We start from the raw sequence: 103524 nt of genomic DNA, 5'->3' as shown, positions 1-103524 counted from the left end.
AGGCTCATAACCTGAAGGCCGCAGGTTCAAATCCTGCCCCCGCAACCAGATCATACAACAAAAACCCCGCCAAACCAACAGATTGGCGGGGTTTTGTTTTGCTCAAGCCACATCCATATCAACAAAATCAACAACTTGCACACGCAGTTCCAAATCAGGTGTCGCGCAACCCCGCAACCAGCTGCGAAGCGTAGCAGGGCGCAGGATCGGCTGAAAAAGGCGGATTCGGGCGGGGTTAGTGCGGGTCTTGCTGCCTGAGGAGGACGACGGAGGGCTTTCATCGCCGAATGCTGTCAAAAGCGCTGGCTCCCAATGCCGGTATCTCGATGCCCAAAGCCGCCCTCTACACCCAGACGAGGAGACAGGCCGCATGCCTCGTTCAAGCGCGTTTGTGGGCAAGAATCCCGGCTGCGGTCGCAGGAGTAAGCAAATCTTCGAACTTGCCGTAGAACCGGGCGGCCTTGCGGTCAGTTGGCCGAGAACATGGGGCGGCGTTTCTCCGCAAAGAAGGTCATTCTGCCTCCTCCACCGTCAATCCATCGTTGGTGCGCCGCCCGCAGCAGTTCCGGCCTCGATCAGTGGCAGGATGCGCTCGACGCGTTCTGATGTGCCCTCGGGGGGCCGGAAGTCCTGCAGGATGGCCTTCCAGACATCGGTCGCCCGCATGTCGGAGGTCCGGGCGCCCGCCTCCGTCCATGTGCCGAAATTGTTCAGATCGGCGACGATGGGGGCATAGAAGGCCTGCTGGTAGCGCTCCATCGTGTGCTGGGTCTGGAAGAAATGCCCGCCCGGCTGCACCTCGGCAATGGCGTCATAGCCGATCTCGGCGGCCGATCCTGACGGCCTGGTGCAAAGCTCGGCAAACATCTGCAAGCTTTCGACGTCGTTGATGAATTTCTCATAGCCGAAGGTCAGGCCGCCCTCCAGCCAGCCGGCGGTGTGGACGATCAGCGTGCCATGCGCCAGCGACGCACCCCAAAGCCCCATGGTCGTCTCCAGCGCGGCCTGCATGTCGGGCGTGTTGGAGGCCGCACCTGATGCCGTGCGCCACGGCAGACCGATATACCGCGCCAGCTGACCTCCGCCGATCTGCATCTTCAGATGCTCGGGCGTGCCATAGGCGGGCGCGCCGCTTTTCATGTAGACGTTGGACGAGAACCCGCCATAGCTGACCGGCGCCCCGGCCTTGGCGATCTGGGTCAGCGTGATCCCGGCCAGCGCCTCGGCATGTTGCAGCGTCAGCGCGCCCGCCGGAGTGATCGGCGCCATGGCACCGGCAAGGCAGAAGGGCGTCACGATGCACATCTGCCCGGCGCGGGCGAAGTCGATCAGCCCCTTGGCCATCGGATTGTCCAGCAGCCGGGGCGAGTTGGTGTTGATCACCGTGCTGACCCAGACATCCCGGGCGAATTCCTCATCCGACAGCGCCAGCGCGGTCTGGATCATCTCGAACCCCTGCGCCACCTGCCCGGGGCCGCGCGAGTACAGGAACAGCGGCTTGTCAGCGTATTCAAGCTGCGCCTTGATCGTCGCGTAATGGCGCAGATGCACCGGCACATCCTGCGGCTCGGTCTGCGGGCCAAGCATGTGGATCACGTCGTAGTGCTGGCACAGCTTCAGTGTCTCGACGAAATCGGCCAGCGACCCGGGGCGGCGGCCGCGTTCGCGGTCATTCACGTTCGGGCAGCCGACCCCTGCCATGAAGATCATCGATCCTTGTGCATAGTCCTGGTCGCGCTTGGGCGAGGGGCCGCGCAGCCGCCAGGCTTTCGGTGCGCCAGCAAGCGCGGCCGTCACGATATCGCGGCCGATAAAGACCATGTCGTCGTCAATCCGCGCGCCGGCTGCGGCGAAAAGCTGGCGGGCTTCGGGCAGCAGGACCCGCATCCCAAGCTCTTCCAGCACCCGCAGGGCCGTGTCGTGGATCGCCGCCACCTCATCGTCGGAGAACATGGTCTGCGCCGGAAAGGGGTGGCGCAACTGACGGTAGTTGGGCGCCCGCACCACCTTGGGGGTCGCGTCACGGTTGCGGCGGCGGGTCCGGCTTTCGCGGGCGGTCTGTCCTTCGGTTTCCATGGTCGTCGGCCCTCCCCGGCCTGTGGCGCTTGCGTGATCCGGCGCCCCGCTGCCGGGGCGCGGATGGTCATCCAATTGCGGCGGTCGGCGTCCGGAACAGGTCTGACGCGGCGCACCAGTCCATCAGATAGGGGATGAGGCCGCGGTCCAGATGCAGGCGCAGGACGCCATCGTGGCGGTACAGGACCGAGGTGACGCCCGCGAACATCAGTGCCGCCGAGGCGGAGGGCTGGCGCGGGTCGACGGCGGTTCCGCGCGCGACCAGCGCCATCGCATTCTCCCCGGCGATCTCCACCATCGCCAGCGCGCCGGTCATCGGCGTCAGCGCCGCGCCGTCGACCCATCCGCCCGCGGCGGGATCGAGGTCGATCCCCACCGCCAGCATCCGGTTCCGCGCCAGCCGCAGTGCGTAGCGCGGTCCTGTCACCTGGGCCAGCAGGTCGACAGGCGGGGGCAGGCCGTTGGCGGCGGCAAAGCCGTCGAGGTTGCCGCTGACCATGATCTGCGGCACGGGCGGCAACAGCCGGACGGAGATGTCTTCGCCCGCCAGCGCCTCGGGCGGGGTGGTCCAGAAATCGGAGCGGTCAAGCATTCAGCCGGTCTCCCTTCGGGTCGAAGGCGCAGGGCGCGGTGATGCGGGCACGGCGGCGCTTGCCCAGATGGTGCAGTTCGATCACTTCGCCGTGCCGGCTGGCGCCGCGTTCGATCAGCGCCAGCGCCACCGGGCCGTCATGGCCGGCGCCGGGACAGGAGGAGGTGACATAGCCGATGGAGCGCGGCGCATTCCCGGTAAGATCCAGCCCATGCGCCCCCACCGGCAGCAGGCCGCCGCTGTCCTCCGGCTGCAGGCCGACAAGTTGGTTGCGGTCGGGCCGCTGCGCCTCTTCCTGCAAGAGCGACCGCTTTCCGATGAACTCCGCCTTCTTCGACCTCAGCGGGCCGGAAAGGCCGAGGTCCATCGGCCGGGTCATGCCGTCGCTGTCCTTGCCGATCACGATATACCCCTTCTCGGCGCGCAGGATCATCACTGCCTCGATGCCGATCGGACCGCCGCCGAGGGTGCGCGCCGCGCCATCCAGCGCATCCCAGAGGCCGGGCGCCAGATCCTGCCGGACCGACAGCTCGTAGGAACGGTCGCCGGTGAAGCTGACCCGGGTCAGCCGCAGCGGCGTGTCGCCGTGGCAGCCCGGGCGGGTGGTCATATGCGGGAAGGCCGCGTCGTCCAGATCGGCGGTGATCCCGGCCGCCCTGATCACCGCGCGGGCCTGCGGGCCGGTGACAGTGATCGTGGCGGTCTCGGCGGTGGCGTTGTGGATGAAGATGCGCTTGGCCGGGAAGCGGTCCTGCCGCCATTCCTCCAGCATCGCATGGACGCCCGCCGCATGGGACGAAGAGCAGGAGACGACGAAGCGATGCTCGTCCAGCCGCACCAGCACCCCGTCGTCATAGACCACGGCGCTTTCCGACAGGATGAAGCCGTAGCGGCACCCGCCCGGTTTCAGGGTGGAGACGGTGTTGTAATAGATGAAGTCGAGGAACTCCGCCGCATCTGGCCCGATCACCTCGATCTTGCCAAGCGGCGAGGCGTCGAACAGCCCCACCGTGGCGCGGGCCATCTTCGCCTCGGCAAGGATCGCGGCATCGTTCTGTCCGTAGTGGATCGGCCGCAGCCAGCCGCCGTATTCCCCCAGGGCCGCGCCGAGCGCGCGGTGCCGGCCTTCCAGCGCCAGGCGACGCACGGGGTTCATCCGCTCACCGCCGCGCAGGCCGGCGAGGCTGGTGTAGGGAACGGGGGTGAAGGGCGGGCGGTAGGTGGTGGTGCCGACCTCGGGGATCTCGCGGCCGGTCAGCCGCGCCATCAGTGCCAGCCCGTTCAGGTTCGAGGTCTTGCCCTGGTCGGTCGCCATGCCGAGCGTGGTGTAGCGTTTCAGATGCTCGACCGAGAGGAAGTTCTCGCGCGCGGCAAGTTCCACGTCCTTCGCCGTCACATCGTGCTGATAGTCGATCCAGATCCGGCCCTTGCAGCCCGGCTCGGGCCAGGCGGGGGTGATGTCATAGCTCGACGGCACGGCCGACGGCGCGCCTTCCAGCCCGAGCGCGGCGGGCAGGGCGGCGAAGGCTTCGTGCAGGGTGAACTGCCCCGCCGCGCCGCCGATCACCGTCAGCCCCGGCACCGGATCGCCGGGCAGGAAGGCCAGCCGCGTTTCATCCCAGGCCAGCCTGCCCTTCGCCTGCGCGTAAAGGTGGATGGTGGGGGTGAAGCCGCCCGAGACCAGCAGGCAGTCGCAGGTGATCTCGGTCCCGTCGTCCAGCACCACGCCATGCACCGCCTTGCGGCCGAGCGCACTGTCGATGCTGCGCCCGGCATGGCAGGCGATGCCGGGCAGGGGCGTGGCATCGGGGCGGCGGTCGATCAGAGTGACGCGGGCACCTGCCGCGGCCATGGCCTGCGCGACCTCGGCCCCGGTGGAATTGTTTGCGGCGATCACGATATTCGCGCCCGGCAGCACCGCCTGGCGGCGAAGGTAGGACAGCCCGGCCTGGGCCGACATGATCCCGGGCAGGTCGTTCATCGAAAACGGCAACGGCCGCTCGATCGCGCCAGCGGCCAGTACGATCCACTCCGGCCTGACCCGCCACAAAGTATCGGCCCGTCCGTCCTCATGCCGCTGGTTCAGCGCGACGAGGCCGTGATCGTAAAGCCCGAAAGCAGTGGTGCGCGGCAGGATCGTGACACCCAACCCGGCCAGTTGCGCCAGTGTTTCGGCCAGCCAGTCCGCGCCGGGCTTTCCGTCGATCTCGGCCTGACGATACAGCAGGCTGCCGCCCGGGCGGCTGCCGTCGTCGGCCAGCACGACCGATTTCCCCGCGCCCGCCAGCATCCGCGCCGCGGCGAGGCCGACCGGCCCGGCCCCGATCACCAGCGCATCGCAGAAATGGTTGACCTGATCGCCCACCGGCCCGGTCTTCCCCGGATCCACCCGGCCAAGCCCCGCCATGGCGCGGATCTGCGGCTCGAACAGGTGCCAGTCGGGGAACATGAAGGTCTTGTAGTAAAAGCCCGAGGGGATGAAGCGCGAGAACAGGTCGATGAAGCCGGTCCGGTCGCGCTCCGCATCCGGCGCGGTGCTGGCCGAGCGCAGCACCAGCCCGTCGCGCGCGGGCTCGGTGGTGACGCGCTGGTTCGGGCGGAAGGCGGCGCCCTCGGTCACATCGGCGCAGATGTTCGGCTCTTCCACGCCCGCGCCGAACAGCCCGCGCGGGCGGCGGTATTTGAAGCTGCGCCCCAGCACCTGCCGGCCCGAGGCCAAGAGCGCCGAGGCCAGCGTATCGCCTGCGAAGCCCTCGACCACCTTGCCGTCGAAGGTGAAGCGCAGCGGGCGCGCGCGGTCGATCTCTCCGCCCGAGGGCAGGCGACGGGCGGTCATGGCTGACCCTCCGTCAGCGTCTCGCCCGGCGCGGCCGCCATGGTGACGGTGTCGCGCGTCATGCTGAACATCTCGCCGCAGGTCAGGTGCATCCAGACCTCGCGGGCCGTGCCTTTCGGGTTGTTGCGGAAGTAAAGATAGTCGGCCCATTCCCGGTCCGGCACTGCCTCGAAGCCCTCGGGGCGGTGGTTGCCCAGATCGCCGCCGAAGTGGAATTCGTATTCCGGGCGGGATCCGCAGAAGGGGCAGGAGAAGATCTGCATGTCTACCTCAATGCGCGATGCCGGAGCCCGCGGCCTCGTCGATAAGACGTCCGCGGGCGAAACGGTCGAGGTCGAAGGGGCGCGAGATGTCGTGGTGCTGCCCGGTGGCCAGCAGATGCGCCAGCAGCGTGCCGCCCGCCGGGATCGCCTTGAACCCGCCGGTGCCCCAGCCGCAGTTCAGGAACAGCCCCGGTAAGGGGCTTTCCCCGATGATGGGCGAGCTGTCGGGCACCACGTCGACGATCCCCGCCCATTGCCGCATCAGCTTCAACTGGCGGAAGGACGGGAACATCTCCAAAAGGCCCGAGATCACCGTCTCCAGCACCGGCAGGTTACCGCGCTGGCCGTAGGAGGGGATGCGGTCCAGCCCGCCGCCCACCACCATCTCTCCCTTGTCGGACTGGCTGGCATAGGTGCCGGCGCCGGGGGCCAGCACCACGGTGTCGAGGATCGGCTTCACCGGCTCGGACACGCAGGCCTGGAGCGCGTAAGAGGTGATCGGCAGCCGGAACCCGGCCTTCGCCGCCATCTGCCCGGAATGGCCGGCGACGGCGAGGCCGACCCGATCCGCCCGGATTTCCCCGCGCGAAGTCTTCACCCCGCGGCAGCGCCCACCCTCCACGATGAACTCCTGCACCTCGCATTGCTGGAGGATGTCGACGCCGAGGGCAGAGGCCGCGCGGGCATAGCCCCAGGCCACCGCATCGTGCCGCGCGGTGCCCGACCGGCCCTGCCAGACCCCGCCGAGGGCGGGATAGCGCGCCTTCGGGCCGAAGTTGTAGATCGGCACCACCCGCCGCACGTCCTCCGGTCCGAACAACTCGGCATCGGTGCCGTTGATCTGCATGGCGTTGACCACCCGGGCCGCCATTTCCATCTCAGCCGGGGTGTGAGCAAGCGAGATCATGCCGCGCTGCGACAGCATGATGTTGTAGTTGAGCTCGCGCGACAGCCCCTCGTAAAGCTTCAGCGCCATGTCGTAGAGCCGCACGCTTTCGGGGAAGAAATAGTTCGAGCGCACCACCGTGGTGTTGCGCCCGGTGTTGCCGCCGCCGAGCCAGCCCTTTTCGATCACCGCGACATTGGTGATGCCATGGGTCTTGGCCAGATAATAGGCGGTCGCCAGACCATGCCCGCCGCCGCCGACGATCACCACGTCATAGCGCGGCTTCGGCTGGGGCGAGGTCCAGGCCGGGACCCAGCCCTTCTGGCCACGGAGCCCCTCCTTCACCAGCGAGAGGGCGGAATAGTGCTTGGTCATGGCGCGGTTTCCGGCTGGTGGTCCTGCGCCCCGCCCGGTCGGGGCGGGGCCGGGAAAGGCGGCGCTCAGGAGCGGAACGCCGTCCCCATCGGATCGTGCGGCGAAGGCGGGATGACGGTCGCCGCCACTTCCTGCCCGACGATATGGGTGGAGAGCCGCGTGCCCGGCGCGGCCACGGCGCGGTCGACCATCGCCATGGCGAGGCTTTTGCCCACGGTATGGCCGTAGCCGCCCGAGGTGACGAAGCCGACGAGGGCGCCGTCCTGCCAGACCGGTTCATAGCCCGAGGCATCGGCATCGGTCGCCGCGACCTCCAGCGTCACCAGGACCTTCGCCGAGGGTTTGTCCCGCTCTGCCAGCGCCGCCACGCGGCCGGTGAAATCGCCCTTGTCCCAGGCGATGAAGCGGTCCATCCCGGTTTCGCCCGGGGTATAGCCTTGGGTGAACTCGCGCGACCAGATGCCGAAGCTCTTCTCCAGCCGCAGCGACAGCACCGCGTTGAAGCCGATCTCGCGCAGGCCGAGGTCTTTCCCCGCGTCCAGCAGCAGCCGGCGCAGGGCGGCATGTTCCAGCGCACCGCAGTTGATCTCGTAGCCGAGTTCGCCTGTCACCGACATCCGTGCCACCCCGGCCCGGATCAGGCCGAGGTCGAGCGTCCGGCACCCCATGAAGGGCAGGGCGGCGCTGGACAGGTCCTGATGGGTCAGCTTCTGCAGGATATGCCGAGCGTTCGGCCCGACCACCGCGAAGCCGCCGATGGCGTCAGAGATGTCGCGCACCGTCACGCCCTTGGCCGCGTGGTCCTCGAACCAGCGCATGTGCCATTGCCGCAGGTAGTAGGAGCCCATGATCCAGAACGTGCCGTCGCCCCAGTTCAGGATCGTCAGGTCGCCCTTCAGCTTGCCGGTCTCGCCCAGCATCGGCGCAAGGCCGGCACGGCCCGGTTTCGGCAGCTTGCAGGCGAAGGTCCGGTCCAGCCAGGCGGCGGCTTCCGACCCGCTGACCTCGTAGCGCGAGAAGGCGGTGATATCCAGAAGCCCGGCGGTTTCGCGCGCGGCCCGGCACTCCGCCCCGATCAGGTCGAAGGCGTTCGAGCGTTTCAGCGACGGCTCCTCGATGAACCCCTCCGGCGCGAAATAGAGCGGCTGTTCCAGCCCCCAGCCCGCGCCCCAGCGGCAGCCCGCCGCCGTCATCCCCTCATAGGCGCCCGGCGCCTTCAGCACCCGGCCGGCCGGCAGCTGTTCGTTCGGATAGGACATCACGAAGCGGCGCGAATAGAACTGGCCGGTGGTCTGGCGGATATATTCGCGGTTCGAGGCGAAGTCGCCGTAGCGGGCGATGTCCATGCCGTAGATGTCGGCCTGCGGCTCGCCCCCGATCATCCATTCGGCCAGCGACTTGCCGACGCCGCCGCCCTGCAGGAAGCCCGCCATTACCCCACAGGCCACCCAGTAGTTGCGCAGGCCCCGCACCGGGCCCACCAGCGGGTTGCCGTCGGGCGAGAAGGTGAAGGCGCCGTTCACCCAGCGCTTGATCCCGGCCGTGTTCAGGCAGGGGAAGCGGCGGAAGCCCAGGGAAAGCTCTTCCTCGATGCGGCTAAGGTCTTCCTGGATCAGCTCGATGCCGAAGTCCCAGGGCGCGCCTTCCATGTGCCAATGCTTGAAGTCGCGCTCATATATGCCCATCAGCAGGCCCTTCTGTTCCTGCCGCGTGTAGGTGAAGCCTTCCAGATCGACGATCAGCGGGATTTCCCCCTGCATCTCGACCAGTTCGGGGATGGCCTCGGTCACCAGGTAATGGTGCTCCATCGGCGAGACCGGCAGGTCGATCCCGGCCATCCGGCCGACCTGTTTCGCCCAGAGGCCGCCGGCATTCACCACATGCTCGGCCAGGATCATGCCCTTGTCGGTGATCACTTCCCAGGCTCCGTCGGGACGCTGCCGCAGGTCCTCGACCTTCGTATGCTCCAGGATGTCTGCGCCACGGTTCTTCGCCGCGCGGGCATAGGCATGGACCACGGCCGAAGGGTCGATATGGCCCTCGCGGTCGCTCCACATGCCGCCGATGATGCCCTCCGTCGAGAGGATGGGGCAGCGGCGCTTGATCTCTTCCGGGCCGATCAGCTCGACGTCGTTGATACCGAGCGACTGGAAGGTGCGGTAGGAGGATTGCAGCCATTCCCAGCGGGCCGGAGCCGAGGCGATCGAGATGCCGCCGGTCATGTGCATGCCGATGTTGATCCCGGATTCCTCGCCCACCTCGGTCAGCAGGTCGATGGTATAGGCCTGCAGCGCGGCGATGTTCGGATCGGCATTCAGGGCGTGGAAGCCGCCGGCCGCATGCCAGCTGGACCCGGCGGTCAGCACGTCGCGCTCGATGATCGCCACATCGGTCCAGCCGGATTTCGCCAGGTGATAGGCGACGGAGGCCCCGACGACACCGCCCCCGATGATCGCAACGCGATATTGATTCTTCATGGGTCCCTCCCGTTTGCGGCAGGCTGCCATGGAGGTACACATATGTCTAGTGCCTGCACGCCGCGGCGAAACCGGGCCCGCAGGGGCGGGGCTACCTGCCGCGGCGGGGGCGGAAGTAGGTCTCGTCCAGCTTCTCGAAGAACTCGCGGCACAGGTCCTCGTCGGGGACGAGGCCGGTGAAGATATGCAGATAGGCTGGCCCGTGCGAGAAGCGGACCTCGGGGTCCTCGAACTCATCCAGCGTGTGATGGCCGATCTGGGTGTAGTAGATCACCCGGGCGCGGATCAGCGCCTCGCGCTCGGCATAGCCGTGGCGCAGGAACATCCTGCGCAGGGCGTCGATGCGCAACTGGTCTGCCTCCAGCACGACGCGCCGCACTTCGGCCGAGCGGCGTGCCCAGAGCCTGACCGCGATGTCGAGCGCCGGGTCGAACAGCGTCTCGTCGATCCAGCATTCGAAGACGTTGACGACAGCGCGGATGATGTCCGGGGCAGGGCGCATGGCCCGTTCGATGATCGGGCTGGTGTTCTTCTTCAGCCAGTCCTCCAGCATGGCCTTGTGCAGCGCCTCGCTGCTTTCGAAATGCCAGTAGAAACTGGAGCGCGCCACATCCAGCCGCCTGGCCATGATCTGGATCTTCACCCGGTCGATGCCGTCCTCGACCAGCGTCTTCAGGGCGAGGTCGAGCCAGTCCTGCCGGGTCAGCCGGTCGGACCGTTCCTGCTCGGACGCCGGTTCCGCGGGCCTGTTGGCGGTGTCCTGTTCCGGCATTGTCCGATCCCCGTTCGTTATGATTGCGCCGACAATAGGCGGCGTGCCGCCCGACATGCAAACCCGAAGGGATGCAGGGAAGCCGTACTCATATGTACGATCTCAGGCCATGACCTCTTCCAGCCAGCCCTTGCGCATCTCGGGCACCGAGACCAGCAGTCGGCGGGTATAGGGGTGCATCGGCTCGGCGAAGACTTCGGCAGTCGGACCGAGGGCGATGGTTTCCCCCTTCAGCAGGACCAGTGTGTTGTGGGCGATGCGGCGGACGATTCCCAGGTCGTGGGTGATGAAGAGGTAAGAGAGGCCAAGGTCGCCCTGCAGCCGCATCAGCAGCTTGAGGATGTCGTCGGCGATCAACTGGTCCAGCGCCGAGGTCGGCTCGTCGCAGATGATGATCTCCGGCTCGGCCGCCAGCGCCCGGGCGATGGCGACACGCTGCTTCTGCCCGCCGGACAGTTGCGGCGGGAAACGGTCGGCGAAATCCGCGGGCAGGCCCACGAGGTCCAGCAGGTCCGCGATCCGGCGCTGCAAGACCGCGCCGCTGGCGCCGCTGTACAGCGCAAGCGGGCGGCCGATGATCTTGGCCAGCCGGTGCTGCGGGTTCAGCGACATGTCGGGCAACTGGTGGACCAGCTGGATGCGGCGCAGCACGTCGGCATCGCGCTGGCGGTAGCCGGGGGCCAGCGGCCTGCCGTCCAGCCGCAGTTCGCCCGCCATCTGCGGCAGGAGGCCGGTCACCACCTTGGCCAGCGTAGACTTGCCCGAGCCGGATTCGCCCACCACCGCGAGCGTCTCGCCGCGATGCAGGCGGAACGAGACCTGCGACAGGACCTTGCCGCCGCCGTAGCCAGCATCGACGCCGACTGCCTCCAGCACTGGCGGGCCGGGGTCGCGAGGCAGGGCGGACATCAGCGGCCGGCTGTGGTCACGCTCGGCCACCAGCGCCGCGGTATAGGGCTGCTCCGGCGTCCCAAGGATTTGCTCCGCGTCCCCGAGTTCGACCATCTTCCCGCCGCGCAGCACCATAATGCGGTCGGCCACCTGGGCCACCACGGCCAGATCATGGGTGATATAGAGCGCGGCGGTGTGCAGATCGCGGATGATCTGTTTGATCAGCGCCAGCACCTCCAGCTGCGTCGTCACGTCCAGCGCGGTGGTCGGCTCGTCGAAGACCAGGATATCTGGCCGGCCGATCACCGCCATCGCCGCCATGGCGCGCTGCAACTGCCCGCCCGAAACCTCATGCGGATATTTGCGGGCCAGTTTCGCGGGCTCGGGCAGGCCAAGCTTTCCCAGCAGTTCGATGGCACGGGCCTCGGCCTCGGCCCGGGTCATCTGGCGGTGGCGCAGCGGGCTTTCGCAGATCTGGTCGATCAGCCGCATCGCCGGGTTGAAGGACGCAGCGGCACTTTGCGCGACATAGGCGATGCGCATGCCGCGATAGCCCTGCCGCCCCTCGGGCCCGATGCCGCGCAGATCGGTGCCATCGATGCGGATCTCGCCGCCCGCGATCCGGCAGCCGGCGCGGGCATAGCCCATGGCGGCCAGCGCGATGGTCGACTTGCCGGCGCCGCTTTCGCCGATCAGCCCCAGAACCTCGCCCCGCCGCAGTTCCAGCGAAACGTCATCGACCAGCACCTGGCCGCTCAGCGCCTCGATGCGCAGGTTGCGGATTTCCAGGATGTTTCCGTCGCTCATCTCACAGCTCCGCCGAGGCGCCGGAGGGTTTCACGTTGCGCGACAGCAGCCAGTCCACCACCAGGTTGACCGCCACCGTGACCAGCGCGATGGCCAGCGCCGGCCAGATCGGCGCGAGGATGCCGAAGGCGATGGCCTGGCCGTTCTCGCGCACCATGCCGCCCCAGTCCGCCTGCGGCGGCTGCACCCCGAGGCCGAGGAAGCTGAGGCTGGCGACATAGAGGAAGTTGAAGCAGAACCGCAGCCCGAATTCCGAAATCAGCGGCGGCATGGCATTGGGCAGGATCTCGTGGAACATGATCCAGGGCATTCTTTCGCCGCGCAGCCGCGCCACGTCGAGGAAGTCGCGCGCCGCAACATCCACCGCCACCGCCCGCGCCACCAGGAAGACCCGGGTGGAATCGAGGAAGGCGATGGTCAGGATCAGGGTCGGGATCGAGGAGCCGAGCGCGGTCAGCACGATCAGCGCCATGATTAGCACCGGCACCGACAGGAACATGTCCACCACCCGCGACATCAGGTTGTCGAGCCATTGCCCGCCGACCGAGGCGAAGATCCCCGCCGAGACGCCAAGAGTGAAGGACAGCACCGTCGTCACCAGCGCGATGCCGATGGTGGTCTGCGCCCCCGCGATGATGCGGGACAGGATGTCGCGGCCGATGTTGTCGGTGCCCAGCCAGAACTCGGCCGAGGGGCCGGTCCAGGTCTTGCCCACCGTGGCATCGGGCGGATAGGGCGTGATCCAGGGGCCGAAGATCGCCAGCAGGATGAACAGCGCCATCACTGCGGCGCCGAACAGCGCGGTCAGCGGGACCCTCGTGCCGAACAACGCCATGCCATCACCCTCCGGTCCGGCGGCGCAGACGCGGGTTGACCAACACGGCCAGCACGTCCGAGATCAGGTTCAGCCCGATGAAGGCCAGCGCGAAGAACACGCCGCAGGCCTGCACCACCGGAATGTCGCGCTTGCCCACCGCATCGACCATATACTGGCCGAGGCCGGGATAGACGAAGACCACCTCGATCACCACGATGCCGACCACCAGATAGGCCAGGTTCATCGCCACCACCGCGATGATGGGCGCCGCGGCATTCGGCAGCGCATGGCGGGTGATCACCGCGGCGCGGGGCACACCCTTCAGGAAGGCCATCTCGATATAGGGCTGCGACATCACCGACAGGATAGAGGTCCGCGTCATCCGCATCATGTGGGCGGTGACGAGGCACGACAGCGCCATCACCGGCAGCACCATCGCCCGCAGCGCCTCGAGGAAGGTCATCTCGGGGAAGATGGTGGAAAGGTTGGGCAGCAGGTTCAGCTTCACCGAGAACACCAGGATCAGCAGGTAGGCGGTGAAGAATTCGGGGAAGGAGATCGCGGTCAGCGCCGCCATCGCCAGCGCCCGGTCGAGGAAACTGCCCTCGCGCGCGGCCGACAGCACCCCCAGCCCGATCGCCAGCGGCACCGAGACCAGCGCGGTCAGCCCGGCCAGCCGCAGGGTGCTCCACAGCCGCGGCCAGATCGTGTCGTTGATGCTGGCCTGCGTGGTCAGCGACTGGCCCAGATCGCCGTGCAGCAGGCCCCAGATCCACTTGCCGTAGCGCAGGACCAGCGGATCGTCGAGGCCGAGCTGCGCGCGGAACCGCGCCACGGTCTCCGGCGTGGCGCCGCGGCCGAGGATCTCGGTCGCGGCATCGCCGGGCAGCATGTTGGTGGCAACGAAGACCAGGACGGTGACGCAGAACAGCGTCACCAGTCCCAGCAGGAGACGGGTTGCGACATAGCGTTTCATGGCCCGGCTGCTGCCCCCAATGGCTGCCCCCGCCCGCTTACGCGAACCAGGCCTTCTCGGCGACCCTCAGGTCGTCGAAGCCGAAGCGCGGGTGCTTGTTCACGCCCATGACGTTCTTGCCGTAGCCGTCCAGCGTGTCGTTGATGGCGAAGAGGACATGGCCCGCCTCGTCGGACACCATCTGCTGGCAAGTGGCATAGATCTCCTTGCGCTTGCCCTGGTCCAGTTCCACCCGCGCCTCGGTCAGCAGCTTGTCGAAGGCCTCGTTCTTCCAGTTGCTGTCGTTCATCGGCGAGGTCGAGGAATAGCAGACCGTCAGGTTCTCGTCCGCCGTCATCCGCGACGCCCAGATCACCCCGCAGAACGGATCGACCCGCCACACGTTGCTCCAGTAGCCGTCCGCCGGAACCTTGTTCAGCTCCAGCTTGATGCCTGCCGGGTCCAGCGACTGCTGGAAGATCTGGGCGCAATCGGGCATCGTCACCCAGGCGCCCTCCGAGACGGTCAGGCGGAACTCGCTGCCGGTCAGCCCGGCTTCCTTCAGGTGCCAGGCGGCCTTGTCCGGATCGTAGGGGCGCTGCGGCAGCTCGGCGTTGAAGAAGGGGCTGTTGGGGTTGATGGTGTGGTCGTTGCCCAGGGTGGCATAGCCGTTCAGCACATTGTCGATGATCTTCTGCCGGTCGATGCCGTATTTCAGCGCCAGAACCGCGTTCTGGTTGGTGTAGGGATCGTCCGAGACCCGGGCGCAGAACACATAGCGCAGCCCGGTGCCCTCGCCGCGCACCACGTTCAGGTTGGGCGCCTGCGCCAGGAAATCGACCGTCCGTGGGTCCAGCCGGTTGGCGCCGTCGATCTGGCCCGATTGCAGCGCCGAGGTGCGGGCGACCGCGTCGGGGATATAGAGCACCTCCACCCGGTCGAAGTTGCCGCGGCCCGGCTTCCAGTAGTCCCCACGCGCGGTGAAGACGGCACGCACGCCCGGCTCGAAGCTTTCCAGCACATAGGCGCCGGTACCGATCGGTTTGGTCCAGTCAGTATGACCCTCGGGCACCACTAGCAGGTGATAATCGCCCAGAAGCGCCACGAAATCGGCATTGCCCTCGTTGAGGGTGATCGCGATCTGGCTGTCGGACAGTTTCGTGATTTCGGTGATCGGTTCCAGATTGCCCTTCAGCTGCGAGACCGACTCGCCGCGGTGCAGGTTGATCGAATAGATCACGTCCTCGACCGTCAGCGTCTTGCCGTTCGAGAAGGCGATGCCCTGGCGGATTTTGAAAACCCATTTCACCGCGCCGGGTTCGATCTCCCAGCTTTCGAACAGCTCCGGCTGCGGCAGCCCCTCGGCGTCGAATTCGATCAGGCCGTTCATGATGCAGTAGCAGAGCGCGATCGGCAGCTCATCCGACAGCGTCATCGGGTTGAAGCTGTCGGTGCTGGTGCCGCCCTCCATCCCCAGCCGCAGGGTCCCGCCCTTCTTCGGCGTGTCGGCATGGGCCGCGCGCGGCAGCCACAGCCCGCCGGCCGTCACCGTCGCGGTGGCCGCCGCCGTCCCGAGAAAGCTGCGGCGGGACAGATGGCCGCGGCGGGCGTCGGTCTTTGCGTCGTTCATCTCTTGCTCTCCTGTTGGTCCGGCGACGTTGGTCGCGCCTGTCGAAGTACATAAATGTACCTTCATTGTTTTGCCAAGATTCTTCTTGCAAGCAAGGAAGGGTTGGCATCAGCGGCAGAAATGCTCAATTTGTACTGAGTAATCCGTCTGTTGCCGGGCAGAGCGTCATCAAAGAAAGGTACATATATGTTCGTTGGTGCGTGCTATCGGATTGATCCGGCACGCAATTTTCACCTTGGCGGAATGTGTCGTTCGCCTTTCCAATCCCTGCAGTCTGATGCTGTCAGGGCGGGCCACGGCTCGGGACCGCGCTGCACTTCTTTGCTGTGTCGGTGAATGCTGGTTGCCAGTGATTCGCGCCTGACCTGGTGTCGCGGGCCAGGTTCGACACGGGCTACGAATGGCACTTCGTCCACGAGACAACAGGGCGCAACGCTAGCTGCCAAGCGACCTTGCAGGTCGCGCGAAAGCTAGCGAAGACCGCGCTTTTCAGCCGCTGGTTGCGGGGCGGCGTCGGCCTGGCCTGCCCCCATAAGGTGATCTCGCTTCGATCCGCACATGTTTCTACCGTCGCGGAGCCCTGTCCGACCTTCGTTTGGCCGGTCTTCCTTGATCAACCTCCTGCGCCCAGCTTCTCCAACAGCCGGACATAGGCCGTCTGGCCCTTGCGATAGACCGCAAGACGGAAGAATTCGTCCGGTGCATGCAGGTTCTCGTCATCATGGCTGAAACCGAACATCACGGCGTGGACCCCCAGCACATCCAGCAGCGTGGTCAGCACGGGGATCGAGCCGCCAAGCCGGGTGCGGTAGGGTTCGCGGCCATAGACCTCGGCCAGGACTTCGCGCGCCACGGCAGCGGCGTTATGGCCCGCGGGCATCTGGAACGGGTCGGCCCGGCCGGGATTGCGCTCGACCCGGGCGGTGACGCCGGGCGGGGTGTGACGCGCAACATGTGCGGCGATCAGGTCGAACACCCGTTCGGGAACCTGCGCGGCTACCAGACGGCAGGTGATCTTGGCCCGCGCTTCGGCCGGAAGCACGGTCTTCGACCCCGCCCCCTGCCAGCCCGAAGTCAGCCCGTTCACATCCAGCGTGGGCCGCGCCCACAGCCGTTCGCGCGTGATATAGCCCGGTTCTCCCCAGACCGCGGGCGCCCCGGTCTCGGCCAGATAATCGGCCTCGTCATAGGGAATCCGGGCGATCTGGGCGCGTATCTCATCAGACAGCGGCAGCACATCGTCGTAAAATCCGTCGATGGTGACCAGCCCGTCCAGCGCCCGCATCGAGGCAAGGATCTGGGTCAGCGCCAGCGCGGGGTTGGCGATGCCGCCACCGTGCAGGCCCGAATGCTGGTCCGATCTTGGCCCGTTCACCACCACCTCAAGCGAGACCATGCCCTTCAGCGCGTCCACGATCTGCGGCTGGTCAGGCGCCCATTGCAGCCCATCGGCGGAAAAGATCATGTCAGCCTTCAGAAGATCCGCCTCGGCCGCCACGAACTCCGGCAGATCGGGCGAGCCGATCTCTTCCTGCCCTTCGAAGAAGAACTTCACATTGACCGGCAGCTTGCCCTTGGTGCGCATCAGCGCCTCGACCGCAAGGATCGGCGTCATCATGCCGCCCTTGTCGTCCGAAGCCCCGCGCCCCCAGATGCAGCCATCGCGGATCTCCGGCTCGAACGGCGCCGAGGTCCAAAGATCGAAAGGCTCGGCCGGCTGGACATCGAAATGGCCGTAGATCATCACCGTGGGCTTGTCGGCCCCGGCATGCAGCCAGTCGGCATAGACAACAGGATGCCCGGCCGTCGGCATCACGCGGGCATTCTCCATCCCCGCCGCCGTCACCCGCGCCGCCACCCATTCGGCAGCGCGCAGGACATCGGGAATGTTCTCGGGCTTGGCCGAGACCGAAGGGATGCGGATCAGGTCCAGCAACTCCTGCACATAGCGGGGCTGTTCCTGGTCAAGCCAGCTTTCGGGGGTCATTCTTGCCACCTTTCAGTTCAGATCGCGCGGGAAGTCGCGGGTGCGGCTTTCCTGTTTGACCACCTCGTCGCCGTCCCGGGCGGTGATCTCTGTCTCCATCCGCCAGGCATCGCGCAGGGCGCGCACCGTGCATTTGACCGAAAGCGTCACCTTCCAGCCAGTATCGCGGGCAAAGACCTTGTCCCAGGTGCAGACCGCGACGGCCGAGTTCGGATCGTCGGGGTGGACCGAGAAGGTTTCGGTCGATTTCTGGGTCTGGATCATGCCGGTATGCGGATGACGGAACGTGCCGGCATCGGCAACCTGCGCGTAAGTGGTGATGCCGGTGACCGCATCGGCGGTGACCGAGCGGGCAAAGGGTGCGCCGGGAACCAGCACTTCCACCTCCATTGGCTTGGCGCTTTCGGCGCGGGGAAAGGCCGGAAGGGCGGCATCCCCTGCCTGCGGCGCCCTTTGCTGCAGGATCAGGCGGCTTTCGCCGGTGAAGACGGTGAAGGTCACCTTCTCGGGCGAAGGGAAGACGATCGGGAAGTAGCCTGTCGCGATCCCCAGCCGCAGCCGGGCGCCTTTCGGCACCTTCTGCCCAAGGCAGCGCAGCTTCAGGCGGATGGTCTCGGCCACGCCCGGCTGCATCGGTGACAGATCCAGATGGTCATGGCGGTGCGTCAGGTTCAGCACACCATAGCTGATCCGGGTTGCGGCGCCATCGGGCAGCACCAGCGACAGCGTGGCCACCAGCGTGGCCACCGGCTTGTCGGCGGCCAGCCTGATCTCAAGCTCGGGGAAGCCGAGAAGGTCGATCTCCGCCTCCAGCGGGGCGCTGTCGAAGACCAGTTGTCCGCCCATCTCGCCGCGCTGATCCAGCGGCATGGTCGGCACCACGCCGTAGGGGCACCACATCCCGGCGGCCATGCCATGCGTCTGCGGCGAGGAGATGGTCAGCTCGGCCGCCTCGCCCGTGCCGAAGGACAGCCGCCCCGGCGCCAGCGACAGCGCGGTCTGGGTGACATTGGGCGTGGGCCATGCGGGTTCGGCCACCCATTGCCCCGGCATCTCGGCATATTCGGCGGCGGGCGGCAGCGGATCGGTGATCCATGCGCGCAGCTGCGGCTCATCAACGATGCCGGTGTCGATCCCCTTCAGATACTGGTCCCACCAGCGCAGCGCTTCCTGCAGGAAACCGATGCGGGGCCCTGGCAGCGCGAAATGCGGATACTTGTGCGCCCAGGGGCCGATCAGCCCCTTCTTGGGCCCCGGCAGCTTGTCCAGAAGGCGGAAGACGGCATTGGTATAGCCATCGACCCAGCCCCCCACCGCATAGACCGCCGCCTCGATCTGGGAATAATCCTCGCAGACCGAGCCGTGTTTGTAGAAGTCGTCGCGGCGCTGATGGGTGAACCAGTCCTCCATCCAGATGCCGTTGCCGTTCAGCCGGCCCTCCCACATGCCGCGCCAGGCATCGCCGACCAGTGCCGGATCGGGCGGGGTCATGGCGATGGCCCATGCGGTGGTGCCCCAATGCATGTTGTCGATCATCTGGGCGCCGCCAAGGTAATGCACGTCATCGGCATAGCGGTCGTCGGTCGAACACAGCGTGATCACCGCCTTCAGCGCCGGGGGCCTGCGTGCGGCGACCTGCAAACCGTTGAACCCGCCCCAGCTGATCCCGATCATGCCCACCTTGCCCGAACACCAGGGCTGCTCGGCCAGCCAGGCGATCACAGCGACGGCGTCGTCCTGCTCCTGCTGAAGATATTCCCCCTCGCACAGGCCTTCGCTGTCGCCAGATCCGCGCATGTCCACGCGAACGCCGGCATAGCCGTGGCCGGCGAAATAGGGATGGGTCAGGGCGTCACGCTCGACCGTTCCGTCGCGCTTGCGATAGGGCAGGAATTCCAGAATGGCGGGAACGGGATCGGTCCCGGCATCCTCGGGCAGCCAGATCCGCGCGGCCAGACGGGTGCCGTCCGGCATCGGGATCCAGGTGTTCTCGATCTCGCGCACCTTGCGGGGGAAATCGGTGATGACGGTGATCTCGTTCATTTTCAGGTCTCCATTCCGGCCGGTGCCGGGACATTCAACGGATGGTGGCAGGTCAGCACATCGCTGCCGATCTGCCGGGCATCAGGGGCAAGCACCGCGCAATCGGCTTGCGCAAAGGGGCAGCGGGTGTGGAACTCGCAGCCCTTGGGACGGGCAAGAACCGAAGGCACTTCGGGCGGCAGCTTGATCCGGTCATGCACCCGGTCGGGGTCCGGCTCGGGGTTGGCGGACAGCAGGGCGGCGGTATAGGGGTGGTGCGGCAGGGTGAAGATGGCTTCGGTCTGCCCGTGTTCGACAAAGCGGCCCAGATACATCACCGCCGTGCGGTCGGCGATCTGGCGCACCACATGCAGGTTGTGGGTGATGATCAGCATCGACAGGCCCAGCCGGTCGCGCAGATCGTTCATCAGGTTCAGCACTTCGCCCTGAACCGAGACGTCGAGACCGGCCGTCGGCTCATCCGCGATCACCAGTTCAGGGTCCAGAGCGATGGCGCGGGCAACGCCCACCCGCCGTGCCTGCCCGCCCGACAGCTGATGCGGATAGCGGCTGGCGAAATCGGCAGGCAGACCGACCAGCGCCAGAAGCCGCCGCACCTCGGCATCCAGATCGCGGTTCGACATGCCGTGGATGCGGAAGGGTTCAGCCAGCAGCGCGCGGATGTCGAGGCGCGGCGACAGCGACCCGACCGGATCCTGGAACATCATCGGCATCCGCCGCCGCACATCCTTCAACGCGGCGCGGCCGAGGGTTGAAATTTCCTGCCCGTCGAAACGGATCGAGCCCGAGGCCACCCTTTGCAGCCCGTTCAGCGCCCGCGCCAGCGTGGTCTTGCCGGACCCGGATTCTCCGACCAGCGCGAAGGTCTCGCCCCGGCCGATATCGAAGCTGACGCCCGCCACGCCTTCGATCCGGGTTGCCGCGCCGCGCAGCCGGGCCATGAGGCCGCCGACGGGAAACTCCACCCGCAGGTCGGAGACGGAGAGAAGCGCGCTCATTCCGCAGCCTCTTTCGCGAACCAGCAGCGGGCAACGTGCCCGGGTGCCAGTTCCACATCCGGCGGGGTGGTGGTGCATTCCGGGCCGGCCTTGGCGCACCGGTCGCGGAAGATGCAGCCCGCGGAGCGGTTTTTCAGATCGGGCAAAGTGCCGGGAATGGTGGGCAGATGCTTCACCCGTTCATGCAGCCGCGCGGGATCGCATTCCAGCAGCGCCTGCGTATAGGGATGCCGCGCACCCTTGAAGATCTGCCGGACCGAGCCGCGCTCGACCACCTCGCCGGCATACATCACGATCATCTCGTCGCAGAGTTCGGCGATGACCCCCAGATGGTGCGAGATGAACAGCACCGCGCAACCGATCTCGCGCTGAAGATCCTTCATCAGCTCGATCGTCGCCACCTCAAGCGTGGCATCCAGCGCGGTCGTCGGCTCATCCGCGATCAGCAGCGCCGGGCGCATCATCAGAGCCATGGCGATGGCGACACGCTGCTTCATGCCCCCCGAGAACTCATGCGGGTATTGCGTCAGGCGCTTTTCGGGGTCGGGGATGCGGACCTGCCGCAGCATCGCGACCGACCGCGCGTCCTTCTCCCTGCGGCTGAGGTTTGAACGATACTGGATGTCGCGCATCTGCCGGCCGACCGACAGCACCGGGTTCAGCGCGCCCATCGGATCCTGGAACACGGTCGAGATGCGCTCGCCGCGCAGTGCCCGCATCTCGCGCGCGCCAAGCCGCGTCAGATCCTCCTTGCCCTCCAGCCGGATCACGCCACCGGTCACCGAACCATTGTCGGCCAGCAGACCAAGGATGGAGTTGATCAGCGTGGACTTGCCGCAACCGGATTCGCCGACGATGCCAGTGATCCGGCCCTGCGGGACAGTGAAGGATACGTCCTTCAGCGCCTGCAAGGTGCCGGCCTCGGTTGCGAAGCTGACGGAAAGGCCATCGATCTGCAGCGTGGGTGCCCCGCCCATCTCAGCGCCCCTTCAGCCTTGGATCGAAGACATCGCGCAAGGTCTCGCCCAGGAAGGTAAAGCCAAGCGTGGTCAGGATGATCGGCGCCCCGCCCGCGATGACGATCCATGATGAGTCGCGGATATTGGCGAAACCGTCGTTCAGGATGGTGCCCCACGACGGCGTGGGCGGACGGACGCCAAGGCCAAGGAAGGAAAGCCCGGCCTCGATCCCCACCACCACCGGCACATCCATCGAGGCCAGGATCAGGATCGGCCCGATAATATTCGGCAGGATATGCACGCGCAGGATGCGCGCGGTGCTGGCCCCCATGGATTTCGCGGCCGTCACATGCTCGGCCGTTTTCATCGCAAGGGTCTGGGTGCGGATGATCCGGGCATAGCCGGGGACCGACACCATGACGACCACCATCACCACCGACACCAGCGACGGGCCAAGCAGCGTCACGATGGTCAGCGCCAGCATGATGACGGGGAAGCTTTTCAACGCATCGAAGACCAGCAGCAACAGCCCGTCCAGCCAGCGCGGACCGTAGCCCGCCACAAGCCCGAGGATGATGCCAAGCAGCAACGAGACCAGCGTGGATCCAAGCGCCACCATCAGCGCGATCCGCCCGCCGTAAAGCACGCGTGACAGCAGGTCCCGGCCAAGGTGGTCGGTGCCCAGAAGATGCGTCAGGCTTGGCCCCTGAAAGCGGTCCTGCGGCATGATCCTTGTCGGGTCATGCGTGGCCAGCACCCCCGCAAAGATCGCCGCGAACAGGATCAGCAGCACCAGCGCCAGGCCGAAGGCGCCCATCGGCTCGCGCAGGATGCGTCGCATCGATTGCGCGCCGGGCCATTGGCTCCGCCTTGCGCGGGCCGGTTCAGTTGAAGCTTGCTCTGACACGGGGATCCAGAAGGCCGATCACCAGATCGGCCAGAACATTGACGAAGACGAAGAAGGTGGTGGTCACAAGGACCGCCCCGGTGACGACGGGATAGTTTCGGGTCGAAATCGCCTCGTACACCAGCTTGCCGATGCCGGGGCGGGCAAAGACGATCTCGGCAAAGACAGACGACGACAGCATATGCCCGATCCCCACACCCAGCAGGGTGACGGTGGGCAGGATGGCGATGCGCAGGGCATAGGTGTAGACGATCCAGCGCTCCGGCAGGCCGAAGGCGCGGGCGGTGCGGATATGCCCGGCCTCAAGCGTTTCCAGCATCGAGGCGCGGACCATCCGGGCGATATAGCCGACCCAGCCCAGCCCCACCGCCAGCGAGGGCAGGATCAGGTGCTTCAACTGGCTGGCAATGCTGCCCGGCTCTCCGGCGCCGATGGCGGGCAGCCATTGCAGCCGTACTGCAAAGATCAACAGCGCATAGATCGCGATGACGAAAGACGGCACAGCGATGACGGCTACGGACAGGACGCCGATCACCCGGTCGACAAAGCCGCCACGCCGGACGGCGGCGATGCAGCCCAACGGCACGCCAAGCGCCACCGACCACAGGATGCCGCAGAACACCAGTGCCAGGGTGAAGGGCAGCTGCTCCATCACCACGGTCAGCACCGGACGGCCCGACAGCGCCTCTTCCCCCAGATCGCCACGCAAGGTCGAGCCGACGAAATTGACGAACTGCCGCCAGACCGGCTGGTCCAGCCCCATCCGCTCGCGCAAATGCGCAATCATCTCGGGCGTCGCCTTGGGGCCAAGGGCCACCGAGGCGGGATCGCCCGGGATCAGGTAGATCATCGAGAAGAGGATCGCCATCGCCACAAGGATGATGGCGACCCCCAGCCCGAGCCTGCGCGCGGTGTAGGTCAGCATGGAACTCCGCCCGGCTTGCCTTTGGCTTCAGACCGGCGCTCAGGCCGGCTTGAAATCGCTCAACAGCGGCATCGCGTTCGGCTGCAGCGCGGGCACCACAGAGTTGCGGTATTCCACACCCACGACCTCATGCGTCAGGAAGACATACTGGCCGCTTTCCTCCATGATGTCCTGCATCCGCTTGTAGATCGTGTCGCGGGCCGCCACGTCCAGCTCGACCTGGCCCTTGGCATTCAGCTCGTCGAACTCGGCATCCGAGAAGCGTTCCCAGTTCCAGATGCCGACCTGCTCGGTGGTGAACCATGCGGTCGCCCAGCTGGGATCGGGCTGCATCGAGAAGCGCGAGATATACATCTGAAGCTTGTTCCAGGTGTCACCGTCCTTCGAGCCTAGTGTCCAGAAGGTGCCGGAATCGTGCTGCTTGATCTCGCAGGTGATGCCCACATCCGCGAGGTTGGCCTGAATGACCTGCGCAGCCGTCAGACGCTCGGTCTTGTTCAGGATCTCCAGGGTGATGGTCAGACCTTCGGCGCCTTCCTGTGCCAGCAACTCACGCGCCTTGTCCGGGTCGTAGGTGTAGATGCAGGCGTCGCGATGGCCGGGCAGGCCCGGCGCGATGATGCCGGTCGAGGTGGCGGCGGCGCCGTAATAGGCCGCATCGACCACCGCCTTGGTGTCGATGGCATATTGCACGGCGCGGCGGATGTTCGGGTTGTCGAACGGCGCCACATCCTTGTTCAGCCCCATCCAGACGAAGGCCAGCGAGGGCTTTTCTACCACTGTCGCCTCGGGCGGCGGCGTCTCTTTCAGCCGGCTGATCGAGGAAACCGAGGTCCAGGTGTAGTCCAGATCGCCTGCCTCGAAGCCCAGCTCGGCGGTCTTTTCGTCCTCGATGGGCGTGATGTGGATTTCGTCATAGGCGCCCTGTTCGTATTTCCAGTCCGGGTTGCGGACCAGGATGGTCTTCTGCTTGGGCAGCCATTCCTTCAGGATATAGGGGCCGGATTGTGCCACCGGCTTAGTGGTGATCTTGCCGCCCAACTCGGTCACCGCCTTGCGCGACACGATGATCCCCGAACTGCTGGGCAGCGTCGAGGTCCAGAGCGGCGCGAAGGGGGCGTTCAGGTGGATCAGGCCCGACAGCGTGTCCTTGACCTCGACCTCCTTCAGCGTCGCCCAGTCGCCGGCATAGGCGCTTTCCGAGGCCGGGTCGGCGATCCGCTCGATCGAGAATTTCACGTCATCGGCGGTCAACTGGCCATAGCCGTCGGTGAAGCCCAGTTGATCCTTCAGCTTGAAGGCCACGGTCAGCGGGTCAAGCTGCTCGATGCTTTCGACGGCAGAGGGCTCCCAGCCCCACACATCGCCAGCCTTCGGCGCGACCAGCTTGGTGTAGATGCAGTTCATGATGTCCAGCTCGGGCGCGGCAAGCATGAAAGCCGGGTCGAGGATTTGAAGATCGCTATAGGAACGGACGCGAAGGATGCCACCGGTGGCTGCGCCCGCTCCACGCGGGAAGACCAGCGCAGAGAGGCCAAGCGCCCCTGCGCCGGCAAAGAGCTGCCGGCGATTCACGGCGAAAGAATTCGGTCTGGTTTTCGTCATTCTAGTGTCCCCCTATTTGGGATTGTCGTTTTCTTTGCAGTCAGCTTGGAAGCAATGGACGCATGTGTCTAGTCAAATCCCGCCCCCCGGATGCCGCTCCCGGCCGCCGGTATCCGCGGGGGGCCGGGAGCCGTCATGCCGCCATCCCGGCGCGTGCGCCCTCCAAAACCGCTTCCTCCACCGAACGCGCGCAAAGGGCGTCGCCCGCCACCAGCATCGGCAGCGCAAGCCCCTCCAGCTCGTCCTCAAGCCGGGTGTCCGAAGCGCCGCCGTGGCTGAGGACCAGGTTGTCCACCCCGGCGAATTCCACGACCGAGCCGTTGATCGCATGTTCAAAATAGGCTGTCCCGTCCTGGAATCCGCCCAGCCGCATCAGCGGGTCCACCCGGACGCCAAGGCCGTGCAGAACGCCAAGAGCATGACCCTTCGTCGTCCCCGGCAGGTTGTCTCCGGGGTTGAAGCCAAGCGCGCAAAGCCGCACCTCATGCCCTGACCGGGCCAGCCTCTCGGCCAGTCCGACGCCAACCCAATCCAGCGTGCTGTCCGCGATCAGGACGCTTTTGCCCAGCCTGACCGGACTTTCCAGCAGGTCCCACCCATGAAGGACCGCAGGATCGTCATCGCCGGGAAAGACCGGACGGGCGGGCAGGGCGCCCGTGGCGACCACGATCACCCCCGTCCTCTCGCGCAGCACCAGATCGCGGGTGACAACGGTATTTAGCCGGACCTCGACACCAAGGCGGGCGATCTCGGCAATCAGGTTCGTGGCCACACCGCCGAATTCGCTCCGGCCCGGCAGGCGTTCCGCCAAGCGGATATTGCCGCCAAGACGGGGGCGCGCCTCGCACAGCACCACCCGATGCCCGCGACGCGCCGCCGTCACTGCCGCCTTCATCCCCGCCGGGCCACCGCCCGCCACCAGCACCCGTTGCGGCCTGGCGGCCGGCTTGATCGAGAACTCGGCCACCCGGCCAGTCTCGGGCCGCTGGATGCAGGTGACGAAGCCGCCCTTCTTGCCGTGGCCGATGCAGGCCTGATTGCAGCCAACGCAGTAGCGGATATCCTCGGTCAACCCGGCCTCGGCTTTGGCGGGCATCGCGGGATCGCAGATCAGCGCACGCGTCATTCCCACCAGATCGGCGCCGTTTCCGGCCAGAAGTGCCTCGGCCACCTGCGGATCGTTGATCCGCCCCGTCGCCAGCATCGGCTTGCCAATCACTCGGCGGAGCGATGCGAATTGCGCTTCGGCATAGCCCGCCGCAAAGGCCATGGAGGGCGCGACATGGACCAGCCCGTCCAGCGTGGCGCAGGACCCCGGAGTGACATGGATGAAGTCGACTTCCTCCAGCGCAGCCACTGCCGCCGCCTCTTTCAGCGCATCGGCATGGGTCAGGCCCACCGCGCTCATCTCGTCGCTGGGCAGGCGGACGCCAAGCACCTTGTCGGGCCCGATGGCGGCGCGCACCGTCTCGATGATCTCGCGCAGCAGGCGGAAGCGGTTCTCGAACGGCCCGCCGTAGCGATCCGTCCGCAGGTTCGTGCGCGGGTCCATGAATTGCGAGACGAGGTGCCCGTGATGGGCCGAAATCTCGATCCCGTCGGCCCCCGCCTGCATCAGCCTCCGCGCCGCCTCGCCATAGCTGGCGACGATCTCGGCGATCAGCGCGACGGACATGGCGCGCGGCATCAACTGGTTGGCTTCGCAGCGCACCGCCGAGGCCGACCATATGGGCGCAACGGTCCCGTCCGAGGTGCCGCCCGCGATATCGTCGCGGCCCGGATGGTAAAGCTGGACCAGCACCGGCACGCCCTCGGCATGGATCGCCTCGATGACGGCGCGATAGCCCGGGATGCAATCGTCCGTATGCGCGACCGCATAGCGCCCCGCGCCGATCCCGGTCGGATGGGTCGAGGCTGCCTCCAGGATGATCAGCCCGGCGCCACCCTGCGCACGCTCTTGCTGATATTCGGCGATCTGCTGCGTTTGCAGGCCGTTGACCGGCATGTAGGTGCCATGCGCGGTCGAGACGATCCGGTTCTTCAGCCGCAGATTGCCCAGCATGAACGGGCTGAACAGATGCGGAAACTTGCGGGCCATCGAATGCCCTTTGGCTGGCGTTGCAAGGCCAAGCCTAATCCGCCGCCAGCACCTTGCAGAATTTCGCAACGGGCAAGGGGCGGGTGATTTATGACGCCCTTGCTGCTTCACTTTGCGAACCCCTTGGCCGGATCGCTATCCGGGCCGACTGCCGGTCCGCCCCGGCACGCCTCCATTCGGCGAGACTTTCCGGCTCCGAGAAGAGCAGCCGGAAAGGTCCGGTGGCCGATTCGTTAACGCAGCGGATGCCAGACGCTTGCCATACCATTGCCTGACGGATCCCAGACCATTTCCAGACCTCGATTCCGCAGCTGTTTCAGCAGGTTAATGCAGTCTTCGCCCGCAGGTGTTGCACAACCGGCAAACCACCGAACTCACCCATGAACAGGCCGTGCCCTTCCCGGCAGGCTCGACTGTGGACGGGTGGGCGCTGGCCGGGCCCTGAAGGTCCGTCCCCTGCGGGCTGAATGCCGATCCGCCCTAGCCGGGGGATGCCTCAAGGATCGGCCGGTCGAACGGGGACAGGGCGCCCAGAAGCTCGCGGATGTCATAGGGGATCTGGTCCGCCGGATATTGTCCGCACCTCCGCAGCACCCGCCGCAGGTGAAGCGTTCCTTCGATCCGGTCCAGCACCACCCGCGATGCGGCGGGGGTGCGGCGGTGCATGTCGGTCAGCGACAGGTGCATTCCATAAAGCCGCCGCACCGGGTTGCCATAGGCGGGATAGAGGATTGTCTGGTTCACGACCTCATGCCGCAGTTCCTCTTCCTGCAACACATTCAGCCTGTCTCCCACCTCGGCCACGATGCCGATGTATTTCGATATCTGCTGGATTCTCCCGTTCCGGTCGTGTCGGCGCAGGTATTCGATGTTCTTCCAGACCGCCATGCCGCCCTGCAGCGACATCCTGACAAAGGAGACGGTGAAAAGACCCGGCATCGCGAAGGAGGGGGAATAAAGCAGGTAGTTCCCCAGATAGCGTTCAGGCAACAGGCGCGAGGCAGACTGAAAGCGCGTGACGGCGGAGGGAAGCGCCTCGGCGACGGGGCCTGCCGGACGCAGGACGACGAGGTGGCGGAACTCGTCATGCGGCAACAGCAGTTCGGATTCCGTCACACCGAAGAAATCGCAGATCCGCCGCATGTTGCGCCGCGACGGCATGACGCTTCCGGCGAGGTATTTGTTGAACTGCTGGCGGTTAAAGCCCAGCTTGCGGCAGATTTCAGCGATGGAGCGCTGATAGCTGCACAGAAGCCCCAGATTTCGGGTAAAATCGGTTCCGCCGCCCATTGCCGCCCCTTGGCCTTCGCATTCTGGCCCCGGCCCTGCGTCACCTTGCGCAGGCCCATTGAAGGGATGCGAAGTTCCGAAGCCACGCCACGCCGCCTAGCTTGATACCAATTTCAGGGGAGGGTCAAATGACGCCTGATCAGCTTCTGCACTGGCAGGACCGCTTTGTCAGGGCCTGGGAAGAACAGGATACCGATCTGTTCCTGACCCTCTTCACCGAAGACGCCACCTATCAGGACACGCCCTATACCGTGCCGTTCCAGGCGCGGGACTTCCGCGCCTTCTGGGACGGCCTGGCGCGGGAGCAAAGCGGCAATTCGATGCGCTTCTCCGAAAGCCACCTGCTTGGCGGTGGCAAGGCCGTTGCTTTCTGGACCTGCGAGACCAATACCCTGCGCCGCGGTGGCGAGCGATGCGAGGCCAGCGGGGTGATGCTGCTGACCTTCGCTCCCGACAGCCGTTGCCGGACCCTGCGCGAATGGCAGCACGGCCGGGTGCTTGGCACTCCGGATGAAACGCGCATATTCCCCACGGCCTGATTCCCGCTTTCTCCTTGTCCGACGAGGTTTCCATGAACGCTCCCCGCACCGTCCAAGCCATCGAGAACTTCTGGATTCCCATGCCGGACGGAACCCGCCTTGCCGCACGCATGTGGCTGCCCGAAGATGCCAAGGCCGATCCGGTTCCGGCGATCATCGAATACATCCCCTATCGCAAGCGCGATTTCATGCGCCTGCGCGATGAAAGCATGCATCCGTGGTTCGCCGCGCAGGGCTATGCCGCCATCCGCATCGACATGCGCGGATCGGGCGAATCCGACGGGGTGATGCCGGACGAATACCTTGCGCAGGAACAGCAGGATGGCGTGGATGCCATTGCCTGGATCGCCGCGCAGGACTGGTGCTCGGGCAAGGTCGGGATCATGGGCAAGTCCTGGGGCGCCTTCACCGCCGTCCAGATCGCAGCGCTGTGCCCGCCCGCACTGAAGGCCATCATTCCGGTCATGGGCACCGACAACCGCTATCTGGAAGACATCCATTACTCCGGCGGCACCATGATGATGGACAACCTCTGGTGGGGCAGCATCATGCATGCCTTCAATTCGCGGCCACCGGATCCGGAAATCGTCGGCGACCGCTGGCGCGAGATGTGGCTGGAGCGGCTGGAGGCCAACGACTACTGGAGCGTGGAATGGACCAGGCATCCGCATTGGGATGCGTTCTGGCGCCACGGCTCGGTGGCCGCGACGCCGGACGCGATGGACTGCGCCATCTGGTTCTGGGGCGGCTGGGCCGATCTTTACCGCGACACCCCCTTCCGCATGGCCGCACAGCAGAAAGCGCCGCTGCGCCTGACCATCGGCCCCTGGGCGCATCTTTACCCGCACGAGGGCGCACCCGGCCCGAAGGTCGATTTCTGCGGTCAGGCGCTGCGCTGGTGGGACCACTGGCTTAAGGGCATCGACAATGGCGTGACCGATGAACCCGCTCTGCAAATCTTCCAGACCGACGGCAGCCTGCCCGCGAAATATGTGCCCCGCCGTCCGGGACACTGGTTCACCGAGGCACAATGGCCCACGCCCAATGTCGCCCCCCGGGTCATGCGGCTGGGGCCGGGGCGGCTGGGGAATCGTGCCGAGGCGGCCGAACTGGTGGTTGGCCCCCGCCAGAAAGTGGTCTGGTCGGAAGGGGACTGGGTCGGCTTCGGCGTCGAAGGCGACCTGCCCGGCGACCAGCGGGTGGATGATGGCGATTCCCTCACCTTCACCGGCGCGCCGCTTACCGAGGCGCTGGACATTCTCGGCAATCCCGAACTGGCGCTGGAACTGGAGGCAGATGCCCCGGCGGCCAATATCTCGGTCCGGTTGATCGACGTGGCCCCCGATGGTCGCGAATATTCGGTGTCGCGCGGGCTAGCCAATCTGGCGCAGAACGCGGACCGTTCCGCTACCGTGCCCCTGGTGCCGGGGCAGCGCTTTGCGGCCACCGTGCAGTTGCACGGCATCTCGCACCGCTTCCTGCCCGGTCACCGGATCAAGATAGCGGTCTCCAACGGCTACTGGCCGATCATCTGGCCAGCGGCGGGTGCCGCCTCATTGCGGCTTTTCACCGAAAGCGCCGCACTCACCCTGCCGGTCCGCACCCCTCCCCCGGGCGAGGCGCCGATCGAGTTGCCAGCCCCTCCGCCTGCCGCCGCCACGCCCCCCGGCCGCACCACCCTGCAACCCGGCCGGGTGGAACGCGATATCCATGTCGACCAGATGACCGGAGAGATCACCCATCGCAGTTTCTGCGACGGCGGCGTTTTCGGCCCCATCGGCCGCATCAAGCTGGACGCCATCGGGCTGGAAATGCACCATGTCACCGAACGCATCTTCCGCATCCGCCCCGATGTCGCGGATTCGGCGCGCTACGAGATGGTGCAAAGCTACGAAATGGCCCGTGGCGACTGGAACATCCGCACCGAGATCTTCGACGCCTGCCACTGCGACGCAACGCATTTCCACATCTCTTCCAAGGTGGAGGCCTTCGAAAACGGCAAGCTGGTCGATGCCAGGACATGGGAAGAAAGCATCCCGCGCCCTTAACCTGCGAACCTGGGTGCGGAAGAGCGATTGACTTGCGACCAGCCTTCGGGCTGGCCGGTAATCTGCTCTCGCCCCAAATCAGAGGTAGGGCAGGGACACTCGCCCTGGAGTTCCGGCCACGGTCTTAGTTCGCGTGATGCCAGTCGCCCTTGCGGCTACCCCGATCGGCAGGGGTTTCGGACAGATGCGATTTTTCAGTCCGGGTGGTGCGTTCCGTCTGGCATACGTCGCTCATCGAAACCATCGTCGGGGACCGTTTCGAGGGCGTTTGGACCGGATCGAGATTGAGTGAGCGGTTTGCCGAAATCACAGCGCATTCGCCGCTTGTGGTGATTGATCTCCATACGATCGGCTTACTGAGGCTGTGATGGGGGGCGTCAAAGCAGTTCGGCAAACCCGTGCCGTTCCCCCGATGATCGTCGCGTTGTGGCGTCGCACGCTGCCACCGCCGGACGACTGCCTACAGGCCCCTCAATCCACGATCCTGAAGCCGACACGCGCGACCCTGAATTCGAACGGAACAGGCTCAGCCCTCGAATGGCATTATTCCGCCTTGTCTCATATGCCCCGAATGCTTTTCGTATCCATGGAACTTGCAATTGCCGTTGGTTGCTCCTTCAGCCGTGCAACTCTATTGCCGGTGCATCTGCTTCAGCCAATTTGCTAGAATTGTCGCAGTTCTTTCGATGACGCTGTTCTGAAGCTCATTGCACCTGATTGCGACATTCCAAGACAGTGACAGGCCGGCCTCGGTAAGTTTTGCAGCCCGAAGCTCTCCATGGCCGAGCCGTGGGGTCAGCGCCCAGCGGGACAGGATGGAAATTCCGATGCCGGCAGAGACAAGCTCGGCAGCGGCTTCGGGCACGGTGATGTTCATCAGCTTCTTGGGGTAGTGCCCCCCGGGACGGAAGAACCTGTCGTATTCAAATCCGGGAAGGATCTCGGAACTGTAGGTGACATGCACTTCCGGGGCCAGATCCCTGGCCTCGACAACAGCATGGCCGGCCAGATCGTGATTGGGACTCATCACGCAAACCAACTCGTCGGTGAAACACGGCAGCACGACGACATCCCGGTCGGAAACCTGTCCCGGCAGCAGTACGATATCCACCCGTTCATCGCGAAGGTAGTCCAAGGGGCGGTGGGTCGCCTCGCCCACGACTTCGAGGTTGGTCTCCGGGCTGACCGCTTCAAGGTAGGAGATGAAGTCGGGCAGCCAGGCGAAGAAGCTGTAGGTGCCGATCCCGAAGCGCACGACCGGGCCGATGCCGCGGCCGATCCTTGCGGCGTCGATCTCGGCGCGGCTCATCTCGTCGAAGACCTTCTCGGCGGCGCGGACCAGGCGCACCCCGGCCTCGGTCAGCCGCATGCTGCTGCCGACGCGCAGCGTCAGGCGGATGCCGAGGCGCCGCTCGGCCTCGCGGATGCGGTGCGAGACGGCGGAAGGCGTCAGTCCCAGATGTTCCGCTGCGGCCGAGGCCGTGCCCCACCGTGCGACTTCATGCAAGACCGCCAGATGACGGATTTCCAGCCGCGAGGCGCCGGGTTGAAACATTCTCAATAACTCACGCCATATTATTCACTTTTTTCATCATCTGGCCGCGATACTGTCAAGCCCGGGAAGGATGGCCAGATGTGGTGGCCGCCCTTCCGGGATGGTATGAAAAGGGTGGGGAATGGCAAAGATCACGGATCTCAAAGGGTTTTCTTACCCCTCGCCGAAGGGCATCTCGAATGTGGTCGGCAATCTGCCCTGGCATTTCGGGACCGAGCATATGTGCATCGCCTACCGGACCGATCCGGCGGCGCTGGCGGCGTATCTGCCCGAGCCCCTGGAGCCGAGCAGCGAGCCCGATCTGGTGATCGTCGACTTCGGCAAATGGTACAGCCTCTGGGACCAGCCCGAGCAGGCGATCATCAACCCCGAGCGGACCTGGTATCAGGAAACCGTCCACTGGATCGGCTGCCGCTATCAGGGGCAGGATGCGCGGTTCTGCGTGCAGACCTGGGTGAACAAGGATTTCAGCCTGGTCCGCGGCATGATCATGGGGTTCAACAAGCGGTTCGGCGAAACCTACAAATCGACCTATCAGTCGCAGAATCCGGGGATGCCGGCGCTCGGGCCGGGGGCAAGCATGGGCGCCTACACCGCCAGCCATGGCGAGCGCCTGTTCGAGGGCCGGCTGGATATCGAACGCGCCATTCCCTACGAGGAAATTCCCGCGCTGATGCAATGGCCGCAGATCAACCTGCGCTATTTCCCCTCCATGACGCCGGGCGGCAAGCCCTCGGTCTGCGAATTGCTGCGGATCGAGGCCACGGATTTCCGCAAGGGCGTGGCCTTCGCCGGCAAGGCGCAGCTGAAGCTGATCCCCAGCGTGCTGGAAGAACACACCAATCTGGAAGTCCGCGAGATCCTCGGCGGCACCTATTTCGAGAACGGCTGCACGATCACCGGGGGCACGGTGCTGCACTCCTGGGTCTGACGCCCACCGGCCCGCTCCGAATCTCCGAACAGAAGGTCACAATGCAACACGTCCGATTTCTTCCTCGCTTCGATGACGGAAATGGCTGGTTCAACATCCTGCCGCCGCCGCCTCCCGCGCGCGAGCTTGAAGGCGATGTGGTCGCCGACTGGCTGGTGATCGGTGCGGGCTATGCCGGTCTCTCGGCCGCGCGCACGCTGGCCGGGCATTTCCCCGACAAGCGCATCGCGTTGGTCGAGGCGGATCGCGTCGGGCGCGGCACGGCGGGGCGCAACGCGGGCTTTGCCATCGACCTGCCCTTCCTCGGCGAGGCCCATGCCGATCTGGCACGCGGCCGACGCATCCTGGCGCTGCACCGGGCGGGGCAGGCGGAACTCGACCGGCTGGTCCACGAACATGGCATCCATTGCCAGTGGAGCAGGCGCGGCAAATACATGGTGGCTGTCGGCGCGCGGGCCCGGAAGGTACTGGAAAAGACGCAGGACTTCCTCACCGCCCTCGGCGCCGAAAGCACCCCGCTTTACACCGAGGCGCTGAAGGAGCGGCTGGGCACCGGCCACTATCGCATGGGTCTCTATTCGCCCGGCACCTATCTGATGAATCCCGCGGCGCTGACCCGGGGGCTGGCGGCCAGCCTGCCGGAGAACGTCCTGCTGTTCGAAAGCTCGCCCGTCGTCGAAGTCCGGTTTCAGCCCGAGATCCTTGCGCGCAGCCGGAAGGGCAGCCTGCGCGCAAAGGGTGTGATCCTGGCGACCGACGGGTTCACCGAAGCCTTCGGGATCGCGCGCCACAACCTCTTCACCATCATGTCCTTTGCCAGCCTCACCAGCCCGCTGGCCGCCGACGCATCGGCGAGACTGGGCGGGACCCCCGACTGGGGCGTCCATCCGGTCGGCCCGGCAGGCCCTACGATACGGCGCACGCAGGACAACCGGATCTGGCATCGGATCGGATTTGCCTATTCCGCTACCGTCAGCGCCTCTGCCGCCGCCATCGAAAGGCACCGCAAGCGCCATATCGCCGATTTCATGGCCCGCTTCCCGCAGCTTGGCGAGCCGACTTTCGAACACACCTACGCCGGCGGCCTGTGCATGACCCGCAACACCGAACCGCTGTTCCAGCGCCTCTCGGACAACGTGTTCGTCGTCGGCGGTCAGAACGGCATCGGCGTGTCGAAGGGCACCATCCACGGCAAGCTGATTGCCGATTGGGCGGCGGGGAAGACATCGGAGCTGCTGGACCACGCACGCGCCTATGGCGTGCCCAGCAAGGTCCCGCGCGAGCCGTTCCTTGGGCTCGGAGTATCGGCGCGGCTGCGGCTGGAAGCCTGGAAAGGACGGATGGAGTGAATGAGTCGGTCAATCAGGGCACGGTGCCGTTGGAAAATGCCGGGCGGCGCCATCGCCGCGGGCAGCGAGGGAAGGGCGCGCTGACGCAGCCGCCATGGTCGCTTCTGCAAAACCCGCTGCCGCCCGTCGAAGTGCTGAGCTTGGATCAGGTCGAGACGATCCGCCTGGCGTCGCTGCGCCTGCTGGCCGAGGTGGGCATGGAGATGCACGATCCCTGGGCGCGGGACGTGATGAAGGCCGCCGGCTGCACCGTCGATCACGGCACGATGCGGGTGCGGTTCGACCCGGCCTTCGTCGAAGAGCAAATTGCTAAGGCGCCGTCGGAATTCACCCTGCGGGCGCGCAATCCGCAGCACAATCTGGTCGTGGGCGGCAACAACGTCAACATCGGCTCGGTCATCGGTCCGCCCTATTGCAGCGACCTGGATCAGGGGCGGCGGAACGGCAGCACGCAGGACGTGCGCAACTTCGTGCGGCTGCTGCAATCGCTGAACACCATCCACTACGTCTACGGTACGCCGTTCGAGGCCATGGACCGGCCCCCGGAAATCCGCCACCTGCAGGGCTACATCAACGGGATCGAGCTGACCGACAAGGTCTGGGGGTCCTGGATGCTGGGCCGGTTCCGTGCCGTCGATGCCATCAACATGGCCTGCATGGTGTTCGACACCGACCGGGACGGGCTGCGGAAAAACCCGGCGCTGATGGCGAACATCAACACCAACTCTCCGCTGGTGCTGGATGCCGCCATGACCCACGGCGCCCGGGCCTTTGCCGAATGCGGGCAGGCGGTGATCGTCACGCCCTTCACCCTCTCCGGCGCGATGGCGCCCGCCACCATTGCCGGGGCGCTGGTCGGCCAGAACGCCGAGGCGATTGCCGCGATAACGTTGTTGCAGACGGTCCAGCCGGGGATGCCCTGCGTCTACGGCTCCTTCACCTCGAACGTCGACATGCGCACCGGGGCGCCCGCCTTCGGCACGCCGGAATATGCCAAGGCCGCCTTCGCCTCGGGCCAGCTGGCGCGGCTGCAGGGGCTGCCGTGGCGGTCGTCCAATGCCTGCGCGGCGAATGTCGAGGATGTGCAGGCGGCCTATGAAAGCGAGATGTCGATCTGGGCGACGGTGATGAGCCATTGCAACCTGATGATCCACGGCGGGGGCTGGCTGGAGGGCGGGCTGACGGCCTCGTTCGAAAAGCTGATCCTCGACGCCGAGATGCTGCAGGTGATGACCAGCATGCTGCGCCCGATCGAGGTGTCGGATGCGACCCTTGGCCTTGAAGCCTTCAAGGAGGTGGGGCCGGGTGGGCACTTCTTCGGCGCCGCTGATACGCTCAGCCGCTACGAGGATGCCTTCTATTCCCCGCTCGTGACCGACTGGAGCAACTATGAGAACTGGCGCGACAGGGGAAGCCTGACCGCAACCCAACGCGCCAACGGTATCTGGAAGAAGATGCTGAAGGACTACGAGCCGCCGCCGCTTGACCCCGACCTGCTGCAGGACCTGCAGGCCTATGCCGCGCGCCGCGAAACCGAGATCGCGTCGGGGATCGGGGTGGAATGACGAGGGCCGGATTTTCAGACAGGCAAGCAGACAGGCGGGACATGTGATGACCGAGGTGAAGCTCTTCCGCAAATCCGATCAGGATATCGTCCCCGGCCCGAACGGCGCGGCGGTGCAGGGGCTGGTCAACACCTCCTTCAGCAGCCAGATGGGCGCCGGGATCGGCGTGTTCGAGAATTGCGCGATGGAATGGACCGTCACCTATGACGAGGTGCTGTTCATCCTGGACGGCCGGTTCCGCCTGAAGACCCGGCAAGGCACCTTTCACGCCGGACCGGGCGATACGCTGTGGATCCCCGAAGGCACCTGGCTGGTCTACGAGGCCGATGCCCCCGTCACCTTCTTCTATGCGGTTGCGCCGGTCTCGGGGTCGCCGACCACGGGCGTTGCCCAAAGCCATCCGACCACCGCTCCGATCGTCTAACGCGTTCGACCCGTTCAACCCATCCGGCGACCCAAGCAAGGAATGCGACAATGAACACTGATATCAAGGCTGGCGCTCCGATCCATGTCGCGGCCCAGGCCTATTCGGAAGAAGTCCGCCGCGGCACCCTGAGCCGCCGGGAATTCCTGACCCGCGCCACTGCGCTTGGCGTAACCTCCGGCGTCGCCTATGGGCTCCTGGGCGTCGTCGCCCCCCGGCAGGCGCAGGCCCAGCCGACGCAGGGGGGAACGCTGCGCATGGCGATGGAGACCAAGGCCCTGAAGGACCCGCGCACCGCCGACTGGGGCGAGATCTCCAACTTCACCCGGGGCTGGCTGGAATATCTGGTGGAATACGAACCCGACGGCAGCCTGCGCGGCATGTTGCTGGAAGGGTGGGAGGCGAACGACGACGCCACCGAATATACCCTCGCCGTCCGCAAGGGCGTGAAATGGAACAACGGCGATGATTTCACCGCCGAGGATGTGGCCCACAACATCGCCCGCTGGTGCGACGGCACGGTCGAGGGCAATTCGATGGCCGGGCGCCTGTCGGCCTTGGGAAACCCCGAGACGAAGAAGCTGCGCGACGGGGCGGTGACGGTCGTGGACGGCCATACCGTCAAGCTGGCGCTCAGCGTGCCGGACATCTCGATCATCGTCACGATGGCGGATTACTCGGGCGGCGTGGTCCACCAGAGCTATGACAACAGCGATCCCTCGCTGACGCCCATCGGCACCGGCCCCTATCTGCCGGAAACCAACGAGGTCGGCGTGCGTCAGGTCCTGGCACGCAATCCCGACCATCTCTGGTGGGGCACCGAGGTCTATGGCGGGCCCTATCTGGACCGGATCGAATACATCGACCTCGGCACCGATCCCGCGGCCATCCTTGCAGCCGCCAACTCCGACGAGATCGACGCGACCTACCAGACCGCGGGCGACTTCGTCGGCGCCTTCGATGCCTTTGGATGGATCAAGTCCGAGGCGGTGACGGCCGGCACCCTGACCGTGCGGTTCAACCAGCTTGCCGAAGAGTTCAAGGATGTGCGCGTCCGCCGCGCTATGCAGATGGCCGTCGACAACGCTGCGGTGCTGGAACTGGGCTATGCCGGGCTCGGGTCGCCGGCGGAGAACCACCATGTCTGCCCGATCCATCCCGAATACGCCAAGCTGCCGCCGCAAGTGGTCGATCCCGCAGCCGCCAAGGCGCTGATCGACGAGGCCGGCCATGCCGACACCGAGTTCGAGCTGATCTCGATCGACGACGCCTGGCAATCCGGCACCTGCGATGCCGTCGCGGCCCAGATCCGCGACGCGGGGATCAAGATCAAGCGGACGGTCCTGCCGGGGTCGAGCTACTGGAACGACTGGCTGAAGTTTCCGTTCTCGGCCACGGAATGGGCGATGCGGCCGCTGGGCGTGCAGATCCTCGCGCTGGCCTACCGGACCGGCGAGGCCTGGAATGAATCCGCCTTCGCGAACGCCGAGTTCGACCGCCTGCTGGACGAGGCGATGGCAATCCGCGACAATGCGCAGCGCAGCGAAGTGATGGCGAAGATCGAAAAGATCATGCAGGACGAAGGCGTCATGATCCAGCCCTACTGGCGGTCGATCTACCGCCATATGAACGCCAGGGTGAAGGGCGCCGACATGCATCCGATGCTGGAGCATCACCACTATAAATGGTCGATCGATGTGTAGGCCCGGTCGTCCGGAACTGTAGGTCTCATCATTGCCCCGATAGGTTTCGGCGGGATGACATGCTGGGCCATGTTGCAGACGAAGTGGTTCTGAACGCTGCAGAACGCGGTCTTCCGAGGCGCAAGGTCGGCGGCAAAGCGCAGGATCGCACCGAGATCGCCGCGAAGGACGATGGCCAGTTCTCCGTCGTCCGCACCAGCGTCACCTGCTCGACGAGGGATCGGAAGGTCTCGGCTGGCTGGGTGCGGCCCTCTGCGTCCTGCGTTCCGCCTTGCGGGCCCCCAGCTTCTTCATGTCGTCGATGATTGATGGAAGTGGGCCTCCGGCTTTCAGGGCGGACGGAAGCTTACCCAACTCGCGGTCTGGGCGTTCCAACTCCCCTTTCAGCCCTCCAGGTCGGTACCCCGTTGTCGGTCAGCACCGTGTGCAGCCGATAGGGAACGGCAGCAATCAAGTCCTTTTCGACAAGCCGGGTGAAGGCGAACTTGCTGGTGCGGTCGATGGCCACGAAGAGATAGAGCTTCCCTTCAGCGGTTTGCACCTCAGCGATATCGATGTGGATCGAGCCTGCATGTTCGCCATCGGTTCGAGAACCGTCGGCGAGGGTCTATGGGATAGCGCTTGAACTGCTGCCGCTTCGGCTTGTCTCCTTCTACATCGGGCAGGTGGGAGATACCGTGCCGTTGCAGGCTCCGATGCAGCGCCGAGAGGGTCAGGTGCGGGATTGTCTCTGCCGCGTACGGCCGCATCGAGCAGCGCATTCCTGCGGACCCAAGACCATGACGGATTTATGCAACGCGCTGTCGATCAAGTACGGCATGAGCGCAATCGCATCGTATTAAGCTCGACGAGTTCACGTGGTGCGGTAGCAACCGCTCCTCCGGTCTTCGGGGTGGAAATGGAAACGCTGCGCTTCATCGAGGAAACTGCCGGGAAGCAGTCGACGATCCTCCGGGGGGGTGCATGAGCCGTCTGTACCGCGATCTGAATTTGCCGAGCTGCAGCAGTATGGACGAGGGCAAAGACGATGCTGCTGGTCGCCGTGTCGATACCTTTACCCTTGGTGGACTGTGGAGCGCGGGGTTGGGGGTCTTTGCCGCTGTGTGCAACCCGGCGCCGACCCATCTCGCTATGCTGTGCGGCGCGACGCCTCTCGCCCGGCCCAACAGCGCGGGGGTGAAGCGGTGGGCGATGATCTACGGCACGCCTGTGGTGATACCGCACTGGTACCGAGCGCGGCCTGACCTTCTGGGGCGGCTCGCGCATCCTCGATCCGTTCGGGCGGGAGCTGGCGGTGGTCGGCAGCGGAGGAGAGATCCCGCCGAACTCGATTACGGCCGCCTGCGTCACGCGGCACCTGCTGCCTACGCTCCGAGATGCCAATCTGCCTCGGGTGCTGACCGGGGCCCAACGGCTGGCGTGCGAACTGGGTACCTCCGATCCGCAAGACAACCCCGGGCCTGACATGCACGATTTCTTCCTGACCGACGAGGACCGCGCCTTCCGCGCCGAATTGCGCGACTTCATGGCGCGCGAGCTGGCCCCCCGGGTCGATGCCATCGAGCGCAATCAGGATTTCTCGACGCAGACCGCGGTGGCCCGCGCGCTCGGCGAGGCGGGCTATCTCAAACTGATGTTCACCGACCTTTACTCTGGGCCGCTCTCCGCCCCGGGCCTGACCCATGCGGTGATCGTCTCGGAGGAAGCCGCCTATCTGAACTACGCGTTCGAGACCACCATCGCCACCGCGCTGTCCTGCGCCTATCCGATCCACCGCCACGCCCGTCCGGCGCTGCGCGAGCGTTACCTGACCCCGATCCTCGAAGGCCGCGCGGTCGGCTCGATCTGCATGACCGAGCCCGGGGTCGGCTCGGACAGCGCCGGGATGACCACCCGCATCCGTTTCGACGACAGCACCCGCGAATGGGTGATTGACGGCTTCAAGCGCTATATCTCGAATGCGGGCGAGGCTGATGTCTATATCGTCTGGGGCATCACCGACCCGGACCTGCCGCCGCAAAAGGGCATGAGCGCGGTGCTGGTGCCCGCGGGCACCCCCGGCCTGTCCGTCCCGCGGCTTTATGATTTCATGGGTCGGCGCGGCTCGGTGGTGGGCGAGGTGACGCTGGATCAGGTGCGCGTCCCCGAAGAGAACCTGCTGGGCGAGGTGAACCAGGGCTTTGCCATCATGCTGGGCGCGTTCAATTTCGAGCGGGTGATCCTCGGCGGCTCGGGCCTCGGCGTCGCGCGCGCGGCTTTCGATCTGGCGAAGGACCACGCCCAGAGCCGGGTCAGCTTCGGCCAGAAGCTTGGACAGAAGCAACTGATCTGGGACATGGTGGCGCAGATGAGCTGGCGCATCGACGCGGCGGAGCTGCTGACGCACCGGGCGGCGAAGATGTATGACGCAGGGCTCGGCGGCAAGGATCTGATGCGCGAGGCGAGCCAGGCCAAACTGGTCGCCAGCGAGACGGCGGTGTTCTGTTCCGACCGCGCGGTGCAGATCCTCGGCGGCGATGGCGTCACCCGGCAATATGGAAGGGTGGAACAGCTCTACCGCGACGCCCGCGCGCTGCCTATCGTCGGCGGCACGTCCGAGATGTGCAAGTACCTGATCGCGGCGCGCGAGATGCCCGCGATCCGCCCCAATCTCTGACAGGGGAAGCGCCATGCACATCGCCCGCATCCTCGAAGCTTCTGCCGACCGCTACCCCGACCACACCGCGCTGGTATTCGAGGAGCGGCGCTGGACCTATGCCGAATGGCTGGGCCGGGTGCTCCGCTTCGCGCAAGCGCTGTCCGACCTCGGTGTGCGACCGGGCGACCGTGTGGCCTTCTACGTCTCGACCTCGGAGAATTCGGTCACCACCTATTTCGCCTGCCAGATCCTCGGCGCGGTGGCGGTGCCGATGAACTTCCGCCTCTCGCCCGGCGAGGCCGCCTATATCCTCCAGGATTCCGGCGCTCGGGTGCTGGTCTACGGCCGCAGTCTGACCGAGAACGCGCTGAAGATCGCGGCACAGCTTCGCTCGGTCCACGACTATATCGGCTGCGCTTACGATCCGGTGAATATACCGCAAGGGCACCACCATTTCGATACTCTGGCCGAGACCCCCGACAGCAACGAGCCGCGCCCCTCGCCCGCGGGGGATGCGATTTCCTCACTGGTCTACACCTCGGGCACCACCGGACGACCCAAGGGGGTGATCCACACCCACGCCAACGATATCGCCATCGCGATGAACTGCGTGATGGAATATTCGCTCAGCCACAGCGACCGCGCGCTGCATATCGCGCCACTCTATCATGTCGGCGGGATGCAGGCCTATTTCATCCCGCATTTGATGGTTGGCGGCACCAATGTGGTAACCGGTCGCTACGAAGCCGACGGCACCCTCGCAACCATCGCGGCCGAGCGTATCACCACGCTGTTCGCGGTGCCGACCCAGATTCAGGAGATGCTGTTCCAGCCGGATTTTGCGCGCCACGATCTGTCGTCGCTGCGGCTGATCACCACCGGCGGTGCGGCGATCTCCTCGGCGACGATGGAACGGGTGCGCACCGAATTCTGCCCCGGCATCTTCAACGGATACGGTATGACCGAGGCGTCACTGCCTTTGCTTCTTCGCCCCGAGGATGTGATGCGCAAGCTTGGCTCCTGCGGCAAGCCAACGCTGATCTCGGAATGCCGGATCGTAACCGATGACCTTACCCGCGAAGTGCCGCCAGACGAATGCGTAGCTCGCGGTGAGATCGGCCAGCTCATTGTGCGTGGACCGCAGGCCATGAGCGGGTATTGGAACAAACCGGCTGAAACGCAGAGGAAGCTCAAGGCCGGCTGGATTTACACCGGAGATCTGTTCAGCCAGGACGATGAGGGATTCTATTATTTCCATGGCAGGGCCGACGACATGATCGTCTCGGGCGGCGAGAATATCTATCCGCGCGAGGTTGAAGAGATTCTCTATCACTGCCCCGGCGTGCAGGAGGCTTCCGTTGTGGGGCTGCCGGATCCGAAGTGGGGGCAGATCGTCATGGCCTGCATCGTAAGGTCAGATCCAGATTTGACCGGTGAAATGCTCGATGTGCATTTCAAAGCGAGCAATGAGCTCGCCCCCTACAAGAGACCGAAGCGCTACGAATTTCTGGATGCCTTGCCGACGAATCCGAGCGGCAAGGTGCTGAAGCGCGAATTGATCATCCGCTACGATACCTCCATGCCGAAGGTCGGCGTCTAAAGGACAAGACAATGGGACTGATATTCAGCGACTTTCTGCACGATACCAAGGCGACCACGATCCCCGGGGAAATTCTGTCGCAGGGGAGGCGATGGCTGCTTGACCTGCTGGGAGTTGCGGCGGGCGGCACTTCTACGCGCCTGTCGCAGATCATCCGCGACCACGCGGCGGAACATTTCGCCCCCGGTCGCCGCAGTGCGCGGATGCTGTTCGACGGGCGGGTGGCAAGCCCGCTGGGTGCGGCCATGGCCGGGGGCATGACCATCGACTCGCTTGACGGGCATGACGGGCATAAGCTTACCAAGGGCCATGTCGGCTGCGGCGTCCTGCCGGCGCTGTTGGCCCTGACCGAGGCCGAAGGGCAGGACGACGATCGCGACTTTCTTGCCGCGTTGGTGGTGGGATACGAGATCGGTACCCGCGCCGGGATCGCGCTGCATCGTACTGCCTGCGACTATCACACTTCGGGCGCATGGATCGCGGTCGCCACCGCCGCGCTGGGCGCGCGGGTGCTGCGACTGGACACGGCCACGACCCGCGAGGCCGTTGGCATTGCGGAATATCATGGGCCGCGCAGCCAGATGATGCGCTGCATCGATGCGCCGACCATGGTCAAGGACGGTTCCGGCTATGGTGCAATGGCGGGGGTCTCGGCTGCCTATCTTGCCGCCGACGGCTTTACCGGCGCGCCGGCGATCACCATAGAGGGTGCGGATGTCGCCGATCTCTGGTCTGATCTCGGCAGCCGCTGGCGCATCACCGAGCAGTATTTCAAGCCCTTCCCGGTCTGCCGCTGGGCGCAACCCGCCCTGCACGCGGTGATGACTCTGCGCCAGGACCACCGACTGACCTCGGAAATGGTGGAGCAGATCTCCGTCACCACCTTCCATGAGTCCAAACGTCTGGCGATCCGACTGCCCGCGACCACCGAAGAGGCGCAGTATTCCACGGCCTATGCGGCGGCGGTGGGGCTGGTTCATGGCACCGTCGGCCCCGATGACGTTGCCGAGGCGCGCTTCGGCGACCCCGAGGTGCGGCGCCTGGCGGGCGGGATGATTGTGGAGGAAAGCGAAGCCTTCAATGCCGAGTTCCCGGCCCGCCGTTTCTCGCAGGTTGAACTGCGTCTGAAGGACGGCCGTGTGCTGAACTCCGGCCCGACCGAAGCGCCCGGCGACCCGGAGACGCCCGCACCCATCGAGGAGATCCGCGAGAAATTCTACCGCTATGCGTCCCCGCTGGGCGCTGTCCGCGCCGGTGCCATCGACAATGCAGTATCATCGCTTGGCAAGGGCGAAGGGATGCAGTCCCTGCGACAGCTTGTGTCTGCGCCGCTGCCTGCCGGGCGGAAAGAAGGAGCACCGATATGACTGCCGACGAGACCACCACAGCCCGTCGCAGCGCGCGCCGCAACAAGGTGTCGCGCGGCGGGGGCCGTATCCCACAATTGCCGTGGCGCGATGTCCAACTGCCCTGGTCTCCGATCGCAATCGCCGACGAAGAGCAGGTCGAGGCCATCCACACCACTTCGATGCGGATCCTCTCAGAACTGGGAATCCGCGTTCTCAGCACAAAGGTAATGGACCTCTTCGAGGCGGGCGGCGCACTGGTCGACCGCGAGACCGGCACGATCCGCATCGGCGAAGAGATCGTCAACGAGGCACTGCGCACCGCGCCCGAACGCTTTACCCTGACCGGCCGCACCCCGTCGAAACGGCTGACCATCGGCGGCAATCACATGGCCTTCGGCCTGGTGGCGGGGCCGCCCAACGTGCATGACTGCATCAACGGTCGCCGCACTGGAAATCTGAAGGACTACGAGAACTTCATCCGGCTGGCGCATTATTTCAACTGTATCCACCTGATCGGCAATCAGGTCACCGCCCCGCAGGAACTGCCTGCGAACAGCCGCCACCTCGACACCTATCGCGCCAACCTCACCCTCAGCGACCTGTCCTTCCATTGCACCGCCATCGGGCGGGGCCGGGCGACGGACGGGATCAACATGATGGCGATCGCCCGCGGCATCACCCCGGCAGATATGGCCGAAGCCCCAGGCGTGATCACCATCATCTCTGTCAACTCGCCCCGCCTGCTGGACGGCGAGATGGCCGAGGGGCTCATCGCCATGGCCGAACACGGCCAGCCGGTCGCGGTCACCCCCTTCACGCTGATGGGAGCGATGACTCCGGTCTCCTTGCCCGCGGCCCTTGCCCAGCAGAATGCCGAAGCCCTGTTCGGCGTGGTGCTCACCCAACTCGTTCGACCCGGTGCGCCGGTGATGTACGGGGCCTTCACTTCGAATGTGGACATGAAGTCCGGTGCCCCGGCCTTCGGCACGCCCGAGAATACCAAGGCCAATTTGATCGCGGGACAGCTGGCGCGTCGTTACAGGCTGCCCTACCGGACCTCGAACGCAAACGCCTCGAACGCCGTCGATCTGCAGGCGGCCTATGAGACTGCTATGGCAACCTGGGGTGCGGTTGGAGGCGGGGCGAACCTGATCTACCACGCCGCAGGCTGGCTGGAAGGCGGACTGACCGCTTCCTATGAAAAGCTGATCCTTGATGTGGAAATCCTGCAGAACATGATGGAGGTGATGCGGCCAATCGATTTCGGCGAAGAGGAACTGGGGTTCGACACCATCGCCTCGGTGCCGACTGGCGGGCATTTCTTCGGCACGGAACACACGCTGCAACGCTATGAGACCGCGTTCTATGCGCCGATGCTTTCGGACTGGACAAACTATGGTGGCTGGGAGGCGGCAGGCTCGAAGAACGCGCTGACCCGGGCGACCGAACTGTGGCAGCGCGCGCTTGAAGAGTACGAAGAGCCCGCGATGGACCCCGCCATCCGTGAAGAGCTTGACGCCTATGTGGCGCGCCGGCGCGAGGAAATTGGCGCGGATGAGCCCTGACCGGACCGCCGCACCTCAACATTTAGCCATACCAGGACAAAATATATGCGCACCCACGCACAGGCCGTCATCGTCGGCGGCGGACTTATCGGTTGCTCGATCCTTTATCACCTTGCCCGCCTCGGCTGGCGCGATGTGGTGCTGCTGGAGCGGTCGGAACTAACCTCCGGTTCAACCTGGCATGCTGCGGCCAATATCCACGGCTTGCACGACAACACCAACATCTCGCGCCTGCAGCACTACACGATGACGCTTTACAAGCAGCTCGAGGCCGAGACGGGGCAGGGCTGTGGCATCTTCCAGCCCGGCTCGCTTTACCTTGCCCAAACGCAGGAGCGCGAACACCAACTGCGTATCCAGGCCGCCAAGGCCCGCCGCTATGGCATGAACTTCCACGAGGTCACCCGGGCCGAGGCCGAGCGCCTGCATCCGCTGGTTGATTTCGACGGCGTTCGCTGCATCATGTATGAACCCGATGGCGGCAATGTCGATCCCTCGGGCGTGACCCATGCCTATGCCGCCGGCGCGCGCCAACTGGGAGCCGAGATCCACCGCTTCACCCCCGTCACCGGGACAGAGCAGCAGCCCGACGGGACATGGATCGTGCGCACCGACAAGGGCGACATCCGCACGCCCTGGATCGTCAACGCGGCCGGTCTCTGGGCGCGGGAAGTGGCGCGGATGGCGGGCGTTGACCTGCCTCTGATCCCGACAGAGCACCAGTATTTCGTCACCGAAACCATCAGTGAAATCGCTGCGCTGGACCGCCGGCTGCCCTCGGTCGCCGACCGCGACGGGGAATATTACCTGCGGCAGGAAGGCCAGGGGCTGTTGATCGGGGCCTATGAGAAGCAGATGAAGTTCTGGGCCGAAGAGGGTACCCCGCCCGGTTTCGGGCATGAGCTTTTCCCCGATGATCTGGAGCGGATCGAGCCCAACATGATGCGGGCCATCGGGCGCGTGCCCGCTGTGGGCCGGGCCGGGATCAAGCGCGTGATCAATGGTCCAATGATCTGGTCGCCCGATTCCTCGGCTTTGTTCGGCCCGGTGCCGGAACTGACCGGCTATTTCTGCTGCAACGGCATCATCCCCGGCTTCTCGCAATCGGGGGGCCTTGGCAAACTCGCCGCCGAATGGATCGTCGAAGGCGAGCCCTCGCTCGACATGTTCGGCTGGGACATGGCGCGTTACGGGGCCTGGGCAGGCAAAGCTTTCACCAAGGCGCGGGTCGAGGACCAGTATTCGCACCGCTTCAAGATTCATTTCCCCAACGAAGAACGCGCGGCGGGCCGTCCCGTCCGCACCCGTCCGGCCTATGCGATGCAAAAGGAGATGGGCGCAATCTTCGGCCTGAACTTCGGCTGGGAGCATCCCTTGTGGTTCGCCGCAGAGGGCGAGCCGGATCATGAGACCTGCGGCTTCGTGCGGCAGAACTGGTGGGCACCGGTCGGCCGCGAGGCCAGGATGCTGCGCGAGAAGGCCGGTATCATCGACATCTCGAACTTTGCCAAATACCGAGTGGCTGGTCCGGGGGCCGAGGCATGGCTGAATGCCGTCTTCGCAAATCGGATGCCGAAGCTGGCCGGACGCTCCTGCCTCACCCCGTTGATAGGCAAGCGCGGCGGGATCGCCGGCGACTTCACCGTCACCCGTCTGGGCGAAGAGGAGTTCATGGTGATCGGCTCGGGGATGGCCGAGCGGTTCCACCAGCGCTTTTTCCGCGCGGTGCCGCTGCCGGAAGGCACCCTGTTTGAGAGCAGGACAGAGGCGATGTGTGGCTTCAACGTCGCGGGCCCACGGGCACGCGACATCCTCGCCGGCATGACCAATGCGGACTTGTCGAATGAGGCGATGCCCTTCATGCGATCAGCCCGCATCGTCGTGGCTGGCGTCGAATGTGTGGCGCTGCGCGTTTCCTTTACCGGCGACCTCGGCTGGGAATTGCACTGCGACGCGGCCGATCAGGTCAGGCTCTACGCCGCGCTTCTTGAGGCTGGCAAGGCACATGGCGCGGGTCCGGTCGGCAGCCGCGCGTTGATGAGCCTGCGGGTCGAGAAGGGTTATGGCTCCTGGGGCCGCGATTACAGCCCGGAATACTGGCCGCAGGAAAGCGGTCTCGACCGGCTGATCCGCGACGACAAGGAGTTCCTCAACAAAGACGCCTGGGAGAATATCCGCAACCAGCCCGCCCGCGACCAGATGATGATGCTGGAGATCGAGGCGAAGGATGCCGATGCCACGGGCGGCGAGCCAATCTTTCTTCCCGATGGGGCTCCGGTTGGTCAGGTGTCATCGGGCGCTTACGGCTATTCGGTCGGCAAGTCGCTGGCGATCGCCTATCTCAAGGCAGACAAGGTGAAGCCGGGCGATACGGTCGAGGTTGCGATCCTTGGCTTGCCGCACCGGGCCACGGTTCTTTCCGAGCCGCCCTTCGACCCCGAGGGCCGTCGCCTTCGCGGGGGCTGACAGACCCGCAGCCGATGAAGAGAAAGGCGCCCACAGGGCGCCTTCCTTGTTTGATCCGCTCGTATCGAAGGGCTGCCTGCGCCCGCCCTTACTCTTCGCGGCGGAAGACGCAGCGGTCGCCCTCATAGGCCAGAACGCAATTCCGCGTCTCGACGCCAGCTGCCGTTCGCCGCTGAGATGAGCGCACTTCGGTGCGGATCTGCCAGTCGCCCCGGCCAAGAGTCATGGTCCAGTCGGCCTCGACCCAAGCCGAGCGCGGATCATCGGGGCGGATGCCATACCGCTCGACGCAGCGACGCCCGACCTCAAGCCCGTGCGGGGAAAGGCGTTGCAGCCCGTCATCGACCACCACGGTCAGGATCTCTTCACTGGTGATGAAATCCCGTTTCAACTCGCGCCGCATCTCGCCCGGCCGCAATTGTGCGCGCGCGTTTGCGATCGAGGCGGCGGGGGCCTCGAAAATCACGGGGCGCGCGCTGGTCTGCAAGGCATCCGGCTGGGGCAGGCGCAGCGCCGAATGCGCGCAATCGAGGGTCAGGGTGAAAGGCTTCTCTGCCGGCCAGACTGTCGGCCAATAAGTGGTCGAGACGGCGATGCGAATCCTGCGACCGCGGCGGAAGCGATAGGCCACATCGCAGAGTTTTACTTCGACGTCCATCATCTCGCCCGGCACCACCGGCACATGCTGGTCAAAGCCCGCGCGGCTTTCAAGGTTCAGAACGCCATAGGTGACGCGGGCCGAACGGCCCTTCTCGTCCACCTCGTTCAACCGCACAATCACCTGTCCGCAAGTGGCGGAAGAGGCGAGCCGCAACCGCAGCCGCGGCGCCCCCACGACGACAAGCGGCCCGGCTAGCGGCGTGCTGTCGAAAACCACCGAGAGGCCGTCCTCCACCGCCTGATCGGCAGGCTGATCGGCGCAGGCGCCATAGGCACACCACTCTCCGGCGGTCCAGCCCATGGTCTGCAAGGTGTCGACCTCCACCCGCGTGGCCTGCGGCTGCGGTTCAAGGTTCAGGTGGAGAGGGGAAAGCCAGAAGACCTGATCCGCGCCCGGTTCGGCGGAGTCCAGCCCCAGCCACGCGCCGGCCCGCATGTCATGTGCAGGGTCGGTGGACAGGTCTTCCTGAACCCAGACGCGCAGCTTCGCCTCTTCCATGATGCCGCTATCGCTACCCTTCAGCCAATGATCCCACCAGCGCAGGCATTCCTGCAGGAAGCCGATCGCAGGGCCAGGCATTGCCGTATGCGGATAGTCATGGCCCCAGGGCCCGATCAGCCCCAACGCGGGCGCCTTCAGCCCGCGAAGCAGACGGCCCACGGCATTGGTGTAGGAATCCGACCAACCGCCCACCGCAAAGACCGGGCAGTGGATGCGGCCATAGTCCTCACAGACCGAACCATGCCGCCAATAGTCGTCTCGGGTGCGATGCGACATCCATTCACGTAGGAAGAAGTTGGCCTTCTCCAGCCGCTCCAGCCAGATCTCACGCCATTTTTCCCCTGCGATCAGCGGATCGGGCGGGCGGGTCAGATCGGCATAGAGCGTCTGCGACCAGGTGAAATTCGAACTGAGTTCGACGCCGCCCATGTAATGCACGTCGTCGGCATAGCGGTCATCGGTGGAGCCGACCGTGACAATGGCCTTCAATGCCTCGGGCCGGTGCGCCGCGATCTGCAGGCCGTTGAAGCCGCCCCAGGAGATTCCGATCATCCCCACCGCGCCCGAGCACCAGAGCTGGCGGCTCAGCCATTCGATGATGGCAAGCCCATCTCGCTGCTCCTGCGCGGTATATTCGTCGGTCAGGATGCCCTCGCTGTCGCCCGACCCCCGGATGTCGACGCGGACCGACGCATAGCCGTGACCGGCGAACCAGGGGTGCATCCGCTCATCCCGGCGCGACATGCCATCGCGCTTGCGATAGGGGATAAGCTCGAGGATGGCGGGGACCGGCTTCGCCTCTGCATCAAGCGGCATCCAGATGCGGGCGGCAAGGCGGGTGCCATCGGGCATCGGGATCCATTGGTTCTCGATCTCCTGGATTGAATGCGGGAAATCTGTCTGCTCGGCGGTCATGGGATCAGGCTCTGGTCAGAGAGAGAGGGGGGCGTGTGCCTCAGGGCACGGGGTAGAGGTCCAGCCGCAAGGCATCGTGATAGCTGTGAAGCTGGCGCCATTCGGCGAAATCTTGAGGCACGATGCGGGCGGCGATCATCTGCGCGTCCCGGGCCTCGTTGGCGGCAAGGATGGAGGCATCGGGCGCCAGCACCCGGCTTTCGCCGATGAAAGGGGTCTCGCCATCGCTGTCGGAGCGGTTGCAGAAAGCAAGAAAGACCGCGTTTTCATAGGCGCGGGCCGGTGCCTGGGCGCGAGGCACCATGTGATAGGGGGCCGAGGTTGCGCTGGACACCAGGATCACGTCGGCCCCACGGCGGGCCAGATCCTGTGCCGTCACGGCGTGATCCAGATCGAAGCAGATCAGCAGGCCGAAGGTAAGGCCATGGCGCGCGACCAAGGGAGGCCGGTTGTCGCCGGCGGTAAATACCGCCCTTTCGTAATCGCCCCACAGATGCAGCTTGCGGTAATTGGCCACCAGTTCGCCCCTCGCGCCCACCCAGAGCACGGAATTGTGGATGGCCCCCCCATCCTGCTCTGGGTAGCCGATGACAATATCGACCGCGTTCGTCCGGGCCATTGGCGCAAGCCTTGCCTGCAGTTCGATGCGGCTCAGGGCGCGGGTCCGGGTGGTTTCGGCGTGGCCGTAGCCGCCCCAGTCCAGTTCGGGCAGCAGCAGAAGTCCGGCGCCCATCTTCGCGGCTTCGTCCGTGCGCGCGGCCAGCCTGCGCAGATCGTCTGCCTCACTCCCCGCCGTGCCGCTTTGGTCCAGAACGAGGCAGAGGCCTGCCATGGCTCAGGCACCCTTGGCGATGGTGAAGAGATGGTTGCGGCTCAGACAGGACCCTTCGCCCGTATCGCGTACCGCAATCGCATCGGCCCCGGTTTCGAGAAAAAGGTTCAGCGCGTCATGCAGGCTGGCGTCGCCCGGCAGATGTGGCGCGTCTGCGCAATTGCCAGCCGCCGCATGGTCGCGGACCTTCAGTGTTTGCAACAGCTTGATCATCCGGCTGTCACCCAGCAGGCTTGCCACGAAGGGGGTGGCCGGCCGCATCAGGATTTCGCTGGGGCTCGCATCCATCACGATCCGCCCCGCCTGCATTACCACGATGCGGTCGGCAAGACGCACTGCCTCCTCCATGTCATGGGTGACGATGACAATGGCCTTGCGCAGCTTGCGCTGGATGCCAAGAATCTCATTCTGCAGGCTGGCCCGAGTGATCGGGTCCAGGGCGCCGAAGGGTTCATCCATCAGAAGGATTGGCGGATCGACCGCCAGCGCCCGGGCAACGCCAACCCGCTGCTGCTGGCCGCCGGAAAGGTCGAAGGGGCGGCGGTCGCGGAACTCTGCGGGCGGCAGATGCACCATCTCAAGCAACTCATCCACCCGCTTGTCGATCCGCGCCCTGTCCCAGCCCAAGAGCTTTGGCACCACCGCTATGTTGGCGGCGACCGTCATATGCGGGAAAAGGCCGACATGCTGGATCACGTAGCCGAGCGAGCGGCGCAGTGCCAGAAGCGGCAGGTTGCGGATGTCCTGCCCGTTGACAAGGATTTCTCCCCCTGAAGGCTCGATCAGCCGGTTGATCATCTTCAGCGAGGTGGTCTTGCCGCAGCCCGAGGCGCCGATCAGCGCGACCGTCTCACCCTGATGCACCTTGAGATCGACCTGATCTACCGCCGGCCGGTCGGTCTTGGGAAACCGCTTGGTGACGGACTTGAATTCGATGGCGACGGTGGTCATGGGCGGGCCCCAGTTCTGCGCAACGCTTTGCGCTCGAGATAGATCATGATCTGATTGACAAGGACCGCGAGCAAGGCTGACAGGCCCGATCCCACGATCAGCGGGTTGCTGTCCATCCGGGCGATGCCCTGAAGGATCAATGTTCCAAGGCTTTCCACGCCGATATAGGCGGTCAGCGTGATGACCGAGACCAGCATGATCGCGGAAATCCGCATTCCGGCCAGAATGATCGGCAGAGCGCTGGGCAGCTCGACGCGGAACAGAAGCTGCGCCCTGGACATGCCTATGCCGGTCGCGGCCTCTTTCATCTCGGGCCGCACGCTTTGCAGTCCGCTGATGGTGTTTTGAAGAACTGGCAGGATGCCCTTCACCAGAAGCGGCACCAGCGCGCCGGTATAGCCGATGCCCAAAAAGGGGATGGCAAGCGCCAGAAGCACGATTTCGGGCACGGTTTGCAGGATGTTGACCACGGGCAAGAGGATGCGCAGCGCGTGGATGCGATAGATCGCGACGCCCATGACCACGCCCAGCAGAGCCGCGACAGCAAAGGCGATGAGGAAAAGCAGGACATGCTGGATGGTCAGCGAGACGATTTGGTCGCCGAAGATGCTGAAATACTGGTGGAAGGACATCAGTGGGCGACCTCCGCTCCGGCCAGACCAATGCGGCGCGCCATCGCCTTCTCCAGCAGCTTGAGGCCGAAATCGGCTGTCAGCGCCATCAGGATGACCGGAATGGAGCCGGCCAGTACCACGGAGGGCGAGACAGTCGAGATGCCGCGGAAGATCAGATCGCCAAGTCCGCCTGCTCCGATCAGCGAAGCCAGGGTGCCGATGCCCACGGCATTGACAACCGCCAGACGGATGCCGCCTGACAATACGACCAGCGACAGGGGCAACTCCACCCGCAGCAGGATCTGGGTGCTGCTCATGCCCAGCCCCGTGGCGGCTTCGCGGGCGGCTGGGGGCACGTTGATGATCCCGGTGTAGGTGTTCTGCACGACCGGTAGCAAAGAATAGAGCGTCACCGCGATGACGGCCGGCACCATACCCAGACCGAAGAACGGGATCATCAGGCCGAACATGGCCAAAGTCGGAACCGTGTAGATCAGGGCGATGCTGCCCAGGATAAGGGGCTGGAGAAGACGGGACCGGGTGGCGATAATTCCGAGCGGAATACCGATCGCGATTGCGAACAGGAGCGACAAGCCGCAGATCTCGAGATGACGCTGGGTTATCCCGAGGATGCGGTCAAAATTGGCGACAATATAGTCCATGCGGGTACTTTCAGAAAGGCACCCGGCCAGTGCTGTCGCAAGGCCGGGTGTTTCGGTCCAGGAGCAGCGAGACTTACTCGATGGCACCGATCTCGCGCAGGTAGTCCTCGGCAACGACATCCACCGGGATATTGTCGATGTCGGCGCGGGCATTCAGCCGAACCTGGGTTTCGGTGTCGATGGCCCCGATGACCTCATCGATCGCAGGACCGATTTCCGGGTGTTTCTCGAGAAGCTCACCACGAACGGTGATCGCGGCGTTGTAGGCCGGGAAGAAGAACTTGTCGTCATCCAGAACCTTGAGGCCGACCTTGCCGATGCGCGCATCGGTAGCAAATGCGACGATCACATCGACTTGGCCCGCATCGATCGAGGTATACATCAGCCCGATGTCCATTGGCTTGATGGTGCCGAACTCGAAGCCGTAGGCCTTCGCCATGCCAGGGTAGCCGTCGATCGGACGGGCGGCAAACTCGACCGAGGACCCGAGTGACCACCCGCCGGCATGCGGCGCGAGATCCGAGATGGTGGCGATCTTCAACTCTTCGGCCTTGTCCGCCTTGAGCGCCAAGGCGTAGGTATTGTTGAACTTCGTTGGAGCCAACCAGACGATGTTGTATTTCTCCTTGTATTGCGAGGCAACGCGCTCGTAGGCGGCGGTGGGCTCGGTCAGCGGCTCCTCCTTCAGGACGTTTGCGAGCGCATCGCCCGTATAGTCCGGGAAGACATCCAGCGCCCCTTCGATGATTGCTTGCTGGCCGATGGCGGTGCCGCCGAGATTGCCCGAAAGCTCGACCTCGAGTCCCAGTTTCTTCTCGATGATTAGGGCTGCCATATAGCCCATCATGGCCTGTTCGGTCTGGTTCGGAAAACCGATCCGCACCGGCGCGTCCTGCGCCGAAACCGAAGAGGACAAACCAGCCGCGATGACGACGCCGACAGTTAGCGAGCGAAGGTTCGCTTTGAATTGCATACTCATTCTGTATCTCCCTGTGTGTTTCGTTTTTTGACTCTCGGTAGTATCGCTGACTCAGGAAGGCTTCCCCGTCAGTGAATTCTCAGTGTCCCCGGATGGCAATTGGTCGCGGGATCGCGACATCCCATGTTCTTTGGAATATTTGTACATCGTCATCGAAGGCTTCGATCACTGCCTTGAAGCGGCAATTGTTGCCCTCAAATGTGAGCGATGTCCGCGTTTCGACGCGTGCGTTCCAATCGTCGCGGCGCATCGCAGCGAGACGGATCGTCTCGGAATGCGCCGCTTCGGGTCGGTCGCGCGGCATGGTGTAGCGTTCGGTACCAAGCGCGCGAAGTGTCAGTTCGACATCGCCCAACTCGACCGCTCCAAGATTGCGAACCACATCCATGGTGGTTTCGGCTCGCCCCAAATGGCGGGTCAGCGCTATCCTTCCCCGCTCAGGGGCTACGATCTCTCGCGCTTCGGGGTAGTCGGGGATAACGGCGGGGCCGAACTTCGTTGCGCACGCGCTGTTTTTCTCGTCCAGCAAGGGGATCGAGAGCTTGGCTGCATAGATGGTCAGGTCCGGAGGGGTTGGCACACCTGTCGCGAGCGGCCAGTAGGCATTGCCTATGGCGAGCCGCAGCCGATGACCCGCGGGGATGCGATAGGCAGCATCGTTGAGGCGCATCTTGACGGTGAAGGCCTCGCCCGGCTGCATGCGGCGCGGGGCCGAATAGTCGTCGTCCAGCGCAAGATTGGCAAGGCCATAGGTGATCCGTCGGCTGCTGCCATCTTTCGCAATCTCGGCCAATCGCACCGACATCACGCCTTCAGGCAGGGTGCTGGCAAGGCAGATTGCCACCTCGGTTCCACCCAAAAGCGTGACCTCGTGGTCCAATTCCTCGGTGTCGAAGCAGGCAGCATAAGCGTCGTCTTCTCGCTGATCGAGTGGCATGTCGGGGCCCCAGCCATATGGACACCACTCTCCGGAGGCTGTTCCGGCGTCCGCTGGTCCGGAAACCGTTGCCAGCGGCAGGGAATCCCCTTCTGCCGCCACAGGGGCAAGACTGCCATTCACTTTGGCGACTAGTTCCAGACTGGGTGCTGCGAGAGGTGGCCAGACATGCTGGCCGTGCCAGCTGCCCCGACGCACTTTATAGGCGGCTTGCGGTGGCTCACTCTCCTGCACCCAGACGGTCAGCATCGGTTCGTCCATCAGGCCGGTGTCGATGCCTTTCAGCCAGTGGTCGAACCAGCGACCGAGATAGGCGATGAAATCGATGGTGGGGCCGGGAGTCGCCACATGCGGATAGGCATGGCCCCAGGGTCCGATCAGCCCTTTGCGTGGTCCTGAAAGGCCCGACAGCAGCCGCATCACCGAATTGGTGTAGCCGTCCGCCCAGCCGGAGACCGCCAGAACCGGTACCTCGATCCGCCCGTAATCCTCACAGACACTGCCCGAGCGCCAATAGCTGTCCCGCATCGGATGCTGCATCCAACGCAGCGCCGGCGGTTCGGTCGCTTTCAGCCGTTGGTGCCACATCTTACGCCATTTCTCGCCCACGATCCGCGGATCGGGCGGAGTGGCGAGCCAGGTGAAGAGGGTCGAGCCGTATTGGAGATTGTCCCCCAAGAGGCAGCCGCCCATATAATGCATGTCGTCGCGATAGCGGTCGTCAGAGGCGCAGGTAGAGACCACGGCCTTGAGCGCCGGCGGACGGCATGCGGCCACCTGCAGTGAGTTGAATCCGCCCCAGGAAAGACCCATCATGCCGACACGGCCATCGCACCACGGTTGCTCGGCGATCCAAGCGATCACTTCACAGGCGTCTTTCCACTCGGGTTCCGTGTATTCGTCGTACATCAGCCCGTCGCTGTCGCCGGAGCCGCGCATGTCCACCCGTACGCAAACATAGCCAAGCGCCGACAGGCCAGGATGGGTGAAAGCGTCATCACCGCGATGACGGTCGCGGCGGCGATATGGGATGAATTCGAGGATGGCGGGCAGCGCGCCATCTCTCTCAGTCGGTCGCCACAGGCGCGCCGCGAGGCTGCAGCCATCGGACAAGGAGATCCACACAGTTTCTTCAGTCTCGACCTGTCTCAACGCGATCTTTCCAATCTTGGCCAATCGTGGAGCAGGCCGGCTGTCTCTTCTGCGGGCATGAGGGGGCTGCGGGCGCCCCTCGTCTAGTCCATTTCACCGCATCGACGTTACCAGTTCAGGTGCAAGCCAGTTCCAGCGATTCGACACGCAGCATCAGATTTCCGTCATCCGTTTCCTGCGGTGTTCGTCTGCTTGCCTCGGCAGCGGATATGGAGTTTTAACTCCCTCCCTTGCGACCGACTGGAGCGCTATTGCGCCTGCTCAGTAGCACCATGCCGTCAGCAGGCAGCTTGACGCTCCCCTAGAAGTAGGCGCCAAGATCAAGGTAACGGGTGGAATTCGATAGCTATAGATGCGACGTCGAAAATCTGGTGGCGGCTGCTACGCCACTTCTCCGATCAGAGAGCAACGCTGCACGAATTGGCCGCGTGCCGGTGCAGGCCATCGACCGCGCGGGACCCGTTCTCAGCCGCCCATATTATGCTGTACCATCAACAGTAGGTGAGCCGGGCCGCCCCGGTCGGATGCGCCAGCCCGGGCTCCGACGAACCGCCCAGGGCGAGTTCCGCCGCCAGACGATATGTTGGCGGCTCTTCCAGGCGACGCGACCTCTGGAGCAGTCCGCGGCCGCGTTCTTGTCCCGAGGCTTTCCTCAATGGAAATTGCGCCGCAAGTGCAGGCTAGGTGCGTCCAGAGGCACATCGTGCAATTTTAAGGATCCGACATGTTACTTTCAGCATCCTGTCCTGACGTTTCAGTACGTCAGTCAGTGAAGCTTCGAACGGGTAGACACCAGAAGAGGGGGCTTCGCGTAGGTTCGGATGGAGTATAATTATTTATAATCAATGAATTAAGTGACAATCCGACAGTCCTGACGACTAATGCCGTTTCCTGAGTTTAGGTTGGGATGAAGGACGGTCGCAAAATGTATCGGCTTGTTCTTGGTCTCCCCTCGAGTGTCGTATATATGCTCCACGTACACCGGTTCCGGCAATGTCGCCGAGCCTCGCAGGGTCTACCGGATGCTTCTTGAGCACGCCTCTGAGCCGCTTTCCTTCGTGTTTCTCATGATTGACGACCTGTCGATGATGAGCCTGGCCTCCGCGATCGAGCCGTTGCGGTCGACTAATCGACTGCTTGGGCGGGAGGCCTTCCGCTGGGATCTGTGTAGTCTTGATGGCGCTCCGGTTATCGCCTCAAATGACATTCCCTTCCCGGCGAAGCCGCTCACCTCCGCACTTGAGGGTGCACATGCCCTTTTCGTCTGTGGCGGCGTCCGCGTCAGTCCACTGCGCGAAAGGCCATATCTGGCTGCCTTGCGCCGCGCCGCACATCGCGGACTTCCGATAGGCGCACTATCAACGGCGAGCCATCTGCTTGCTCGCGCAGGTCTGCTTGACGGCTATCGCGCTACTATACATTGGGAAAACCGAATCGCCTTTGAGGATAACTTCCCCAATGTCAAAGCGACCGGTACCCTATTCGAGATTGATCGTAATCGGCTGACATGCTCCGGGGGCACAGCCGCTATGGATATGATGCTACATATAATTGCCGAGCGCTACGGGCTTGATCTTGCCCGAGCGGTGGCAAATCAGTTCCATCATGAACGTATTCGGGATGCCGCAGAAAATCAGCAGGGAGGACGTTTGCAGCAAATAGCTGCGCTGCCACTTCCGACGCAGAAGGTGATCCGAATGATGCAGTTGAATATCGAACCTCCAATGCCTGTTGAGGATATGGCTGCCAAGGCCGGGCTCAGCTCCCGCCAACTGGAGCGACAGTTTCGGCAACATCTTGGGATGACCCCTTCGCGCTACTATATTTCATTGCGAATCGATCATGCTCGCGAGCTGTTACTCTACACTGAGCAAACGGTCTTTGAAGTTGCTATCGCTTCGGGATTCGGATCTACGTCGCACTTTTCTAAATGGTTCCGCGAATTCTATCATATGCGACCAACTGAATTGCGGGAGCGCGCACGGATTGCGCGAGTGTCTGCGTATATAGTGCCATCCTAGTGATATGGGATGCACTAGTAAAACTTTTGGAAATTCCGTCGAGGCTTGTACAGCCTGCAGGCAAGTTGATTAATTATATCCTGTTGAAAACTTGCCGCTGGCGTTGAGATTTAACCTGCGGCTGACGCGCCATTGCTGACATCGTGGTAGAGCACCTCGGGATAGGTGCTGTAGTCGGCAAGCCCCCGGATGACATAGGCATGCACCTCCGCCCCCGGCTCGACGATGGCGGTGATGAACCGCTTTCCCCGCAGCTGCGGCCAGTCGAGCGCCGCCTAGGGTAGATGTCGGGAACGGGCGGAGAGCAGGCTGACGGCAATGCGGCATTGTAACTGCGGCGAAATTGGCAAGCGGTCGTTCATGCGCCTCGCAGCACATCGACCAGAACGCAGTCTGAGGGCCCCGCAGAATTGTGGTCCGCGACCAGGCAGGCATGCCGGCTGGTGTCTGTACGCCGCGCTGATAGATCGGCGGGTGCCCTATAATACGATCTGAAGTTCGTCGCGCGGCAGCAGGCAGGCTCGGGTCTGCTCATGATGGGCGCCTAACAGCGTGGGTTCGCAGTGGGAATCCTGTCTGCGAACGACTGCAGCAACAATGCCCATCGCACCAACCGGCGCCCTTGGCCGATGCTGACCTGTTTCCGCGAAGTCTGGATCATCGACACCGCCGGCAACCGCTGCCTGATCAATGGCAACGCATATAAGACAGATTCTACAGCCCCCCGATGTCTTTCATCCCGCCGGGCTTGCCTGCCGGAGCTTTCCTCGTCATCAAGACATGCCTAGACTTGGTCGGGCAGGCCATGGCCGCGATATTTGATCCCGCCACTCACATTTGAAGAGATGCAAGGACCCGATGGCCGAACTGCGCGATGACAAGGCGGCGCCCCTGGTTTCGGTGGTAGTGCCCTGCCTCAATGAAGAGGAGGTTCTGGCCGAGACGCTAAACCAGCTGGACAGGATGAGCCGTCTGGCCGCCGACTGTGACTTTGAGTTCATCTTCGTCGATGACGGTTCGACCGATGCGACAATCCCCCTGCTGCGCCATGCCGCCGAACGCGATGCCAGAGTGCGCGTCATCTGCCTGGCCCGCAACTTCGGCCAGCAAATCGCGGCGAGTGGGCGTGCAGGTCCCCGACCGAGAAGGCATAGGCCAGAAACTCGGTAAAGCCCTTGTCGGGCATGTCGGGGTCGAAACCGATGAAGCGGGTCGAATCCGGGTAGTAGAACTCGGGCTGGCTTGTCGGCATCCAACCTCTCCCCGCGACAGCCCCGCATAGAAGCCGCAGCTTGGCGCTGCAGTGGCAGGATGTGGATGTGGCAATGGGTGCTGCGCTATTTCGCGCCCGCCCTGCCCGTACTGGCCGTGCTGGCCGCGGTCGCGCTGGCCCGTCTGCCGCGCCCCATCCCTGTCCTGCTTCTGGTTCTGGCGTGCTGGTGGGGCGCGGGCGTCGTGCGGCTGCATCTGGGACCGAACCCAAGGGTCGTGGCGACGGAATGGATGCGCGCCCTCCCCGCCGGCACTGCGATCGGCGTCGAGACTGATTGGGACGAGGGCCTTCCGGTCCAGCGTTATACCCCCGTCTCGCTGCCGGCGCATGAGACGCCCGGCCCGTTCCGCTTCATCAAGCTGCAGCTGACGGATGCCGAGGATGAAGGCACCGCGAGGCGGCTCGCCGAGGCGCTGGATCAGACGGAGTATCTGGCCATCTCGTCGGGCCGGCAAAGCGAGGTGATCCCCCGCCTGCCCCAGCGTTTTCCCATCGTGACCCGCTACTACGCGGCACTTGCCGAAGGCAGGCTGTGCTTTACCCGGGTTTTTCTGGCGGACAGTGGTTTCCCCCTGCCCCTGTTTCCGTTCGACGACCGCTTCACGCAAGAGCCGTGGCGGGTCTACGATCACCCTGTCGTGCAGATCTGGCAAAAAGAGCCCTGTTTCAACCGGACTGCTGCCGAACGCATTCTGTCCGGTCAGGACTAAGACCTGCCCCGCCTGCCAGGGCCACCTGTCTTGTAGGGCCAAGCGCCCCGGGTGAGGATCAGGGCTTGTCAGAGGCTCAGCCCCGCCGCTTTCATCACAAGGCGGAACCCGTAGGCTACTACCCCAAGCGCCAGCACGCTGAGCGCCCAGATCAGTACGAGCCAGCCGATCCGTTTCGCCAGCGATCGCGGAGCATCCGATTTACGCTCGATCACCATGCGTTTCATCAGTGATATCCGTCGCCTGCCCGCACCTTGCCGCGGAACACGTAATAGGACCAGGCGGTATAGGCGAGGATCACCGGGATGATCAGAAGCGCGCCGACCAGCGCAAAGCCCATGCTCTCCGGTGGCGCGGCGGCCTCGCGCAAGGTGATCGCGGGCGGGATGATATAGGGGAACATGCTGATCCCAAGACCGGTATAACCCAGAAACAGCAGGAACAGCGTCAGGATGAAGGGCGCAGGCCCCGGATCCCCCGTCCGCAAGCTGCGCAGAAGCAGGAAGGCCGTCACCGCAACAAGGCCCGGCACCGGTGCGAAGAAAAAAAGGTTCGGCAGCGTGAACCACCGATCCGCCACTGCCTGATGCGCGAGCGGCGTCCAGAGGCTGACCACTACGATCACGCCAAGCAGCACCAGCATCAGGGGCTGCGCAAGCCTGACCAGCCGGTCATGCAGTGGTCCTTCCGTCTTGATGATCAGCCAGGTGGTGCCCAAAAGCGCATAGGCGACCAGAAGCCCCAAGCCGGTGAACAGGGCAAACGGCGTCAGCCAGTCCATCACGCCGCCCATATAGCGCACGCCCTCGACCTCGAACCCGTTGAGAAAAGCACCGAGCGAGACCCCCTGGAAGAAGGTCGCCACGATCGAGCCACCCATGAAGGCCTTGTCCCAGAACGGCTTGTGATGCTCATCGGCCTTGAAGCGAAACTCGAACGCCACGCCGCGCCAGATCAGCCCCAAGAGCATCAGTGCGAGCGGGATGTATAGCGCCGTCAGGATCACCGAATAGGCCAGCGGAAAGGCGGCCATCAGCCCCGCGCCACCCAGCACAAGCCAGGTCTCGTTGCCGTCCCAGACCGGGGCGACGGTATTGACCATGACATCCCGGTCGGTGCGGTCCTTGATGAAGGGGAACAGGATCCCGATCCCCAGATCGAACCCGTCCATGATGACATACATCATCAGGCCGAAGGCGATGATGCAGGCCCAGACGATGGGAAGATCAATGCCCATGGTTCACGCCTCCTTCTTGAGGTCAGGTGCGGCAGAAAGCGGTCGTGCCGGGCTCTGGCCGGGGTCGTCGTTGCCGGTCGCGGGGTCTTCCTCTCCCGCCTCGGGGCCTTTACCGACCAGCTTCAGCATGTAGCGGGTGCCGATGCCGAAGACGAAGAGGTAGGCGACGATGAAGACAATCAGCGTCACGCTCATGGTGAGGGTGGAATGGTCCGAAACCGCGTCTTTGGTGCGCATCACGCCATAGATCACCCAGGGCTGGCGGCCGATTTCGGTTGTGTACCATCCGGCAAGGATGGCGATCAGCCCGCTTGGCCCCATCACAAGGGCAAAGCGGTGCAACCAACGCCCCTCGTAAAGCGTGCCGCGCCAGCGCCGCCATGCTGCCCAAAGCCCCAGCGTGATCATCAGTACACCAAGCCCAACCATGATGCGGAAGGTCCAGAACACCACTGCGACCGGCGGGCGGTCCTCTGGCGCGAATTCCTTCAGCGCGGGGAACTGTCCCTCAAGGCTATGGGTCAGGATCAGGCTGGAGAGGTTCGGGACGGCAATCTCAAAGTGGTTCTTCTCCGCCGCCTGATCAGGCCAGGCGAACAGGATCAGCGGCACGCCTTCGCCCGGCCGGTTTTCCCAATGCCCCTCTATCGCGGCGATCTTCGCAGGCTGATACTCCAGCGTGTTCAGCCCGTGCTGATCTCCGATAAAGGCCTGCAAGGGGGCCACGACCAGCAGCATCCACATCGCCATCGAGAACATCTTGCGCACGCGGGGATTGTTGTCGCCCTTCAGAAGATGCCATGCCCCTGATGCGCCGACGAACAGCGCGGTGGCAAGGAAGGCCGCCGTCACCATATGCGCAAGCCGGTAGGGGAAGGAGGGATTGAAGATCACCTCGATCCAGTTCACCGGCACGACGACATCATTGATGATCTCGAACCCCTGCGGGGTCTGCATCCAGCTGTTCGAGGCCAGAATCCAGGTGGCCGAGATCAGCGTGCCGATGGCGACCATGACTGTTGCAAGGAAATGCAGCCCCGGCCCCACCCGGTGCCAGCCAAAGAGCATGACGCCAAGGAAGCCTGCTTCAAGGAAGAAGGCGGTCAGCACCTCATAGGCCAGCAAAGGCCCGGTGATCGACCCGGCGAAGGCGGAGAAGTAACTCCAGTTCGTGCCGAACTGATAGGCCATCACCAGGCCCGAGACGACACCCATTGCAAAGTTCACCGAAAAGATCTTTGACCAGAAGTGGTAGAGATCGCGGTAAACCGTATCCTTCTTCCACAGCCACAAGCCCTCCAGCACGGCCAGATAGCTGGCCAGCCCGATGGTGATGGCCGGGAAGATGATGTGGAAAGAGATGGTGAAGCCGAACTGGATACGCGCCAGCTCGAGAGCGGTCAGTCCTGACATCTGGCATGCCCTCCTGGGCAGTCGCTGGCTCGCCCTGCGGCAAGCTGCCATTGAAGACTACTATGGAACGCAGCCTTGTATCGATCGAAAGCGAAAGGATGTCGAGGCGGCCACAACGGCCTGCGACATCAAGGTCATCGCCGCGCGTGATGTTGCTGCGGTCGGGGCAAGCGCCACGGGTGCGATCTCGGCTTCCCGTTCCACGGGCATTTCATCTTCGGGGCGGGCGGGACCACGCTCGATCAGCAGAGTGCCATCGACATCGATGCTGACGAAGACGCCGACCCTGTAAAATAGAGGGATAGGTCACATCGCAGCCGAAGGTCAATTTCTGCTCCATGCAAAAACTGGCTTTCCTGCCAACCCGGGCGTATTCACCTTGTGCCAGCTTGTCATAACGGGCTGGCTGCCGCGGGGGCATTCGACCCGCACGTGCAGCACGATATCATGTGCCGTGCTTTACAGGATACGCACCCGCTTACTTGGCCCGGGTGCCACGCAGGCCGCCACTATCGGACACAACAGTGCCAGTGCCGGAAGATGGACTAGGCTTTTTTGTCGTGATTTCTCTCACTCGGCTGGCTCAAAACGGAAGGATTCCGCCGGAACAAACTCGCCCGATACCTCGCCCGAGTGGATGTTGCCCATATCCATGCCCAGGTCCAGCAGACGCACGCCGCTGCCTTCGGCAAAGTCCAGCTGCTTCAGGTCAACCCAGAATACATTCGGCGAGATCGCGGATTCCACATAGAACAGCCGGTCCTTCTGATCAGCCACCACCCGCCAGCGCGTGGTCGAAAGGTTCGGTGAATCCGGGGTCGTGATCCCGTAAGGTACCGAGGTGTTGCGGATCACGCTGAAGGCAGCCGCCGCCGCCTCACGCGGGTCGTCGGATTGCACGACCATATCGATATAGGTGCCCGCCCGCACGAAACGGTCAGCGGCGCGGGTGGTGCCGGGCAAAACCTCACGCGGATTGACGCCTTTCCAGTAGGAGGCAAGCGCCAGTTGCTGATCATAGGGCGGATCATTGGTCATCACGTTGAACTCACGCCCATGATGGACGATCAGCTCACCGTTGATCCATTCCAGAATGGCGCTGTCGCCGCCGGCATCGGACAGGGACAGATGCACCGTGGTCAGCTTTCCGGGCTGCATCGGTACGTCTTTGGTCACCACATTGAAGGGGTTGGCCTCCAGATCCGCCACCGCCTCGGCCACGGTGGCGTAATTGTCCATGAAATATTGCGCCCAGAGCGCGAGCGACATCTGCGGCGTCTTGCCGTCATCCTCAGGGTAATCCGAACTGACCAGCCAGAGCATATTCGCGACCAGCCCGGCCTCATTCATGCCGTCGACGGTGGCGATGTCGTAGCCAGAGACGATCAGGCTGCCATATTTCGAGGTCCATTCCAGCGAGCGCGGGCCTGCCTCGCCCGTGCGCGTCATGCCGCGGGGGAAAACCCACAGATTGGAGACCATCGGCATGCTCCAGTCCATCGAGCGCGCGGTCAGGACGCGGCCTTCGGGGCCGTGATAGACAACGCGGGTGCAGGCATCGGCAAAGGGCGCCGCGGCGAGCGACAGCGAAAGGGTAAGAGCAAGACTGCGAAACATGGCTATATCTCCTCAGAACTGCCATGTCGCGCCGAACAGCGGCCCGCCCATGTGCACATCCACTTCGGTGCCGCCGCTCCGGTAATCGACATTCAGCTGACGATAACCGAAGGACAGCCAGAGATTGTCCTTCACCTCGTAATTCACGGTCGCGAGAACCTGGCTGGTGTTTTCCGAGCCGACCCCGAAACCGCCGAAATCGGCATAGATCACCGCCGACCATTGCGGCCCCATCGCGATATTGGCCCGCGCCGCCAGGATTGGATCGACGAAATCCTTGCCAGGCGAGGCCTGCATCAGACCGCCTGCGACCGAGACGCTGCTCTTGATGCTCCAGGCTCGGGCGCCGCCCAGCAGATCCAGCGTGAAGCCCTGATTGTTCACCGCGCGCCAGCCCGCAAGCAGCGTCAGCGAGCGTTGGGTAAGCTTTCCCTCAGCCGGTAGTCCCGGCGGCACAAGGCCGGATTTCGAGCTAGACGACCAGCTGAGGTCGCCCATGAAAACCAGCTCGCCACGCCGTGCATAGCCCGAGAGAAAGAAGGCTCCATCAAGGTCATCGACAACATCCGAAAAGCTCTTGTCGAAGGACAGCGTCGGCGCGCCGGTAAAGGGCGTGATGTCGCCGCCAAAGCCCGCCGCCCAGACATAGGGCGTAACCTGGCCCGACCAGTCTTCAGCCAGCGCAGGAAGCGATCCGGTGACAACGACGACCGCAGCACCCAGCAGATTTCGGATCATCTCATTCTCCTCAGAGGCTGTTCTTGAAGATGCGGCCGCCTTTCAGGATCACCCGCAGATTGTCACTGTCGGCCAGCCAGTCGAGCCCGGCCTCGGCATCGCCATCGATCACCAGCAGATCGGCGAAGGCCCCCTCGGAGATCACGCCCAGCCTGCCGTCATAGGGCGCCCGCGCGCCCGACATCGCCAGAAGATCGCCCGCCGCCCCGGTGGCGCGGTGCAGCGCCGTCAGCGGCGACATGAACCGCGCGAGCTTGGTCAGTTGTTTCGCCTGGGTCTCGCCGCCGCCGTAAAGAATATCGGTGCCGAAGGACCAGTTGACCTTGTGCTTGTCGGCCCATTCAAAGGCCCGCATCGTGCCCTCGGCCACCATTTTCTGCGCGGCCACGGCTTTCGGGTCGGTGTATTTATTGGCGTCCTCATCGGCGAGGAAGGGCTGGATCGACCACCAGGTGCCGTGATCGGCCATCATGCGGACGGTATCCTCATCGGCAAGCTGGCCATGTTCGATGGATTTCACACCGGCCTGGATGCAGCGCTGAATGCCGGCTGAGGTATAGACATGGGCGCAGACATAGGTGCCCCAGTCGTTGGCGGCATCGACCGCCGCGCGCATCTCCTCCTCGGTAAATTGCAGCGATTCCAAGGGGTCATATTGCGAGGCAACTCCCCCGCCTGCAGTGATCTTGATCTGGCTTGCGCCCTTCATCAGCTGCTCACGCGTGCGGCGCAGCACCTCCGGCACGCCATCGGCCAGCGCCGACATACCTGCCTTGCTGGCGTAATCGGCCTGATCAACCGGCATCATCGGCAGCGCGTTCTGAAAGCGGAAATCGCCATGGCCAGAGGTCTGGCTGATGATCGCCCCGGAAGGGAAAATGCGTGGTCCACTGACCACGCCGCGATCCACCGCCGCCTGCAGGCCAAAGGCAGGCCCGCCGACATCGCGCACGGTGGTAAAGCCGCGCATCAGCGTCGCACCCGCTTCTTTGCCCGCCATCAGATGCAGGAAGCCGATATCCTGTGTCATGGCGGCCAGTTGGCTGACCGAGGCCAGCGTGGTGTGCCAGTGGCTGTCGATCAGCCCCGGAATGACGGTGCGTCCGCCGCAATCGATCCGCTCGGCCTCTGCCGGACCCTGCCCTGCGGCTGGCAGCGCCGCAATACGCCCATCCTCGATCAGAATGTCGATACCGCTGTGCAGGCTAAGAGTTTTGCCGTCGAAATATTTCAGATTGGTCAGCAAGAGCGGCGCGCCCGCCGCCTGCGCCCGCACCTCTTTCGGCGCAAGGCCAAAGCCTGCAAACATGCCCGTGACGGCCGCCATACCCCCCAGCATCTGCCTCCTGGAGATATCCGCCTCGATGCGGCGCATCGCCGCCAGAGTATCCGGGCTGCCGCAATGGCAGAAATGCATCAGGCCGCTGTCTGTGATAGCTTCGAAGCAGATTTGACACATGCGATGGCTCCTGCAGGGCAAAGAGAATAAACCCGACATCTGCCTCATATTCAACAGAAACAATCGGAGGATGAAAGTCGTTTTACACTGACATCCAAGGCCAAAGGCTCATCTCCAGACACCGTGCAATCACGAGCTGGAACGGTGGCGATCATCCTCACAATGGCTGTTGCGCGAAGACCTTCGCGGGTGGCTGCTTTTCAACAGAAGAAAGCACAGATGGGTCCTCCGGGCCGCCCTCGGCTGTTTCGGGCCGGGTCTGCTGAGCTAGCGAGCCGCCACGGTTGCTGTGCCGCAACGTGTTGCTTAGAGCCTAGCGCGGACACTGACCGATCTCGAATGCTCCCTTAATGTCCTTATGGGTAATTTGGAGCAGTCAAAGATGCCGCAAGTCAGCCGAGAAGATCAACGAGGCGGCAACATCCTCTTGCGGTCAACGTCATCATCGTAGCCGTTCTCCTCTGGGGCGGCGTTTGCGTTTGGATCCCCCTTGGAAGCAAGATGGGAGAAATCGTTCATATCGCCGCGCAAATCTTTCGGTAATTCATGCGCGGAACCTATTCGATCCCCTCCAGCCCGAGTTGCTCCGCGATTCTCCGGGCCGCCGGGCCGAGGCCGCTGCGAAAGGCCTCGGCAACGGGGCTCAGCACCCGACCCTCGCGGCGGTAGAGGCCGACCGTGCGCAGGCAGGCCGGATCCGCAAGCCGGCGGGTGCCGAGCGTGCCTGGCAAGGCAACCGTCGCCAGCGCGGGCAAGAGAGTTACGCCGAGGCCTGCCTGCACCATGGCAATCAGCGACGTCACGTTTCGCACCGAGAAGCGCGAGGCGGCGACCAGTGCCTGGAAGCCCGGCGCGGGCAGGGCGCGTGTCGCCTCGTTCAGGATCATCGTCTCGGCGGCGAGATCGGGCCAGGACAGCGGCTCGGCCTGCCGCGACAGGGGCGAGTCGGCGCGGCAGACGACCAGCAGCGGGTCGCGGAACAGCGGCTCGGCGATCAGTCCAGGCGCCTCATCCGACAGGCCGGCGAGGCCGAGGTCAACCTGACCGGTCTCGACCAGATGGCGCACGTCGGTGCTGTCGGTATCCACGAGGTCGATCTCGACGTCCGGGCGGCCCGCGAGGAAGCCCTGCAGCACCTGCGGCAGCAGCATCGCTGCGACCGAGGGCACCGAGGCCAGTCGCAGCTTGCCGCTGCGCGCCTTGGCCTGCGCCTCGACCAGGTCCATCGCCCGGTCATAGTCGCGCAGAAGAAGGATGGAATGGTCGTAGAGGAAGCGGCCCATCGCGGTAAGGCTGGCCTTGCGGTCGGTCTCGAACAGGGCGCAGCCGAGCCGGTCCTCGATCTGTTTCAGCGTCATGGAAAGCGCCGAGGGTGTGCGACACAGCTTGTCGGCGGCGTCTTTGATGTTGCCGTGACCGGCGACCTCGACAAAAGCGCGCAGGGCTTCGAGACGGATCATCTGCTTCAATTCCATTGAGGCTTTCTGCAGAATTACTCGCTTGATCTGAAGTCGGCAATCAGTGCCTCTGCGAGGGGAAAGGAGATGGGGATGCGGCTGACACTGGAAGAGGTGGAGGATCTGGCGCGAACCACGCTGCGGCGCGCGGGTGCCTCGGAGGAGCAGGCGGGGCCGGTCGCACGCTCGCTGCGGCGGGCCGAGGCAGAGGGCATCCGCTCGCACGGGCTCCTGTACCTGCCGGTCTATGCCGGACATCTGCGCTGCCGCAAGGTGCAGGGCCAGGCGGTGCCTCAGGTCGCGCAACCGCGACCGGGCGCCGTGGTGGTGGATGCCGCTCATGGTTTCGCCCATCCGGCCATTGCCGCCGGGTTGCCGCTTTTGCTGCAGGCGGCGCGCGACTGCGGCATCGCGGCGATGACCCTGCGCCGATCCTACAACTGCGGGGTACTCGGCCACCACGCCGCCGACATCGCCGCAGAGGGGCTGATCGGGCTGTGCTTCACCCATGCTCCGGCCTCGATTGCGCCGCCGGGCGGGCGGGTGCCGGTGATCGGCACCAATCCCTTCGCCCTGGCGGTGCCCGGTGAAGGGGGGACGGCCGCCTTCGTGCTGGACCAGTCGGCCAGCGTGGTGGCGAAGTCCGAAATCCTGCTGCGGGCGCGGCGTGGCGAGCCGATCCCCGAGGGCTGGGCGCTGGACGGCGCGGGGCGACCGACCACCGATCCGGCGCAGGGGCTGAAGGGCTCGATGCTGCCTGCGGGCGGCGCCAAGGGTTTTGGTGTGGGTCTTCTGGCCGAAGTGCTCGCCTCGGCGCTCGCCGGTGCGGTCTCCAGTCGCGAGGCAAGCCCGTTCTCCGGTCCTGACGGCGGGCCGCCCGGCACCGGCCAGTGTTTCCTTGCGCTGGACCCTGCGGCCTTCGCGCCCGGTTTCGCCGAACGGATCGCCGGCCTCCGTGCCGCAATCGAGGGGCAGGTGGGCGCACGCCTACCCGGCAGCCGCCGCCGCAAGGCGCGGGCCACCACCACGGCGGTGGAGGTACCGGAGGACCTGTTGCAACAGATTCAGGAAATCTGAAATTCAACTCAATTGTTATCGTTTGATTGAAGTTTCATCTTCCGCCACCCTGCTCGCCACAGCAGCCGCAAAGGCGCCCCATCCCCGCAGGAGGTAACATGACCCACAAGACCCGTCTGGCCGCGCTGGCCCTCTCCGCCGCCGCCCTGTCGCAAGCCGCGCCCGCCGCCGCCGCAGACTGCGGCACAGCTGGCAGTGTCACCATCGCCGAGATGACTTGGCTTTCCGCCGCCACGCTGGCGCATGTGACGCAGAAGATCCTCGCCAACGGTTATGGCTGCGACGCGCAGCTGGTGCCGGGCGATACTGTGCCCACGGCGACCTCGATGCTGACTCGCTCCGAACCCAGCATCGCGCCCGAGCTGTGGGTCTCCACCGTGCAGGCGCAATGGGACCAGATGCAGGAGAAGGGTAACGTTTACAAGGCGTCCGACATCTTCTCGGGCGGGGGGCAGGACGGTCTGTGGGTGCCGGACTACGTTCTGACGGAACACCCGGAGATCAAGTCCATCGAGGACCTGGCCGCCAACTGGCAGGTGTTCGAGGATAACCAGAATCCCGGCAAGGGACGGCTCTACAACGGCCCCCCCGGCTGGGCGAGCGAGGTGATCATCACCAACTACTACAAGGCACTGGGACTGCAGGACAGCTTCGAACTGTTCTCGCCGGGATCGGGTGAGAACCTGAAGGCGTCGATCGCCCGCGCCGTGGCGCAGCACCGGCCCTGGGTCGGATACTACTGGGGTCCCTCGGACGTGGTGGGCAAGTTCAAGCTGGTGCGCCTGGGGATGCCCGACAGCGACCGCGAGGCGTTCACCTGCCTGACCGACGCCAACTGCGCCGATCCGCAAGTGACGGGCTGGGCTGCCGGCGAGGTGGCGGTCGCCGTCGTCGCGGACCTGAAAGAGCAGGCGCCGGAGGTGGCGGAGTTCCTGTCGAAGATGCAGGTTCCGAACGACGACATCAGCACGGTGCTTGCTTGGGGTGATGACAACGGTGCCACGCCCGAAGAGGTGGCGGTGCATTTCCTGAAGGAATACCCGGCGATCTGGACCGCCTGGGTGCCTGCCGAGGTGGCCGAGAAGGTTCAGGCCGGGCTCTGATCAGCAAAGGCCCGCGCCGCGCGGTGGTGCGGGCCGCAGAAGGACAGGACCATGACACAGGGCTTTCCCGACCTTTGGGACGCGCGCGGCTTCGGCCGCTGGCTGGACGCCGCCTTCAACGGCATCGTCGCCCGCTGGGGCGAGACGCTGGAATGGCTGTTCATGCCGGTGCTGCGGCTTCTCCTGCTGATCGAGCGCGGCTTGCAGGCATTGCCCTGGTGGGTGGTGCTGGTGGCGCTCTGCGCGCTGGCCTGGGCGGCGTCGCGTAGCTGGCGAATGGTGGTACTGGTTGCTGTGCTGACTGTCGCCATAGGGCTTCTGGGCGTCTGGACCGATGCAATGGCGACCGTGGCGCTGATGGTGATGGCAACGGTTCTGTCGGTGCTGGCGGGCATTCCCGCCGGGATCGTGCTGTCGCGCTCCGACCGCTTGCGGGCGGCGGCGCTGCCGGTTCTGGACATCATGCAGACCATGCCGATCTTCGTCTACCTGATCCCCTTCGTCATGCTGTTCGGCCCCGGCAAAATCCCGGCGCTGCTGGCCACCATCGTCTTTGCCATCCCGCCGGTGATCCGGCTGACCGACCTTGGCATCCGGCAGGTCGATGAGGGCGTAGTCGAGGCCAGCCGTGCCTTTGGCGGCTCCACCCGGCAACAGCTGTTCACCGTGCAGATTCCGCTGGCGCTGCCCTCGATCATGGCGGGGATAAACCAGACCACGATGATGGCGCTGTCCATGGTGGTGATCGCCTCGATGATCGGTGCGGGGGGGCTGGGCTATCAGGTGTTGCAGGGCATCCAGAGGCTGGAGGTCAGCCGCGGGCTCTTCGCCGGCCTCGGCATCGTCTTCCTTGCCATCATCTTCGACCGGCTCGCCCAGGCCTGGGGTCGGCGGATGCAGGCCAACCTGCACCGTGGAGGCTGAGCCATGAGCATCAAGATCCGCGTCGAGGGCGTGTCGAAGATCTTCGGCCCTGACCCGCAGGCCGCCATGGCCAAGGTGCGCGCCGGTATGGGCAAGGCGCGGCTTCTGGAAGAGACCGGCCTTGTGCTCGGTCTGAAGGACATCACGCTGGACATTCCGGCGGGCGAAATCTTCGTGATCATGGGTCTTTCCGGGTCTGGCAAGTCCACCCTGATCCGCCATTTCAACCGCCTGATCGAGCCGACGGCGGGCCGCATCGTGGTGGATGGCGAGGATATCCTTGCCTACCCGGAGCCGCGCCTGCGCGACTTCCGCCGCCGGAAGATCGCCATGGTGTTCCAGCGTTTTGCCCTGTTGCCGCACCGGACCGTGTTGGAGAACGTGATGTATGGCCTGCGGCTAGACGGCGTACCGAAGGCCGAGTCACGGGCCCGCGCCGAGGAGCAGATCACGCTGGTCGGCCTTGCGGGATTCGAGGGGCGCTATCCCGAGCAGCTTTCGGGCGGGATGCAGCAGCGTGTCGGGCTGGCGCGCGCGCTGGCGACCAACGCCGATATCCTGCTGATGGACGAGGCGTTTTCCGCGCTGGACCCGCTGATCCGCCACGACATGCAGCTGCAGCTGAAGGACCTGCAGGCGCGTCTGCACAAGACCATCGTCTTCATCACCCATGACCTGGATGAGGCATTGCTGATCGGCGATGGCATCGCCATCCTGAAAGACGGCGAGTTGCGGCAATGCGGCCGCGGGGCTGAAATCCTCGCCAATCCCACCGACGATTATGTTGCCCGCTTCGTGCGCGATGTGAACAGGGCGCGGGTGCTCACCTGTGGCCCGCTGGCCGAGGCTGGAGAGCCGCCGCCGCCCGGTGCACCGGAACTGGCTGCGGAGGAAAGCGTGGAGCATGCCTTCCCCCTGTTTGCAGGCGGGGCGGACGTGCTGGCGATCCGCGGCGCCGATGGCATGATCGCGGGGGGATTGACGATGCGCCGGGCGATGCAGGCGCTCGCACAAGGATGAGAGAGATGACCATCGAGACACGCAACTACATCGCCGGGGAATGGCGCGAGGGTGCCGGAAGCATCGAAAGCGTGAACCCGTCGGACTTGCGCGACAGGATCGGGCATTTCGCCCAGGGGTCGGCCGCCGATCTGGAGGATGCGCTGGCCGCTGCCCGGCAGGCGCAGCCGCGCTGGGGATCGGCGGGCATCCAGAAGCGGCATGATGTGCTGATGGCGATCGGCACCGAGCTGATGGCTCGTGCCGGGGAGATTGGGGCGCTTTTGTCGCGCGAGGAGGGCAAGCCGCTCGCCGAGGGCAAGGGCGAGGTCTACCGCGCCGGACAGTTCTTCACCTGGTTCGCGGCCGAAGCCTTGCGGCTGCACGGCGATCAGGCCGAAAGCGTCCGCCCCGGCATCGAGATCGAGGTCCGGCGCGAGCCGGTGGGGGTGGCGGCCATCGTCACGCCCTGGAACTTCCCAGTCGCGACCCCGGCGTGGAAGATCGCGCCCGCCCTGGCCTACGGCAATGCCGTGGTCTGGAAGCCCGCGAACCTGACGCCCGCCTCGGCGGCGGCGCTGGCCACCGTGATCGCCCGGCAGGACATGCCCGCGGGCACCTTCAACATGGTGCTTGGCCCCGGGTCTGAGGTGGGCGACCGGCTGGTCGGCCATGTTGGCGTGGATGCGGTCAGCTTCACCGGCTCGGGAGCGGTCGGGGCAACCATCGCGGCGCGCACCTTGGGCAACCGGGCGAAGCTGCAGATGGAGATGGGGTCTAAGAACCCGATGCTGATCATGGACGACTGCGATCTCGACCTCGCTGTCGCCCATGCAGCGAACGCGGCCTTCGGCGGTACTGGGCAGAAATGCACCGCCGCCTCGCGCCTGATCGTGCATGAGGCGATCTTCGATGCCTTCGCCGAGCGGCTGGTCGCGGCGGCCGAGGCACTGCGGGTCGGCGACGCGCTCGCCGAGGGCACGCAGATGGGCCCTGTGGTCAGCGCCGGGCAACTCGCCGGAAACCTGTCCTATCTCCAGAAGGGGCTTGCCGAGGGCGCACAGCTTCTGACTGGCGGGACCCGGCTGGAACGGCCGACCGAGGGATATTTCATGGCTCCGACCGTGCTGTCCGGTACCACCAATGCCATGGTGGTGAACCGCGAGGAGATGTTCGCCCCCATCACCTGCCTGATCCGCGCCGAGAACTATGCCGAGGCGCTGGCCATCGCCAACGACACTCCCTACGGACTGACGGCCGGGATCATGACCCGAAGCCTGGCCCGCGCCACGCATTTCCGCGCCAACATGCGCGCGGGCTGCGTGATGGTGAACCTGCCCACTGCGGGCACCGACTATCACGTCCCCTTCGGCGGGCGCGGGCAATCCTCCTTCGGGCCGCGCGAACAAGGGCGCTATGCAGCCGAGTTCTTCACAACGGTCAAGACCAGCTACATCGCGGCGGGGGCCCCGGAATGAGTTTCCTTGTCGACGGGCTGCAGTATTCCAACTGGTCGGAAGCGATCTTCCGCCAGTTGCGCGCGGGCGGGGTGGATGCGGTGCATGTCACGATCACCTATCACGAGACCTTCCGCGAGACGGTAGCCAACATCGAACGCTGGAACCGCTGGTTCGAGCTGTTCCCCGAACTTGTTTTCCAAGGCTTCACCGCAGAGGATATCGCGCTTGCCCGCCGCACCGGGCGCACTGCGATCTTTTTCGGAGCGCAGAACCCGTCCTGCATCGAGGATGACATCGGGCTGGTCGAGGTGCTGCACCGCCTTGGCCTGCGGTTCCTGCAACTGACCTACAACAACCAGTCGCTGCTGGCGGCAGGGTGCTACGAAGCCGAGGATGGCGGCCTCACCCGGATGGGCCGCGAGGTGGTGGCCGAGATGAACCGCGTCGGCATGGTGGTGGATATGAGCCATTCGGGCGAACGCTCCACGCTGGAAGCCATCGCCCATTCCACCCGGCCCGTCGCCGTCACCCATGCGAACCCGTCCGATTGGCATCCGGCGCTGCGCAACAAGTCCGACCGGGTGATCCGGGCGCTTGCGGAGAGTGGCGGGATGCTGGGCTTCTCGCTCTACCCCCACCACCTAAAGGGCGGCAGCGCCTGCACCCTGCAGGACTATGCCGCGATGATCGCCCGCACCGCCGAACGCTACGGCATCGCGATGCTGGGGATCGGCAGTGACCTGTGCCAGGACCAGCCCGACAGCGTGGTCGCCTGGATGCGCGCCGGTCGCTGGACCAAGCGGGTGGACTATGGTGAGGGCAGCGCCGAGGCGCCCGGTTTCCCCGCCATGCCCCGCTGGTTCCGCGACGCCCGCGATTTCGGTGCGCTACGCGACGGGCTGGCCGCGGTGGGCTTTGCAGGTGGCGAGATCGACGCCATCCTGGGCGGCAACTGGGAGCGGTTCTTCCACACTTCCTTTGGCGTCGCCGTCCCCGAGCAGAAGAGGGCGGCGCAGTGAACCGGCGAGAGGTGATGGTCCAGCCCCGGCATCCCGATGTGGTGATGCGGCTCGCGCGGCTGGGCTCGGCCCATCCGATGCGGCTTTCCTTCCTGCGCATCCTTCTGCGGCGGATGCGGCGCGAGGGCTGGCGCTTCGATCGTCCGGTCTGGCAGATCGACAGCCGCGGCGTGGGCAGGGCAGTCTACCGCGCGCGGGGGCCGGAGCGGACCTATTGCCTCGTCGCCTTCGCCCATGACCTGCCCGAAGAGATGCGCACCGACCGGGTGATCGCCACCGCCTGGGACGCGACCTTCGCCCTCTTCGACGGCGAGCCGTCCGCCGCCGACCTGGACCGCCTGGAACGCAACGTGCCGCTGCAAGAGGCCGGGCGGGTCAGCCGCAAGGAGCTGTCGCTCAGCCGCGCGAACCAGTCGGTACGGCTTTTCCGTCATGTGGTCGACAGCCTGGCCGCAGGACGGCAGCCCGACCCGGCACAGATCGACGCGGTTGGCTATCTGATGCGCACCACCGCGGTCTATGGCTCGGGCAAGTTCGGCGCTGCGGACAGGTCCGAGATCGCCGACCGGCCGGAACTGAGCCCGCCCTTCCAGGCCGAGATGCTGTCGGTCTGGCTGACCCGTGCCTTTACTGTGGATCTGGCCGAGCATCTGGCGACAGCCAGGGGTGGTGCAAAGGCGGTGCGGCTGGATCGCGACCTGCGCCGCCGGCTGGGGGTGGGCAACTCCACCGGCCTCGGTCTTGCGCCCTTCCTGATCCGGCACCCGTTGCTTCTGAACAACTGGATCGCCGCGCGGGAAGAGGCGCTGGTGCGGGTGCGCAGCAAGCCGGATGCCACCCCGGCCGAGATCGCTGCCCTGCATGCCGCGCTGACAAAGGCGCAGGAGAATGCCACGCTGTGGCAGAGCGAGCATCCGGTTCAGCAGGCGAAGCTTGCCGACCTGCGTGCCGATCTGGCCGCTTTGGCGGCGCATCTGCAAACCGGCTGGGCCGAGGAGCCGCACCCTTGGGACGCGCTCTGGCGCTGGGGCGAGCGGCTGTCGCTGGAGGGACAGGAGGCACTGCTGGCGCTGCTGCTGGAGCCCCACGGGCATCTGGTCGACGATCTGGAGAACAGCCTTGCCGCTGATGAGGATGCGGCCTTTGCGTTGGACGGGTCGATGACGCTTGCCACAGTCTCGGCGCTGCTGGCACGCGATTATGCCTGGACGCGGGGCTACGATTTTGCCCGGGACGAGGCGACCGCGCGGTTCTGGTATGTCTCGCAGGAGAAGGCAGAACCCCGGCTCGGTCACCGCCATGCCGAGGAGGGGGCCGAGCGGGAGCAGCCGCTGGACACCGCCCGCGCGGTTCAGGCCTTGCGCCGCGACCTTGATGCCGCAGATCCGGCCCTGACCGTGGGTGCCTTCCTGCGCGCGCATCCGGAACATCGCCACACCTTGCGCCGCGTGCAAACCACCGCTTCCCATCCCTATGCCGAAATCCGCGACAACCTGATCGGCCAGGACCTGCTGCCGATCGACATCCTGCGCTTCAAGCTCGCCTTCTTTGGCGCCACGCGGTTCGACCCGCGCTCGGACCTCTGGGTCCGGATCAGCCTTTTCCAGAACGAACCCTATCCTGACGAGATGCCGCCATGACCGAGCTTTCCAACGCGGAAATTCGCGCACTGGCGGGCAAGGCCGCCCGCGGCGCCGGTCACGACTGGGGCACCTCTGAAGAGGCGGGTTGGGCCGCCGAATGGCTATCTTGCCGTGGCCTGCCTGTGGGCGAATGGCTTTGTGCCTGGCTGGAAGACCCGCTTGGCCCGGGCTGCCCCGTCGCCGCCGGGCTGGCGCTGGCCGAAGGGGGTGGACCACCAGAGGGGCCCTTGCGGGTGCCGGGGCTCCTGCTGCCCTTCCTGCACCGGCTGGGTGCTGCGCAGGGCGCGAGCCTTACGCTGCGTCTGGAGGACGGTACTTCGGCGACGGTTACTTCTGCGGGCGTGGTGCACCTGGCGGGCGCCTTCGGTTCGCACAGCGCCAGACTGTGGATCGAAACCGCACCGCCTGTCGGCTCCGATCCGGCCCCCGCGAAGGACCGCGCGCGGCTGACCGACGCTCAGATGGCCTGTCTGAACGCGCTCGCCCTCTGCTGCATGGTTCCACCCACGGCCCGGTCTCGCGCCGATGCCGGCGCTGGGCAGGACGACAACGACTGACATTCTGGCAAACCGACCAGCTTTCGCGCAAGAAAATGCCTGTGGGGACTTGACCGCTGGCGCGTGCCGCATATCGTCACGGGCAACACTTCGACAAAATGTCACACGGCATTCGGGCCTTGCGCGCAGACCGAGACGGGTCAGCGACAGGCCCTTTTTGGTTTCGGGGGAATCGGGTGAAGCGGCGGATCGAACTGGGTCTCCTGTTGTCGCGCTCGGGCAGCTATTCGCTGATCTCCGAGGCCTGCCGGTCCGGCGCGCTGGCCGCCATCGCCCGGATCGACGCCGACCCGGCGCTGGACCTGAGCTTTGTGCCGGTGGAGCGCGACCCCGGCGGCAATATCGACGCCTATGGTCCGCTTTGCGAGGAAATCCTGCGGGACACCGGGGCGCGGCATGTGGTGGGCTGCATCACCTCATGGAGCCGCAAGGAGGTGATCCCGACGGTGGAGAAATTCGGCGGCACGCTCTGGTATGCGGTGCCTTACGAGGGGTTCGAGGCCTCGGACCATGTGGTCTACACCCATGCCTGTCCCAACCAGCACCTGCTGCCGCTTCTGGATTGGGTGATGCCCGTACATGGGCGGCGGGCTTACCTGACCGGCTCGAATTACATCTGGGGCTGGGAGATGAACCGGCTGGCGCGGGAGCGGATCACGGCGGCGGGGGGCGAGGTGCTGGGCGAGCGCTACCTGCCCATCGGCTCGCGCGAGGTGGGGCGGATGATCGAGGAGGTGCGGTTCGCGCGGCCGGATTTCATCCTGAACTCGCTGATCGGGCCGTCTTCCTATGACTTCATGGCAGCTTATCATGCGCTGGGGCTGGAAGACGCGGCGTTCCTGCCTGAGAATTGCCCGGTTCTGTCGTGTAACGTAACGGAATGCGAATTGCCGGCGCTGGGGCAGGCGGCCGAGGGGCTGGTGGCGGCAGGACCTTATTTCCGGGGTGTGCCGGGTTGGCCGGGGGCGGGGAACTTCGCGTCCTCGCATGAGGCGGCGGCGTTTGCGGCGGTGATGGAACTGGCGCGGCTTCTGGCCGGGCGCGAGGGGGCGGAGAACTGGCCTCTGTCGCAGTTGCTGGCGGGGGACCGGGGCAGGGGCATCGTCGATCCCGAGACGCATCATACGGTCCTGCCAGTGATCATCGCGCGCGTCGAGGGCGGCGTCTTCCGGCCGATCAAGCGCTGGGAGGCGGTGGCGGGGGATCCTTACCTCACGCGCAGCCGACAGAGCCCCGCGCCGGTCTTGCGGGTGGTGTCATGAAGCGCCGTCCGATCCGCATCCCGAACCTCGGCGGCGCACAGGCGATCATTCTGCATCGCCCACATCCGACGGTGCAGGCGCTGACCCGGCAACTGGCCGCCATCGGGCTGGCGGTGACGCAGGCCTGGCCGGAGCTGGGGCCCGAGGCGCTGGCGGCGGACTACATCTTCTTCGACGCCGACATGGGGCACGATGGGATGTTCCCTTGGGATGCCGGGCAGCCGCCGATCCCGATGATCGCGCTGATCGGATCCGAAGCGCCGGGGCGGATCGAATGGTCGCTGAAGGCGGGGTCACATGCGCAGCTTCTGAAGCCGGTGGGGGACAGCGGAGCCTATTCGGCGCTCTTGATCGCGCGGGACGCCTTCGATGCGCAGAAGGCGCTGTCGGCAGAAATCGCCGATCTGCGGCGTCGGCTGGACGAGCGGCAGACCGTGGTCCGCGCGGTGACACTCCTGGCGGCACGGGGCAAGACCGAGGCCGAGGCTTACGGCCAGTTGCGTCAGATGGCTATGGCCTGGCGGATCAGTTTCGAGGATGCGGCGGCGCGGATCGTGGTGGCGCAGGGGGGCAGGGATGGCCGATCTGAGCGCGGGTGAGGCTGCGCCGTCCGGCGCGCTGGCCCGCCTGCTGCGGCGGAAGATGGCGCTGTTCGGGCTGGCGATCATTGCGCTGGTGGTAGCCGGGGCGGTCTTTGCCCCCTGGATCGCCCCCTTCGCCCCGAACGACCAGATGTTCGATGGCCTTACCCTGGAAGGTGCGCCGATGCCGCCGGGGGGCAAGTTCCTGATGGGGACCGACCTTCTAGGCCGCGATCTCTTCAGCCGCCTTCTTTATGGCGCGCAGACCTCGCTGGTCATCGGGGTGGTGGCGAACGGCCTCGCGCTGGTCATCGGCACCCTGGTCGGGATCACCGCCGGGTTCTTCCGGGGCTGGATCGGTGGCATATTGATGCGCTTCACAGACCTGATGATGGCCTTCCCGGCGCTGCTGTTGGCGATCTGCCTGGCGGCGATCTTTCAGCCCTCGCTCTGGATCGTCGCACTGGTCATCGCTCTGGTGAACTGGGTGCAGACGGCGCGGGTGATCTATACCGAGACCTCGTCGCTGGCCACGCGCGACTTCATCGCGGCGGAGCGGACGCTAGGGGCATCGACCTCCCGCATCCTCTTCCGCCACATCCTGCCGCATCTTTTGCCGACGATCATCGTCTGGGGGACGTTGGGGATTTCGACAACGGTGCTTCTGGAGGCGACGCTTTCGTTTCTGGGGATTGGCGTGCAGCCGCCCACGGCAAGCTGGGGCAACATCATCTTCGAGAACCAGACTTATTTTCAGACCGCGCCCTGGCTGGTCTTCATCCCCGGCGCGGCGATCATCCTGCTGGCGCTGGCCTTCAATCTGGTGGGCGACGCCTTGCGAGATGTGCTGGATCCGACGCAAAGGGGGCGCGACTGATGGCGGCCTATCTGATCCGGCGCCTCGTGCAGGCGGTGCTGATCCTTCTCGGCGTCAGCTTCATCACCTTCTTCCTGCTCTACGTCCTGCCCGCCGACCCGGTCCGCCAGATCGCCGGACGGTCGGCGACCGCCCAGACGGTCGAGAACATCCGCGAGCAGCTCGGTCTCGACCGGCCCTTCGTGGTGCAATACGCGCGCTACCTAGGCGCGCTGGTGCAGGGCGACATGGGGCGGAGCTATCTGCAAAAGACCGAAGTGGCCGAGCTGATCCTGTCGCGGCTGCCCGCCACCCTTTTGCTGATGGTCGCGGCGATCTTCTGCGAGCTGGTGCTGGGCCTGACGATGGGGATCGTCGCCGCGCTGTGGCGGGGCCGGGCGGTGGATCAGACACTGATGATCACCTCTTTCGTCACCGTCTCGGCCCCGCAGTTCGTGGTGAGCCTGCTGCTGCTTTACGTCTTCGCGGTGAAGCTGGGCTGGTTCCCGATCGGCGGCTACGGGACCTTTGCTCATCTGGTGCTGCCCGCGGTGACTCTCGGGATTCTCGGCTCTGGCTGGTATTCCCGGATGATGCGGTCCAGCATGATCGACGTCCTGCGCGCTGACTATATCCGCACCGCGCGGGCCAAGGGGCTGACCCGTGTGCGGATCGTACTGCGCCATGCCCTGCCGAATGCCATCCTGCCGATTATCGCGATGATCGGGATCGACATCGGCGTCTTCATGGGCGGGATCGTGGTGGTGGAAAGCGTGTTCGGCTGGCCCGGCATCGGACAGCTGGCTTGGCAGGCGATCCAGCGCGTCGACATCCCGATCATCATGGGCGTCACATTGGTCTCGGCCTGCGCCATCGTGCTGGGCAATCTGTTGGCCGACCTAATCGCCCCCTTCATCGACCCCAGAATCCGACTTCGCTGAACACCCAACAGGAGAGAGACAATGAAGAACCTGCTCGCCTCGACCGCCGTGATGCTGGCGCTGGCCCTGCCCGGCCTTGCACAGGACTATTCGCCCGACCCGAACGCCAAGCCGGGCGGCACGATCACCATCACCTACAAGGACGACGTGGCGACGCTGGACCCCGCCATCGGCTATGACTGGCAGAACTGGTCGATGATCAAGTCCCTGTTCGACGGGCTGATGGACTATGTGCCGGGCACCACGACGCTGCGGCCCGGTCTGGCGGAAAGCTATGAGATCTCCGGCGACGGGCTGGTCTACACCTTCCACCTGCGGCCCGGGGTCAAGTTCCACAACGGGCGCGAGATGACGGCCGAAGACGTGAAATACTCGCTGGACCGGGTGACCAACCCCGCGACCCAGTCGCCCGGCGCGGGGTTCTTCGGCTCCATCGCGGGTTTTGAGAACGCGGGCGACGGCGGGCTTTCTGGGGTCGAGGTGGTCGACCCGGCCACGGTGAAGATCACGCTGACCCGTCCCGACGCGACCTTCCTGCATGTCATGGCGCTGAACTTCTCCTTTGTCGTGCCGAAGGAGGTGGTCGAGGCCGAAGGGGCCGATTTCGGCAAGAAGCCGGTCGGAACCGGGGCCTTCAAACTGACAGAATGGACGCTGGGCCAGCGGCTCGTCTTCGAGAAGAACCCCGACTACTGGATCGCGGGCGTACCCTATCTGGACAGCTTCACCGTCGAAGTGGGGCAGGAGCCGGTCGTGGCGCTGTTGCGTCTGCAGAACGGCGAGGTGGACATTCCCGGCGACGGCATTCCGCCCGCCAAGTTCACCGAGGTGATGGGCGATCCGGCGCAGGCCGCGCGGGTGGTGGTCGGCGGGCAACTCCATACCGGCTATGTTACGATGAACGTCACCACGCCGCCCTTCGACAAGCTTGAAGTGCGCAAGGCCGTCAACATGGCGATCAACAAGGAGCGGATCACCCAGATCATCAACGGCCGCGCGGTGCCCGCGACGCAGCCGCTGCCGCCCTCGATGCCGGGCTATACCGAGGGTTATGCGGGCTATCCCTATGACCCTGAGGGCGCGAAGGCGCTTTTGGCCGAGGCGGGGCTGGCCGACGGCTTCGAGACCGAACTTTACGTCATGAACACCGACCCGAACCCGCGGATTGCCCAAGCCATCCAGCAGGATCTGGCGGCCATCGGGATCAAGGCCAACCTCCAGAACCTCGCCCAGGCCAATGTGATCGAAGCCGGGGGCGCGGGCACGGCGCCGATGATCTGGTCGGGCGGCATGGGCTGGATCGCCGACTTCCCCGACCCGTCCAACTTCTACGGCCCGATCCTCGGCTGCGCGGGCGCGGCAGAGGGCGGCTGGAACTGGGCGAAGTTCTGCGACGAGGCGCTGGACGCCAAGGCCATCGAGGCCGACAGCATGTTCGACCCGGCCAAGGCCGAGGACCGGCTGAAGCTCTGGTCCGACGTCTATATGGGGGTGATGGACAAGGCCCCCTGGGTCCCGGTCTTCAACGAAGAGCGCTACACGATGAAATCGGAACGGATGGGCGGCGAGGATGCGCTTTACGTCGATCCGGTGTCGATCCCGGTCAACTATGACTACGTCTGGGTCAAACAGTAATGTGCAAGGCCTGCGACTACACGATCCACGGCGCGCAGCATCATTTCGGCTGGGACAACTCCCTGCCGCCAGCGTTGCGCGTCGCGCCGGGCTCGACCATCGAGTTCCATTGTCAGGATTCCTCGGCGGGCCAGCTTGGCCCGTCGTCCACTGTGCAAAGCGTAGTCGATCTGGACTTCGGCAAGATCAACCCGGTGTCGGGACCGATCTATGTCGACGGGGCCAAGCCGGGCGACGTGCTGAAGGTGACGCTGGAGGGGTTCCAGCCCAAGGTGTTCGACGGCAAGGGCTTCGGCTGGACCGCGAATATCCCCGGTTTCGGGCTGCTTGCCGACCAGTTCACCGACCCGGCGTTGTGCCTGTGGTCCTATGACCCCGCCAGCATGGAACCGGCGCTTTGGGGCAAGTCGGCCCGTGTGCCCTTGAAGCCATTCAGCGGCACCATCGGCAATGCACCTGCCGAGGCGGGCCTGCACTCCGTCGTCCCGCCCCGGCGGGTGGGTGGCAACCTCGACATCCGCGACCTGACTTCGGGCGTGACGCTGTACCTGCCAGTCGAGGTGGAGGGAGCCCTGTTCAGCGTGGGTGACACCCATGCGGCGCAGGGTGATGGCGAGGTCTGCGGGACGGCGATCGAGTCGCCGATGAACGTGGTGCTGACGCTGGATCTGGTGAAGAACCAGCCTTTGAAGACCCCGCGCTTCACCACGCCGGGGCCGGTGACGCGGCACCTGGACGCCAAGGGCTATGAGGCGACGACGGGGATCGGGCCGGACCTGATGACCGCTGCCCGCGATGCGGTGGCGGGTATGGTCGACCTGCTGACGGCGCAGCAGGGCATTTCGGCGGTGGATGCCTACATGCTGTGTTCGGTCTGTGGTGATCTGCGCATCTCGGAGATCGTCGACATGCCGAACTGGGTGGTCAGCTTCTACTTCCCCCGGGTCGTCTTCGAATGACACTGGCGGAAGCCCTGCCAACCTCCGGGGCTGTGACGGCCCCGGAGCAGGTGCTGCGGGTGGAAGGCCTGTGCGTCTCGGTCCGCACGGAGGGCGGGTTGAAGCCGCTGGTGCAGGACCTGTCCTTCACGCTGGCGAAGGGCGAGACGCTGGCCATCGCGGGGGAAAGCGGGTCGGGCAAGTCCATCACCTCGCTCGCGATCATGGGGCTTCTGCCGCCACCTGCCGTGCGGGTGACGGGGGGGCGGGTGCTGCTGGGCGGAGAGAACCTGATCGGTCTGCCCGAACCGGCGCTGCGGGCGGTGCGCGGCGACCGGATCGCAATGATCTTCCAGGAGCCGATGACCAGCCTGAACCCGGTGATGACGGTGGGGGCGCAACTGATCGAGGCGATCCGCGCGCATGAGCCGGTCAGCCGGGCCGACGCAAGCAAGCGCGCGGTCGAGGCACTGCGCGCGGTGCGGCTGTCCGAACCCGACCGGCGGATGGGGCAGTATCCACATGAGCTGTCGGGGGGAATGCGTCAGCGGGTGATGATCGCCATGGCGCTGGCGTTGAAGCCGCAGGTGCTGATTGCCGATGAACCAACCACCGCGCTGGACGTGACGGTGCAGCGCGAGGTGCTGGACCTCTTGCGCGACCTGCAACGGCAGATGGGGACGGCGATCATCCTGATCACGCATGACATGGGCGTGGTGGCGGAAATGGCCGACCGGGTGATCGTGATGAAGGCCGGGCGGCAGGTGGAAGCCGCGACGACTGCCGACATCTTCACCCGGCCGCAAGCCGACTATACCCGCGCCCTGCTGGCCGCTGTCCCGCGCATGGGGCAGGGGGTGGCGCGCGCGCCCGTGACCTCGGACCCCGTCGCCCGGCTGGAGGATGTGGTCGTCCGCTACCCCCTGCGCGGTGGGCTGCTGGGCGGGGTGACACGGAATGTCCACGCCGTCGAGCATGTGAGCTTCGAGATCCGGCGGGGCGAGACCTTCGCGCTGGTGGGCGAATCCGGCTGCGGCAAGTCGACCATCGCCAAGGCGCTGGTCGGGCTGGCGCCTCACAGTGGGCGGATCGAGATTGCCGGGCAGGCTTTGGGCGGGCTGGACCCTCAGGGCCAGAAGGCGATGCGCCGCCGCGTGCAGATGGTGTTCCAGGACCCGATGGCCGCGCTGAACCCCCGGATGCGGGTGGGCGAGCTGATCGCAGAGCCGCTTCTGATCCACGGGCTCGGCACCCCCGCCGACCGCCGCGCCAAAGCGGCCGACCTGATGGCACGGGTCGGACTGGAGGCCGGTCACCTCGACCGCTACCCGCACGAGTTTTCTGGCGGGCAGCGGCAGCGCATCTGCATTGCCCGCGCGCTGGCGCTGCAACCTGATCTGATCATCGCCGACGAAAGCGTCAGCGCATTGGACGTGTCGGTCCAGGCGCGGGTCCTCGACCTGCTCCGGGCGCTGCAGTCGGAATTCGGCATGTCCTATCTCTTCATCAGCCACGACATGGCGGTGGTCGACAATATCTCGGACCGGGTCGGGGTGATGTATCTGGGCCAGATCGTCGAGCTTGGCACCCGCGCGCAGATCTTCGGCAATCCGCAGCATCCCTACACCCGCCGCTTGATCGAGGCGGTGCCGGTTCCCGATCCGTCGCACAAGCGCGCCGCGGCCCCACGCCAAACCGCCGAAGTGCCAAGCCCGCTGCACCCGCCCGGCCAGGAGCCCCCGCGAGTGATCCTGCGCGACATCGGCGGCGGGCATCTCGTCGGCAGCGTTTCCTAAGGCGTTGGTCCGAGACTCTCCCTGAACTTCGCCAACTCGCTCCTGTCCATATGCAGGATGTAGCGATCTTCAGGAAAGCTGCCGCTCTCCACATCCTTGCGGAACTCGGTGAAAGCCGCCACCCGTTCGCGCTGCAGCCGGTCGTATTCGGCCGCGAAATTGCGATAGACCTTGGAGTGGCGCGGCATCTTGTCCCTGTGTTCGCCTAGGATGTCCATCGCGAAAAGGTACTGCGCGTCGCAGCCCGCGCCCGATCCCATCGACCACAGCAGCAGGCGGTCCATCCGGCGGCTGATCTCGGTCGCCACTTCCTCGGGCACCACCTCGATCTCGACCGCGAAGGCCCCCGCCGCCTCATAGGCCTGACATTCCCTGTAGAGCGCCAGCGCCTGATCCGCCGTCTTGCCCACCGCGCGGAAGCCGCCGGTCCAGGTGGCACGGCTGGGCACCAGCCCCACATGGCCGACGACCGGAATATGTTCCGAAGCGAGGTAACGCACCGTGTCCATGCCGCCCGAGCAATAGACCGCATCCGCCCCCGCCGACAGAAGCTTGCCGCAAAGCCGCAGGTAGTCGTCACGCGTGCCCGCCCCCAGGTGATCCATGCCGGACATGGAGAACAGCGTCGGCGCGACCTTGCGGTAGGACGGGTCCAGCACCAGGTCCGGCGGGACGGAGACCACGTCGATCCCGGCTTCCTCGGCCGCCGCCGCCTCATCCAGGGTGAAGACGCGCAGCATCGTCAACTGCCGCTTGCCCTTCCAGGCACGCAGGTCGGCGACGGTGGGGCGGGTGCGGGCCATGTCAGTCCTCCAGTCCGATCTCGATCATCTCGCCCACCACGCGCACCGGATGGGTCCTCAGCGCGGTCACGCAGGGCAGCCGCTGCGCCTCTCCGGTCTTGTAGTTGAAGCGGCCGTTGTGCTTCGGACATTCGATCTCGTCCCCCATCACCAGCCCGTCGCAGAGATGCACCTGTTCATGGGTGCAGAGCCCGTCGGTCGCGAAGACGGCGCCCGCCTCATCGCGGTAGATCGCATAGGTCCTGCCGCCGTGATCGAAGCGGAGCAGGTCCTCGGGGTCGATGTCGTCCAGCGCACAGGCGGAAACCCACTGCATTGCGGTCACTCCTTCAGTCCGTCGCGGTCGGGGATGGTCTGGTGCAGCTCTTCGCGATAGGGGCGTGCGGTGGGCGGCAGGGTCTTCTTCAGGAAATACCCCTTCTCGCGCCGCTGCCTCAGGATCGCCGGAACCATCTCGGCAAAGGCCGCCGGGATCGACCGGGTCGGCGCGGGCAGGTCGGCCTTGATCACCTCATGCAGCCGAGGCAGCGCGTGGTAGGGCACCATCGGGAACATGTGGTGTTCGACATGGTAGTTCATGTTCCAGTAGATGAACCGGCTGACCGGGTTCATCAGGCAGGTCCGGCTGTTCAGCCGGTGGTCCAGCACATCCTCGGCCAGGCCCCCGTGCTGGATCATGCCGGTCATGAACATGTGCCAGGCCCCGTAGATGCGGGGGCCGCCGATCAGCATGACCGGGATGAACGACTGCCAGGCAACCGCTGCGATGAGGGTGACGGCATAGATCGCCACATGCACCCGCGCCCAGAAGATCGCCTTGCCGACCTCGGCCTCGGGAATGTAGTTGCGCTCGTCCGGGGTCAGGATACCTGCGGCGTTGCGAACCAGCACCTTCATCCACTGCCAGATGTCGACGATGCCGATGAAATGCAGGATGTTCAGCAGGATCGAGGCCGGGTGCATGAAGGCGATCTCGGCATCGCGGCCGACGATGATCGTGTCGGTGTGGTGGCGCGCATGGCTCCAGCGCCAGGACACCGGGTTGCGCATCACCATGAAGCTGGCGATTTGGTAGACGACATCGTTCATCCAGGGCGTGCGGAACGCGGTGCCATGGCCGCATTCGTGCCAGCGGCTGTCGCAGGCCGAGCCGTAGAGCACGCCATAGACCGCCCAGAAGGGCACGCACCACCAGTTGCCCCAGAAATAAATGCCGCCCGCGGCGGTCAGGACCAGAAGGCCCAGCCAGATCAGCGTGTCGCGGATCGCCGGGCCGTCGCGGCGCTGCATCAGACCCTTCATCACCTTGCGCGGCACTTCGGAGTGATACCATTCGGCCGAGGCCAGCCCGCGTTCGATCGCCAGCGCCGCGCTTGGCCCGGTCAGCGAGTAGTCGCGGCGTTCGACAAGGGGTCGGGGGCGGTCCACAAGGGTCTGGTCAGTGGGCATGGGTTTCTCCGGTCATCGGATCGGCGCAGGAACGGTCAGCGGACGGAAATCGCCCGAGGGTGTGGGATAGGGGTCATCGGGTTGCCGGGTGATGGCCCGGATGCGGGCCTCGGCCCCGGCCAGCGCCGCCGCCCCGTCCAGCACGGTGAAACGGGCGTCGTAGCGGCGGTCCTCGCCCGCGGTCAGCCAGATCATCTCGCCCCTCTCCCGCGCGGCGGCGTCGCCAAGGACATGGTGGGTCGAGGGTTCGATGCCGAAGCCATAGGCCCCGGCCTGGAAATGCTGCCATTCGTACAGGCAAGGCAGCTGGTCCTTGCGGGTGGTCACTTGCAGGCCCAAGCCCAGCCGGTCGTTCAGCAGCGCCACCGGCACCTCGCCCTGCGCATCGGCAGCGGTCTCATGCTGCCAGACCTGCTCGGCGAACCGGTCCTGCGGGGCGGGGACCAGCGCATAGCCGGTGCCTTGGTCACGATAGCGCGCGGCATGGGCGGCCCAAACCACATCGGCAATCGGCGCGACATAGCGCGCGCCTTCCGCCAGCAGCGGCGCGCCGAGGTTGACGTGGTAGAAGAACATGTGCGGCGTGGGCGCGAAACCTTCGTTCACCACCTGATCCGTCAGGCGGATTTCATGGCCACCCAGATCGGCCTCGATCCGCCGCGTCAGGACCAGATGCTCGCCGAAGGTCGTCGCCTGCCGGACCGTGCCTTCGGCCCAGAGGATGCAGCGGTCGCCCTCCCAGCGTTCGCCATAGCCGGTCAGCCGCGCGGGGATATTGGCGATGCGGCCATGCAGCCCGTGGCGCTTGGTGCTTACGCCGGGATGGCCGTAGTGGCTGGCGTCCACCTCTTCCGGGCCGAGGATATGATCCAGCCCGCACGTGACGAGAAAGCCGGTGAAGCTGCGCGCCCAGCCGAAGCCGCCCTCGCCTTCCGGTTCGTGCAAGGCCGGGAACCGCAGCCCCGAAGGCCCATGCCAGCCCAGTGAGGCGCCGCGCCATTCCACCTCGGCAATGTCCATCGCCCGGTCGACCAGAACGGTGAAACGCAAGCCTTGGCCGGTGCGGAACTCCAGCAGCCGGATGCCGCGCTCGGTGCCGTCGGCCAGCTCCATCAGCCGCACCCCGCCATAGGCGCCCAACTGGCCGGACCGCCGCCGTATGTCGTCACGCGTCAGGGTTTCGCCGAAAAGCTCCATGCCCCGCCCCTCAGCAGCCGGAGACCGGCGTGGCGGCAACCGGCATCGATCGCATCTGCGCCACCGTCTCCGGCTCCGCCCGGCGGCAGGCCACCGGTGGCAGGCGGCGGGCGATCAGGTCCATGTCCTCCAGTACCCGTGTCCCGATCTCGCGCAGCGCGAAGGTCAGCGCCCCGGCCCGGTGCGGCGAGAAAAGCATGTTCGGCACGGCGCGGAGCGGGTCGTCCTTGGGCAGGGGTTCCACCGGGAAGACATCGGTCGCCACCCGGATGCGCCCCGAGGCCGCCCCTTCCGTCAGCGCCCCGAAATCCGCCGCTGCCGCCCGCGACATGAGGAGCAGCATCGCGCCCGGCTGCATCAGCGCCAGAGCGCACGCGTCGATCATCCCGGCGTTCGCGGTGGTGATCGTGGCCATGACGAAGACGAAGCGGTTGCCCGCCATCAGGTCATCGAACCCCACCGGCTCCACCCCCAGCCGCTTCAGGTGGCCGGGCGGCAGCCACGGGTCGAAGACCTGCACCCGGCAGCCGAAGGGGGTCAGCAGGCGGTAGAGCGCCCGGCCCAGATCGCCGAAGCCGATGATCCCGACCGTTGACCCCGCCAGCAGTTCGGATTGCTTGTTCCCCTCGAACAGCCACTTTTCCTGTCCGGTCAGGAAGGCCGCATGTTCGCCATGGATGTTCCGCGCCAAGGACAGCGCCATGCCAAGCGCCATCTCGGCCACCGGGGCGGCAAAGACCGCGCCGGGGGCCAGCACATGAATGCCGCGCCGGAAGCATTCGGCATAATCCACATTAGGCAGGAAATTCGTCTCGACGTTGAAGATCGCCCGCAGCTTCGGCGCCATGGCCAGCCGGTCGGCCTCCATCGCCTGCTGCGAGATCAGGATCTCCGTCCCGGGCAGATGCTCGGCATAGAAAGCCGCGCGGTCCTGGCCCTGCCACTCGGCCACGTCATAGCGCGACCGCAAGTCTGCAAGCGCCTCGGCCGAGAAGATTTCATCCGTTGCCCGAGGGTCCGGATCGTAAAGCACCCGCATCATTTGCTCCTTCGGATCGCGGCCCGCCCCTGTTCAGACCAGGATATGGTCGCCGGTGATCACGTCCTCGACATCCTGGATCGAAGAGGTCTTCGGGCTCAGGTCATCCGCCACCACGGTGCCCCGCCGCATCACCACCATCCGGTCGACCACCTGAAAGACATGGTGGATGTTGTGGGCGATGAAGATGCAGGAATGACCGGTATCCCGCGCCTCGCGGACGAAGCGCAGGACGCCCTGCGTCTCGGCCACGCCAAGGTTGTTGGTCGGCTCGTCCAGGATGATCAGGTCGCTGTCGAAATACATCGCACGGGCGATGGCCACCGCCTGCCGCTCGCCCCCGGACAAGGAACCTATGGGCGTGGTCGGCGGGATGTTCTTCGAGATGCCCACCCGCTTCAGCAGGTCCGCCGCCACCTCGTTCATCCGGTTCAGGTCCAGCTTGCCCAGCCGCCCGGTCGTCAACTCGCGGCCCAGGAATAGATTCCGCGCGATGGACAGCTGCGGCACCAGCGCCGAATCCTGGTAGATCGTCTCGATCCCCGCCGCGATGGCATCGTTGGTCGAGGTCATCGTTACCGGCTTGCCCTTGATGCGGATTTCGCCCGACGTATAGGGCACCGCCCCAGACAGCACCTTGATCAGCGTGGATTTCCCGGCGCCGTTGTCACCCAGAAGGCCCACGATCTCGCCCCTCTGGATCGTCAGGTTCACGTCGCGCAACGCATGGACGCGGCCATAGGATTTTTCGATATGCCGCATCTCGACAAGGGGAGTATCGCTCATCTCAGACCCCCGCATTGTGCCGGCGCTCCAGCGCGGCGTGCAGTGCCATCATCCCCAGGATGATCGCCCCGATGAAGATGTTGTAAGCCAGCCCCGGCACCCCGATCAGCACGATGCCGTTGCGCATCAGCCGCAGGATCAGCACACCCAGTACTGTGCCGATGATCGTGCCGCGCCCGCCGGTCAGGACGGTGCCGCCGATCACCACCATGGCGATGACCTCCAGCTCATAGCCGGTGCCGGAGTTCGGGTTGGCGGCGGAAACCCGGATCGACGAGATGATCCCCGCCAGCGCCGCCATGGCCGAGGACAGCATGAACAGGATTACCTTGGTGCGCTGGATCGGAACCCCCCGGTTGCGCGCCGCGCCAGGGTTGCCGCCGGTGGCCTGGATCCAGTTGCCGAACCGGGTCCGGGTCAAGAGATGGTGGAAGATCGCGGCCAGGACGATGAACCAGATCAGGCTCATGTATATGCGCAGCCCGCCGATGTAGAAGTCGCCCACCAGAAGCTTGGCCAGCCATTGCTCGCCCGCGTCCCAGGTGCGCTGCGGAAAGCCCGAGGTCAGCCACAGGGCCGCGCCGCGCACCACCAGCAGCATCCCCAAGGTGACGAGGAAGGACGGTATGCCCAGCCGGGTGACGAACAACCCTGAGAAAAGCCCGATACACAAGGCGACCAGCATCGCCACCACGAAGGCCGCAGGCAGCGGCATGATCCCGGCGTTGAAGAAGGCCCACATCACCACCGGCGCGAAGCCGAAGACCGAGCCCACGGACAGGTCGAACTCTCCCGCCGTCATGAGCAGTGTCATCGCCAGCGCGATCAGGCCCAGCTCGACCGTGAAGGTCAGCGCGTTGCCGACGTTGTTCAGCGACAGGAAGGTCGGATTGATCGCCGTGAAGACGACGAGCATCGCCACCAGCAGCACCAGCGGCCCGAACTCCGGCTTGGCGATGAAGCGCTTCAGCGCACCCGGCTCTGGGGGATGCGCGGCGGTCAGGGTTGACGGGTTGGACATGCCGGTTCCTGGGGAATGGAAGGGTTGGGCCGCCCGCAACGGGGACGGGCGGCCTGGATTAGGAGGTCAGAAAACGCAGTCGCGCCTCAGTTTCCGCCCATGATCTTGTGATAGACCGGCGCCGTGTCCTTGCCGTACAGCGCACCGGTGATGATGTTGAAGCCCAGCGGGATTCCGTCACCCTCCATCAGCAGCGAGGACAGGCACAGATACGAGGTCGCCTGCGGATCCTGCCACATCCCGGCGTTGACATAGCCGTCCATCACCTCTTGCGTGGTGTCGAGCGAGTTGCCCCAGCCGACGACCGGGATCTCGCCCGGCTGCACACCGGCCTGATCCCAGACCCGCTTGACCGAGCCCGTCACCATGTCTCCCAGACCGATCATCGCCTTGATCTTGCCGCGGTTGGCGGTGACGTAGTCGGTCATACGGGTGATGACCTCGGCCTGGTCGAGCGTGGCGTCGGTGACTTCCCAAGTGATCCCCAGGGGCTCGAACACCTCCTTGATCCCGGCCTCCTCCTCGACGCCATAGGACGCGCCGGGCACCTCGACCGGCATCCAGACGAAGTCGCCCGCTTTCACCAGTTCATGATCCACCAGGTACTGCGCCCAGGCCTTGCCGACCGCGTGCAGGTCGCCGCCGACATAGGCATTCCAGTTGGGCGCCGAATCCGAGGTGTTGAAGTTGATGATCGGGATACCCGCGGCGCGCGCTTCGGCCACGACATCGACCATCGAGCCCGGGTCTGGGCTGGTCGAGCAGATGCCGTCGGCTCCCGCCGCGATGGCCGCGCGCACCGCCTCCTGCTGGCTCGGCACGTCGCCCGAGTGGAACGAGGTGTTGACCGTGTTCCCGGTGGTCTTGGCGAAGGCCTCGGCGCCCTGCAGGAAATAGGTCCAGACCGGATCGGCAGGGCCGCCGTGCGAGACCCAGTAGAAGGTCTTGCCTTCGGCGGCGGCAAGGCCGGTCGTCAAGGCGAGGGTGGCAGCTGCACCAAGCAATTTCCTGAACATTTGGGTTTCCTCCCTGATACCCTTGGTCTTTTGATTTGACGGCCAAAGCCGTTCGTTCCTCGACGGCCGGGCCGTCAGCAACGACCACCCGATTCAACCGGTGGCCATGGCGACTGCTCCCGTCGCTTGATGGTTCTCCTGATCGGCAGTCGGGCCGCATCCCTCCCTGTGCGACCGCTTCCTCCCGTCGCGCTTCATGCGCGCGGCCAGCCCCGGACAGGATCAGCTTGCGGGATGCGTCAGAATGTCACAACCTGAAATCACATCAGATTACATCAGCGCATCTGCGCCGGTGCAGAGGCAAGGACTTGTGCGATGGGGAAGACCACAATCGTCGACATCGCCCGCAAGGCCGAGGTCTCGACTGCGACCGTCGATAGAGTGCTGAACGGTCGCCCCGGGGTGTCAGCCGCCAACCGCCACCGTGTGCTGCACGCCGCCAAGGAACTGGGCTACCTGCCGCTGGAGGGCATGGTCGCGCTGCCCTCACGCCCGGTCCATCTCGAATTCTTCATTCCGATGGTGCAGAACGGCTTCATGGGCGAGCTGGTCACCGCCATCCGCCGGTTCGCGGCGACCATTCCGCTGGTCGCCTCGTGCAACATCCGTGCGCTGGACGGATTCGGGCCTGAATCCCTGCTGCCTGCGCTGGAAACGATCTCGCTGCGGACCAGCGGCATCGGGCTCGTCGTCGCCGATCACCCCAGATCGCGTGAGGCGATCCAGCGGGTCTGCGAGGCGGGCCTTCGCGTCATCACCATCGCATCGGATGTGCCGGATTCGGGCCGCTCAGCCTATGTCGGGGTCGACAATACGGTGGCGGGCCGCACCGCCGCGCTTCTGATGGGGCGCATGGCGGGTGGCGGCGGCGGGTCCGTCGGCCTCTTCATGGGGTCGCGCGCCTATGACGGCCATCACGGCCGCGAAGCCGGGTTCCGCGCGGTGCTGGAACGGGACTTCCCCTCCCTCTCGCTGCTTCCGCCCATCGAAACGGGCGAAAGCAGCGACCGGACTCGCGCGGCGATGACGCAGCTCTTGCGCGTCACGCCGCAGTTGGCGGGTGTCTATTGTGTGGGGGCCGGTCGAACCGGCATCGTCGCAGCGCTGGAAGAGGCCAGGCCCCAGCGCCGCCCTCTGGTCTTCATGCATGATCTGACCGACCGCACCCATGCATGGCTGGCCGAGGGTATCATCGACGTGGTCATCGACCAGAACGTCCAGCTTGTGGGGGAACAGGCGGTGATCCGCCTTCTGGGGGCAATCGCTGCCTCGGTCCCCCAACTGCGGCTGAAGGACATCGAACCGCGCATCATCACGCGCGAGAACATCCCGCTCGGCTGAGCGCGGTTCGGTCGCCGGACTGTGTGGTCTCAGTCGCCGTATCCGACGATGCCCTTGACCTCGCAGAAGTCGTGGATGCCCCAGTCCGCATATTCGCGCCCGTTGCCGGATTGCTTGTAGCCGCCAAAGGGGGCGGAGGTGTCCCAGTCCGGGTAGTTCAGGTTCACCGTCCCAGCGCGAAGCTTGCGGGCCACCGGCTTGGCGTCCTCCACCGGACCGGCGATATAGGCGGCCAGGCCGTAGACAGTGTCGTTGGCCTGCTGGATGGCATCCTCGATGCTGTCATAGGGCTGGATCGCCAGCACCGGGCCGAAGATTTCCTCCTTCGAGATGGTCATGGCATTGACCACATCGCCGAAGACGGTGGGCCGGACGAACCAGCCGCGATTGAGATCCGCCGGACGCCCCACCCCGCCGGTGACAAGGGTGGCGCCCTCGTCGATCCCCGCCTGGATCAGGCGCTGGACCTTGTCGAACTGCAGCTTGGAGACCAGCGGGCCGAGCACGGTATCCTCGTCGCGCGGATCGCCGACCTTGATCGCGTCGGCGGTGTCCTTGGCAACCTTCAGTGCCTCGGCCTGCCGGTCGCGGGGCACCAGCATCCGGGTCGGCGCATCGCAGGACTGGCCGGTGTTCGACATGACCGCGTTGACACCTGCCGCCACCGCCTCGGCGATGTTCGCGCTGGGCAGGATGATGTTGGGGCTCTTGCCGCCCAGTTCCTGCGCCACGCGCTTGACGGTCGGCGCGGCGGCGGCGGCAATGGCCGTCCCGGCACGGGTCGAGCCGGTGAAGGACACCATGTCCACCTCGGGATGCGAGGACATGCGCGCCCCAACCTCGGGCCCGGCGCCGTTGACCAGGTTGAAAACACCTTTCGGAACGCCCGCATCATGCAGCACCTGCGCGAACAGCGTCCCGGACAGCGGCGCGATCTCGGAGGGTTTCAGCACCATGGTGCAGCCCGCGATCAGCGCCGGCGCGACCTTGCAGGCGATCTGGTTCATCGGCCAGTTCCAAGGGGTGATCAGGGAACAGACACCGATGCCTTCGTAGACGATCCGCGTCGAGCCGCGGTTGTACTCCCAGACCATCTCCTCGGCCGCCTTGATCGTGGCCTCGATATGGACCTGTCCCGCCCAGGCCTGCGCATTGCGCGCCCAGGTGATCGGCGCCCCCATCTCGGTGGACATCACCTGGGCGAAGTCCTCGTAGCGCTCGTTGTAGATGTCGAGGATGCGCTTCACCAGCGCTATGCGGTCCTTCACCGGCGTGTAGGTCCAGCCGTCGAAGGCCGCGCGGGCGGCCAGGATGGCGCGGTCGGCGTCCTCGGCACAGCCCATCGCGACCTCGCAGACGATCTCCTCGGTCGCGGGGTTTTCTACCCCCACCCGGTTTTTCGAGATCGGATCGACCCATTGGCCATCGATGTAGAACTTCAGCATGTTGGCGGGGATCATGGGCGGGCTCCGTCTTGGTCCGATGGTTGCGTCAGGCCCGACAATGGACTTGTCCTGCGTCAACGTCAAACGCGCAGCGACAGGGCCGCTGCGCGCGAAGGCCGTTTCTTCCGGCTTCGGTCAGTTCAGGATGGCAAAGCCCTGCTCGGTGAATTTGGCGTCGGCAGAATCCGCCGACAGCGCCTCGAAGAAGGCCTTGTCCGCTTCATCCGCCGCGCCGGTCAGCAGGGTGGCGGGGTAGACGATAGGCTTGTGGCTGTCGTTCGGGAAAGTTCCGACGACGGTCACGTTCTCATCGGCCACAGCATCCGAGGCATAGACGATGCCATAGGGCGCCTCGCCCGACGACACCAGGGCCAGCGCGGCGCGCACGTTCTCGGACTGCGCGACCGACCCCTCGACCGTCGGCCAGATGCCCAGCTTCTCCAGCGATTCCTTGCCGTATTGTCCGGCCGGGACCGAATCCACCATCGCCATCGACAGCTTGCCGTCGCCGAGCAGCGTCTTCAGGTCGAAACCCTCGCCGATTTCCACCGAGGCGGCGTCCTTGCCATGGGCGACAAGGACGAGCGTGTTGCCAAGAAGATCCTCGCGGGTGTCGGGAACGACCAGCCCGGCCTTCTCGACCTCGTCCATCCAGTTCACTGCCGCCGAGATGAAGATGTCGGCGGGCGCGCCTTCGATGATCTGCTTGGCAAGCTGGTTCGACCCGGCGTAGCTGATGGTGACGGTATTGCCGGTGGCGGCCTGGAAATCGGCGGCCACGGCATCGAGGGCGTTCTTCAGCGAGGCCGCGGCGAAGACGACGACCTCTTCCGAAAAGGCGGGGGTCGCGATCGTTGCGGCAAGGGCCGTGGCAAGGGCAAGGCGGCGAGTCATGATATCCTCCAGTCGATATTTTCCGCTGGACATATCAGTCCGACGGCGACGGAGTGGCAAGCGTTATTTTCCTTGGGAGCGTTCGCTTCCGGTCTTCTCGCGCAGCATCCGTTCCATCGCCTGAAGCGGCTCGGCCGCGGCCTCCTCTGCCTTGGCCACGACATCGCGATAAAGCCGCAGCACCTCGGCCCCGGCCTCGGTCAGCTGGGCGCCGCCGCCGCCCTGTCCGCCTCGCGCGCTTGTGACAAGGGGGGTGGCGAAGGCCGCGTTCATCTCTTCGACCAGCATCCAGGCGCGCTTGTAGCTCATCTCCATCTGCCGCCCCGCCGCGGCGATCGAGCCGGTATCCCGGATGCGCCCCAGCAAGTCCGCCTTCCCCGGGCCGATCACGACCCCGTCGAACAGAACGCGCAGCTTCAATGCCGTCATGATCTATGCCCTCGTAAGAACCAGCCTGATCTTTCCTCGGTGGCTTGTCCGTTGCAAGCCTCTGCAACTCTCTGGACAGCCGACACCCCGCCTGCGATATTTTTGAAGGCAAATGACAGCCGAAAAACCCCGAGGCGCGCGCACCTGCGCCGCCGGGTCGGGTTTCGGCCCCATGAGGATGCATGGCGGACAGCCAGCGGGGCTGCAAGATTAAGGGAGTCGAGGAACGCTTCTGCGGGGGCGCAGACCTGGGGAGGAGGACATGCAGACGCCGGCAAGCCAGCACGTCACGCGCATCGAGACCGCCATCCGGTCGGGTCTCGCGGCCCGCTCTTCCGTCGCAGCCTCCTGGGCGCGGTCGGCAACGCTCTACCAGCTGGACCCCGCTGCTTCCGCTTCCGGCGTGGCGAACCGGCTGACCGCCCCGGAACTGGCCCAGGCGCGTGAACGCATGGGCGCGCTGCTGCCGACGGCGGCGCCACATCTGGACCGGCTGTTCCAGACCGTCGGCGGGCTTGGCGCCTGCATCGTGCTGGCCGATGTCGAAGGCGTGGCGCTGGACCGGCGCGGCCATGCCGGCGACGACGGTGATTTCGAGGCGGCGGGTCTCTGGACCGGCACCGCATGGTCCGAGGCACGGGCCGGAACCAACGGCATCGGCACCTGTCTGGCCGAGGGCCGCGCCGTCACCATCCATCGCGACCAGCATTTCCTTGCGCGCAACATCGGCCTCAGTTGTTCCTCTGCCCCGGTCTTCGGGCCCGAGGGCGACCTGATGGCAGTGATCGACGTCTCGACCGCGCGGGCGGACCTGCCCGAGGCCGTCAGCGGATTGATCGGCGTGACGGTGGGCGAGGCCGCCCGCCGGGTAGAGGCCGACCTTTTCGGCCAGAGCTTCCATCGCGCCCGCGTGGTCCTGGTGCCGGGCACCGACCGGGGAATCGGTGCCCTGCTGGCGGTCGATGCACAGGACCTGGTGATCGGCGCCACCCGCGCGGCGCGGCAGCATCTGAACCTGTCGGGTAATCTCCTGCTGTCGCCGCGGCCGCTGGCCGACGTGCTGGGACAGGGTGCGGACGACAGTTTCGCGGATGCCGAGCGCGCGGTCATCGCGCGGGCGCTGGCGCGCACCGGCGGGAATGTCTCGGCTGCCGCGCGGGCCCTCGGCCTCAGCCGCGCGACCCTGCATCGCAAGATCGACCGCCGCTGACGGCAGTTTGGCGGGCGATCTGTCGCAGAACTGCGACAGGTGGGCGGCCTGTTCTGGCCCGCCCCGGATGACCGACTCGGCGCTTCGCCGCAGCATGGCTTCAGGGTCGCCTGGAGGAGGCGGCTGAACCGAGGAGGAGAACACATGACCAAGATGGATCCCAAATCCCTGACCGCGGCACCCTTCGCCAAGCGCTATGACAACTTCATCGGCGGCGAATGGGTCGCGCCGAAGTCGGGCCGCTACATGGAGAACATCTCGCCCGTCACCGGCCAGGTGGTCTGCGAAGTGGCCCGGTCGGACGCGAAGGACGTGGAACTGGCGCTGGATGCGGCGCACAAGGCCCGCAAACGCTGGGGAGAGACCAGCACCACCGAACGCTCGAACATCCTGCTGAAGATCGCGCAGCGCATCGAGGACAACCTTGAAGCCATCGCCATCGCCGAGACCTGGGACAACGGCAAACCCCTGCGCGAGACGATGGCCGCCGACATTCCGCTGGCCATCGACCATTTCCGATACTTCGCTGGCGCGATCCGCGCGCAGGAAGGTTCGATCGGCCAGATCGACAATGACACCGTGGCCTATCACTTCCACGAACCCCTGGGCGTCGTCGGGCAGATCATTCCGTGGAACTTCCCGATCCTGATGGCGACCTGGAAGCTGGCCCCGGCGCTGGCGGCGGGCAACTGCGTGGTGCTGAAACCCGCGGAACAGACCCCGGCGTCGATCATGTATCTGATGCAGTTCGTCGCCGACCTTCTGCCGCCGGGCGTCCTGAACATCGTCAACGGCATCGGCGAGGAAGCCGGCGTGGCGCTGTCCACCTCGAAGCGTATCGCCAAGATCGCCTTCACCGGCTCCACCCCGGTCGGCAAGATGATCATGAAGGCCGCCGCCGACAACCTGACCAACATCACGCTGGAACTGGGCGGCAAGTCGCCGAACCTCTTCTTTGCCGACGTGATGAACGAGGATGATGCCTTCCTCGACAAGGCGCTGGAAGGCTTTGCCATGTTCGCGCTGAACCAGGGCGAGGTCTGCACCTGCCCCTCCCGCGCGCTGGTGCAGGAATCGATCTATGATCGCTTCATGGAAAAAGCGGTCAAGCGGGTCGAGGCCATCGTCGCGGGCGACCCCCGCGCCAGCGCCACGATGATCGGTGCTCAGGCCAGCCAGGAGCAGTTCGACAAGATCACCTCCTATCTGGACATCGGCCGGAAGGAAGGCGCGAAGGTGCTGACCGGCGGCGCGGTGAACCATTTCGGCGGCGATCTGGCCAAGGGCTTCTACATCCAGCCGACGATCTTTGAAGGCAACAACAAGATGCGGATCTTCCAGGAGGAGATCTTCGGGCCGGTGGTTTCGGTCACGACCTTCAAGACGCTGGAAGATGCGCTGGAGATCGCCAACGACACCGTCTTCGGTCTGGGTGCGGGCGTCTGGAGCCGCGACACCAACACAGCCTATCGTGCCGGTCGCGGGATCGAGGCGGGTCGGGTCTGGACCAACTGCTACCACGCCTATCCGGCCGGGGCGGCGTTCGGGGGCTACAAGCAGTCGGGCATCGGGCGCGAGACGCACAAGATGATGCTGGACCATTATCAGGAGACCAAGAACCTTCTGGTCAGCTATTCGCCCAACAAGCTCGGCTTCTTCTAAGGCCGGGGCAAAAGCGGGAAAGGGGGCGCTGGTCGCCCCCTTTTCATGCGCGCCAGTTGCCTGCTACCGGGTGGAAATCTCCGGCCCCGCGATGTGCACGGCCAAAAGGCAGCCGTTCGGCGTGTAGGAATGATGTTCCGTCCCATCGCGATAGAACACCAGATCGCCGGGGCCCAGCACCTTGCCGTCATCCTCGATCAGTTGGCCCTCGATGATCAGGAATTGCTCGTGCCCGTTGTGGATGTGGCGGCGTGTTGTCATCCCGGCGGGCATCCGGTAGACGTGGAAGCCCTCGCCCAGCGGCATGTCGCTGTCGAGTTGCAGGATATCATCGCCGAAGGCCTGTCCGTCGGGATAGACGAAGGGCCGGAACTCGGCGTCGTGGATGTTGGCGATCTTGCGATCCTCGGGGGCGAAGGTCATCGGCGGGTCTCCATCTTGGGTCGCGTGGGGTGCGGGAAGGTTGCGGTCGGCGAAGAACAGGTCCGGATGCAATCGGTCATGTGCGGCGGCCACGCGGTAGGCCTCCAATTGCGCAGGGCTGATCCGGCCCCGGACATACAGCGTCATCGCGCAGGCGTAGCGATCACGGCCCGAGCCCTTGGCGCCGAGCGGTATGCCCAGAAGCGCCGTCATCCGTTCGTCCGATAGGCAAGCCGTTCGTCCGCCAGTCTGCGCGCCTCGGTCCGGTTCATGATGATGCCTGCGACGATCACCCCCAGGCCCACGGCCAGCACCATCAGCGTCGCCAGCGCGTTGATGTCGGGGGTGACGCCCAGCTTGACCTTGGACCAGATCAGAAGCGGCAGCGTCGTGGAACCGGGTCCGGTGGTGAAGGAGGTGATCACCACGTCGTCCAGCGAGATGGTGAAGGCGAGAAGCCAGCCGGACAGGATCGCGGGCGAGATGACCGGAAGGGTGATGTCGAACAGCACCTGCCAGGGGCGTGAGCCAAGGTCCATCGCCGCTTCCTCGATGGCGCGGTCGAACTGCAAAAGACGCGCCTGGACGATGGTGGTCACGAAAACCATCGAGAAGGTGATATGCGCCAGCGTGACGGTGGTGAAGCCGCGCTGTGCGGGCCAGCCGATCCATTGCGCCAGAAGCAGGAAGAAGATCAGCGAGGAGACGCCGGTGATCACCTCGGGCATGATCAGCGGCGCGGTGACGAGCCCGCTGAACAGCGTGCGGCCCCGGAACTTGCCCATCCGCACCAGGGCGATGCCGGCCAGGGTGCCCAGGATGGTGGCGAGGGTGGCGGAGACGAGGGCGATCTTCAGCGATAGCATCAGCGCCTCGATCACCTTGGTGTTGGACCAGAGCGCGGCATACCACTTGGTCGAGAACCCGCCCCAGACCGTCGCCAGCCGCGAGGCGTTGAAGGAATAGACGATCATCGACAGGATCGGCACGTAGAAAAAGGCAAAGCCGAAGGCCAGCATCGACAGAAGGAAGGTCGGGCGGCGCTTCATTTCGTGCCCTCCGCCCGCGCCTGGTAATGGCTGTAAAGCATCGTCGGAATGACCATCAGCGCCAGCAGCGCGACCGCCACCGAAGAGGCCATCGGCCAGTCCCGTGCCGAGGAAAACTCGTCCGAGATCACCCGCCCGATCATCGGGGCCCCTGCATCCCCGACCAGCGAGGGGATCACCAGCTCGCCCGCCGCCGGGATGAAGACCAGAAGGCCCCCCGCGATGATGCCGGGGATCGACTGCGGCAGGGTCACGTCCAGGAACACCTGCCAGGGCCGCGAGCCGAGGTCCAGCGCGGCCTCGTCCAGCGTCGGGTCCAGCCGTTCGAGGCTGGCATAGAGCGGCAGGATCATGAAGGGCAGGTAGGTGTAGACCATCACCAGCACGACGGCGAAGTTGGAATGCATCATCGGCAGCGACTTCACCGCCCAGTCCACCGGCACGACCCAGTTCCAGACCTCGGTCAGCGCGGCGTTGAACCAGCTGGATTTGCCCATCAGCCCCATCCAGGCATAGACGCGCAGCAGGAACGAGGTCCAGAACGGCAGGATCACCAGCATCAACAGGATGTTGCGCCAGCTTTTCGACACCCGCGTCAGCGCCAGCGCCATGGGATATCCGAGCAGAAGGCAGAAGACCGTCGCCGTCGCGGCATTCATAAGCGAGATCAGAAAGGCGCGGACATAAAGCGCATCGCCGAAAAGGCGCGCGTAGCCGCCAAGGTTGATCCACGGGTGTTCACCGCCGAAGGAGAAGGGCGGGGCGGTGGGGGTCTTGGTCGCGACCGACATGGCGACGACGATCAGGAACGGGAGCAGGAAGAACAGCACCAGCCAGACATAGGGCAGCCCGATGATCAGATCGGACCAGCCGGTGCGGTCGAACCAGGCTTTCAGCCGCGCCATGTCAATCCCCCAGCACGATGGCGGCACCGGGATCGAAGGACAGCCAGACCCGGTCGTCCCAGTCGGCCACCCGCGCCGCCTCGTCCCCCCGCCGCGCGTTCACGGCATGGACCTGCACCAGTGCGTCCGATGGCAGGGTGATGCGGTAGAGGCTGTCCTTGCCGAAATAAGCGAGGTCCTTGACCACCCCCTCGACCGCATTCGCCGCCTCGGGCCGCGCTTGCGAGATGGTGATCTTCTCGGGCCGCAGCGCCAGCGTCACCGATTGCCCCTCGGTGATCCCCGGCACGTCGCGCGCCAGCACCTCGGTCCCGAAATCCGCCACCTTCAGGCGCAGCTGGCCAGCCTCGCGCCCCGTGACGGTGGCCGCAAAGGTGGTGATCGAGCCGATGAAGGACGCGACGAAGCGGTTCGCCGGGAACTCGTAGACCTCGGTCGGGCTGCCGACCTGGCGCACCTCGCCCTTGTCCATCACCGCGATCCGGTCGGCCAGCGTCATCGCCTCTTCCTGGTCGTGGGTCACGACGATGAAGGTGACTCCGGTGCGTTCCTGGATCGACATCAGCTCGAACTGGGTGTGCTCGCGCAGCTTCTTGTCCAACGCGGCCAAAGGTTCGTCCAGCAGAAGAAGCTTCGGATGCCGCGCCAGCGCCCGGGCCAAGGCCACCCGCTGCCGCTGCCCGCCGGAAATCTGGTGCGGCTTGCGCTTGGCGAAGGGGGTCAGCTGCACCAGATCCAGCATCTCGCGCACCCGCTCGGCCCGCGCGGGTTTGGTCATCGGCTCGTGCTTCAGCCCGTAGGCGACATTCGCCTCCACCGTCATATGCGGGAATAGCGCATAGGACTGGAACATCATATGCACGGGCCGAAGCCAGGGCGGCACCCCGGCCATGTCCTTGCCGTCCAGAAAGATGCGTCCCGCCGTGGGCTCCTCGAACCCCGCCAGCATCCGCAAGAGCGTGGTCTTGCCGCAGCCCGACCCGCCCAGGAGCGCGAAGATCTCGCCCTGCGCGACCGACAGCGTCACGTCGCGCACCGCCTGGAACGCGCCGAAGGTCTTCGACACGCCCTCGATCCGCAGAAAGGCCGCGTCAGCCACCTGTCTTGATCTCGGTCCAGATGCGGGTCAGCTGTTCTTCCTGCTCCGGCGTCTGTGGCTGCGGGGTGTAAAGGCGGCTCAGCACCTCGGCATCGGGATAGACCGCCGGATCGCCCGAGATCGAGGGATCGACCAGCGGCGTCGCAGCCTTGTTCGCATTGGCATAGCCGGTGAAATCCGTGCATTTTGCGATCACATCGGGCCGCAACAGGAAATCGATGAACTTGTGGCCGTTGTCGACATTGGCGGCGTCGGAGGGAATGCTCCACAGGTCGAACCAGGCGGGCGCGCCGGTCTTCGGCACGAAATAGGCCAGGTCGATGTCGATCCCCGCCTCGGCCGCCCGCGCTTTGGCAACGCCATAGTCGCCCGACCAGCTGTTGACCGCGCAGACCTCGCCGTTGGGCAGCGTCGTCAGGTAATTGGTGTTGTCGAAGGTCGTGATATATCGCCGGATCGGCGCCATCAGCTCGGCGAGCTTGCGATAGTCGGCCTCGGTCGCGGTGTCGGAGTCGATGCCAAGATAGCGCAGCGCCATGTAGCCGAAGTCGGTCGGGCTATCCAGGATCGACAACCCGCATTCTGCCAGCTTCGCGGCATTCTCCGGCTTGAAGACGGTGTCGAGCGATTCCAGATCGGCGTCGGGCAGAAGCTCTTTCACCAGGTCAAGGTTGTAGGCCATCCCGACCGAGCCCCAGGTATAGGGCGCACCATATTCATGACCGGGATCGAAGCCTTCGACGATCTTCAGGATATCCGGGTCAAGATTGGCCCAGCCCGGCAGCTTCGACCGGTCCAGCTTCTGGTAGACCCCGGCCTTGGCCATCATCGGCAGCGTCAGCCCCGACTGCAGCACCACGTCATAGCCGGTGGCGCCCGCCAGCATCTTGGCCTGCGCCTCCTCGCTGCTGGCAT

At 65.2% G+C, this 103524-nt stretch carries 85 protein-coding genes and 1 pseudogene; 34 read left to right on the top strand and 52 right to left on the bottom strand.

The window, feature by feature from the left end; genetic code table 11:
- Positions 1-194, top strand: a 194-nt coding sequence (locus V7Q39_RS01175) for a hypothetical protein (RefSeq protein WP_333814385.1), incomplete at its 5' end; no start/stop codon positions are given.
- 337 nt (positions 195-531) lie between these two features.
- Here the strand turns inward: V7Q39_RS01175 and V7Q39_RS01170 are convergent.
- From V7Q39_RS01170 to V7Q39_RS01075, 20 genes are all read right to left on the bottom strand, one after another.
- Positions 532-2076 carry a trimethylamine methyltransferase family protein gene (locus V7Q39_RS01170; RefSeq protein WP_333814384.1) on the bottom strand — a complete coding sequence of 515 codons (1545 nt, stop codon included), beginning with the start codon at positions 2074-2076 and terminating at the stop codon, positions 532-534.
- 67 nt (positions 2077-2143) lie between these two features.
- Positions 2144-2668 (bottom strand): hypothetical protein, encoded by a 525-nt coding sequence (locus V7Q39_RS01165; protein WP_333814383.1) that lies wholly within the window; start codon positions 2666-2668, stop codon positions 2144-2146.
- On the bottom strand, positions 2661-5504 hold the full coding sequence (locus tag V7Q39_RS01160) for a 2Fe-2S iron-sulfur cluster-binding protein (RefSeq protein ID WP_333814382.1): 2844 nt from the start codon (positions 5502-5504) through the stop codon (positions 2661-2663). Before V7Q39_RS01160 ends, V7Q39_RS01165 begins: the two co-directional genes overlap by 8 nt.
- On the bottom strand, positions 5501-5767 hold the full coding sequence (locus V7Q39_RS01155; RefSeq protein WP_333814381.1) for a sarcosine oxidase subunit delta: 267 nt from the start codon (positions 5765-5767) through the stop codon (positions 5501-5503). The genes V7Q39_RS01160 and V7Q39_RS01155 overlap by 4 nt, the downstream gene beginning before the upstream one ends.
- A 7-nt stretch (positions 5768-5774) precedes the next feature.
- On the bottom strand, positions 5775-7028 hold the full coding sequence (locus tag V7Q39_RS01150; RefSeq protein WP_333814379.1) for a sarcosine oxidase subunit beta family protein: 1254 nt from the start codon (positions 7026-7028) through the stop codon (positions 5775-5777).
- A gap of 65 nt (positions 7029-7093) precedes the next feature.
- On the bottom strand, positions 7094-9505 hold the full coding sequence (locus V7Q39_RS01145) for a GcvT family protein (protein ID WP_333814378.1): 2412 nt from the start codon (positions 9503-9505) through the stop codon (positions 7094-7096).
- 91 nt (positions 9506-9596) lie between these two features.
- The gene (locus tag V7Q39_RS01140; protein ID WP_333814376.1) at positions 9597-10277 is read right to left on the bottom strand and encodes a TetR/AcrR family transcriptional regulator; all 681 of its coding nucleotides are present in this window, start codon (positions 10275-10277) and stop codon (positions 9597-9599) included.
- 102 nt (positions 10278-10379) lie between these two features.
- Entirely contained in the window at positions 10380-11975 is a 1596-nt protein-coding gene (locus tag V7Q39_RS01135; protein WP_333814374.1) for an ABC transporter ATP-binding protein, read from the bottom strand.
- Between the two features lies 1 nt (position 11976).
- Positions 11977-12810 carry an ABC transporter permease gene (locus V7Q39_RS01130; protein ID WP_333814372.1) on the bottom strand — a complete coding sequence of 278 codons (834 nt, stop codon included), beginning with the start codon at positions 12808-12810 and terminating at the stop codon, positions 11977-11979.
- Between the two features lie 4 nt (positions 12811-12814).
- Positions 12815-13768, bottom strand: coding sequence for an ABC transporter permease (locus V7Q39_RS01125; RefSeq protein ID WP_333814370.1), 954 nt, complete (start codon positions 13766-13768; stop codon positions 12815-12817).
- Positions 13769-13805: 37 nt separating this feature from the next.
- Complete coding sequence (locus tag V7Q39_RS01120; protein WP_333814368.1) at positions 13806-15377, bottom strand: ABC transporter substrate-binding protein; 1572 nt, start codon at positions 15375-15377, stop codon at positions 13806-13808.
- A gap of 613 nt (positions 15378-15990) precedes the next feature.
- Positions 15991-17364 carry a dipeptidase gene (locus tag V7Q39_RS01115; RefSeq protein WP_333814366.1) on the bottom strand — a complete coding sequence of 458 codons (1374 nt, stop codon included), beginning with the start codon at positions 17362-17364 and terminating at the stop codon, positions 15991-15993.
- 12 nt (positions 17365-17376) lie between these two features.
- Positions 17377-19407 (bottom strand): CocE/NonD family hydrolase, encoded by a 2031-nt coding sequence (locus V7Q39_RS01110; protein WP_333814364.1) that lies wholly within the window; start codon positions 19405-19407, stop codon positions 17377-17379.
- Positions 19408-19409: 2 nt separating this feature from the next.
- Positions 19410-20405, bottom strand: a complete 996-nt coding sequence (locus tag V7Q39_RS01105) for an ABC transporter ATP-binding protein (RefSeq protein ID WP_333814362.1) — start codon at positions 20403-20405, stop codon at positions 19410-19412.
- Positions 20402-21382 (bottom strand): ABC transporter ATP-binding protein, encoded by a 981-nt coding sequence (locus tag V7Q39_RS01100; RefSeq protein ID WP_333814360.1) that lies wholly within the window; start codon positions 21380-21382, stop codon positions 20402-20404. The genes V7Q39_RS01105 and V7Q39_RS01100 overlap by 4 nt, the downstream gene beginning before the upstream one ends.
- Position 21383: 1 nt before the next feature.
- Entirely contained in the window at positions 21384-22205 is an 822-nt protein-coding gene (locus V7Q39_RS01095; protein ID WP_333814359.1) for an ABC transporter permease, read from the bottom strand.
- Between the two features lie 43 nt (positions 22206-22248).
- Positions 22249-23196, bottom strand: coding sequence for an ABC transporter permease (locus V7Q39_RS01090; protein ID WP_333814358.1), 948 nt, complete (start codon positions 23194-23196; stop codon positions 22249-22251).
- Positions 23197-23235: 39 nt separating this feature from the next.
- The gene (locus V7Q39_RS01085; protein ID WP_333814357.1) at positions 23236-24771 is read right to left on the bottom strand and encodes an ABC transporter substrate-binding protein; all 1536 of its coding nucleotides are present in this window, start codon (positions 24769-24771) and stop codon (positions 23236-23238) included.
- 163 nt (positions 24772-24934) lie between these two features.
- Positions 24935-26899, bottom strand: coding sequence for an oxidoreductase (locus V7Q39_RS01080; RefSeq protein ID WP_333814356.1), 1965 nt, complete (start codon positions 26897-26899; stop codon positions 24935-24937).
- A 480-nt stretch (positions 26900-27379) separates the two neighbouring features.
- Positions 27380-28189 carry a helix-turn-helix domain-containing protein gene (locus tag V7Q39_RS01075; protein ID WP_333814355.1) on the bottom strand — a complete coding sequence of 270 codons (810 nt, stop codon included), beginning with the start codon at positions 28187-28189 and terminating at the stop codon, positions 27380-27382.
- A gap of 128 nt (positions 28190-28317) precedes the next feature.
- On the opposite strand from V7Q39_RS01075, the gene V7Q39_RS01070 reads away from it, so the two are divergent.
- Both V7Q39_RS01070 and V7Q39_RS01065 read left to right on the top strand, forming a co-directional pair.
- Positions 28318-28728 (top strand): nuclear transport factor 2 family protein, encoded by a 411-nt coding sequence (locus V7Q39_RS01070; protein WP_333814353.1) that lies wholly within the window; start codon positions 28318-28320, stop codon positions 28726-28728.
- Positions 28729-28760: 32 nt separating this feature from the next.
- Positions 28761-30776, top strand: coding sequence for a CocE/NonD family hydrolase (locus tag V7Q39_RS01065; protein ID WP_333814352.1), 2016 nt, complete (start codon positions 28761-28763; stop codon positions 30774-30776).
- A gap of 631 nt (positions 30777-31407) precedes the next feature.
- Here V7Q39_RS01065 and V7Q39_RS01060 read toward each other — a convergent pair.
- The gene (locus V7Q39_RS01060; RefSeq protein ID WP_333814350.1) at positions 31408-32331 is read right to left on the bottom strand and encodes a LysR family transcriptional regulator; all 924 of its coding nucleotides are present in this window, start codon (positions 32329-32331) and stop codon (positions 31408-31410) included.
- A 121-nt stretch (positions 32332-32452) separates the two neighbouring features.
- On the opposite strand from V7Q39_RS01060, the gene V7Q39_RS01055 reads away from it, so the two are divergent.
- Genes V7Q39_RS01055 through V7Q39_RS01035 form a run of 5 tightly spaced genes read left to right on the top strand, consistent with a single transcriptional unit; the run spans position 32453 to position 38303 of the window.
- Positions 32453-33262, top strand: a complete 810-nt coding sequence (locus tag V7Q39_RS01055) for an acetoacetate decarboxylase family protein (RefSeq protein ID WP_333814349.1) — start codon at positions 32453-32455, stop codon at positions 33260-33262.
- 41 nt (positions 33263-33303) lie between these two features.
- A complete protein-coding gene (locus tag V7Q39_RS01050) occupies positions 33304-34611 on the top strand; it encodes an NAD(P)/FAD-dependent oxidoreductase (RefSeq protein WP_333814348.1) in 1308 nt (435 codons plus the stop codon).
- The gene (locus V7Q39_RS01045) at positions 34608-36176 is read left to right on the top strand and encodes a trimethylamine methyltransferase family protein (RefSeq protein WP_333814347.1); all 1569 of its coding nucleotides are present in this window, start codon (positions 34608-34610) and stop codon (positions 36174-36176) included. Before V7Q39_RS01050 ends, V7Q39_RS01045 begins: the two co-directional genes overlap by 4 nt.
- Positions 36177-36222: 46 nt before the next feature.
- Positions 36223-36600 carry a cupin domain-containing protein gene (locus tag V7Q39_RS01040; RefSeq protein WP_333814346.1) on the top strand — a complete coding sequence of 126 codons (378 nt, stop codon included), beginning with the start codon at positions 36223-36225 and terminating at the stop codon, positions 36598-36600.
- Positions 36601-36650: 50 nt separating this feature from the next.
- On the top strand, positions 36651-38303 hold the full coding sequence (locus tag V7Q39_RS01035) for an ABC transporter substrate-binding protein (RefSeq protein ID WP_333814345.1): 1653 nt from the start codon (positions 36651-36653) through the stop codon (positions 38301-38303).
- A 400-nt stretch (positions 38304-38703) separates the two neighbouring features.
- Here the strand turns inward: V7Q39_RS01035 and V7Q39_RS01030 are convergent.
- A pseudogene (locus V7Q39_RS01030) lies at positions 38704-39031 on the bottom strand (hypothetical protein); the annotation flags it as partial.
- Between the two features lie 737 nt (positions 39032-39768).
- Between V7Q39_RS01030 and V7Q39_RS01025 the strand changes: the two are divergent.
- The 5 genes from V7Q39_RS01025 to V7Q39_RS01005 are packed head-to-tail and all read left to right on the top strand — an operon-like array spanning position 39769 to position 47921.
- Positions 39769-40959, top strand: a complete 1191-nt coding sequence (locus tag V7Q39_RS01025; protein ID WP_333814344.1) for an acyl-CoA dehydrogenase family protein — start codon at positions 39769-39771, stop codon at positions 40957-40959.
- A 13-nt stretch (positions 40960-40972) separates the two neighbouring features.
- Positions 40973-42541 (top strand): class I adenylate-forming enzyme family protein, encoded by a 1569-nt coding sequence (locus V7Q39_RS01020; protein ID WP_333814343.1) that lies wholly within the window; start codon positions 40973-40975, stop codon positions 42539-42541.
- 11 nt (positions 42542-42552) lie between these two features.
- Positions 42553-43908 carry an MmgE/PrpD family protein gene (locus V7Q39_RS01015; protein ID WP_333814342.1) on the top strand — a complete coding sequence of 452 codons (1356 nt, stop codon included), beginning with the start codon at positions 42553-42555 and terminating at the stop codon, positions 43906-43908.
- Positions 43905-45455, top strand: coding sequence for a trimethylamine methyltransferase family protein (locus tag V7Q39_RS01010; protein ID WP_333814341.1), 1551 nt, complete (start codon positions 43905-43907; stop codon positions 45453-45455). The genes V7Q39_RS01015 and V7Q39_RS01010 overlap by 4 nt, the downstream gene beginning before the upstream one ends.
- 45 nt (positions 45456-45500) lie before the next feature.
- Positions 45501-47921, top strand: a complete 2421-nt coding sequence (locus V7Q39_RS01005; RefSeq protein WP_333814340.1) for a GcvT family protein — start codon at positions 45501-45503, stop codon at positions 47919-47921.
- Positions 47922-48009: 88 nt separating this feature from the next.
- Here V7Q39_RS01005 and V7Q39_RS01000 read toward each other — a convergent pair whose 3' ends face one another.
- The 7 genes from V7Q39_RS01000 to V7Q39_RS00970 form a co-directional block, all read right to left on the bottom strand.
- Positions 48010-49998: a CocE/NonD family hydrolase gene (locus tag V7Q39_RS01000; protein WP_333814339.1), complete on the bottom strand. Its 1989-nt coding sequence runs from the start codon at positions 49996-49998 to the stop codon at positions 48010-48012.
- Positions 49999-50038: 40 nt separating this feature from the next.
- Positions 50039-50830 carry a nitrilase-related carbon-nitrogen hydrolase gene (locus V7Q39_RS00995; protein WP_333814338.1) on the bottom strand — a complete coding sequence of 264 codons (792 nt, stop codon included), beginning with the start codon at positions 50828-50830 and terminating at the stop codon, positions 50039-50041.
- A gap of 3 nt (positions 50831-50833) precedes the next feature.
- The gene (locus V7Q39_RS00990) at positions 50834-51781 is read right to left on the bottom strand and encodes an ABC transporter ATP-binding protein (RefSeq protein ID WP_333814337.1); all 948 of its coding nucleotides are present in this window, start codon (positions 51779-51781) and stop codon (positions 50834-50836) included.
- A complete protein-coding gene (locus V7Q39_RS00985; RefSeq protein ID WP_333814336.1) occupies positions 51778-52413 on the bottom strand; it encodes an ABC transporter permease in 636 nt (211 codons plus the stop codon). Before V7Q39_RS00985 ends, V7Q39_RS00990 begins: the two co-directional genes overlap by 4 nt.
- Entirely contained in the window at positions 52413-53057 is a 645-nt protein-coding gene (locus V7Q39_RS00980; RefSeq protein ID WP_333814335.1) for an ABC transporter permease, read from the bottom strand. Before V7Q39_RS00980 ends, V7Q39_RS00985 begins: the two co-directional genes overlap by 1 nt.
- Before the next feature lie 73 nt (positions 53058-53130).
- Positions 53131-54036, bottom strand: coding sequence for an ABC transporter substrate-binding protein (locus tag V7Q39_RS00975; protein WP_333814334.1), 906 nt, complete (start codon positions 54034-54036; stop codon positions 53131-53133).
- 79 nt (positions 54037-54115) lie between these two features.
- Positions 54116-56149, bottom strand: a complete 2034-nt coding sequence (locus tag V7Q39_RS00970) for a CocE/NonD family hydrolase (RefSeq protein WP_333814333.1) — start codon at positions 56147-56149, stop codon at positions 54116-54118.
- Between the two features lie 998 nt (positions 56150-57147).
- Between V7Q39_RS00970 and V7Q39_RS00965 the strand changes: the two genes are divergently transcribed.
- The 3 genes from V7Q39_RS00965 to V7Q39_RS00955 all read left to right on the top strand — a co-directional run bounded on the left by V7Q39_RS00965 (position 57148) and on the right by V7Q39_RS00955 (position 60129).
- On the top strand, positions 57148-58146 hold the full coding sequence (locus V7Q39_RS00965) for a GlxA family transcriptional regulator (protein WP_333814332.1): 999 nt from the start codon (positions 57148-57150) through the stop codon (positions 58144-58146).
- A gap of 858 nt (positions 58147-59004) precedes the next feature.
- Positions 59005-59316 carry a glycosyltransferase gene (locus V7Q39_RS00960; protein WP_333814331.1) on the top strand — a complete coding sequence of 104 codons (312 nt, stop codon included), beginning with the start codon at positions 59005-59007 and terminating at the stop codon, positions 59314-59316.
- A 159-nt stretch (positions 59317-59475) separates the two neighbouring features.
- Positions 59476-60129 (top strand): hypothetical protein, encoded by a 654-nt coding sequence (locus V7Q39_RS00955; protein WP_333814330.1) that lies wholly within the window; start codon positions 59476-59478, stop codon positions 60127-60129.
- A 68-nt stretch (positions 60130-60197) separates the two neighbouring features.
- Here V7Q39_RS00955 and V7Q39_RS00950 read toward each other — a convergent pair whose 3' ends face one another.
- The 7 genes from V7Q39_RS00950 to V7Q39_RS00920 all read right to left on the bottom strand — a co-directional run bounded on the left by V7Q39_RS00950 (position 60198) and on the right by V7Q39_RS00920 (position 68053).
- Positions 60198-60356, bottom strand: a complete 159-nt coding sequence (locus tag V7Q39_RS00950; protein ID WP_333814329.1) for a DUF2474 domain-containing protein — start codon at positions 60354-60356, stop codon at positions 60198-60200.
- Complete coding sequence (cydB, locus tag V7Q39_RS00945) at positions 60356-61366, bottom strand: cytochrome d ubiquinol oxidase subunit II (protein WP_333814328.1); 1011 nt, start codon at positions 61364-61366, stop codon at positions 60356-60358. The genes V7Q39_RS00950 and cydB overlap by 1 nt, the downstream gene beginning before the upstream one ends.
- Positions 61367-61369: 3 nt before the next feature.
- Positions 61370-62779 (bottom strand): cytochrome ubiquinol oxidase subunit I, encoded by a 1410-nt coding sequence (locus V7Q39_RS00940; RefSeq protein ID WP_333814327.1) that lies wholly within the window; start codon positions 62777-62779, stop codon positions 61370-61372.
- A 570-nt stretch (positions 62780-63349) separates the two neighbouring features.
- Complete coding sequence (locus tag V7Q39_RS00935; RefSeq protein WP_333814326.1) at positions 63350-64396, bottom strand: linear amide C-N hydrolase; 1047 nt, start codon at positions 64394-64396, stop codon at positions 63350-63352.
- 12 nt (positions 64397-64408) lie between these two features.
- Positions 64409-65134, bottom strand: coding sequence for a hypothetical protein (locus tag V7Q39_RS00930; RefSeq protein WP_333814325.1), 726 nt, complete (start codon positions 65132-65134; stop codon positions 64409-64411).
- A gap of 10 nt (positions 65135-65144) precedes the next feature.
- Positions 65145-66551 (bottom strand): metal-dependent hydrolase family protein, encoded by a 1407-nt coding sequence (locus tag V7Q39_RS00925; protein WP_333814324.1) that lies wholly within the window; start codon positions 66549-66551, stop codon positions 65145-65147.
- Positions 66552-67150: 599 nt separating this feature from the next.
- Positions 67151-68053, bottom strand: a complete 903-nt coding sequence (locus tag V7Q39_RS00920; RefSeq protein WP_333814323.1) for a LysR family transcriptional regulator — start codon at positions 68051-68053, stop codon at positions 67151-67153.
- 90 nt (positions 68054-68143) lie between these two features.
- Here V7Q39_RS00920 and V7Q39_RS00915 point away from each other — a divergent pair, with 90 nt between their 5' ends.
- From V7Q39_RS00915 to V7Q39_RS00845, 15 genes are all read left to right on the top strand, one after another.
- On the top strand, positions 68144-69127 hold the full coding sequence (locus tag V7Q39_RS00915; RefSeq protein ID WP_333814322.1) for an Ldh family oxidoreductase: 984 nt from the start codon (positions 68144-68146) through the stop codon (positions 69125-69127).
- Between the two features lie 98 nt (positions 69128-69225).
- Positions 69226-70230: a glycine betaine ABC transporter substrate-binding protein gene (locus V7Q39_RS00910; protein WP_333814321.1), complete on the top strand. Its 1005-nt coding sequence runs from the start codon at positions 69226-69228 to the stop codon at positions 70228-70230.
- A 51-nt stretch (positions 70231-70281) separates the two neighbouring features.
- Positions 70282-71154, top strand: a complete 873-nt coding sequence (locus tag V7Q39_RS00905; RefSeq protein WP_333814320.1) for an ABC transporter permease — start codon at positions 70282-70284, stop codon at positions 71152-71154.
- Between the two features lie 3 nt (positions 71155-71157).
- Positions 71158-72174 (top strand): quaternary amine ABC transporter ATP-binding protein, encoded by a 1017-nt coding sequence (locus tag V7Q39_RS00900; protein ID WP_333814319.1) that lies wholly within the window; start codon positions 71158-71160, stop codon positions 72172-72174.
- A gap of 5 nt (positions 72175-72179) precedes the next feature.
- Entirely contained in the window at positions 72180-73631 is a 1452-nt protein-coding gene (locus tag V7Q39_RS00895) for an aldehyde dehydrogenase family protein (RefSeq protein WP_333814318.1), read from the top strand.
- Positions 73628-74632: a membrane dipeptidase gene (locus tag V7Q39_RS00890; RefSeq protein WP_333814317.1), complete on the top strand. Its 1005-nt coding sequence runs from the start codon at positions 73628-73630 to the stop codon at positions 74630-74632. The genes V7Q39_RS00895 and V7Q39_RS00890 overlap by 4 nt, the downstream gene beginning before the upstream one ends.
- A gap of 14 nt (positions 74633-74646) precedes the next feature.
- Positions 74647-76272 (top strand): hypothetical protein, encoded by a 1626-nt coding sequence (locus V7Q39_RS00885; protein ID WP_333814386.1) that lies wholly within the window; start codon positions 74647-74649, stop codon positions 76270-76272.
- Entirely contained in the window at positions 76269-76832 is a 564-nt protein-coding gene (locus tag V7Q39_RS00880) for a DUF3726 domain-containing protein (protein ID WP_333814316.1), read from the top strand. Before V7Q39_RS00885 ends, V7Q39_RS00880 begins: the two co-directional genes overlap by 4 nt.
- 176 nt (positions 76833-77008) lie before the next feature.
- Complete coding sequence (locus V7Q39_RS00875; protein WP_333814315.1) at positions 77009-78094, top strand: transporter substrate-binding protein; 1086 nt, start codon at positions 77009-77011, stop codon at positions 78092-78094.
- On the top strand, positions 78091-78693 hold the full coding sequence (locus tag V7Q39_RS00870) for an ANTAR domain-containing response regulator (RefSeq protein WP_333814314.1): 603 nt from the start codon (positions 78091-78093) through the stop codon (positions 78691-78693). The genes V7Q39_RS00875 and V7Q39_RS00870 overlap by 4 nt, the downstream gene beginning before the upstream one ends.
- Positions 78671-79552 (top strand): ABC transporter permease, encoded by an 882-nt coding sequence (locus V7Q39_RS00865; RefSeq protein ID WP_333814313.1) that lies wholly within the window; start codon positions 78671-78673, stop codon positions 79550-79552. The genes V7Q39_RS00870 and V7Q39_RS00865 overlap by 23 nt, the downstream gene beginning before the upstream one ends.
- Entirely contained in the window at positions 79552-80472 is a 921-nt protein-coding gene (locus V7Q39_RS00860) for an ABC transporter permease (protein WP_333814312.1), read from the top strand. The genes V7Q39_RS00865 and V7Q39_RS00860 overlap by 1 nt, the downstream gene beginning before the upstream one ends.
- Positions 80473-80493: 21 nt before the next feature.
- Positions 80494-82107 (top strand): ABC transporter substrate-binding protein, encoded by a 1614-nt coding sequence (locus V7Q39_RS00855; protein WP_333814311.1) that lies wholly within the window; start codon positions 80494-80496, stop codon positions 82105-82107.
- Positions 82107-83066, top strand: coding sequence for an acetamidase/formamidase family protein (locus tag V7Q39_RS00850; protein WP_333814310.1), 960 nt, complete (start codon positions 82107-82109; stop codon positions 83064-83066). The genes V7Q39_RS00855 and V7Q39_RS00850 overlap by 1 nt, the downstream gene beginning before the upstream one ends.
- Positions 83063-84841 carry an ABC transporter ATP-binding protein gene (locus tag V7Q39_RS00845; protein ID WP_333814309.1) on the top strand — a complete coding sequence of 593 codons (1779 nt, stop codon included), beginning with the start codon at positions 83063-83065 and terminating at the stop codon, positions 84839-84841. Before V7Q39_RS00850 ends, V7Q39_RS00845 begins: the two co-directional genes overlap by 4 nt.
- Here the strand turns inward: V7Q39_RS00845 and V7Q39_RS00840 are convergent.
- From V7Q39_RS00840 to V7Q39_RS00805, 8 genes are all read right to left on the bottom strand, one after another.
- Positions 84838-85644 carry a 3-methyl-2-oxobutanoate hydroxymethyltransferase gene (locus V7Q39_RS00840; RefSeq protein ID WP_333814308.1) on the bottom strand — a complete coding sequence of 269 codons (807 nt, stop codon included), beginning with the start codon at positions 85642-85644 and terminating at the stop codon, positions 84838-84840. The two genes, V7Q39_RS00845 and V7Q39_RS00840, sit on opposite strands and share 4 nt — an antisense overlap.
- A gap of 1 nt (position 85645) precedes the next feature.
- Positions 85646-85960 carry a MocE family 2Fe-2S type ferredoxin gene (locus V7Q39_RS00835; RefSeq protein WP_333814307.1) on the bottom strand — a complete coding sequence of 105 codons (315 nt, stop codon included), beginning with the start codon at positions 85958-85960 and terminating at the stop codon, positions 85646-85648.
- Between the two features lie 5 nt (positions 85961-85965).
- A complete protein-coding gene (locus tag V7Q39_RS00830) occupies positions 85966-87093 on the bottom strand; it encodes a fatty acid desaturase family protein (protein WP_333814306.1) in 1128 nt (375 codons plus the stop codon).
- Positions 87094-87105: 12 nt separating this feature from the next.
- Complete coding sequence (locus tag V7Q39_RS00825; protein ID WP_333814305.1) at positions 87106-88290, bottom strand: aldose 1-epimerase family protein; 1185 nt, start codon at positions 88288-88290, stop codon at positions 87106-87108.
- A 10-nt stretch (positions 88291-88300) separates the two neighbouring features.
- Positions 88301-89329, bottom strand: a complete 1029-nt coding sequence (locus V7Q39_RS00820; protein WP_333814304.1) for a hydroxyacid dehydrogenase — start codon at positions 89327-89329, stop codon at positions 88301-88303.
- A gap of 33 nt (positions 89330-89362) precedes the next feature.
- Complete coding sequence (locus tag V7Q39_RS00815) at positions 89363-90115, bottom strand: ATP-binding cassette domain-containing protein (RefSeq protein WP_333814303.1); 753 nt, start codon at positions 90113-90115, stop codon at positions 89363-89365.
- 1 nt (position 90116) lies between these two features.
- Positions 90117-91136 (bottom strand): ABC transporter permease, encoded by a 1020-nt coding sequence (locus V7Q39_RS00810; RefSeq protein ID WP_333814302.1) that lies wholly within the window; start codon positions 91134-91136, stop codon positions 90117-90119.
- 86 nt (positions 91137-91222) lie between these two features.
- Positions 91223-92152, bottom strand: coding sequence for a substrate-binding domain-containing protein (locus V7Q39_RS00805; RefSeq protein WP_333814301.1), 930 nt, complete (start codon positions 92150-92152; stop codon positions 91223-91225).
- A gap of 315 nt (positions 92153-92467) precedes the next feature.
- On the opposite strand from V7Q39_RS00805, the gene V7Q39_RS00800 reads away from it, so the two are divergent.
- On the top strand, positions 92468-93493 hold the full coding sequence (locus tag V7Q39_RS00800; RefSeq protein WP_333814300.1) for a LacI family DNA-binding transcriptional regulator: 1026 nt from the start codon (positions 92468-92470) through the stop codon (positions 93491-93493).
- A gap of 29 nt (positions 93494-93522) precedes the next feature.
- Here the strand turns inward: V7Q39_RS00800 and V7Q39_RS00795 are convergent, their stop codons facing one another.
- The 3 genes from V7Q39_RS00795 to V7Q39_RS00785 form a co-directional block, all read right to left on the bottom strand.
- Entirely contained in the window at positions 93523-94953 is a 1431-nt protein-coding gene (locus V7Q39_RS00795; RefSeq protein ID WP_333814299.1) for an aldehyde dehydrogenase family protein, read from the bottom strand.
- A gap of 120 nt (positions 94954-95073) precedes the next feature.
- Positions 95074-95832 (bottom strand): molybdate ABC transporter substrate-binding protein, encoded by a 759-nt coding sequence (gene modA, locus V7Q39_RS00790; RefSeq protein ID WP_333814298.1) that lies wholly within the window; start codon positions 95830-95832, stop codon positions 95074-95076.
- 63 nt (positions 95833-95895) lie between these two features.
- A complete protein-coding gene (locus V7Q39_RS00785; protein ID WP_333814297.1) occupies positions 95896-96261 on the bottom strand; it encodes a winged helix-turn-helix domain-containing protein in 366 nt (121 codons plus the stop codon).
- 262 nt (positions 96262-96523) lie between these two features.
- On the opposite strand from V7Q39_RS00785, the gene V7Q39_RS00780 reads away from it, so the two are divergent.
- Together V7Q39_RS00780 and adh are read left to right on the top strand one after the other, a co-directional pair.
- The gene (locus V7Q39_RS00780) at positions 96524-97471 is read left to right on the top strand and encodes a helix-turn-helix domain-containing protein (RefSeq protein ID WP_333814296.1); all 948 of its coding nucleotides are present in this window, start codon (positions 96524-96526) and stop codon (positions 97469-97471) included.
- Between the two features lie 144 nt (positions 97472-97615).
- Complete coding sequence (gene adh / locus V7Q39_RS00775) at positions 97616-99133, top strand: aldehyde dehydrogenase (RefSeq protein ID WP_333814295.1); 1518 nt, start codon at positions 97616-97618, stop codon at positions 99131-99133.
- Between the two features lie 63 nt (positions 99134-99196).
- Here the strand turns inward: adh and V7Q39_RS00770 are convergent, their stop codons facing one another.
- The 5 genes from V7Q39_RS00770 to V7Q39_RS00750 form a co-directional block, all read right to left on the bottom strand.
- Positions 99197-99769 carry a cupin domain-containing protein gene (locus V7Q39_RS00770; RefSeq protein WP_333814294.1) on the bottom strand — a complete coding sequence of 191 codons (573 nt, stop codon included), beginning with the start codon at positions 99767-99769 and terminating at the stop codon, positions 99197-99199.
- On the bottom strand, positions 99766-100605 hold the full coding sequence (locus V7Q39_RS00765; protein WP_333814293.1) for an ABC transporter permease subunit: 840 nt from the start codon (positions 100603-100605) through the stop codon (positions 99766-99768). The genes V7Q39_RS00770 and V7Q39_RS00765 overlap by 4 nt, the downstream gene beginning before the upstream one ends.
- The gene (locus V7Q39_RS00760; RefSeq protein ID WP_333814292.1) at positions 100602-101510 is read right to left on the bottom strand and encodes an ABC transporter permease; all 909 of its coding nucleotides are present in this window, start codon (positions 101508-101510) and stop codon (positions 100602-100604) included. Before V7Q39_RS00760 ends, V7Q39_RS00765 begins: the two co-directional genes overlap by 4 nt.
- Position 101511: 1 nt before the next feature.
- Positions 101512-102609 carry an ABC transporter ATP-binding protein gene (locus tag V7Q39_RS00755; protein WP_333814291.1) on the bottom strand — a complete coding sequence of 366 codons (1098 nt, stop codon included), beginning with the start codon at positions 102607-102609 and terminating at the stop codon, positions 101512-101514.
- On the bottom strand, positions 102602-103524 hold a 923-nt coding region (locus tag V7Q39_RS00750), incomplete at its 5' end, for an extracellular solute-binding protein (RefSeq protein WP_333814290.1). The genes V7Q39_RS00755 and V7Q39_RS00750, both read right to left, overlap by 8 nt.

The sequence above is a fragment of the Tabrizicola sp. genome (assembly GCF_036781545.1).
In the GTDB taxonomy this organism is placed as follows: Bacteria; Pseudomonadota; Alphaproteobacteria; order Rhodobacterales; family Rhodobacteraceae; genus Tabrizicola.
Note: the sequence above shows the minus strand (reverse complement) of the source record. Positions and strands in the feature narration are given on the sequence as shown.

What these genes read in the sequence shown, in the direction of transcription:
- V7Q39_RS00995 (WP_333814338.1), bottom strand. Translation starts at nt 50,830, where the DNA reads ATGGCAGGCCTCTGCCTCGTTCTGGACCAAAGCGGCACGGCGGGGAGT.
- V7Q39_RS00895 (WP_333814318.1), top strand. Translation starts at nt 72,180, where the DNA reads ATGACCATCGAGACACGCAACTACATCGCCGGGGAATGGCGCGAGGGT.
- V7Q39_RS00990 (WP_333814337.1), bottom strand. Translation starts at nt 51,781, where the DNA reads ATGACCACCGTCGCCATCGAATTCAAGTCCGTCACCAAGCGGTTTCCC.
- V7Q39_RS00870 (WP_333814314.1), top strand. Translation starts at nt 78,091, where the DNA reads ATGAAGCGCCGTCCGATCCGCATCCCGAACCTCGGCGGCGCACAGGCG.
- V7Q39_RS00820 (WP_333814304.1), bottom strand. Translation starts at nt 89,329, where the DNA reads ATGCGGGTGCTTTACGATCCGGACCCTCGGGCAACGGATGAAATCTTC.
- V7Q39_RS00850 (WP_333814310.1), top strand. Translation starts at nt 82,107, where the DNA reads ATGTGCAAGGCCTGCGACTACACGATCCACGGCGCGCAGCATCATTTC.
- V7Q39_RS01135 (WP_333814374.1), bottom strand. Translation starts at nt 11,975, where the DNA reads ATGAGCGACGGAAACATCCTGGAAATCCGCAACCTGCGCATCGAGGCG.
- V7Q39_RS00900 (WP_333814319.1), top strand. Translation starts at nt 71,158, where the DNA reads ATGAGCATCAAGATCCGCGTCGAGGGCGTGTCGAAGATCTTCGGCCCT.
- V7Q39_RS01160 (WP_333814382.1), bottom strand. Translation starts at nt 5,504, where the DNA reads ATGACCGCCCGTCGCCTGCCCTCGGGCGGAGAGATCGACCGCGCGCGC.
- V7Q39_RS00835 (WP_333814307.1), bottom strand. Translation starts at nt 85,960, where the DNA reads ATGCAGTGGGTTTCCGCCTGTGCGCTGGACGACATCGACCCCGAGGAC.
- V7Q39_RS01000 (WP_333814339.1), bottom strand. Translation starts at nt 49,998, where the DNA reads ATGACCGCCGAGCAGACAGATTTCCCGCATTCAATCCAGGAGATCGAG.
- V7Q39_RS00830 (WP_333814306.1), bottom strand. Translation starts at nt 87,093, where the DNA reads ATGCCCACTGACCAGACCCTTGTGGACCGCCCCCGACCCCTTGTCGAA.
- V7Q39_RS00760 (WP_333814292.1), bottom strand. Translation starts at nt 101,510, where the DNA reads ATGGCGCGGCTGAAAGCCTGGTTCGACCGCACCGGCTGGTCCGATCTG.
- V7Q39_RS00965 (WP_333814332.1), top strand. Translation starts at nt 57,148, where the DNA reads ATGCTTCTTGAGCACGCCTCTGAGCCGCTTTCCTTCGTGTTTCTCATG.
- V7Q39_RS01145 (WP_333814378.1), bottom strand. Translation starts at nt 9,505, where the DNA reads ATGAAGAATCAATATCGCGTTGCGATCATCGGGGGCGGTGTCGTCGGG.
- V7Q39_RS01170 (WP_333814384.1), bottom strand. Translation starts at nt 2,076, where the DNA reads ATGGAAACCGAAGGACAGACCGCCCGCGAAAGCCGGACCCGCCGCCGC.
- V7Q39_RS00905 (WP_333814320.1), top strand. Translation starts at nt 70,282, where the DNA reads ATGACACAGGGCTTTCCCGACCTTTGGGACGCGCGCGGCTTCGGCCGC.
- V7Q39_RS00810 (WP_333814302.1), bottom strand. Translation starts at nt 91,136, where the DNA reads ATGTCCAACCCGTCAACCCTGACCGCCGCGCATCCCCCAGAGCCGGGT.
- V7Q39_RS00825 (WP_333814305.1), bottom strand. Translation starts at nt 88,290, where the DNA reads ATGGAGCTTTTCGGCGAAACCCTGACGCGTGACGACATACGGCGGCGG.
- V7Q39_RS01005 (WP_333814340.1), top strand. Translation starts at nt 45,501, where the DNA reads ATGCGCACCCACGCACAGGCCGTCATCGTCGGCGGCGGACTTATCGGT.
- V7Q39_RS01065 (WP_333814352.1), top strand. Translation starts at nt 28,761, where the DNA reads ATGAACGCTCCCCGCACCGTCCAAGCCATCGAGAACTTCTGGATTCCC.
- V7Q39_RS00845 (WP_333814309.1), top strand. Translation starts at nt 83,063, where the DNA reads ATGACACTGGCGGAAGCCCTGCCAACCTCCGGGGCTGTGACGGCCCCG.
- V7Q39_RS01035 (WP_333814345.1), top strand. Translation starts at nt 36,651, where the DNA reads ATGAACACTGATATCAAGGCTGGCGCTCCGATCCATGTCGCGGCCCAG.
- V7Q39_RS01105 (WP_333814362.1), bottom strand. Translation starts at nt 20,405, where the DNA reads ATGAGCGCGCTTCTCTCCGTCTCCGACCTGCGGGTGGAGTTTCCCGTC.
- V7Q39_RS00940 (WP_333814327.1), bottom strand. Translation starts at nt 62,779, where the DNA reads ATGTCAGGACTGACCGCTCTCGAGCTGGCGCGTATCCAGTTCGGCTTC.
- V7Q39_RS00985 (WP_333814336.1), bottom strand. Translation starts at nt 52,413, where the DNA reads ATGTCCTTCCACCAGTATTTCAGCATCTTCGGCGACCAAATCGTCTCG.
- V7Q39_RS00910 (WP_333814321.1), top strand. Translation starts at nt 69,226, where the DNA reads ATGACCCACAAGACCCGTCTGGCCGCGCTGGCCCTCTCCGCCGCCGCC.
- V7Q39_RS00935 (WP_333814326.1), bottom strand. Translation starts at nt 64,396, where the DNA reads ATGTTTCGCAGTCTTGCTCTTACCCTTTCGCTGTCGCTCGCCGCGGCG.
- V7Q39_RS01015 (WP_333814342.1), top strand. Translation starts at nt 42,553, where the DNA reads ATGGGACTGATATTCAGCGACTTTCTGCACGATACCAAGGCGACCACG.
- V7Q39_RS01100 (WP_333814360.1), bottom strand. Translation starts at nt 21,382, where the DNA reads ATGGGCGGGGCACCCACGCTGCAGATCGATGGCCTTTCCGTCAGCTTC.
- V7Q39_RS00915 (WP_333814322.1), top strand. Translation starts at nt 68,144, where the DNA reads ATGCGGCTGACACTGGAAGAGGTGGAGGATCTGGCGCGAACCACGCTG.
- V7Q39_RS01165 (WP_333814383.1), bottom strand. Translation starts at nt 2,668, where the DNA reads ATGCTTGACCGCTCCGATTTCTGGACCACCCCGCCCGAGGCGCTGGCG.
- V7Q39_RS00795 (WP_333814299.1), bottom strand. Translation starts at nt 94,953, where the DNA reads ATGATCCCCGCCAACATGCTGAAGTTCTACATCGATGGCCAATGGGTC.
- V7Q39_RS00855 (WP_333814311.1), top strand. Translation starts at nt 80,494, where the DNA reads ATGAAGAACCTGCTCGCCTCGACCGCCGTGATGCTGGCGCTGGCCCTG.
- V7Q39_RS00960 (WP_333814331.1), top strand. Translation starts at nt 59,005, where the DNA reads ATGGCCGAACTGCGCGATGACAAGGCGGCGCCCCTGGTTTCGGTGGTA.
- V7Q39_RS01070 (WP_333814353.1), top strand. Translation starts at nt 28,318, where the DNA reads ATGACGCCTGATCAGCTTCTGCACTGGCAGGACCGCTTTGTCAGGGCC.
- modA (WP_333814298.1), bottom strand. Translation starts at nt 95,832, where the DNA reads ATGACTCGCCGCCTTGCCCTTGCCACGGCCCTTGCCGCAACGATCGCG.
- V7Q39_RS01025 (WP_333814344.1), top strand. Translation starts at nt 39,769, where the DNA reads ATGCACGATTTCTTCCTGACCGACGAGGACCGCGCCTTCCGCGCCGAA.
- V7Q39_RS01115 (WP_333814366.1), bottom strand. Translation starts at nt 17,364, where the DNA reads ATGACCCCCGAAAGCTGGCTTGACCAGGAACAGCCCCGCTATGTGCAG.
- V7Q39_RS00925 (WP_333814324.1), bottom strand. Translation starts at nt 66,551, where the DNA reads ATGCATTTCTGCCATTGCGGCAGCCCGGATACTCTGGCGGCGATGCGC.
- V7Q39_RS00770 (WP_333814294.1), bottom strand. Translation starts at nt 99,769, where the DNA reads ATGACGGCGCTTCTGGGCATACCGCTCGGCGCCAAGGGCTCGGGCCGT.
- V7Q39_RS01120 (WP_333814368.1), bottom strand. Translation starts at nt 15,377, where the DNA reads ATGAACGACGCAAAGACCGACGCCCGCCGCGGCCATCTGTCCCGCCGC.
- V7Q39_RS00805 (WP_333814301.1), bottom strand. Translation starts at nt 92,152, where the DNA reads ATGTTCAGGAAATTGCTTGGTGCAGCTGCCACCCTCGCCTTGACGACC.
- V7Q39_RS01060 (WP_333814350.1), bottom strand. Translation starts at nt 32,331, where the DNA reads ATGTTTCAACCCGGCGCCTCGCGGCTGGAAATCCGTCATCTGGCGGTC.
- V7Q39_RS01020 (WP_333814343.1), top strand. Translation starts at nt 40,973, where the DNA reads ATGCACATCGCCCGCATCCTCGAAGCTTCTGCCGACCGCTACCCCGAC.
- V7Q39_RS01090 (WP_333814358.1), bottom strand. Translation starts at nt 23,196, where the DNA reads ATGCTGACCTACACCGCGCGCAGGCTCGGGCTGGGGGTCGCCATCATC.
- V7Q39_RS01050 (WP_333814348.1), top strand. Translation starts at nt 33,304, where the DNA reads ATGCAACACGTCCGATTTCTTCCTCGCTTCGATGACGGAAATGGCTGG.
- V7Q39_RS00975 (WP_333814334.1), bottom strand. Translation starts at nt 54,036, where the DNA reads ATGAGTATGCAATTCAAAGCGAACCTTCGCTCGCTAACTGTCGGCGTC.
- V7Q39_RS00890 (WP_333814317.1), top strand. Translation starts at nt 73,628, where the DNA reads ATGAGTTTCCTTGTCGACGGGCTGCAGTATTCCAACTGGTCGGAAGCG.
- V7Q39_RS00950 (WP_333814329.1), bottom strand. Translation starts at nt 60,356, where the DNA reads ATGAAACGCATGGTGATCGAGCGTAAATCGGATGCTCCGCGATCGCTG.
- V7Q39_RS01155 (WP_333814381.1), bottom strand. Translation starts at nt 5,767, where the DNA reads ATGCAGATCTTCTCCTGCCCCTTCTGCGGATCCCGCCCGGAATACGAA.
- V7Q39_RS00930 (WP_333814325.1), bottom strand. Translation starts at nt 65,134, where the DNA reads ATGATCCGAAATCTGCTGGGTGCTGCGGTCGTCGTTGTCACCGGATCG.
- V7Q39_RS00865 (WP_333814313.1), top strand. Translation starts at nt 78,671, where the DNA reads ATGGCCGATCTGAGCGCGGGTGAGGCTGCGCCGTCCGGCGCGCTGGCC.
- V7Q39_RS00840 (WP_333814308.1), bottom strand. Translation starts at nt 85,644, where the DNA reads ATGGCCCGCACCCGCCCCACCGTCGCCGACCTGCGTGCCTGGAAGGGC.
- V7Q39_RS01095 (WP_333814359.1), bottom strand. Translation starts at nt 22,205, where the DNA reads ATGCGACGCATCCTGCGCGAGCCGATGGGCGCCTTCGGCCTGGCGCTG.
- V7Q39_RS01130 (WP_333814372.1), bottom strand. Translation starts at nt 12,810, where the DNA reads ATGGCGTTGTTCGGCACGAGGGTCCCGCTGACCGCGCTGTTCGGCGCC.
- V7Q39_RS01055 (WP_333814349.1), top strand. Translation starts at nt 32,453, where the DNA reads ATGGCAAAGATCACGGATCTCAAAGGGTTTTCTTACCCCTCGCCGAAG.
- V7Q39_RS01125 (WP_333814370.1), bottom strand. Translation starts at nt 13,768, where the DNA reads ATGAAACGCTATGTCGCAACCCGTCTCCTGCTGGGACTGGTGACGCTG.
- V7Q39_RS01110 (WP_333814364.1), bottom strand. Translation starts at nt 19,407, where the DNA reads ATGAACGAGATCACCGTCATCACCGATTTCCCCCGCAAGGTGCGCGAG.
- V7Q39_RS00780 (WP_333814296.1), top strand. Translation starts at nt 96,524, where the DNA reads ATGCAGACGCCGGCAAGCCAGCACGTCACGCGCATCGAGACCGCCATC.
- V7Q39_RS00880 (WP_333814316.1), top strand. Translation starts at nt 76,269, where the DNA reads ATGACCGAGCTTTCCAACGCGGAAATTCGCGCACTGGCGGGCAAGGCC.
- V7Q39_RS00785 (WP_333814297.1), bottom strand. Translation starts at nt 96,261, where the DNA reads ATGACGGCATTGAAGCTGCGCGTTCTGTTCGACGGGGTCGTGATCGGC.
- V7Q39_RS01080 (WP_333814356.1), bottom strand. Translation starts at nt 26,899, where the DNA reads ATGGCCCGCAAGTTTCCGCATCTGTTCAGCCCGTTCATGCTGGGCAAT.
- V7Q39_RS01140 (WP_333814376.1), bottom strand. Translation starts at nt 10,277, where the DNA reads ATGCCGGAACAGGACACCGCCAACAGGCCCGCGGAACCGGCGTCCGAG.
- V7Q39_RS00815 (WP_333814303.1), bottom strand. Translation starts at nt 90,115, where the DNA reads ATGAGCGATACTCCCCTTGTCGAGATGCGGCATATCGAAAAATCCTAT.
- V7Q39_RS00980 (WP_333814335.1), bottom strand. Translation starts at nt 53,057, where the DNA reads ATGGACTATATTGTCGCCAATTTTGACCGCATCCTCGGGATAACCCAG.
- V7Q39_RS01150 (WP_333814379.1), bottom strand. Translation starts at nt 7,028, where the DNA reads ATGACCAAGCACTATTCCGCCCTCTCGCTGGTGAAGGAGGGGCTCCGT.
- V7Q39_RS00885 (WP_333814386.1), top strand. Translation starts at nt 74,647, where the DNA reads ATGGTCCAGCCCCGGCATCCCGATGTGGTGATGCGGCTCGCGCGGCTG.
- V7Q39_RS00765 (WP_333814293.1), bottom strand. Translation starts at nt 100,605, where the DNA reads ATGAAGCGCCGCCCGACCTTCCTTCTGTCGATGCTGGCCTTCGGCTTT.
- adh (WP_333814295.1), top strand. Translation starts at nt 97,616, where the DNA reads ATGACCAAGATGGATCCCAAATCCCTGACCGCGGCACCCTTCGCCAAG.
- V7Q39_RS00920 (WP_333814323.1), bottom strand. Translation starts at nt 68,053, where the DNA reads ATGATCCGTCTCGAAGCCCTGCGCGCTTTTGTCGAGGTCGCCGGTCAC.
- cydB (WP_333814328.1), bottom strand. Translation starts at nt 61,366, where the DNA reads ATGGGCATTGATCTTCCCATCGTCTGGGCCTGCATCATCGCCTTCGGC.
- V7Q39_RS00860 (WP_333814312.1), top strand. Translation starts at nt 79,552, where the DNA reads ATGGCGGCCTATCTGATCCGGCGCCTCGTGCAGGCGGTGCTGATCCTT.
- V7Q39_RS01075 (WP_333814355.1), bottom strand. Translation starts at nt 28,189, where the DNA reads ATGGGCGGCGGAACCGATTTTACCCGAAATCTGGGGCTTCTGTGCAGC.
- V7Q39_RS01010 (WP_333814341.1), top strand. Translation starts at nt 43,905, where the DNA reads ATGACTGCCGACGAGACCACCACAGCCCGTCGCAGCGCGCGCCGCAAC.
- V7Q39_RS00800 (WP_333814300.1), top strand. Translation starts at nt 92,468, where the DNA reads ATGGGGAAGACCACAATCGTCGACATCGCCCGCAAGGCCGAGGTCTCG.
- V7Q39_RS01040 (WP_333814346.1), top strand. Translation starts at nt 36,223, where the DNA reads ATGACCGAGGTGAAGCTCTTCCGCAAATCCGATCAGGATATCGTCCCC.